The following is a 115,343-nucleotide window of genomic DNA, read 5'->3' as shown; positions in this document are numbered from 1 at the left end:
TCTCGAATAACACGGGTGCGCTGCCGGCGGCGGGGTTGAGGAGTCCGCTGATTTGCGGGGCGAACTCGGAGACGCGGAGGAATTTTAACTGGAAGAGTTTCGCCGCGATGTGGCCGCTGGGGGGCAGGCCGAGCGTGGAGCCGTCGATGAATTCCGGGGCTTCGGTGCGGGCGGTGTTGAGCGGCGTGGCTTTCAGGAATTTGTCACCGAGCGGGGTGATGGCGATTCCGTTCATCGTGAGCACGGTTTCGAGGGCTTGGATGGCCTCGGCTTTGGTGACCCGGGGAATCGAAAAAGCCAACGAGACGGCAGGCAATCCAGCGGGGCGAAAGACGGTCTTGCCCGACCAACGCTCCAGCATTTGCAACGCACCGTCGATATCGACGGAGCCGAAATTAACAGCATTCACCATTTCCGAAGAATTTGCCCCAGCGATCGCATTGACGGGACGCGGACTTGGCGGGGCGGGACGAGTGGCGGTGGCTGTGGGGTCAACCGCGGGCGTGGTCGGGGGCGTCGCCGGGGCGGCAGTCTGAGCGAAATGGGTGGCGGTCGAGGCGAGGGTCAGCAGTCCGACCAGAAGAGTGAAACGCGAACGAATCGTTGGCATGAAAAACGAAGGGGATGGGTGCGAAAAGAAAATGGGTGCCAGAGTGGCCGGCAAAGGCTCAGGCAGTCTTGTGACGCCGTGACTAAAGGGAAGTTTCTTTCTAGGGGAATCCGTTGGCGCGATCGCGGTTAATAATTGTCCATCACCACCCACATAATCCACGTCAGCCCCACGCTGAGCAGCACGCAGCCGGCGAGACCGAACATCGCGGTCAGCGGATTCAGGCCGACGAATGCCGTCAGGCCTGCGATGCAGAGGTTTCCCGCGATCAAGACCGTCCAGTAATCGCGTTTCCGGCGGGAAACGACTTTCTTGATCACGATTTCGTTCAACCCGGCGTCGCGCGCGATGACCTGGTTCTGGCGTAGGATGACATGCACGTCGTTGTCGCCTGGCGGTGCGCTCGTGGGTTCGGCGGAAACGACCTCGTTGATGCGGGTAAACTCGCGCGGTTTCAGGCCGTAATATTTACGCGGCGGATCGGATTCGTCGGGCACGGAGGCAATATGAGCGTCGGCGCGCGGCTGGCGAAACGATTTTGCAAATCACTCAAACCAGAAAAACAGGAGACAACCACGAATGAACACGAAATGACACGAATGGCTGAGAGGAAAGTAACCGTCGCCACCTGGATCGCTGCGTTATTCGTGTTCCTTCGGGTCGATTCGTGGTTGATCGGCCTCGTGATCGCCCACGTTTCCGAAACCCTCAACGGCCGCACGCGCGCCGATAAAGCGCTTCGTAACGGGGCACGATGACCTCGGCGGAAAACGTTCCGCGGGCGCGCTCTTGAGCATTTCGCCCGAGGAGCGCCCGGCGACCGGGATCGTTGATCAGGGTTTCCACCGACTTGGCGAGCGCGGCGGTGTCGCCGAAGGGCACGAGCAGACCGGTTTTGCCGGACTCCACGACTTCCGGAATTCCGCCGACGGCAAACGCCACGCTCGGGCAGCCAAAGCTCATCGCTTCGAGGATGCTCAGGCAGAAACTTTCATTCTCCGAAGTGAACAGAGCGAGGTCGGCGGCTTGCAGGTAATCTTCGATTTCCGTGACGCGCTCGCGCACGATGATGTGGCTCGCAATGCCGAGGCGGCGGACTTCGTTTTCGTAACGCGCGAAACTTTCGCCGGCGAGAATCACGAGCTTAAACGCCGCAAACGGCCGCAACTGCGCGATCGTTTCCAGGAGCAAATCGATACGTTTAGCCGAGCGCAGGTTGGACGTGTGCAACAACATCGCGTCCGTGTCGGCGACCCCCAGTTCGCGGCGCACTTCCTCGCGCGAGCGGCGCGGCGTATGCGGCTCGAAGAAATTGTGAATGACATCGATGGAGCGCTGCACGCCCAGGAGGCGCACCGTTTCATCGCGGAGAAATTCAGAAACCGTGGTCACCGCATCCGAGTGTTCGAGCGCGTGCCGGATGGCGGGGACGTAGCCGCGATCATTGCCGAGCAGCGTCGTATCGGTGCCGTGTAATGTGGTCACCACGCGCGGGCGTTGGTCGACCGGCAACATCGAGCAGGCAAGAAACGCCGCCGTCGCGTGCGGCACTGCGTAATGCACGTGCAACACATCGAGCCCGTGGTCGCGACTCACTTCGGCCATCTTTACCGAAAGCGGGAGCGTGTAGTCGGGGTATTTGAAAAGGTCGTAACTGTTGACGATGACTGGATGAAAAAACACGCGCGGCCCGACCGGCATGCGGAACGGCTGCTCGTAACTGATAAAGTGGATTTCGTGGCCGCGCTTCGCGAGTTCGTCGCCGAGTTCCGACGCGAGGATACCGCTGCCACCGACGGTCGGGTAGCAGGTGATGCCAATCTTGAGCGGACGTTCAGGCATGGAAGGGCGGCAAAATTTTCAGCCACGCATGGACACGAATAGACACGAATGAGGAGAAGCGGATACGAGCTGTTTGGGATTCGTGTCCATTCGTGGTTAAACTAAAACTTGCGCGCGCCGCGCGTGAGCGCGGAGAGCGAATCCACGAGTAACGGATCGTTCGGATACAGTGGTTGCGCGTAAGCGATGCCGACGTTCAAGCCGTGCAGGCGGGCCCGGGTGAGTTGCAACTCGACGTAATTGCGCGTCTTCAGCTGCGATGCGTGCGCTTCCATCGCGGCAGTCCATTGGGCGATGATTTCCGGAGCGGAGAGGTCGACGAGGATCGGTTGCGCGTTCGTCGGTTCAGCGCTCGGCCCGACGGGATAAAACAACAATTGGTCGATGGCGTGCGCGGAAAGTTTTTTCAACGCAGCGAGCCCGCCGTAGCGCGCGAGTCGCGTGGCGTCGCGCACCAGAATCCCGAGGCGCCAGTGATCGGGGTGCTGGTTTTGCTCGGTCGTCGGCGCCAGCACGAGCGAGGGTTTTATGCGGCGGATAATCGCGGCGAGTGTGCGCGCATGGGCATTTTCTAGTTCCAGTTGCGCGTCGCCATCGAGCGTGATGAATTCAATCGTCGCGCCGAGAAGTTTTGCCGCGTGTTTGGCCTCGGTGGTGCGTTGCGCGGGCGTGCCGTTCGTGCCGGCTTCGCCGCGCGAGCAGACGACGAAATGCACCGGGCGACCCGCGCGCGTTTCCTTGGCGATCACGCCACCGACGCCGAATTCGATGTCGTCGGGGTGCGCGCCAAACGCGAGAAGCGGAGCGAGGTCAGCGGTCGGTGTAGGCTTCATCGGAGCGGTCGATTGGGTCGCGGTTGACGAAAGTGATTTCGGGGGCGTCGGCTTGATTGAGGTAGGCTTGTTCGCCGGCACCCGCGATGTAGTGCGTGCAGTTAAGCACCGACTGCATCCAACGCAACCGGCTATCGCGCGTCGGACTGAGCTGCGCCTTGGTGTAGTCGCAGGGCGGCAGCGTGGTGTAACTGTCGCCGCCTTCGTGGAGCTTCAGAGCGCCATCGAGCAAGCGGGCGCGCACGACTTCGCCTTGGTGCGGCACATCGACAAAATAATCGCTGACATCACACGCGGCGGTGCGCACGGCGGCGTCGCTTGAACGCACAACGCGGATGCCTTCGAGCAGTCCCATCGCACGATACATTTCCAAACAGAAGTCGGCGACGTTGGTCGCGGTGATTTTCTTGAAAGCATCTACCCAACACGGATCGACGTAAGCGCCGAGTTGCCGCGTCATGCCCGTCTGCCATTCGGGCAACACACGTTTCAGATACAGCGGCGAGAATTTTCGTTGGAGTTTGTTCGCGAAATTGAAGTTCAGCGTCGCCGCCTCGCCCGTCTTGCGGTGGTGAACCGTGGTTTGGGTTTCGCGACAGTCATGGTCGCTATCGTGGTAGAAGAACACGATTTCGCCACCGATCTCCGCCTGAAGTTTGCGCGCGGTGACGAATTTCGCGTAAAGAAACCGCCGCGGAAAAATCCCGCACGGTTGCTGGCCGAAGCAAATGACGGGAGACTCGCTCATCGGATTTTAACCACAGATGGACACAGATAGACACGGATTGAAACAAGCAGAACACTCACGGGTTTGGTTCCCGCTAATCTGTGTCTATTTGTGTCCATCTGTGGTTTTCAGTTTTGGCAGCACTGCTTGCAGGAGCAGGCTGAAAATCACGCACGCGAAGCAGCCGATGACGTTATACCACAGGTAGGAGAAATTGAGTTTGGGGATTTCGTGGCGGAGCAGGAAAATTCCCCAGATCAAAACCTCGGCGAGCAATGCGGCCCAGAACACGGCGTGGCCGCGGACGTGCTTGAAAAAGAACGCGACGAGAAACAATCCGAGCACGACGCCGTAAAACAGTGACGCGATGATGTTGGTGCCTTCGATGAGGTTTTCCTGGAAACTGAAAAAGAGCGCAAAGCACACCGAGAATGCGCCCCACGCCGCCGTCCAGATTTTCGCGTTGCGGACGTTGCGCGCTTCGTTGTGCACGGCGAGCGGCCGCCACGCGCGCCACAGATCGATCGTCGTCGTCGTGCCGAGCGCGTTGAGTTCGCCGGCTTTCGAGCCGAGGGCGGCGGCGAACATCACCGCGATCAAAAGACCGACCACGCCGGAAGGGAGCTGCGTCAAAATGAATGTGATGAAAACGTAGTCGGAATCCTTCGTGTTGATGCTGGGTTTCGCGGCGATGAGCTCTTTTTTTGCTTCGGCGCGAATCGCGTCGACGTTGGCTTGCGCGGTGACCATGGCGGCGCGGGCGGCGGGTTCGACGATGGGATCAGCGTTTTCGCGCACGGCGAGCCACGCGTTGAGTTTCTGTTGGCGATCGACGTGAGCGGCGGTGTGGCGTTGTTCGAGCGCGACAAAGGTGGCGCGGTGTGGGCCTTCGACCGCTTGCTGCCATTCGACGCGGTTGAAAAACACCGGCGGATTCGGCTGAAATTGGTAAAACACAAACACCAACGCGCCCAGCAGCAGGATGAAAAGCTGCATTGGGATTTTCAGGAGCGCATTGAACATCAAACCCAGCCGGCCTTCACGCAGCGCAGCGCCGCCGATGTAGCGCTGCACCTGCGATTGGTCGGTGCCGAAATACGAGAGCGATAAAAATAATCCGCCCAGCAAGCCGCTCCAGAACGTGTAGCGCGCGTTCGGGTTGAATGAAAAGTCGACTGCTTCGAGTTTTCCGAGCGCACCGGCAATGTGCAGGGAGTTGTCCGGCAGCTTCGCCACGAGCACCGCAAACGCCGTCACCATGCCGCCGAAGATGACGCCCATCTGCCATTTCTGTGTGAGGTTTACGGCGGCGCTGCCGCCAGTGACCGTGTAGACGACGACGACCACGCCGATGATCACGATCAGCAATTTCAACGGCCAGCCCAGCACGGTGGAGAGAATGATCGCGGGCGCGTAGATCGTGATGCCAGCCTGCACGCCGCGCTGCATCAAAAAGAAAATCGCGCCGAGCAGTCGCGTCTTTTTGTCGAAACGATTCCCCAGGTATTCGTAAGCGGTATAAACGCCGAGCTTGCGGTAGATCGGCAGAAAAACGGCGCACACGATGATCAACGCGAGCGGCAGGCCGAAATAATTTTGCACGAATCCGAGACCGCTTTCGTAGCCTTGGCCGGGAATGGAAAGGAACGTGATCGCGCTTGCTTGCGTCGCCGCGACGGAGATGCCGATGGTCACCCAACCCGTGTTGCGGTTGCCCTTCAGGTAAGTGTCGAGGTGATCGGTGTGACGCGTGCGCCACGTGCCGTAGGCGGCGATGCCGACCATCGTTCCGACCAGGACGATCCAATCGAGCAGCGTCATGCGTAGATCCGCGAGAACACGGTGAGCGCGATCACGACCGCGACGAAACTGGCGAACACGAACCAATACACGCCGCGCCACGTGCGAAAGCCGGGGACGTTCGGGGCGTCAGATTCGGGAGGTTGCGTCGAAGGAGTTCTGTTCATTGGAGGTGGGGCCATTAGCCCCGCGGGTTACCGTTTTCGCAGCGTGAAACTCGCGGGGCTAATCGCCCCGCCTCCAAATAGAATTTTGAAAATCCACCGCTCATTTCCCGAGTGAAACCAAATTGGCGAATAGGCGATACGCGCCAGGCACGCCGGCGGGCAGTTGGCGGAAGAACGCGAGGCTCGTGTAAACGTAGCGGCCTTGCCCGTGTTTTGCGATGAGCACGCTGCTCGTGAGCGGCGCTTCGCCGGGATCGTTGAATGCGAGCACCGTTTCGTAGTGAGCCTCGTCCCACTTGCTCGGGAAATACGCGCCGCGTTCCTGCACCCAGCCTTCGAAATCGGCGGGCGTGATTTTGTTCGGCGTGTTCAATGCCGCGTGATCGGGCGTGAGGAATTGGAACGGCGATTTTTCGTCCGTGACGCGCAGTTGTGGCGCGGGGCCTTGAATCGAAAGCGAGTAAGGCCCGAGTTGCTCGGCGTTCAGGCCGTTCGGGCGGTTGTATTGCGCGATGACGGTGCCGCCGGTTTCGACGTAAGCGAGGAGGCCGGGAAAATTCACAGCGAGGTCGGTGCGCTCGTTGAAGGCGCGCACGCCGATCACGACGGCGTCGAGGCCCTTGAGTTTTTCCGCCGTGAGATCCGCGCCGGTGAGGCGGCGCACGGTGTAGCCCATTTGCTCCAAACATTCCGCGACATAGTCGCCGGCGCCGGGCAGGTAGCCGACTTGCGTGTCTTTGATGGCGAGATCGAACGTCGCGACGCGAGCACGGGCGGGCGGTTGCAAAAGTTGTAGCGGCAAATGGGCGTAGCGGATTTCCTGGCGCTGATTCGAATAGCTTTTGCCATCCAGATCGACGAATGCCGTGAGGCGACCGGCGGAGGCGTTCGCCGGAGCCGTGACTGCAAACGTGAAGCTCGCTTTCTCGCCGTCGCGCACGAGCGGGAATTTTTGCGTAGTGGGAGAAACTTTCCAGCCATCCGGTGCGCTGACGCGGACAGCGCCGTTGATCGCGTTGCGCTGTGCGGACACTTCGACGGTGACCTGTTTGGTTTTGCCGGGCGCGATGACAAAAATTTCCGAACCGAACGCGAGCGACACCGGCGGGATCACGTCGATGCGGCGCTGGTGTTCGCCTTGGTCGTCTTGCGTGACTTCTTTTGGATCGTCGCGGAAAACGAATTCCTGGCCGCCGATGCCAAAGACGTGTTCGACGACGACCACGGGCGGATTTTCGGGGAGGCCGATGAGTTTCGGATTGTCGACCGTTGAAATGCCGGCGGCGCCATCGGCGCGGAGCCAGTAAGGTTGCGTGATCACGGCTTTTTCGGAGAGCACGCCTTCAAAGTCGCCCGTGAAAACTTTCCCCGGTTTCAAGTCGGTGGGGACGGCAGTGGGCTTGGTGACTTTTTCGAGCGCAGGCACGCGCACGGCGAGGTGTTGCACTTCGATGTCGGTCGCCGCGAGCACCATCGCGTAGTGGAGTTTCAAGGTTTCGCCGGCGACGACTTCGGCGTGTTCGACGGTGGTTTCGATGTCGAGACCGAGGCTGTCGCGGATGATGCGATCGAGTTGCGTGCGTTTGTCGGCGACGAGCGGATCGGTCGTCAGCGCGGCGAGCTTCGTGCGAATTTCGAGCAAGGCAGGCACGGACGCGGAGGGTTTTTGGGGATTGAATTTCGCGATCGCGTCATCGGTGAGCTTCGCGATTTCTGCGCCGCCGGGAATGCGATTCCACGTCGTGTCGACGCCGTCCATCAGGTCTTTTTCGGCGACGGTGCCACCGAAGTGGAGGAAGGTTTGCACGTTGGGGCCGCTCGCGGCGCGACCGGAAAATCCGCCGAGGCCCTGCGTCTTGTGCATGCCGCGACTTTCGTTGGCGATGGTGCCGAAGGATTGTCCGTTGACCGGATCTTCGCCGCCGATGTCCATCGTGACGGTCGGACCGGTGAGGCCGCCGCCGCGATTGCCGCCGAACCCGTTCCAGACGACGCGCGTGGGTTGCCAGACGGTGAGACCTTGGGTGAGTTGCTCGGGATACGCGGCGGGATCGCCGGCGAGTTTAAAGGCTTCGACCGCGAGCATGCCCGACGCAGTGTGGTGGCCGTGACCGCCGCTGCCGGGCGGAATCGGGAAACGCGTGACAATTACGTCGGGGCGAAACGTGCGAATCACGCGCACGACGTCAGCGAGCACTTGGTCGCGATTCCAAAATGCGAGCGTTTCCTCGGGAGATTTCGAAAAACCGAAATCGATGGCGCGCGTGAAAAACTGGCGGCCGCCGTCGAGTTTGCGTGCGGCGATCAATTCCTGCGTGCGCGCGACGCCGAGTTTTTCGTCGAAGTCGCGGCCGAGTTCGTTTTGCCCTCCGTCGCCACGGGTGAGCGAAAGATAGGCGGCGCGGTAACCGCGTCCGCGCGCGAGGTAGGTGATCAGTTGGGTGTTTTCGTCGTCTGGATGCGCGGCGACATGCAGCACGGTGCCGGTCGTGTTAAAGCTGCGGAGTTGCTGAAGAATCGCGGCGGGCGAGGGCGGCGCGGATTCAGCGGCGCGCAACGCGAGGCCGGCGAAACTAACGGTGGCGAGGCAGACGAGACCGAGACGCCGAAACGGGGAAAACATGAAGCGTTAGATCTGAACGGTGAACGGGAGGGTGAACTGCGTGGTTTCCCACTGGATTTTCAGCTTGCCGGTGTTGGGTGTGGATTTGTCGTTTTCGACGATGATGGTCAGTTGGTCGACGGAAGTTTCGAGCGAGGATTTCGTGAGGTCGAAACGAGCGACGTCCTTGGTTTCGTCGACGGGCACGCCCCATTTGCCGAGCGCGCTGCTGAAGGCGAGTTTGGTGGCGCCGGTTTCGGACGGGATAATGTAGAGTGTGTAAGCGCCGGCGGGAAGCGTGGTGCCCGCGATGACGAGCGGTTTTTGCGTGAGGAGGAGCGTGGCTTCGTCGGCACCGAGGCGATTGGCTTCGTTCCATTTGACGAGTTCGCCCCAGACTTTGCGCTGCACGCCGGTGCGCGGGTGTTTCGAATACGGACGACCGTAAGTGACCGTGACGCGGCCGCCGGTTTTGCGTTCGCCGATGATCGCGCTCGTGGTCTCATGCGGCGTGGTGCCGCCGGTGGAGTTGGCAATCTTGGCCGGAGGCGTCGCGGGAGCAGGGGTCGGCGGGGTGGCGGCGGTCGTTTGAGCGCGCAGGCCGGAAACGGCGAGCATCGCGAGGGCGGCAAGAACGGACGTGAGGCGGGACGAGTGCATGGGATTCGTGGGTGACGAGCGGAGCAACGCGGGAGGCGTTGGGTGCTGCCGGTCATGACGCGGCGGGCAGCGGGAAGTTTCGAAACGGAGCCGATGCGCTGGACGCGGGCGGCTCCGTGAGAGGAGAGGAAACGTAACAGTGCCGAAGCGCTGGCTTACTTGAGACGAGTGAGGAGCGTTTCGTTCAAGCGGACGTATTCGTCTTTGATCGCGCCGGTATCTTCGTTGGCGGCTTTGAGGGAAGCTTGGGCGGTGGCGGTCGCGCCGGCTTTGTCGCCCAGTTTTTCGAGGATGAGGGCTTTGCGATAAACGAGGTAGTAGGCTTTCGGTTGGGCGGCGATGGCGGCGTCCATCCAGGAAGCGGCTTTCTTCAGGTCGAGGTTGTTCTCGTAGTAGAACATCGCGGCTTGGACGTAGGTGCCGGGCTTGACGTCGGCGGCGGTCATGGCGGCTTCGATTTGCGGGACGAGCGAAGTGACGACGTCGACTTCGATCTTCACGGGGACGAGCGTCTTTTCCCACGCGAGTTCAAGGAGCGCGGAGCTGTCTTTGAGGTGATTGAAGGTGATCGTGAAGGTTTCGATCGGGAGCGGGAGGGCGACGGGTTTGGCTTTGACGCGAACGACGTCGTTTTTCTCGTCGTAGGTGTAAGCGCCCCATTGGCCGGTGACTTTGTTGAGGATGACGGTCCACTCGGTTTTTTCGGGGATCGTGAACAGCGCGTAAGAGCCGGCGGGGACGTCGCTGCCGCCGAATTTTACGGGCGTGCTGAAGGTGATCTTTGTCGCGCTGTTGGCGCCGGTGCGCCAGACTTTGCCCCACGCTTCGAGTCCGCCGAAAATCGTGCGGCCCTTCATGCTCGGGCGGGAATAATTGACCTCAATGTCGGTGATGCCGACGCGTTGCTTGATGGTGCCGGCCGGGCTGGCTTGGGGAAATTCTAGCTTGGGTGCGGCGGGAGCTTGGGCGAGCAGGCCGGTGGCAAAAACCGAGGCCGCGAGAAGAGCGAAGGCAGAGCGAACGAGGGGAGTCTTCATATTGAGGCAGATAGGAGAACGGAGAGTGCGCATACATTCCAATAAAATCAGGCGAAGCGCCGGATTGTTACGACAACTCGTGGGGTTCCGCAGAGACACCAAGGCAAGGCTCGGGCAGTTTGGCTGCATTTTCATGAAAACAGCCTTGATGCGAGGAGGGTGGACGGCACGTTTGCGGACGCGTCGGACAGCCTCGGGCCAAGGCGGGATGATGCACACACTTAATCCTCCAACCCGTTAGCGAATAGCGGATGACGGCGCTTCGGTTGTCATCCCAGCAAGCATACCCATGTCCTTTGCATTCCCGGTGATGCACCCTCGCGTCGCGAAGGTGCCCGTTCCGCTAGTGTTCAAACTAGCGGCTTTTGTGTTTTTGGTGCTCATCGCGTCCGTAATTGTGGCCCGCGCGACGACTGTCGTGGCGCCCGAGTTTCCCTCGCTGGTTAACCAGTCTGACTATATCGTTCGGGCCGTGGTAAAGTCGGTCGAGTCGAGCTTCGCCAAACCGGGTAATCCGAAGATTATCACTAAAGTTGAATTGGAAGTGAAGGAAGTGATCGCCGGCACGCCACCGTCACCGTTGGTGCTCACGATGCTTGGCGGCAAAGTGGGGGATGTCGAAATGACCTTGGAAGGTGCGCCGCAATTTAAAGTCGGCGACGAGGATGTTTTGTTTGTGAAGGGCAATGGTCGGTTGGCCTATCCATTGGTTGCGATCATGCACGGACGTTATCCGGTCCTGAAAGATGCGATAACCGAACGCACTTACATCGCGCGGAGTAATCGAGTGCCGATGGAAGACAGCGCTGAGGTCGCACAACCGATGGCCACGGGCGGTGCGGCTGAGGTGCAACGACGGATAAAATCAACCGCGCACGCACTGACCCCCGAATTATTCGCCCTGCAAATCAAAGAAGTCGCGAAAGTAAAATCCTCCAGTGAAGTCGCTAAATAATTTCTTATGGTGGTGGGCGGGAATCACACTGCTCGTTTGCGGTGCATCGACGGTGCGCGGCTACGACCTGCTCAAAGATGACGGTGGTTACATCATCACTTGGAAAAACGGAGCAATTCCCCTGCAGGTGAAACTCGACACCACGCAGACTTTTAGCGACGGGAACACATGGAGCAGCAGCGTGGTTGCGGCGATACAGGCGTGGAATGCGCAAATCGGCACGGTGCATTTCACGTCGAGCGTGCCCGGCCCCGGGACCTACCAAAATGGCAATGGCATTAACGAGATCGTGTTGGATAGCACTATGGATGGAGATCCATTCGATGGGAATACACTCGCAGTGACGCTTTCTTATCGAGTGGGGAATGCTCGCGTGGAATCCGACATCGTGTTTTGCACTGCATGGACGTGGGACTCTTATCGCGGCAACGTGCGCTACAATAGTGGCGTTCGCTCGGACGAAATCCAGCGCGTCGTTATCCATGAACTAGGGCATATGCTGGGTTTGGGCCACCCCGATCAAGCGAGCCCAGTGCAGTCGGTCGATGCGATCATGAACAGCCGTGAAAGCAACGTGGATGCGCTGCGGAGCGACGACATCGCTGGTGCGCGTAGCATGTATGGTGCGCCCGGGGCTCCAAGTCCGGCAAACGACTACTTCACCAATGCCAGCACAATTAATTTCAGTTCCGGTTCTGTGCAGATTACTGGCACGAATGTGGCCGCGACGGCTGAATCAGGGGAGCCGGCGCTCGATGCGAGCAATCCGACTCGCTCGACGGTATGGTGGAGGTGGACGGCGCCTTCCGGCGGTTTACTCAGTGTCACGACGCATAACAGTAATTTTGACACGTTGCTGGGTGTCTACACCGGATCCTCGGTCAACGCGCTCACCCAGATCGCGTTGAACGACGATGTGCAGAGCGGAGTGATTCGCACCAGCTCGATTATGCTCAATGTCACCAGTGGGACCACCTACTATTTTGCGGTGGATGGCTGGGGTGGGGCCGTGGGTTTGATAAAGCTCAATCTGGCTTATACTCCGCCCGTCTCACCTCCGACGATCACCGCGCATCCGAGCAGTAGCTCAGTTCAAGAAGGAAACGGCGGGGTATTCAGCGTCTCAGCATCCAGCCAAAGCGGGGGATTAACTTATCAATGGCAGACTCTTCGTGTCGGTTCCGGCACATGGGAAAATGTGGTTAATAACAGCATTTTCTCAGGCGCTAATTCCTCTTATCTGAGTTTTAACCAAAGCGGTTCAATATTAGCGGCGAACGGCCAGCGATTCCGATGCGTGGTGAGTAACTCCGGGGGCAGCGTCACCAGTAACGAGGCGTCGCTGACAGTTAACCCGGCGCCGCCTTACATCACCACTTATCCGCAAAGCCAAACAATTGCCGTAGGTGGCACGGCGACATTTTCAGTGGTAGCTCGTGGCAGCGGCACACTGTCATATCAATGGTCACGCAACGGCAGTGCCCTGAGTAACGCCAACCAATCGACGCTTACGGTGCCGAACGCCACGGAGGCGCTGGCTGGAAATTACTCCGTTCAAGTTTCCAATGCCTATGGGTCTACGACTGCTTCCGCTCAGCTTTCCGTCGTGCTTCCACCTACTATCCAAACCCAACCGAACGATGTCTCGGTGGCGATTGGCGAATCGTTCGCGCTAGCGGTCGAATTTACGTGGACCTCTGGTGTTACTGTGCAGTGGAGTCGAAACGGCGTTCCGATCTCGGGGGCGACGAGTTCTTATCTATCCACCTCAAGTGCGGCAATTGGTGACGCTGGAGTCTACACGGTGCGCATTACTAATGTCGCTGGTGAGGTAGTCTCACGTGGGGCTACGGTTACTATTTTGCCCAGACGTGCCCCGCAAAATATCACGATTTCAAACAATTCTTCTGGAAGTAACATTTCACTGTATGTCAGCCCGGCGTCGACCTGGGGAACTCCACTTGGCTATCAGTGGTATTTAAACGGGCAGGTAATTGCGGGAGCGACGTCAGCAAATTATTCGGTCTCGAATGCGGTGTCCGCGCAATACGGGGAATATTTTGTGGTGGTTACGGGTCCGGGCGGGACTGGAATCAGCAACTCAATTCAAGTTTCTCGTCCGGCAAGCAGCAGCACGACAGTTGGTCGTTGGCTGGATGCCCGTGAGGTGGACGGGGTGGTCTATTTATTATATGCAGATATGCCGAGAATCGCGCGCTATGATCTGACGTCGGAAACCTGGTTGAGTGAGTGGACGCTCAGTGCAGCCCCGCGGGCGTTCGATTTTTCCTCGGATGCAATCTATGTCGCCTACGCTACGCAGATTACGCGCTATAGTCGCACATTTACTGATCCGTTCACGCTTGCTACGTTTTCGGGCACGTTGCGCGCTTTTGTCGTCGCCGAGCAATATCTGCTCGCGATCACCGAGCCTTCTTATTCGAACCGCGAATATCGCATCTACGATCGGTTTGGCGGGATGCTGATTAGTTCTAAAAGCGTCAGTTACGGGCCTGATCGAGGAATCGTTTACAATGCGGCGGCGAAGAAATTTTTTGGTCGTGATTCCGGTCTTTCTCCTTCGGACAACTATTGGTTCGAGCTTAAGAGCGACGGCACGCTGGGCGGTTTTCTTTCGAGCCCGTATCATGGTGATTTCTTGGACGGCACAGCGTTCCAAGTCTCGGCGGATGGCGCGTTGCTTTTCGAGAATTCCGGGGTGGTTTACTCCGCACCGGATTTACGTTTTAAAGCCAGTTTAGGCGGAGCGTATCAGGATATGCTCATGCCGCAGGCGGGTGGGTATTTGATCTTACGAGCGGGAGGATTGCAGCAATATGACGGACAGTTTCGTGAAGTAGCGAGTGCGTCACTCACGGCGTCGCCTGAAAGAATTTTCACCCGCGGAACGCAGATTTTTGCTTTCACCCCGACCACTCTCGCTGGGGCGAATCCTTCGGTGCAGCGTGTATCGATGTCGACGCTGCAACCGGCCCCGTTGCCGCCGGCTTTAGATCCGACTGGACGCGCCATTTGGGATGGTGAGTTTATGGTCGATGCCAGTGGGGTGGTTTACATTTATAGCAAGCTGGACCGTAATGTGTTTCGCTGGAGTTCCCTGGAGGGCCGTTATTTGGCCACTGTGCCCACACGGTTTTCTTCCGACATGGTGGTCTACCACGCCCAGAGCCACTCGATTTTCTACGCTAGTTTGGGCACCACGATTCGGCGTTTGGAGCTAGGGTCATCGAGCTTCTCGGATACGCCTTTCTATTCTGCGCCGCAGGCAATCCGGGGACTACAAGCCACTGGGAATAGTATTCTTTACGTAGACGATACGGGAGCATGGTCATCCCATGCCACGGTATCGATGAAGGGCGAACTGTTGAACTGGCGGGAATGGAATTATTACTCGCGCGAGTATGTGTGGAGCGAGGCCAAGCAACGACTTTACTTTTTCCGCGACGACACTTCTCCGAACGATCTACTCCATGAGTCAATTGATGGTCGTGGCCAAATTGGTCGCGCGTTCGACAGCCCTTATCATGGTGAAGTCTCCACACGCCTACCGATTCGCGTGGCGCAAGATGGGTCGCAGGTGATTCTGGGTTCGAGCCAGGTATTCGATGGCGATACGTTGAGATTGCAGGGGCAGGTTTCCGCTTCGGTGACGGATGCGGTAATTTTTGACAGCAAGATCTACGTGCTCGGTGCCACCACGATGGGTTCCCAAGTTTCAGTGTTTGCCTCGGAAGGATTGGGTTTGATCCAAACGCAGTCATTCAGCGGCACACCGATGCGTTTATTCCAAGTGCCGGGGCAACGCGTGGTGTTGATCACCAGCAACGCTGGGGTGCTCCAATTTCGATTATTGGAGGGGACCAGTTTAACGGAAGCGTCGCCGGCGAGTTTCACTGGAGCTCCGAGAATTGTCACGCAGCCGCTAAACGCTTCCGCCGTGTTGGGGACTCCCGTGGCTCTGTCCGCCGCTGCCACGGGTGCACCCACGCTAATTTATCAGTGGAGCAAGGATAATGTAGATGTAGCTGGCGCCACCGGGCCTGTGTTGGTGATCAATTCGGTCACAAGCGCGGATTTGGGCAGTTATCGAGTGACGGTTACTAACGGTGCGGGATCGGTGCTTTCAAATGCCGCGACGCTAAGTTTGGAAACGCTGCCGGTTATCACCATGCAGCCTTCGTCGATCACAGGCTTTTACGGAGAAGCGGCCACCTTTACCGTGCAAATCCAAAACGCGGGGCCGGTCACTTACCAGTGGTATCAAAATGGTTCTGCCATTTATGGAGCTACCAATGCTAGCTTCCGTATCAACCCGATCAGCTACGGCGACCGAACGACTTACTATGTCGAGATTACCGGTCGGGTCGGCATGGTCCGCTCTGACACCGTCTCGTTGGACGTGGTCGAGAAGCCGAGAATAACTTATGTTTCGGAGTCTTTCTCGATTTATGAAGGTGACCCGATGGCCGTTCAGGTAAACGTGGCTGCCAATCCGGGCGCGACCTTACAATGGTATCGTAATGGCGAAGCCGTCCCCGGTGCTACAAGCGCCTATTACTCAGTGTCGCGAGCCACAGTAGCAGATGCGGGCACCTACACGCTGGTCGCTTCAAATGTCCATGGCACCACTACCTCTTCTCCGATCGTGGTTAAAGTGTCGGTGATGTCTGGAGGCATACTACTCGCGGCGAGCGATTCCCATAGCCTGTTTACCACAGGCGACGGCGTCGTGTGGGGTCAGGGCAATCGGGCGAACTATGAGCTAGGAACCACCTATTATCCCAACTGGCTCCTTCCGCAGGTGGCATTCCGAGATGCGGTCGGCATCTGGGCTGGTAATACGGTTTCCATCTACCTGCGAAAGGATGAAACCGCGTGGGCACAGGGTCGTGGCGGTCCGGGAAAATTTGGCGATGTGAACGGGAATACGCTCACTTTCCCGACGCAGATTGCGACCGCAGCCGCAGCACTTGCGAACGGTTCCAGCCATCTCCTATTACTCAAAACAGATGGGACTGTGTGGGCCAGAGGCACCAACGACAACGGCCAGATTGGCGACGGCATCGCAGGCGTGAGAACTGACTGGGTTCAAATCGGTGTCGATACGCGAGCGATCGCGGCCGGAGATCATACATCGTTCTTCCTGCGCGCCAACGGTCAACTATGGGGCACTGGCGCGCTTGAGCACACCGGTTTGCAGGGCATGTCTTCTGGACGTATCAGCCGCACGCCGGAACTAATCGCGGACCAGGTCAAAAAGATCGCGGTCGGCAGTGTGACTTTAGCGCTCATCAAACAAAACGGTTCACTTTGGACGATGGGGCGCAACGAACTCGGCCAGCTGGGCGACGGAACTGTGGTTTCAAGGTTCATCCCCGCACAAGTCGCCACAGATGTTATTCAAGTCGCCGCAAGTTCGCGCTACATGCTTTTTGTTAAGTCTGATCACACGCTCTGGGGTATGGGCGATGTCCCGTTCCTTCCGGAGTCAGGCGTGGCGCCAGCCAATAGGAGTGTGCCTTACCAGTTAGCAAGTGGGGTCGCGCAAGTCGCGGTGGGTAATAATCACGCTCTCTTCTCCAAGCTGAATGGTCAAATTTACGCTGGCGGCAAAAATGATAACGGTCAGCTCGGCGATGGATCGACGATCAACCGCACGACGCCTGTTTTGATCTTGGCGCGCACGATTTTCACTCCCGATGCTCCTGGTATCGCTGCGAACGATGGCGCAACTTACGCCGAGACGACTCTCATTCAATGGCGTCAGGTGGTCGGCGCGACTGGCTATGAAATTTTCCGTTCGCGTCAGAATGATGTGAGCACTGCGCAGCGGATCGGTGATACGGATGCGGGAACGCTTTTCTATGATCGCATTGCCGTGGAGGATATCGGTGTCCCGTTTTACTACTGGGTGAACGCCGTTAACTCTGCCGGCGCGAGCGGCCTAAGCGCAGCGTTTACCCGCACGCGCATTGCCGCCCAAGTCCCGCAAATTCTCCAACAACCGATGCCTCGCTCGGCAGGCGTGGGTGGAACCGTTAGTTTCAGTGTTGTGGCTGATGCGAGCCCCGCGCCGACCTACCAGTGGCAACGTTTGCCGGTCGGCGGTTCAGGTTGGGAAACAATTTCCACTTCTGCGGCAAACTACAGCGGCAGCATAACGCCCACGCTCTCCATTATGGGCGGCGGCAGCCAATTAAGTAATAGCGGAGATGCTTTTCGCTGCGTCGTTACTAATATGCTCGGTTCGGCGACTTCTAATTCTGCGACTCTCTCGGTTTTCGTGGCAGCAGCGACCCGCGTTTCAGCTGGCCGCTATCACAGCCTGCGATTGGACGGATTCTCGAATCTCTTTGTAAGTGGCACGAACGCCATGGGGCAGTTAGGCAATGGAAACACGTCGAATGTCTCTACTGCGCAACGCATCTCCTTGGCTGGGAAAACGCTGGTGGATGTCTCGGCCGGAGGGCAGCACAGTTTATTCCTAACAAATTCGAAAGAACTGTATGCGAGCGGCTTCAATGCGAACGGGCAATTGGGCGATGGCATGCTGGTTGCCAGGTCGACACCAGTGCGGATTGCGACTGAGGTGGTAGCAATCGCTGCGGGCGTCACGCACAGCGTTTACGTAAAAACCGACGGAACGCTCTGGACGATGGGTGGCAATGATTCGGGTCAGCTAGGCAATGGCACGACCACGGATCGCAACACGCCGGCGCAGGTTGCTACGGGCGTGATCGATGTGTCTGTGGGTGTGGCGCAGACTTATTTTGTTAAGTTCGATGGCACACTGTGGGGAGCGGGCGATATGAACGGCAGCGGGCTTCCGGCCAGCACGCCGGTGCAAATCGCGACCAACGTGAAGTCGGTTTCGGCCGGAGCCTACCACGCGATTTTCATCAAGCAGGACGGCACGCTCTGGGGAGTTGGTCTAAACAACCACGGGCAGCTGGGCAACGGCACAACGGCGGATGCTGCCGCCCCTGTGCAAATTGCGACTGGCGTGAAGAGCGCGAGTGCAGGCTACTTCTACAACGCCTACATTAAAAACGATAACACTCTCTGGTTGGTGGGGCGCAATACGTTTGGGCAACTTGGCGATGGCACTACGACGACCCGACACCTCCCTTTCCAACTCACTACGAACGTGGCTGTCGTGAGTGCCAGCGAAGGCTACACTTCGTTTACCAAAAATGACGGCACCTTATGGGCCACGGGAATAAACGCCCAAGGACAATTCGGTAACGGTAGCACGGCGACAATCACTACCCCGGTTTTAATTTCCGCAGGTTCTATTTCAGTGCCTGCAGCGCCAGTTGGTTTTATGGCGACGACGATCTCCATAGATAGAGTTCGTCTTACGTGGCAGCCTGCGGCCGATGCGACGCATTATGAAGTGTGGCGCAACGCAACGAATGATAGCGCTACCGCGACGCGAATCGTGAGTGATTTGCGCTGGGCGATTTACGAGGACATTAGCGAGGGGGCAGGTGCGGCGTTTTATTGGATTAAAGGGGTAAATGCGGCTGGCACAAGTGGGTTCAGCGCGGGCGTCAATGGATCGGTTGAGGCTAGCACGGCTCCGGTAATCATGACGGAACCGCAAAGTCAGACCGTTGAGGTCGGCACTCCCGTTACGCTCTCTGTTACTGCAAGCGGTTCTGATCCGCTGAGCTACCAATGGACGAAAGGCGCGGACAATATCTCAGGTGCTACATCGACGACCTATAAGCTGTCGAGTGCGGCCGTGACGGACGCGGGGGATTACCGCGTCATCGTCAGTAACTCTGCAGGCAGCACGACGTCCGCAGTCGCGACACTCACGGTAAACAAACTCACCCAGTCTATTACTTTCGGAGCGCTTGCAGATCGCGATTATACCCTGATTCCGATCACGCTTTCGGCGACTGCCAGCTCAGGTTTGCCTGTAGTGTTCTCGGTGATTAGCGGCCCAGGGACAATCAATGGTAACGAACTAACCCTAACTGGAACCGGCACGCTTACGGTGCGCGCGGCTCAATCGGGGAATGCCACGTATGCGGCAGCGGCGGTCGTGAATCGCAGTTTTGTGATCTCCAAGGCTCCAGCCACCATTACTGTGGACGGCTTCAATGTGACCTACGACGGTTCGCCGAAAACGGTTTCGGTTGCCACAAATCCGGCAGGTCTGGTTCACGATATCAGTTACAACGGCGCCCAAGCTGCTCCAACCAACGCGGGCAGCTACTCCTTTACAGCGACCATCAACGACCCTAATTATTCCGGCAGCGTGAATGGCACGCTGGTCATTGCGAAAGCAGCGCAAACGATCTCATTTACCGGCCCCGCAAACCAAGGGTTCAGTGTGACGCCAATCACCTTGAGCGCCACGGCGAGTTCTGCATTACCAATTGCATTCACGGTGGTTTCCGGGCCGGCTTCGTTGGCGGGCGCGACACTCACGTTAAGTGGTTCTGGCCTCATCACATTGCGCGCTAACCAGACAGGTGACAATAATCGCGAGGCGGCCGCGCCCGTTGAGCAAAGTTTCTTTGTCAGCGGAAATTACGAGTCTTGGCGCCTCGCGCATTTCACAACGGAAGAATTATTGGATGTGGACGTCAGTGGTTTCAACGCGGATCCAGATTCGGATGGTCTTGATAATCTCGTTGAATATGCGCTTGGCTCTGAACCCAGGGGCGAGACAACAGCCGGTTTGCCGGAAGTCACAATGTCCTCCACGGACTGGAGCTACACTTATGCGCGACCGGTGGAACGAAATGATGTGACTTACACGGTCGAGGTTTCGACGAATCTCACAAATTGGACAACCGCCGATCTCACGCACGAACTCGTCTCTACTCACGGCGGCACTGCCACTGAAATCTGGCGCGCCCGGTATCCGCTCGCTGCTGCAGCCAATGCGTATTTCCGCCTAAAAATCTCCACGCAATGATCTTCGCATTGGGTTTGAAGCAACGATGGGTCGCTTTGAAATTAGTGATGGCGACCGGCTTGATCGCGTTGAACGCGTTTGCCGCACCCGTCATTACCCAGCAACCGACCAACCAATCGGTCGTCATGGGTGAAACCGGCTCGTTTTCGATCGTCGCGCAAGGTGAGGGAACGCTGGCTTATCAATGGCAATGGCTGGATCCCTACAATCCTGCATGGGCGGATCTTGAACTGGATAATTTTCGTTACGAAGGCGTGCGCACGGCGACGCTTCAGTTGGTTTCCACAGTTCACATTATCGGGGGCACGCAATTTCGATGCGTGGTAACAAATGCGACCGGCAGCACTACGTCACAAGCGGCAGCGGTGAGTTACACTTACCCTCCACCGATTATTGGCCCGCTGCCCGAAACCCAGACGAAGTTAACCGGCAGTTCGCTCCTGCTCTATCCAGGGGTATCAAGTTATGGCTACTACCCCACATATCAGTGGCAGAAAAATGAGCAGGATATTCCCGGCGCCACTGATTTCTTTTATGAAATCACTTCACTCCAGTTGGGAGACGCGGGGCGCTATCGTTTGGTGGCCACTAACGCGATTGGCAGCACATTTTCAAATTCCTCAGTGGTTAATGTGTTGGTGCCAGCACCGGTGGTATCTGCGGAAGGAGGCTATGGTTTTAGTGTATTTTTGCGCGACGATGGCAGCGCGTGGGGGGTGGGTTACGGGCCGGCCTACGGTCAACCCACCGCAGCCGCGAGCGGCGCTACTTACGCGATGGGTGAAGTGGCAAAAGTGGCGGCAGGTTACGCTCACACGCTCTTTCTCAAACGTGATGGTTCGTTGTGGTATGCTGGAACTATTTTAGGTTCCGTGAATGGGCAGAGTTATTCCGCCCCAATCCAAATCGCCACGGGTGTCGTCGACATCGCCGCCGGATTGGCCACGAGTTTCTTTATCAAGGCGGATGCCACGTTGTGGGCTTTTGGCAGAAATACTAGCGGTGAGTTGGGCGATGGCACATTGGAACACCGCATGAGTCCAGTGCAGGTTGCCTCAAATGTGCGGCAGGTGGCGGCCGGTTCGTTTCGATCATTTTATGTCAAGATGGACGGAACTCTTTGGTCGGTTGGCCTGAACCAATCGGGTGCGCTCGGCGATGGCACTTACCAAGACCGGCGGCTTGCCGTGCAAGTGGCGAGTTCGGTGCGTTCCGTCCATACCGATGCGAATACTGACATGGTGGCTTTTCTAAAGACAGACGCGACCCTCTGGGGCATGGGTGCTCTGGGTCTGCTCCTCCCGAATATCAATAATGATTCCGTGCCACAACCCGTGGAACTGGCCACGCAGGTTTCCGATGTCGCCGTTGGCAGTTCACACATTCTCTATATCAAAATGGATGACACTCTCTGGTCGCGGGGTGGCAATTGGCAGGGCCAATTGGGCGATGGCTCTTTCATAGACCGGCGTGGGTCGGTGCAAATTGCCTCGGGTGTCAAAGCCGTGGGAGCCGGGGCCAATTACTCGTTGTTTGTTACGCCGGAAGGTATGTTGTGGGGAATGGGAAATGTGGATCTTTCCTCGAGTGTCCGTGGTGATGGCGCGACACCGTTTCTGATCGCCTCGACTCCATTGGATCCGCCGGCGATTCCAACAGACGTAAGTGCAACGGGCGGGAGCGATTTCCGCGGTATTCTGGTGAGTTGGACTGCAGTGACGGGAGCTGTTGGATATGAAATTTGGCGCAACACCACGGCCGATCTCGCGAATGCCAGCAAAGTCGCGACAGTGGGTTTAGCTCCTTCTTACCGGGACGACACCGTCTCCGGCGCTGCGTCCTATTATTATTGGGTTAAGGCGACCAATTCAGGTGGAAGCAGCGGGTATAGCGAAGTCGTCAGTGGCGTGCCATCTGCGTTGCAGGCTCCGTCGATTTTGCAGCATCCACAAAATCGGGCGACCCCTATAGGACAGGGCGTCGTATTCAGTGTCATAGCCGATGGGGTTCCAGCTCCGACCTACCGGTGGCAACGGTTGCCAACAGGAACTTCGACGTGGTTGGAAATCGATACCACCCAACCGTTGACATATGGGTATGCGAACACCGCTGAATTGGAGGTCTATATTTTTTCAACGCTCCTCAGTCACCAAGGCGATCAATTTCGCTGCATCGTGACTAATGCTGTTGGCTCGGTTATTTCAAATTCAGCCACGCTGACGATTGCGAAGGCCGCCATGACACGCGTGTCAGCCGGTCGCTACCACAGTTTGCAGCTGGATGCGGAATCCAAACTCTTTGCGAGCGGCGCGAATACCCATGGCCAGCTGGGCATTGGCATGAACACCAATTCTAGCGTGAGCAGACGCGTCTCTATACCGGATCGTCCAATAGCGGCTGTCGCGGCGGGTGCGCAGCATAGTTTAATTCTTACGACAGATCATGAGCTATGGGTGGCGGGTTACAATGCCACGGGGCAATTGGGCGATGGCACGCTGCTGGCCAAGTCGACACCTTTTCAGGTTGCGACTGAGGTGGTCGCAATCGCGGCGGGGGTGACGCACAGCGCTTACGTAAAAACCGACGGAACGCTGTGGACGACGGGTGGCAATGATTCCGGCCAGCTGGGCAATGGCACGACCACGGATCGCAGCCTGCCGGTGCAGGTTGCGCCGGACGTGATCGATGTGTCCGTGGGCGTGGCGCAGACCTATTTTGTTAAGTTCGATGGCACGCTATGGGGAATGGGTGACCTGAATGGCAGCGGGCTGCCGGTGAGCACACCGGTGCAAATCGCGAGCAACGTGAAATCGGTTTCGGCCGGAGCCTATCACGCAATTTTTATCAAGCACGACGGCACGCTTTGGGGTGTCGGGTTAAACAATCACGGGCAACTGGGCAATAGCACGACGACCGATGCGGTCGCACCCGTGCAAATTGCAAGCGGCGTGAAGAGCGCCAGCGCAGGCTACTTCTACAACGCGTATATCAAAAACGATAAGACGCTCTGGTTGGTAGGGCGTAATACGTTTGGCCAACTCGGTGACGGCACTACCACGAGCCGGCACGTGCCGTTCCAGCTAGCGGCTGACGTGAGATCTGTCAGTGCCAGCGAGGGCTATACGCTTTTCGCTAAAAACGATGGCACTTTGTGGGCCACGGGCATAGACGCTCAGGGGCAATTTGGGAACGCCGAAACGGCGACAGTTAATATTCCAATTTCAATTTCGTTTGGATTTACGGTGGCACCCGTTGCACCGGTTGGTTTGGCCGCGACGTCGATCTCGGCGGGACGGGTGCGTCTCACGTGGCAGCCTGCGGGCAACGCGGTGCACTATGAAGTGTGGCGTAACGCCACCAACGACAGCACCACTGCGACGCAAATCGCGAGCGGCGTGACTTGGGCAATTTATGAGGATATCGGCTCCGGGCTGGAAGCGGCTTATTACTGGATCAAGGCGGTTAATTCTGGGGGAACGAGCGCGTTCAGCGCGAGTGTCAGTCCGGGAGCAGGACTTTCCCCTCCGGTGATTACGACGGAGCTGCAGAGCCAGACGGTCAATGTGGGCACGAGTGTTTCATTTTTTGTGAATGCGACCGGCTTAGCGCCGCTGAGCTACCAATGGATCAAGGGCACAGAAACAATTTCAGGCGCGACTTCAGCAACCTACACCTTGCCGAGTGTGGTTGTGACGGACGCGGGGGATTACCGCGTGGTCGTCAGCAATTCTGCAGGCAGCGCGACGTCTGCAGTCGCGACGCTCACGGTAAACAAGCTTACCCAGTCCATTGCGTTCGGAGCACTTGCTGATCGCGATTACACTCTGGTTCCGATCGCGCTATCGGCGACTGCCAGCTCGGGTTTGTCTGTGGCATTCTCGGTGGTGAGCGGCCCGGGGACAATCAATGGTAACGAACTAACCCTAACTGGAACCGGCACGCTTACGGTGCGCGCGGCTCAATCGGGGAATGCCACGTATGCGGCCGCCTCGGTGGTGAACCGCAGCTTTGTGATCTCGAAGGCTACGGCCACAGTCACCTTGGGCGGCTTAAATGTTACTTACGACGGCTCATCCAAAGCGGCTTCAGTTACGACGAACCCGGCGAACCTCTCGCACGACATTCTCTATAACGGTGCCCAAGCTACGCCGACCAACGCGGGCAGCTACGCCGTTGCGGCGACGATTAACGACGCCAATTATTCCGGCAGCGCGAGCGGCACCCTTGTCATCGCGAAAGCCACACAAACGATCGAATTCGCTGGCCCCGCGAATCAGGTGTTTAGTGTAACGCCGATCACCTTGAGCGCCACGGCGAGCTCTGGATTACCGGTTTCGCTCACGGTGGTTTCCGGGCCGGCGAGCGTTTCGGGCACGACCCTGACGTTGACCGGCTTTGGCACGGTCACGCTGCGCGCTACTCAAACCGGTGATGCCAACCACGAGGCGGCGACGCCAGTTGATCAGAGCTTCGTGGTGAGCAGCAATTATGAGGTGTGGAGACAGGGTGTGTTCACAGCGGAGGAGTTGCTCAACGCTGCCATTAGTGGGCCAAACGCAGATCCGGATCACGACGGCTTCGCCAATCTGGTCGAATATGCGTTGGGCTTGGAGCCGAAAATCCCTAGCACGCAAAACCTTCCCGTGGTGGCTTTCCTGCAGGGTGAATGGACCTACACCTATAGTTATTCTTCAGACCGGGCGGACGTGCTTTTTCTAGTGGAAGCATGCACGGATTTGAGTGCATGGACATCCGTAGGTGTGGGTGGAGGCAGTTTAATCGGTTCTGAAAATGGCAGGGACACGGTGCGCGTGATCTATCTTGGTGGTTCGACAAATGCGGTGTTCTTCAGATTGAAAGTGCTGCTTGAGCCCGTGACCCGGGAACCCTGAGTTGTCGTCCTGATGTGATAACGTTTATGCGTTCTTCGGATGTTATCATTAAGTGGTGGGTGCTTTTTGCGCTCGTGGTCGTAGGTGCCGACACCCTTCGCGCAGCGATTGGACGTATACCTACACGCGTCCCGCTGATCGCAGCGATCTGACTTATACGGTCGAAGTCTCCACGAATCTCACAACGTGGACGACGAGTGGCGTGATGCACGAGTTTGTGTCGAGCGCGGCTGGAGTAGAAACGTGGCGAGCGACATACTTGTTGGGGGCGGCGCCAAATGTGTTTTTCAGGCTGAAGATAGAGAGAAATGAGCAGCCTGTCTGCTAATGAATCGACATGGGGTTGCGTTTGAGTTTGGGTCTGCGCGCACACCTCACCGGCGTTACGCTGGTAACTTCCCCACGCTTTATGAACTTGTTGAGCTCGTTCGATCGTTTCGCCGTGTCCCGCGGCTGTTTGGTTCGTTGTTTTGTTGCGGCTTTCACCCTCGCGTTTTTTCCGCGGATCGCGGCGGCCGCGCCCGCGTTGAGTGTCACGCCTTCGACACTCGCGGTGAGCAGCGCGACTCCAGTCGTGCTGCACGTGACCGGACTCACGGCTGGCGAAGCCGTGTTGGTCGAACGCTACCTCGATGTGAACGCCAACGGCGTCGTCGATGCGGCGGATCGTTTGGTGCAAAGCGCGCGGATCACTGATGGCGCGGTGACGCTCATCGGCGGTCAGCGCAATCGCAATGTCCCGGGCGATACTGATGGCGCGGCGGATGGCCAGATCACCACGCAATTTTCCCTGTCGCGTTCCGTGGAAATGGGGAAAGTGGTCGGCACATTTTTGGTGCGTGTCTCCAGCCCGACTGCGGCGTTCAGCGCTTTTACAGAAACGTTTACCGCCACGCAGACGGCGGATGGCCAAAGTATTTCCGGCACGGTGATGAGCGATGGCGGCACGCCGGTGGCGATTCCGAATGCCATCGTCGGCCTGCTGGGCGGCGGCGAAGAAAGCGAATTTCTTTACGGCGTGTTGGCGAATGCGAGCGGGGAATTTTCGATCAATGCGCCCGCGGGCACCTACCAAGTCGTGTCGGTTGCGAATGGATTTCTCGCGGACCTCGGGAACGCGTCCCCGGTGGTGTTGGGCGCAGGCCAGACTCCCACGAGCAACGTCACCATGATCGCGGGCACGCGCACGATTTCCGGCCGGCTCGAGAACAGTGTCGATGCTGCGCAACGTTTGCCGGGCGTGCAGCTGTTCGTGCAGTCGGAGATGGGACTCATTTCGCTGCCGGCGACGGATGCGGCGGGTAATTTTTCGGTCAGCGTGACGGCGGGTGAGTGGCAGGTGGAAACATCGAGCACGTCGCTGGGCTCCCTCGGTTATCTGAGTGGTGCCTCCGCCACGGCGGCGGATACGACGAGTGCCAGCGTCAGCAATTTGAACATTCCGTTGGTGAAAGCGAACGCGCTGCTCTACGGCACGCTCATCACGAACACCGGCACGCCGCTCGCCAACGTGCTTATGGAAGCGCGCGAAAGCGGAAATCTTTATTCGTTGGAAACGGTGACCGACTCTCTGGGTCGCTACTCGTTCGGGGCAGTGGCGGGCACGTGGAATATCGGCGTGGATTACAACTCGCCCGTGTTGGCTGGTTACCTCCCGCCGGCTTCGAATAATGCCACGGTGACGACGGGTGCCGCCGTGCAGACAAATTTTGTCGCGGCTGCCGCGAACGCCCATCTGCAAGGCACCGTGACCAACAACGGTGTGCCAGTGCCGAACCTGTTGCTCAGCGCAGTGCGGCAGGGCGGGATTGTCATGTCGCTGCAAACGACGTCGGACTCCAGCGGCAACTTCGACTTCGGCGTCGTCGGTGCCACGTGGACGATCCGCCTGGATGAGGAGACGGCGGCGAATAATAATTTGGTCGGCGCCTCGATCTCCGCGACGGTGGCGGACAATGCGACGACCTCGGGCATCGCTTACACGGTCAAAACTCGCACGGGTGTGATCACCGGCCAGGTGCGCGACGGCGGTAATAACCCGCTCGAAAACGTTAACGTCTTTGCGAACGCCACGATTAGCGGAGTGGCGTATCTGGCGAGTGCGCGCACGAACGAGTCGGGTAATTATTCTTTTCCCGTGATCAATGGCACGTGGACGGTCGGCGCTTACGGTGGCAACGGAGTGACCTTTACGAATCAGAGCGCGACCGTTTCGAGCGCGAGCACGACGGTGAATTTCACACCGGTGGTTTACACGTCGCATTTTCAAGGCACGGTCACGAACAACGGCGTGCCCGTCTCGGGTGTGCAGGTGGGCGCGTTTTTGCAGGGCGGCAGCACGTTTGTGCAGACGACCACGAACGGCAGCGGCCAGTTCGATCTGGGCGTCAACGTCGGCACCTGGAGCATCAGCGTGCAGCCGAGCAGTGTAGTGGCGATGAACTTGGTCTGCGAATCGCTGAACAGTCAGGTGATCGCTGACAACCAGACGATCAGCGGTCTGGCGTTGCGCGTCTTGACCAGCACGGGAACCATCAGCGGCACCGTGCGCGATTACAGCGGCACCCTCGCCGCGGGAGTGTTTGTCGGCGGCAGCGTTTCGATTGGCGGCGTCAGTTATTCCGCCAACGCCCAGAGCAATGGCAGCGGCGCTTATTCGCTGCGCGTAGTCGATGGTGCGTGGACGCTCTTTGCGAACACTCCTTCGCTGAATTTTGCGTCGCAGAACGCGGTGGTGAGCGGTTCGGCGGTGGTGAATTTCCAGGCGACAGTCTTCACCTTCCAGCCCGGCAACCAGACGGTTTCAAACGGGGGTGGGACTGGGTTCTCGGTGGGCACGAATCCACCGAGCGCGGCGACGGTGCAATGGGAAGTCTCCACCGACGGTGGTTCGGTCTGGGCCAGCGTGCCGGCATCGAGCCCTTATTCCGGGACGACGAGCAATTCGCTTTCGATTAATCCCGCGACGACCGGCATGAACGGTTATCGCTACCGTGCCGTGGTGAGCGGATCATTCCCCACGCAGACCAGCACGAGCGCGCTGCTCACGGTCAACACGCCGAGCGTGCCGCCCGCATTCACGACGCAACCGTCCGATCGGACCGTTTCCATCGGCCAGAATGCGACGTTCGAAGCTGCCGCCAACGGCACGCCGACGCCGACGATTCAGTGGCAACTCTCCACCGACGATGGCGTCAGTTGGAATAATGTTTCCAACGATGCCACGCACAGCGGCGTCACGAGCAACGTGCTCACTGTCGCGACCAACAACGTCGCGCAAACCGGCGACCGCTACCGCGCCCGTGCGACCAACAGCGCGGCCACGGTGGAAAGCAATGTGGCCACCCTGACCTTGAGCGCTGACTTCAATCTCTGGCGCTCGACCTATTTCACGCCGACCGAACTCGGTAATCCGAGCGTCAGCGGTGCGAATGCGATCTACGGTCAGGATGGCCTGACGAACCTCACGAAATACGCACTCGGCCTGAATCCCACGGTGAATGCGACGGCTGGCCTGCCGGTCGTGACGACGACCGCGACCGAGTGGGTTTACACTTACACGCGTCCCACGGATCGTGCCGACGTCACTTACTCCGTGGAAGTTTCCACCAACCTCTCCGCGTGGTCGACCAGTGGCGTGACGCACGAACTCGTCTCGTCGGCGAGCGGCACGGACACCTGGCGCGCGCGTTACCTCCTCTCAAGTGCGACGAATGCGTTCTTCCGCTTGAAAGTCGTGGTGCCGTGAGTGCGTAGCGGAAGCCGGAACCAGACAGTTTAACCACAAATGGACACGAAGGCACACGAATGAAGCGCGTTGGGCGGTTGTAGTGCGCTCCGGGATTCGTGTCATTTCGTGTGCATTCGTGGTTTTCGCTTAAAGTATTTCGTTGAGATTTCCGGGCTGGAACAACGGCGCGCTTCTGCCAAACGGGAGCGCTCTGTGAACTCGTTTCCGCGCTGCTTCATTCTTCGTTTTTGCTTCACGTCGGCTCTGGCTCTCGCGATCGGCGTGCTGGCTCGCGCCACCACGCCGGCGCTTACCCAGACGTTGCCGGCGCAGACTTTGGAGCCGGGCGGTGCGTCGCTGTCGGTGGATTTGCGGAATTATTTTGGCCTGCCGGGTGTCACGGGGCAGTTGGTGCAATTCGACACCGTGCTCGGCAAATTCAACGTCGAACTGCGCGCCGACTCCGCGCCGGTCAGCGTGGCGAATTTTCTGAGTTACGTGAACAGCGGGGCTTACACGAACACGTTTTTTCACCGCTCGGTTCCCGGATTTATTCTTCAAGGCGGCGGGTATTACGCGGTGACAAATGTCCCGTCGGTTCCTGCCTCCACACCGATTGCACTCGAATATAATCTCCCCAATCAACGGGGCACGATTGCCATGGCGCGCACGAATGAACTCAACAGCGCGACAACCCAGTGGTTTATCAATACTGTCGATAATACGACAAACCTCGGGCAAGCAAATGCCGGCGGGTATGCTGTATTTGGTCGGGTGATCGGCAGTGGCATGAGTGTAGTGGATGCGATTGTTGCGTTGCCGCGTTATAATATTGGCAGTCCGTTTGACACTTTGCCGACGCGCAACGTGCAGAATAATCAAATCTACCTGGAAAATTTGGTTACGCTGCCGAGCGTTACCACAATAGCCACTTATCCTGCGGGAGGCAGCTCGGTGCTGGCTTTTTCTGTAGATAATTCGAACCCGGCAGTCGTTACGGCGACTCTATCTGAGAGCATGCTCAATCTTGCAGCAACGGCTGCATCCGGCAGCGCGACGATCACCGTCACGGCAACCGACACCAACGGCAACACGGCAACTGGATCGTTTGAGGTCACGGTAGCGGCGGTGGTGTTGGCGCAGACGATTGATTTTGCGGAATTGTCTCCGCGCACGTTTGGCGACGCGGCGTTCACGGTGAGTGCGACGGCGAGTTCGGGGCTGCCAGTTGCGTTCAGTATCGCCTCCGGCCCGGCGACGATTTCAGGCAACACGGTGACGATTACCGGATCCGGCTCAGTCGTCGTGCGGGCGTCGCAGGCGGGGAGCAGCGGTTATCTGGCGGCGCCGGATGTGGAGCGAACTTTCCAGGTCGATCGCGCCACGGCGGCGATTTCGATCAGCGGCCTCGCGTTTACTTACGACGGCGCGCCGAAGAGCGCCACGGTCACCACCAGTCCGGCGGGGTTGGCCGTGGCGATCACTTACGATGGTGCGGGCACGCCGCCGACCAATGCGGGGAGTTACGCGGTGCTCGCGGTGGTGAATGACGCGAATTACGCGCAGAGTTCCAGCGCGACACTCGTCATCGCCAAGGCCGGCCAGACGATCGCCTTCCCCGGGCCGGCGAACCAGCCTTTCAGCACCACGGCGATCCCGCTGAGTGCGACCGCGAGTTCCGGGTTGCCGGTGACTTTCTCTTTGGTGAGTGGGCCGGCCACACTCGTGGGTAACGCGCTCTCGTTGACCGGTGCTGGCCTGGTGACGCTGCGCGCTTCGCAATTCGGTGACGAAAACCGCGATGCGGCGCCCGAGGTTGAACACGCGTTTGTGGTCGCGGGAAATTTTGCCTCGTGGCAGATCGAGAAATTCACCTCGGCGGAATTGCTCGATGTGAACCTTAGCGGCCCGAACGCGGTGTATGGTGCGGATGGATTATCGAATCTGGTGAAGTATGCGCTCGGGCTGGAACCGAAGAGCAACGTGACGAGCGGCCTGCCGGAAATTTCCACGACGAGCACCCAATGGATTTACACCTACACGCGCCCGGCTGGGCGGGCGGATGTCACTTACGCCGTGGAAATTTCCACCAACCTCTCTGCGTGGACAACGACCGGCGTGACGCACGTGTTGGTGAACTCCGCCGGCGGCGTGGAGACGTGGCACGCGAGCCACCCGCTTTCGGGCGCGGCTAATGCATTCTTTCGTTTGAAGGTGTTCCGCTGAGCGCGCGGCGGCGGAAAAATCAGGGAATCCCTGAGGACACTTGGTTTGAGCAAAGCAAGGCGTTTGCTGAAGCTGGCGAGATGAACCATCCGCAGACGACCCGGCACGCGCATCGTGCGAAGCCTTGTTTTCGGTCGGGCAGTTCATCCCGCGAACGGGGCGGTTGGTCACTCATTTCGGCTTTCCGCCACAAATCATTCGCCGCGCCTCGGTAGTTCACCCCAGATTTTCCTAGGATAGCACACCCCCCTGATACGCACCCGCATTCACTCTATTTATTTGCACACCACTCATTGGTGAAAGAGCCCAGGCGTTTTGGGAAATTTGCGGCGCATTGCTGAATATTTTCCCGGGAAACGGCAGGGGCCTCCGTGCTAAATTGAAAACGATTTTCTCACCTCGCGAGACCATGAAAAAAGACTGCCTATTTGTTGCCTGTATTTTAGGATTGGTTCACCTGGCCACGGCTCCCGCTGTCGCCCAAGTTTACGGCGTGGGCGATCTGCCTGGTGGCATTGCCTACAGTGAAGTGCGCGACGCCACGCGTGTCTCCGGAGTGATCCACGCCGTGGGTGGATCGAGCGCCAACAGCGGCTCGACCACTGCCGACACGGCGTTCTTGTGGAAATCCACGACCGGCATCGCCGCGATTCCGAATGTCGTGACCAACACGACCGCAACAAATTTTGTCACCGCCTCGGCCATCACGCCGGATGGCGCTTACCTCGCGAGCCGCTCGCGCACCAACACCGCGGCGTTGCGTCAGGCGGTGCGCGTGACCAGCGCGGATCTGAGCAATTTGAATTTCGGGGGAGTCGGCGGTTTTAGCGACTACAGTGCCGCGGCGGGTATCTCGAGCGACGGTTCGGTGTTGGTGGGTTTCAAATTCAATCCCGCCTTGCCAGAGTATCGGGCGGTTCGGTTTACCGCGACAGGTCCGACGGCGACGGTGCTGCCGTTTCTGAACGCGGGTGACAACGAGAGCTTCCCGGCGGCGCGGGGCATTTCGGCCAATGGTAATGTCATTGTCGGCAACAGCTACGTGTATGCGACGACCCAAGGCCAGCACGCGGCTGCCGGTAACAACGCGTTTCGTTTTGTTCAGGGCACTGGCATTTCCGCGATTCCGAAGCTCACGGGCGGCACTTGGAATTCGCCCCTCGCGCTTTCGCCTGACGGCAACCTCTCCCTCGTGGCCGGCAACAGCACACTTTATCCGGCGGGCGCGGTTTATTTGCACAACGCCACGAGTGGCGCGCTGACCGAACTCGGTTCGCCCAACGCTGCGTGGGGCCCGACCAATGTCGGCGGCATGACTGCGGATGGCGCGGTGGTCGTCGTCTCATTCGGCAGCAACGAAACCACCTCGACGTCGCAATCCCCGTATTTCCGTAACGCGCACGGTTGGTTTCACCTCAAATCTGCCGCTGCGGCGCTCGCCGGCGCGAATGTCACCGGTTGGGATTTCGGCGCGGTGTTTGGCATTTCCGCCGATGGCACGCTGGTGTTCGGTTCCGGTCAACACAACGGCGCGACCGAGGGTTACGTGATCGATTTCCCGGCGGGCTACCTCGCCAACTACCACCCGGCCCCCGTCGCGCCCGCGCAGACTTCCATCGTCGGCACGTGGACGGCGGGTGACACCACGTCGGTGGGCGCCGCGCTGTTAACTTTCCTGCCGGACGGCACCTATTTCCATATCCAGACTGCGACCCCTTCGCAGATTGCCGATGGCGGCGCGAATGGTTTCGAACGCGGCAACTACACGTGGAATGCCGCCACGGGCGCATTCGGCGTTGTCACGAAGCAGGACACCAATGGTGACATCGGCCTTTCCGATCTCAACGGCACGGCCGGTTCCACGATCAGCGTTTCCGGCAATACGCTCACGCTCACTCCGGCGGGCGAGGGGCCTTTTGTCCTCACCCGCGTAACTCAAGTGGCCGGCACGCTCACCGGCGCTTGGGCGGTCGACGATGGTGATGGCGTGGTGAAGACCGTCGCAGTGTTTCTCGCGAACGGTCGCTACTACCTCGCAGACGACGGCGAACCGGAACTCGGCGACGGCGGTCCTGGCATGGAAACCGGCACTTACACGTGGAATGCTTCCACGGGCGCATTCTCCGCGACGGCGTTGACCGACACGAACGGCCAGTGGGGCCTCTCGCACCTGCAGCCGCCGACCGTGGCGCAACTTTCCACGGACATTCGGAAATTATTTTTCACCGACGGGGGCGAAACCACGCCGCTCAATCGCATCGCGGCGGCGGTCGCGACGCCGATCACCGTCCAGCCGCAAAATCTCACCGTTACGAGCGGCACCGATGCCGTCTTTTCCGTGACCGTCGCGAATCCTGCCGGCACCACGTTCCAATGGCGCCGCAACGGCATTCCGCTCGGCGGCGCGACCGGTGCGACCTACACGATTCCCGCCGCTAAGCGCGTCGATGCGGATCGCTACGATGTGGTCGTCACGGTCGGCTCGGATATTTTTGTTTCGAATCCGACCGTCTTGTCCGTCGCACCGACGGCATATCCGGGCATCCTCGGCGTCGACACGTCATTTGCGCCAACTCCGCTGACGATCAGCACGCGAATTTTTTCAGCGATCGCGTTGCCGGATGGGAAATGGATGGTCGGTGGCGAATTCTCGCGTTGGGACACTACGCCGCGCTCGTTCCTTGCGCGTTTGAACGCCGACTTCTCGCTGGATACCGGCTTCGTGCCGCCGGTGATCAACGGTTTCGTTTACGCAATCGCGCGCGCCAGCGATGGCAGCATTTATGTTGGCGGCGAGTTTACGTCCGTCGGTTATCACGGTTCCCCGGGCCTCTTCCGTTTGAAGCCGGATGGTTCCCATGATCTCGCGTGGCAGCCGGACGATAATCCTCCGAAAGCCGCCGTCACCGCGTTGGCCGTGCAGGCCGATGGCAAGCTTCTCGTCGGTCGCCAAAGCACATTCATCAACGGCCAGATCGTCACGAGCGGCACGAATGTGCTGCGCCGCCTCAATCTCGACGGCAGCCACGACACTTCTTTCAACGTCGACATCGTCACCAACTCGAATCGCCTGAACGCGATTATTTCCGAGGCGTCCGGCTCGGTGGTGTTCGCGGGCTTGTTCACGACCGTCAATGGCAGCGCGCGCAATGGCGTCGCGCGCGTCAGCTCGACGGGCGCGCTTGATACGGCTTTCGCAGGCGGCATCGGCACCAATGCCAACGCCCAGGTGTTCTCCATCGTCCCCGTGACGGGTGGCGGCTATTTGCTTGGCGGCACGTTTACCCAACTCGCTGGCGTGAACCGCAATCGCGCGGGCAAACTCAACGCCGACGGCTCGCTCAACACCGCGTTCGTGCCCGCCTCGAACAACGGCAACGTCCTCGGCGTCGCCGCGCTCGCAGATGGCCGCGCGATTCTCGCGGGTGCATTTACGATGACCAATGGCCAGCCGTCCCACGGCATCGTGCGTCTCACGACCACCGGCACAGTCGATCAGTATTTTACCGCAGTCGGAGGCTCGACCAGTTTTGCCACGTCGACGGCGGCGCGCACGTTGTTTGTGTTCCCGCAGGCGAATGGTTCGACCGCGTTCATCGGCGGATTCCAGTCGTTGTTTAACCAGCGCCGCACCTGCGTCGGCGTGATCGCGGCCGACGGCACGCTCGCAGCGTCGCCGGCGCCGTTGCTTTATCGTCCGGCTTATACCGGCAGCGCGTATGCGTTGCCCGGCGGTCAGTCGGTGGTGTTTGGTTCGATCGACACCGCGAACGGCGTCGCCGGCCAGGTCGGTCAGGCGCTGCGGGTGAATGACAACGGCTCGGTCGACGCTTCGTTCCCGGTCGGTTCCGGTTTCAATCTCAACGGACTTTCCACGTTCGGTATTTATCGCGCGGTGCGCCAAAGCGACGGCAAGTTCCTCGCGGTCGGCGATCTCTCCGGCTACAATGGCAACACCGCCACGCGTCTCGCCCGCATCAATTCGGACGGCACGTTCGACGCCACGTTCGCACCCGGCTCGGGCCCGAACGTCGTGTTTCCGCCGATCACCGCGATCAGCGGCGGCCGCACCCTGATTTATGGCGGCGGCACAACGCTCACTTACAACGGTTCGGCCATCGCGCGCATGTTCCGCATTCTGTCCAACGGTTCGCGCGATACCACGTTCAATCTCAAAACCGGTCTCCCGGCCACCGCCGGTTTCGGTTTCGTTTACGAGCAACCCGACGGGCGTATGATCGTGGCCAGTGGTCTGACCAGTTACGATGGCGTGGCGACCAGTGGATTCTTCCGCATGTTGGCGGACGGTTCGTTCGATCCGTCGTTTACGCCGGGCACGGGCCCGGGTGGCGGTTCAGTGAACTATGTCGCCGGTCTGCCCGATGGGCGGATGGTGATTGCGGGCACGTTTGCTACTTACAACGGAATCGCCGCGAGTCGCGTCGCGATTATTTCCGCGAATGGTGTGGTCGATACTTCTTTCAATGCCGCGTCCGTGATCGATGCGCCGGTGGGCTACGTGCTGCCGCAGGAAGACGGCAAGCTGATCGTCGTCGGTGATTTCACCGGCACGCCGACGCCTTATGTCGCGCGCCTCAGTGCGACCGGCACGCTCGATACGAGCTTCGCCTTGCACGGCGTGAGCACCGGCTTCGGTGCCGGCCTGCGTCTTTTTATCTCCGATGACGGCAGTGTTTACGCGCACAACCAAGTGATGAGCGCGAACGACGGCGTGCCCGTCGGTTATCTTCGTTTCCGCGGTGCGCCGGTGACGCCGACCATCGCGGTGCAACCTGTCGGCTTCACCGCCGCTTACGGCAGCCCCGGCTTCCTCACGGTGCGAGTCAACGGCACCGGTCCGTTCACCTACCAATGGTATCGCAACGGCGTAATCATGGAGGGCGAAACCAATTCCGTGCTCGCCACCACCAGCTTGAATTTGGATGCGAATGCTTCCTTCACCGTGACGGTCACGGGCCCGACGGGCGTATCCGTCACCAGCAACGCAGCGGTCATCACGATCACCGGCGGCGCCGCGGTGCAAATTCTCGATCAACCCTTCGGTCGCAAGGCCGTCGCCGGTGGCAAGGTGCTCTTCCGCGTCACCGCGAGCGGTGGTGAGCCCCTCAGTTATCAGTGGAAGAAAAACGGCGCGGACATCCCGAACGCCGTGACGGCGGATCTTTGGTTGAACAACCTCACGTCGGCCGACGCGACGAATTACTCGGTCGTGGTCACGAACTCGCTGGGCTCCGTCACGAGCGCCGCCGCCGCGTTGCAAGTGCTCACGCCCGACAACGTGCTCTGGCAGGAATTTAACGACTACACCGTGGAAACGGCGCCGGGCCGCACGTTCGCCGACGGCGCAGGGAAGATTTATGTGCCGTGGACGACGCTGGATCGCACTCCCGACATGGTGGGCGGTCGTTTCGCGGGCGCGCTCGCGCGTTTCGACGAAGCCACGGGCAACTACGATGCCACGTTCCGCCTCGATCCGATTTATCGCCGCGTGATGCACATGGCGCGTCAACCGGACGGCAAGCTCGTGCTCGCCGTCTCCTTGGGCGATACGCAAACCGTGATTCGCGTGAGCGCGACCGGCGTCGTCGATTCCACGTTCAACGCGCCGAACTTCGCGCGCTCGATTCGTTTCATCACGCGCCAAAACGACGGCAAGATCGTCGTCGCCGCCACGGATAATTTGTCCGCCTCCAGTCCGGCGGGTTCGATCGCGACCGCTTCCAGTATTCTTCGTCTCAACGCCGACGGCTCCGTCGACGCCGGATTTGCCGCCGCGACTTTGGGCGGCAACGCGCTGCTCTTCGGTGCGCCGATGGTGGATGGCGCCAATCGCGTTTATCTGGCCGGGGCGTTTTCGGCCGTGAACGGCACGGCGCGCACGAATGTCGCGCGGCTCAATGTCGACGGCACGCTCGACACGGCTTATGCCGCGTCGTTGCCCGCCGGGTTCAGCAGCGTGCAGGCGCGCGGCGTGGATTTCCAGAGCGATGGCCGCGCGGTTTTCGTGGGTGAGTTTAGCTACACGGCGCGGGGCAGTGGCGGTGATCCGATCCAGGCGATCCGTTTCAACACGGACGGCTCGTTCGACACGACGTTCGTGCAACCGCTGCGCAGCCAACTCGGCTTCAACGCGGCCGTGAGCGCGCGTGCGCGCCATGTGGTGGTGTTACCGAGCGACAAACTTGTGCTTGTGAGCACGCGCCTCGTGCGACTCAACGCCGACGGTTCCAAAGACAATTCCTTCGCCAGTTACACCTACCAACGTGAATCCTTCTGGATCTCGCGCGGTGCGAGTGGTGATTACTACGTGCCGGATCAGTCCGGGATCAACGGCGTCTCGGTCACTCCGCTGCTGCCGATTTGGGGCAACGGCGTCATGAAATTCGATGAGGACGGCTTGCCGGATTATACTTTCCAAACGGGTGGCTTCGGTCGCCTCGCTTATCCGGCGAGTGGTCGGGTGGTCAGCGACGGTTCGGTGTGGCTTGGTGGCGGTTTCAATCGCTACGGAGCAACGGTGTTGCCCGGTGTCGCGCATTTCAACGCTCCCGGCACGCTGGCTGCCGCGCAAGCCGCCGCTCCTTCCGGTAGCCCGGAAAATTTCCGCCACGGCCCGTTCGCGGGTGTCGCGGCCGCGGCCGGCGATCAGACGTATGTGATCTCGGGTTTGCCGACCTCCACCGCCGGCACGCTTTACTCTGCGGTGCGTCGCTTGAATGCGAACGGCTCGGAAGACGCGACCTTCTCCGCGGTGTTGCCTGCCGGTTACAACCTCATCACGGCGTCACCGTTCGCTGGAGCCGATGGCAAGCTGATGCTCGCGCAAGGCACGGTCGCGGCTGTGGTCGCCTTGAACGGTGGAGCAGGGGACTCGCTTCTGCGTCTCAACGTCAACGGCACGCGCGATACCACTTACACGCCGGCCCTGACGTCGTTCGCCAGCGTCGAGCGCAATCCCGCCAATCACGCGACCGCACCCAATGCCGTCACGATGATTCGCACTGGCGGTCTGAACGTCGCACAAGTTCTCCCGGATGGACGCGCGCTCGTGGTGGTCTCCGCGGTGGATGGCAATCTCCGCCTGCTCCGCCTCAACGCGAACGGCACGGAAGACACGTCCTTTGTCGCGCCGTCCTTCGGCACGATCACGCCGTCAGTAGGCAATACGACGAATATCACCGACCCGGTTACCGGGACCACCACCCAGTTTCCGATTACGACTTACAGCGCGGCCGATCTGGTGCGCACCGCCGTGCAGATGGCGGACGGCAAGGTTTACGTTGGCGGTCGCTTCACGCTCGCAGGTGTGCCGCGTGGCCTCGTGCGCCTCAACGCGAATGGTTCACTCGACACCACGTTTACCGGCACGGGCATCGCCACGACTTCGATCTATGCGACGCCTTATGTGAGCGCGCTCACGACGGATTCCTCCGGACGTCTTTATGTGGCGGGTCGTTTCACCAGCTTCAACGGCACGGCGACCAGCGGGCTCTTCCGCTTGAAGGCCGACGCCACGTTCGACACGGCATTCGCCCCGGGCTTCAGCCTCGCCGATGTGCCGCGGGCCGACGCGCAGTTGATCGTCGCGAATAATAAACTCTACGCCTTTGGCACCGTCGCCAGTGCGTCCGCGCCGCTTCCGGCCGGCTACGCCGTTGCAGAGGTGCCTTATGTTCCGCTCATCACCGCTCAACCGGTTTCCGCCAACTACGCCGACGGCAGCGTGCAGGCGCTTTCGGTGACGGTGAGCGGTGCTGGCCCGTTTACTTATCAATGGTTCCGCGACGGCGTCGCCGTGACTGGTGCCACCACGAATTCACTTACCTTCGATCGCGTCACGCCGGCCAATGCGGGTTCCTACACCGTGGTCGTCACTTCGGGCGGCCAGTCCACCACGTCGTCCGCGGCGGTCATTACCGTGACGCCCTCCGCGCCGGTGTTCTACGCGGCGAACAATACCTTCAGCAACTTCGGCCGCATTCTTGGCGTCGGCACCAGCGATTACCTGACGGCCGCGCCGCTCTCCGGCTCGGAGCCGATGACTTACCAATGGCATTTCAACGGCGCACCGATCTCCGGTGCCACCGGGCGCACGCTGATGATCAACAACTGGCAACCGGCGAATGCGGGTGCCTACGCGGTCACGATCACCAATTCCCTCGGCTCCGGCACCAGCCCGGCGGACCTCTACCACGTCGCGACTGAAGCCGGTTGGAAATGGCGCAGCCCGCTGCCTACGGGCAACGGCCTCACGCGCGTCAAGTTCGTCAATGGTCAGTTCATCGCCGGCGGCATTCGCGGCACGTTGCTGACTTCGGCGGATGGTTTGACTTGGACGCAGCGCCCGGTCGCCGCGAACAACAACTTGCTCAGCGTCGCTTACGGCAACGGCCTCTACGTGATGATCGGCAGTCTCAACGCGGTCTTCACTTCCACCGACGGCATCAACTGGCAACCCGGCAGCACCGGCCTTCACGGTGCACCGAGCCAGTTGCAGGAAGTCGCGTTCGGCAACGGCAAGTTCGTCGCGACCGGCACCGGTGGCGTCATCAGCACTTCCACCAACGGCCTTAACTGGACCACCGGCTCGCTCGGGGCGGGTAACACGGAGCAGCTCGCCGGTTTGCATTTCGACGGAGACTTCATCGCGATCAGCAGCGGCAATAAAGTTTATGTGTCCGCCGATGGCATCACGTGGACGCAGGAAGGCACCACGCCCGCCGGCCTCAACAGTTTCGCCTCCGATCCAAGCGCCACCGGCCTCGGGGTCGCGGTCGGCGACAACGGTGCGATCCACACCACCTCAGATGGCATCACGTGGACGGCGCGCAGTTCGGGCACGACGAACCAACTCATCGGCATCAACTACGTGAACAACCAGTTCATCGCCACGGGCGCGTTGGGCACGATCGTGACTTCGCCAACAGGCGTGACCTGGACCGTGCGTAACTCCGGCGGCAATCAAAGCAATCTTCAGAGTGCCGCGTTCGGCAACGGTCGTTACGTCATCGTCGGCCAGGCCGGCAATACCGGCCGCACCTTGCTCACCTCGACCGACGGCGTCACGTGGACTTCGTCGATCACCGGACCTTATCAAGGCACGCACCTAAATGGCGTCGCGTCCAACAACGGCTCCACCGCCGTCGCGGTCGGTAATGGCGGCGCCATTGTCTCTACGTCGGATCTCACGACGTGGATCCAGCGCGCGTCCGGCTCGACGGATCAGTTCACCGACGTCGCGTTCGGCAACGGCAAATACGTCGCCGTCGGCGCGAATGGAAATGTCACCGTGGGCACGGTCGATGGCACCACCTGGAGCAAACAGGCCACCGACTCTGTCATCGGCACCAATGGCCTCAACGGCGTGCGCTTCGCCGATAACCAATGGATCGTCACCGGCAACGGTGGTCGCATCTACACGGCTCCCGATGCGCAGCCCTTCGTCTGGATTTCGCGCACGACCAACACCACGCAAGCGCTCCGCAAGGTCGTCGCGGGTGCGGGGCGTTACGTGGCCGTCGGCGCAGGCGGGGTTATCACGACGTCGAGCGATCTCGGCGCGACGTGGACGGTGCGCACTTCCGGCACCGGCCTGCTCCTCCTCGATGTGGCTTATGGTAACGGCAAATATGTCGCTGTTGGCCAGGGCGGCGTCGTCGTCACCTCGACGGATGCGGTGACTTGGAGCGCACCGACCAGTCTTTCCACCGCGGGCATGAACGGCATCACGTTTGCACAGAGCCAGTTCATCGCCACCGCCGGCATCAACGGTTACTTCACTTCCGCCGATGGCATCACGTGGACCGGCCGGGTCAGCGGGGCTTTCGATTTGTTGCTCGATGTGACGGCGCACGGAACGGGCAGTGTGATCGGCGTCGGCAACTTCGGCACGATCATGACCGCCGGCACCGTGACCCGCCCGCTAGGTCGCACCGTGACCGTCAACGCCGGTTCACCGGTCGTGTTGAACGCGCTCTCTTCGGAAACGCCGATTCCGGTCGCCTATCAATGGTCGAAGGCCGGCACGCCGATCGCGGGCGAGACTTCCTATGTTTACCGAATCGCCAGCGCGACGTCGGCTGACGCGGGCAGCTACAGTGTGTCTTCGCTGAATAATTTTGGCGGCGGTTCTGCGTCCATCACGCTCGTCGTAAATTCGCCGCCGAGCATCACGGCGCAACCGCTGACCGGTTCGGCGCCGGAAAACGGCACGCTGTTTCTCTCGGTCACGGCGAGCGGTTCGGGCGCGCTCAGCTATCAATGGTTCAAAGATGGCGTCGCGATCACGGGCCAGAATGGCCCCTCGCTCAGCATCCCGGCCGCTTCGGGCAGCTATACGGTGACGATCACCTCTGCGTTCGGCACGGTGACTTCGAATGCCGCCGTCGTGACGGTCGTGCCTTCGGCACCGGCCTTCAACGCGAGCGGCAACATCCAAGGCACCTTCGGCCAGGTGATGCCGGCTGGCACCAGCGCGTTGCTCACGGCGGTCCCGAGCGCGGGCACGTTGCCAATCTCGTATCAATGGCAGTTCAATGGCGCGGACATCCCCGGCCAGACCGCTTCGACTTATTATCTCCCGGATTGGCAGCCGCAACACGCGGGTGCTTACGCGGTGCGCGCGACGAATTCTATCGGCACCACGACGAGCCCGGCGGAGCCGATTTATGTTTCACCGGAAGGCGGCTGGCGTTGGCGCAACCCGACCCTGACTGGCAACGGCCTCACGCGAGTCACGTTCCTCAACGGCCAATTCCTCGTCGGCGGCCTGCGCGGGACGCTCCTCGCTTCCACGGATGGCGCGAGCTGGACGAATCGTCCGCTCCCGGCCGCGAATAACCTCTTCAACTTCCAATACGTCAACGGCACCTACGTGGCGATGGGCAGCCTCAACGGCATCTTCACTTCGACCGATGGCGTCATCTGGACTCCGCGCACGACCGGCATCAACGGCGCGGTGACTTCGCTTCAAGACATGACTTCGGGCAACGGTCGTCTCGTGGCCGTGGGCAGCGGTGGGGTCACCGCCACCTCGACCGATGGCATCACGTGGGCCGTCGGCTCGCTCGGCAATGGCCGCACCGATACATTATTCGGCGCCACCTATGTGTTGAATAAATTCTTCGCCGTCAGCGGCAACAATGGCGACGTCTTCTCCAGCCCCGATGGGGTCACGTGGACGGCTTCGGCCACAGGTGCGCCGACGTTGCGTAACCTGACCTACGGTGCCGGCCGCCTCGTGGCGGTGGGCGATGGTGGCGTGATCGTGACCTCGACCAACGGCACATCGTGGGCGCCGGCGGTTTCGGGCACGACGAATTTCTTCACCGGAATCAGCTTCGTGAACAACCAGTTCATCGCGTGCGGTGCGCTCGGCACGATTCTTACTTCGCCGGATGGTGTCACGTGGACGGCTCGCAGCGCAGGCGGCAACCAGAGCAATCTCCAGAACGCGAGCTACGGCAACGGCCGCTACGTGATTGTCGGCCAGGCCGGCAACAACGGCAAAATCATGCTGACCTCCACAGATTCAATCACGTGGACATCGTCGATGATCGGCCCGCGTCAGACGATTAACATGCTCTCGGTCGCCGCTTCCGGTTCAGCCGTAGTCGCGGTCGGCAATGCGGGTGCGATCATCAGTTCGACCGATCGCGCTACGTGGACGGATCGCGTTTCCGGCACGGGTGTCGCGCTGAGCGATGTCACCTATGCCTCCGGCAAATTCGTCGCCGTGGGCAACGCCGGTAATATCACGGTTTCGACCGATGGGGCCACGTGGGCGCTCCAGTCGGCGAGTTCGACCATCGGCACCACGAGCTTGCTGGGCGTTCGCTACACCGGCTCGCAATGGGTCGCGGTGGGCGACTTCGGTCGCATCTACACTGCGCCAGATGCGTTGCCTTTCGTGTGGACCCAACGCACGTCGCCGGTGACCACCAATCTACGCAAGGTTACCTTCGCGAATGGCCTGCACCTCGCGGTCGGTGTCGGTGGCAACATCCTCACTTCGCCGGATGCGATCACCTGGACGCGCATCGTGCTCGCGGGCAATCCGCAGCTGAACGACGTCACGTTCGGCAACGGGGTTTATGTCGCCGTCGGCGTGGCAGGCCGCGTGGCCTACTCGAGCGACGCGGTCACGTGGACTTCGATCCAGCCTTCAGTGGGCGCGTTGAGCAGCGTCAACTTCATCAACGGCACCTTCATCGCCACCGGCTCGGGTCACACGTATTACACTTCGACTGATGGCATGAACTGGATCGGTCGCTTCACTGGCTCGTTCGACCCGATCAACGACACGACGCTCTTCGGCGGCGAAATCGTCGGTGCAGGCAACTTCGGCACGGTGATCACAGCTGGCGCGCCCGTGATCGCCAGCCCGGGTAACTTCACTGCTTCAACGGGCACGGCGACGATCCTCAAATTCGCGGTCTCGAATTCGCCAACTCCCGTGACTTACACGTGGACGAAAGATTCCGCGCCGCTCGTCGGTGCGCCGAATTCGCCGATCCTCGTGATTCCTTCCGCCACCGCCGGCAACGCGGGCGTGTATCAACTGACCGCGACCAACGCATTTGGCAGCGCTGTCAGTTCGTCGGTCACGCTCACGCTCAACGTCGGGATCGCCATCACCGCGCAGCCCACGCCGCAAACCGCGCTCGTCGGCGGTTCCGCGACTTTCAGCGTCACGGCCACCGGCACCCCGGCTCCGACTTATCAATGGCGCTTGAAGGGTGTGAACATTGCCGGCGCCACGAGTTCTTCCGTCACGCTCACCAACGTGCAACCGGCCGACGCCGGTCTCGTGTCCGTCGTGCTCACCAACGCGGGTGGCTCAGTCACCAGCAACGCGGTGCAACTCACGGTCAACCCGATCGCTCCAGTCATCACGAGCCCGCTGGTTGCCTCGACCGTCGCGAATGCGCCGTTCAGTTATCAGATCGGCACGAACCAAACGACAGCGACATTCACCGCCGCACCGTTGCCCAACGGCCTCGTGCTGAATGCCACGACCGGAATTATCAGCGGCACGCCGACGCAAATCGGCACCACAAATATCACGCTCGGCGCGAGCAATGTCACCGGCAGCGACAGCGAAGTGCTGCAACTCACGGTGCAAGCGCCGCCGCCGATCATCGGAGGTGCCGCTTCAGTCGACGGTCGAGTCGGAGTGGCGTTTAGCTTCACGATCACCGCAAGCAACAGCCCGACGGCGTTCTTCGCGACCAATTTGCCTCCGGGCCTGACGTTGAGCGGCGCTACGATCAGTGGCACGCCGACGGCGGCGGGATATTATTCCGTCACGGTCACCGCGCAAAATGCGACCGGCTCGAATGCCCGCGCGCTCACGATCCAAATTGCTCCGCCGCTCAACGCGCCGGTCTTCACGGGATCCACAACGCCGAGCGGCACCGCCGGCGGCGCGTTTAGTTACACGCCGGCCTTCGGCGCGGGTAACACGAACTACGCACTGGTTAATCTGCCCAACGGTTCGCCGTCCGTCCTGCCTTCCGGCCTGACGCTCAACGCGACCACCGGCGAAATCACCGGCACGACCACGCAAACCGGCACGTTCCAAGTAGCCATTCGCGCCACGAACGCCGACGGCAGCACGACGGTCGTGCTCACGTTTACGTTCAACCCCGCGCTCACCGCGCCGCTCTTCACGAGCAACAGCTCGGTGATCGCGACAGTCGGCACGGCATTTAACTTCACGCTCACGACGTCGCCGGCGGCGACGACCTTCGCGGCGGTTGGTTTGCCGACGGGCCTCTCGCTCACGGCTTCGACCGGTGCGATCAGCGGCACGCCGGTTGAACCGGGCATCTCCGCGGTGACGGTCACCGCGACCAATGCCAGCGGCTCTTCCAGCGCGACGCTGACGATCACGGTCAACTCGTCCGCGCTCGCGCCGGTGCTCAGCAGCGCGCCGGTCGCCCAGGGTCGCGTGGCCTCGCCATTCACGTTCACGAACACCGCGACCAACGCCGCGGAGTCCTACGCCGTCGTCCTCGGGACATTGCCGAATGGATTGTCGCTGAACATCGCAACCGGTGCCGTCACCGGCACGCCGACCGTGGCGGGCCAGACCAGCGTATGGTTTGCCGCCTCGAACACCGCAGGCGGTCGCGGCCCCGCACTCGAAGTGCTCTTCAACATCGATCGCGCGCTGAACGTCCCGACCATCACGAGCAACGGCACCGCCAACGCGCAAGTCGGCCAGTCCTTCCTCTATCAAATCACTGCGACGAACAGCCCGACCGCGTATGCCTCCTCCACGTTGCCGGACGGCCTCACGCTCAGCGCGACGACCGGAGTCATCTCCGGCATCCCGGCTGCGCAAGGCTCGGCGGACATCACGTTGACCGCCACCAACGGTGACGGCATCAGCGCACCGAAATTGTTGACGCTTACGATTGCCGCGCCGCCAGCGACGCCGTCGATCACGAGTTCGACCGCCGTCGGCGGGCGCGTCGGCGTAGCGTTGTCGTATCAAACGACTGCCTCGGAAAGTCCGAATTCGTTCGCCGCCGATCAGCTGCCGGCGGGTCTGAGTATCAACTCGACCACGGGTTTGATTAGCGGCACGCCGACGGTGGCGGGCGTGGTGACGGTGCAATTGCGCGCCGCCAACAACGCCGGCCTCGGCCAGCCCACCGCGGTGTCGTTTAACTTCGCCGCCGCGCTTACCGCACCGGCGATCACGAGCGCCCCGACGAGCAACGGCAAAGTTGGCACGCTCTTCAGTTACACGATCACCGCGAGCAACACGCCCACGAGCTTCGCCGTCCAAGGCGTCTTGCCGGCGGGGGTGTCGTTGAACACCGCCACCGGTGTGATCTCCGGCAATCCCGCTGACGCGCCGGGTGCGTATTCCGTGGTCGTGACCGCGACGAATTCGGCGGGCACGAGCCAGCCGCAACCGTTGCTCATTACGATTGCTCCAGCGGACAATACGCCGGTCATCACGAGCGCGACTTCGGCTCCGTCGATGGTTGGGGCCGCGTTCTCGTATCAAATCACCGCGACGAATGTCCCGGCGGCACCGTTCCCGCCGTCGGTATTCCTTGATGCGCTTCATCTGCCGCCGGGCCTCGCGGTCAATCCTTCGACCGGATTTATCCAGGGCACGCCGTTGGCTGCGGGCACTTACACGGTGACGCTCGTTGGCATCAACGCCAACGGCACCGGTTCGCCGCGCGAGTTGACGATCACCGTCAGTCCGGCCGCCAACGCGCCGGTAGTGAACAGCGCCAGCAACGCCTCCGCGCAAGTCGGCGTGGCGTTCAGTTACCAAATCACCGCGACTAACGTGCCGACGGCGTTCGAAGCGTTGGATGCGCCGGCGTGGTTGAGTGTGAACACCGCCACCGGTCGTCTCGCGGGCACGCCGACGGCGCCGGGCTCCGTTGCAATCCTGCTCCGCGCCGCCAATTCAGCCGGTGCCAGCACGCTCGCGCCGCTCAGCCTCTCGATTGCCGCCGCGCCGAATACTCCGGTCGTCACGAGTGTGCGCGACACCAGCGGGAAGGTGGGTGTCGCGTTCGTCTATGATGTAACCGCCACGCTCACACCGACCACGTATCGAGCCGCCGGCTTGCCGCCGATGCTCTCGATCAATCCGGCGACGGGCGCGATTCGCGGCACCCCGACAGTTTCGGGCACGTTCCGCGTGATCATCAGCGCGACCAACACCAACGGCGAAGGCCAGCCGGTGACCCTGACCATTACGATCACCCCGAGCATCCAAGTCGGCGGCTAATCCTGGAAAACTAAAAAACCATTTAACAAATCGTCCCATGATTTCCCGGATTAACTCCCTCACCAAAACCCTCTGGCTGATCCTCGGCTTCGCAGTGCTCGCCACGGCAGCGCACGCGGCTGATGTCACGCTGCCCGCTGGCCAGGCGGGTGTCGCTTACACGCCTTACAACATTCCGTTCACGCCGACGCCCGCTCCAGGCACGACGTATGCCGCGACGAATCTGCCCAACGGCCTCTCGATCAACGCCACCTCCGGCACCTTCAGCGGCACGCCGACCCAGTCGGGGGTTTTCGCGGGTGTCGTTTCGCTCACGGAAGGCGCCAACGTAAACAACTTCACTTACTCGCTGACGATTGCCGCCGCCTTGGGCACGCCGCAAATCACGAGTTCGCTCACCGCGCTCGGTGCGGTGGGTTCGGAGTTTGTCAGCATCGTCACGGCCAGTAACTCGCCGACCAGCTTTAACGTCGGCGCGTTGCCGGCCGGTTTGTCTTTCAATAGTTCTTCCGCGCAAATTGTCGGCACGCCGACCACGGCGGGCACTTATCCCGTTTCGCTGAGCGCAAACAATGCGTCCGGCACGGGCGCGTCCGTGACGCTTTCGATTACGATCGAACCCTCGGGCCCGGTTCCCGCGATCACCAGCGCGGCCGCGGTTTCGGCGGATTTGAACACGCCGTTTAACTACCAAATCGTCGCAAGCAATTCGCCCACGAGTTACTCGACCAACGGTCTGCCAGTCGGTCTTTCGTTAAACACAACGTCCGGCCTTATCAGTGGCACGCCGACCGTCGCAGGTGTTTCCACCACGACCCTCACCGCCACCAACGGCAACGGCACGAGCGCGAACTTCACGCTCACGCTCACCCTCGGCCCGGTCTCGGTTATCAACAGCGCCGCCACGCTCACGGGTTACGCGGGCGCGGCGATCACGCCGTATCAATTTACGGCGACGAACTCGCCGCTGAGCTTCAACGTCGGCGCCTTGCCGAGCGGCTTGAGTTATTCTTCGAGCACCAAACAAATCACCGGCACGCCGGCTGCGGTCGGCACGACCTCGGTCGCAGTGACCGCGAACAACGCCACCGGCACCGGCCCGAACTTCCAGTTGAGCATCGTCATCAGCGCGCCGACCGCGCCAACGATCACGACGCACCCGGTTTCACAGACCAAGAATGCCGGCGAAGCCGTGACCTTCACGGTCGCGGTGACCGGCGCGCCGGCTCCGACCTTCCAATGGAAGAAGGGCGGCAACGCGATCAACCTGGCCACGAGTTCGTCTTACACGATTACCGGCTTGGCGACCGGCGACGCTGGCGACTACACGGTCACCGTCACGAACGTCGGCGGCAGCGTCACGAGCGACATCGCGGTCTTGGTGGTCAACGCCGCCGGCCTCGAAGCATGGCGCGCGGCCAACTTCAACTCGACCGAACTCGGCAATCTTGCCGTCAGCGGTCCGAATGCGGTGTTCGGAGTCGATGGCCTTTCCAATCTCGTGAAATACGCCCTCGGCCTCAACCCGAAGGTTAACATCACCAGCGGCTTGCCGGAAGTGACCACCACGTCGACGGAGTGGGTTTACACCTACACCCGTCCGGCGGATCGCGCTGACCTCAGCTACGCCGTGGAAGCCTCGACCAATCTCACGACTTGGAGCGCCAGTGGGGTGACGCATGAACTGGTTTCTTCGGCCGGCGGAAACGAAACCTGGCGCGCGCGTCTGGCCCTCGCCGGCAATGCCAACGCATTCTTCCGTCTCCGCGTGATCCGCAACTGATGCCGAACTACGCATTTCTACTTACCGGCGGTAAATCGTCTCGTGTCGACGGCCGGCACGAGACTATTGCTCGATTCACGACCCAAACGTTTTCGATTCATCGTCGCGAAAAATTCACAAACTCGCCCTGATACTGGCTTGCTTCCCGCTTTAACATTTACTCCTGTCTTCACGTCACGGGCCCTCTACGCACACATCGCTATGAAACTTAGGAAATCGCTGCTCGCACTCGTCCTCGTCCCCACGCTCACCTTCGCCGTCGACACGGCCTACTCGCCCCCGGTGGGTGGGATGACGATTTCTGTATCCGCAGGACAAACTGGGTCTGTTGCGTTGCCTCTTTTGCATGATCGAATTGGCACCGGAGCAATGGTAGGTAAGCTCACGGGAGTTGGCGCAAATTACATCGATGTGAGCGATGCTTCATGGGCTGCGGGAGCATTATCGACCGCCGCTAATCCCTACTACCTCCGAATTACGTCTGGTGCTGCAACAGGCCGCGTAATGCCGGTAGCCACGGCCACTTCAAATACGACAACCCGTGTTTTTGTTAATAACGACGGTATTGATTTAACAACAGCATCGGGCCCGGTTGCCGGAGATTCATACGAGTTGGTTTTAGCGGATACTTTGAGCACATTGTTTACCGGAATCTTGCAAGGTGGGGTGGACGCGAACTCGGCTGATAATATTCAGGTTTGGAGTGGGGCCGCATGGCAGACTTACTATTATAATACCACGAGATCCCGATGGGAACGCAGTGGCTTTCCAACGATCAGCACCAACAATATCGCTTTGCGGCCGGATCGCGGTCTCATGATAACTCGCCGAGCAGCAACTGATCTGAAGCTTTACGTTAGTGGACGTGTGCCGGATAAAGCGCCCCAATATTTTCACTCTCGCTCGGGGAATACGTTTTTGAGTGTAGGTATTCCTGTTAGCCAGACATTGGGCCAACTTAGCCTTCAAACTCGTGCACTTGGTTGGGTTTCCGGAACATCAATCAATAATGCAGATTCTCTTCAGGTGTGGAGTGGTGCTGCTTGGCAGAGTTATTACTATGATACTACCAACGCCCGTTGGCAACGTGAAGGGTTTCCCACGCTGAGTTCTAACGGTGTTAATATTAGCGGAAGACCTGTTATGATTCGTCGCCTCAATTCTGCGGCGGCATCGGATTCCCTGATTAATCTACCATTGCCTTACACACTTAATTAATTTTACCCTTCCATGGTTACTTTGTTTTCAAACTAAATTTTTATCTTCTTCAATCCAACGAAATGAAAAAAACAGCTTTCACTCTCTTGTTCTTAGGTGTCGCGGCCTCTGCTTTTGCGCAGACTCTTTTAATTGATGATTTTAACGTCAGTGTGACTTCCGGCGAAGGAACTGTTAATGCTTCCAGTAGTTGGGCTGGGCAAGTTACCCAAGGGGCAACGACTATTGTCATCGGTGGGACTGCGAAAGACGATAACGGTTTCGAGTATTTCCCAGCATCATTTCTGAATCTATCTGCTTTTAACCAAATCACTGTCGTGGGGCAACGTGATGTGGGTAATGTGGCAACGTCATTTGCATTATCTTTTGACTCTTTTGACGGTGAAAATTTCACGACCCAAGTTGTGAGTGTTGCGATGAGCGCATTTAACATCGGGTCGCTGACAACGGTTAATATTCCAGTAGCTTGGACAATTGATGCTACGAATATCGCTTATGTGTCATTTGGCGGCGGCAGCATTGGTTCTGCAGCATTTCGCATGACTCTCGATAATTTGGCCGCGACAACATCAGTTTCCGCAATTCCTGAGCCTTCCACCTACGCCGCGATTTTCGGCGCGATGGCACTGGGTCTGGTTGCATACCGCCGTCGTCAAGCTCGTTTGGCGGCCTGAGTTAGCTTTCAGTTTTCGTTTTCCACGGGGGCGACTGTTAAGTCGCCCTCTAATTTTTTACGGAGCTGGACGGCCCAGTTTGCTTTCGGAAAAGCTTCGGCCGTAGCTCGCGACAGCGTGAGTGCGCTTTCTTGCAACTCGGGGGTCGCTGCCCAAGCCAGCGCGAGACGGGAGATGTCAGGAGCAGGCGTCCGGGTATTCGCGAGATAATGTTTTGCTGCGGCAACGAGCTCCGCTTGTTCACGTAGCTCGCCATGGAGCTCGATGCGCGCTAAACGAAGATCAGTTGTGATCTTATCGATTTTGGCTCGCTCAAGTTTGCGAATGCGGGAGCGGGCATCTTCCCAGCGTTTAGCCTTTAGCTCGTCTTTCAACGCGCGCAACTCCAGTTGGGCGGCGAATTCGGTTTTGATTTCTGACGCTGAAGTCGTCGCGATCCGGAACTCATCACCTTCACGAACGATGGATTTTTCCGGAGCATACGCATTGCGGAACGCGGGGAATCGGTTGGTGGCGAGTGTCGCGATCTCGTTGTTAAGGTCATTAAGGCCTGCTCGTTTGAGACTGCGGAGCATGAAGCGATAGGCGTCCGGGCTCAGTCTGGGCTGGTTCGCAAAACCGATTAGTTGAGCGCGGCTGGACGGTGAATCGCCCTTCACGACCTGTAACACAAAATGGGTTCCGTTGATCCAGTCCGCCATCGGAAGTTTGGCCGCTGCTAGTGCGACTTTGGTTTTTTCGAACTCCACTTCGGCGTCGGCAGTTTGTCCGGTCGTGATGAGGCCCTGGACGTAAAGGATGCGCAGATCGATGCGTTTGATGCCGGCGTTTTGAGCTTCGTTCCAAGCGATGCGTAGCCATTGCGGATCGTTTAGATCGCTGAGTTTTTTGAACAGTTGGACCAGCAGGCCGGGATCGGCGTTAAAAAACAGCAGGTAACTGTCGACGCTATTCGCAAACGCCTTTGTTTGGGCGCGACGCGCGTGCATCAATATTTTTTCGAGTTTGGGTGATGCATTGGTGGGATCTGATTTCTCCCATTCAGTAATTGATGCTGCGACCGCTGCATAATCGCCGGCAGCTTCCTGTAAGTTCACTTGCATCGCGTAGCGGTCGGCAGGAAGTCCGAACCGTGTGGGGTCTTTCTTCAACTGGTCGAGCGCCACCGTGGCGTTGCCACGCTCGATCTGACTGCGCGCCCACGCGGATTCCACGGCAAACAGGGGCGCGGCGATTGTGCTCTGATGGAGAGCGTCGAGTTCGTCGTAGCGTTTGAGTTTTTCCAGCGCGACGGCTTTTTGCGCGTTGAGCCAGCGGACTTCGTCAGGAGGGGCGTTTTTGGAGAGACGCTCCGTCAGTTGCGCCACTTCTTCGTAATCTTCCAAATAGTTTGCCACGCGAAACAACATGTCGCGATAGCCCTTGCTTGGTCGGCCGAATTCCAAGCCCTCCACGAGCAGTTGGTGGGCGCGATGAATCAAACCGATGCGCACGTAAATGCTCGCGAGGGTCACACGGCCGCTGGTGTTTTGCGGTGCAAGCACGATGCCATGACTGAGCAGCATGATGCCGCTCGCGCCTCGACCATCACGTAACTCTTGGATGCCGTCGGCTATTAATGCGTCGCCGCGCTTGTGGCGGGCTTCTGACCAGCGCGTGGGCAAAACCAGATCAGCGTAGGTGAGCTGGCTGTAGGCGCTGCGGCCCCAAAGATAATAGAGCGCGCTGGCTCCGATAAAGTAACCGGCGACTAACGTGCCGCCGCTCCAGGCGAGGGTGCCGCGCGTGCTGAAGACGATCCACCAGCGGCGCGGGGTTTCTTTGTGGTAAAAACCAACCAGTCCCAAAAACCACCGGGCCTCCGGCACGACCGAGGATTTCCAAACGATCCGCAGGCGGGGAATTTTGAATTGAGCGACTGGGGCGCGGTCGAGTTGGGCCATGGGGTTTGAGTCTATGATTTCCTCGGAATCCTAAAGCAAAAAGGCCGCTCAGAGAGAGCGGCCTTTAAGATTAATTTCGAATCATGCTTAGCGATACTCTTCGTTCGTCATCGCGTTGATGATTTTGAAGTTTTCGACGTGGTAGTTCGGGTCGGCGCGGAAGGCCAGTTTGATGCCATACGTCTTCTCGATGCGGACGAGCAGCTCCGAATCTTCGACGCGCAGGCGTTCGAGGATGCTGGGGTGCACGTGAACGCGGAGCGCGTATTCGCGTCCGTCTTTGCGGGCTTGGAGGCGACGCGCGACGGAGGAGAGTTTGCGCTGGAGTTCCACAGACATCGTCGTCGCGGATTTCACCACGGCTCGGCCACGGCAATAAGGGCAACCGGTGTAGATATTGGCCGAGAGCGATTCCTGCTGGCGCTGGCGGGTCATCTGCATGATGCCGAGCTGTGAGATGGGGAGGATGTGCGTCTTGGCTTTGTCCTCGGACATGAGCTCGACCATCTTGTCGTAAACGGAGTTACGGTGACGGCGCTCTTTCATGTCGATGAAATCCATGATCACGAGGCCGCCGATGTTACGGAGACGGATCTGGCGCGAAATTTCCACGGCAGCTTCCATGTTTACTTGGAAGATCGTGTTCTTTTCGTCGCCGGAACGCGATTTGTGCGAGCCGGTGTTAACGTCGATCGAGATCAGCGCTTCGGTTTCGTCGATGACGATTTCGCCGCCGGAGGGCAGGGTGACGCGACGCTGGAACGTCTGCTCGATCTGACGCTCGATGTTATAGCGTTCGAAAACGGGAATCGATTCCTTGTAGTAAGCGATCTTACCGCGCGAGCGGGACGAGATTTGTGAGACGAGTTCCTGCGTGCGTTTGAAGTCGGCTTCGTTGTCGATGAGCACGCGGTCGATGTCCTCGGTGAGGAAATCGCGCACGGTGCGTTCGACGATGTCGGGCTCTTGATAAAGGCAGGCCGGCGCGCGGTCGGTGTCCATCTTGCGCTGGATTTCCTTCCACTTCGTCAACAGCAGGTGCAAGTCGCGCACAAAATAGCGGGGCTTTTTGCCTTCGCCGGCAGTTCGGACGATGACGCCCATGCCTTCGGGAATCGTCAGCTCGTTGATGAGCGTCTTGAGGCGCTTGCGCTCGGTAGGGTCTTCGATTTTGCGCGAGATGCCGCAACCGTCCGAGAACGGCGTAAGGATCAGGTAGCGGCCGGGCAGCGACAGGTTGGTCGTGGTGCGCGGGCCTTTCGTGCCGATCGGGCCTTTGGTGACTTGGATGACGATTTCGCTGCCGGGAGGATAGAGGCTCGGGATGTCTTTGACAGTCGGTGCGGCACCCTGCTTTTGGTCGGCACCTTTCTTTTTGTTAACGCGGACGACTTCGACGGACGAGTCGGCGGCGGCGGGCAACATATCCCAATAATGCAGGAAGGCGTTTTTGTTGTAACCGATGTCGACGAACGCGGCTTTGAGGCCCGGGTCGAGGTTCTTGATGCGGCCTTTGTAGATGCCGCCGACCATGCGGTTGTCGGAATCGCGTTCGATTTCGAAGCGGTCGAGCGTGCCGTCGACGAGCAGCGCGACGCGCTTTTCGAGCGGCTCGGAATTGATGACGAGTTCGCGGAAGGTGCCTTTTTCCTTGCGGAAAATACTCAGGATTTTCTGGAGAATCGGTCGGTCGGCGGCGCGTTCTTTGGATTCGTTTTTAAGCTGTTCGGAGGTGAGGGGTTCGCTGTGTTTCTGCGGGGGCGGGTTGGCGAGTTCCTCTTCAATACGTGCGGCGTCCTTGTGGGGAGCGCCAGAGTTGGATTGCTGATCGTTCATGGTTGGGGTTTTCCCGGGTGGTGTTTGTGTGGACGGGGCACACGCGATCAGCGGGCTGTGTGCAGGAGATTCCGGCAGAGCGGTCCATATCGGGTGGCAGGAGACTCATTTAAAAGTCCCTCCGAAAACGATAGACGCTTTGAACCAGTCCTTGCAGCAAACAGCAGCTGAGCACGAACGTGCCGCCGTAACTAATAAATGGAAGCGGTATACCTTTCACCGGCACGAGGCCGACGGTCATGGCGATGTTGACGAACACATGCACGGTGAAGAGCACCGTGACGCCGAGCGCGAGTAAGGCGCCGAAACGGTCGCGGGCGATGCCGGCGATCCGCAGTCCGTTCCACAACACCACGCCAAAGAGTCCAATGACGGTGATGCTTCCCAAAAATCCTTTTTCCTCCGCAATGACGGAGAAGATAAAATCGTTATGCGCGACCGCGCGGGGCAGGTAGCCGAGCTTGGCTTGCGTGCCCTCGGTCCAGCCCTTGCCGATCAACCCGCCCGAACCGACCGAAATGAGCGACTGGCGGCTATTCCAGCCGATGCCGGTCGGGTCAACTTCACCGGGCATGGCAAACGCCAAGACGCGGTTCCGTTGGTAATCCTTTAAGGGTAACCACGAGTGTTTTTCGTAGGATCCAGTGTCACGGATGTAATCCAACTTATTTTCCTCTATGTATTTAGAGTATTGCCAAACATCCAGCGCCACCATGCCCACCAGGAACGCGAACACACCCAAAGCGCCGGCGAAAAAGCGGGTTGAGAGGTTGGAAACGTAAAGCATGGCAAAAACCATCGGAGCAATCGCAAGAGCGCTCCCGAGGTCGGGTTCCGCGACTATCAACAACATAGGCAAACCCACCGCAAGGGCCAATTTGATCAGCACTTGCAAAGAATCCCGCACGGTCCCGAGCTTCGATCCCGTCAGGATGGAAGCCGTGGCAAAAAGCACCGCGATTTTGGCAAATTCCGACGGTTGAAACGATCCCGGCCCAAGTTGAATCCAGCGACGCGCACCCATGCCATGCGTCGTGCCAATGCCCGGAATCAACACCGCGACCAAAAACACCAGCGCCGGAATGTAAACCCAGTGCGCGTATTTCAACCAAAGCCGGTAATCCAGGAGCGACGTGACGATGTAAACCACCACGCCTAATCCGATATAAACCAATTGCTTCGACCAATCCTCCTGCTCCGTCGCGAACTGCGCGCTGTAAATAAAAAACAGCCCGAACAGGCTCAGCGTAAAAATGCACGCAGGCGTGATCCAATCGAAGCGTTCACGCGTGGTGAACTTCAAGAAGCTGATGAGATCGATGCGTTGGAGAAACTTCAAAGGGAGGAAGCGCCACTAAACACCCGCGCGAGTCACTGGCAACGGCGCAATCAAGTTTCCGTTTCAATCGGTCGCGTTGCTTCAAAATGGGCCAGCCCGAGCATGATCCAAAACGGGATCGCGCCCATCGGTCCTTCCAGCACTACCCCGAAACACGCGCTGATCATGATGACCCAACACGCCGCTTGCAGCGTCACCTCGCGTTCCCGGACATCGTTCCCGCGGGCGCGTCGGGCGACTCGCGCCGTGCTCCGGGCTTGCACCCAATAAACCGCCAGCAGGCACACCACACCGACCAAGCCCATGCGTCCGAGCGTGGTGATGAAAATGTTGTGCGGGCTTCGCGTCGTGAAATCCAATTCCTCGGTTGGGTAATATTCCAAAAGAAACCCGCGGGCGAGATCCGCCCCGAAACCCAAACCGAACACCGGCGACGTTGAGAGCGTTTCCTCGGAAACGTTTTTCCACCACACAAGGCGGAAGCGGTTGTTGTCACCCTTGTCGCTACTCAGGTCGCTTTGATACACGCGCGTTCCGCTCACATCTACGATGGACGCGACAGCTTCGTAGATCGCGTAAGCTTTTGTTTGCGTGAAATCTTTTTTCTGGAGCAACGAGCCCGCGGTGATGCCGATGAGCCCGAGTGCGCACACGCCGACGAGGGCTTGCAGCGGACGCCAGCGGCCGGACCGCGCCAGCCAACCGATCGCCACGGCTAGTCCCATCATGCTCGCGCGCGATAACATGCTCAGGCCAAACGCCAGCCCGGTCAGCGCCAGCAACCAGCGCCACCACGTCTCGCCCCACTTGAATTCGCCTTTTGGCAGCATCAGAATGAATCCAGTAAAGAGAAACGTCGCGAGCAGGTCGCCTTTGTAGAAAATCAGTGGCACGCCCTGCACGAGCAAATGCGCGCGGAAAAAATCGGGAAACAGCTCCACCAGGAGACTCGTTACCGGCAAAAAGGCGAAGGTGGCGATCAGCGCAGCATGCAATAATTTTCGCGACAGCTCGTGATCGGCCACCGCCTGCGCGGCGAAAAAATACAGCACGTAATAAATCATCGCAAAATCGCGCAACGCCACGAACCCGAATGTGCGCACATCCCAGCCGATGCGCGCCGTGCCCAGCGCGATCCACAGCACTAGCAGAGTGTTCAGCCAGTCGCGCTGAAACGGGATGCGGCGTCGCAGCGCTCCGCGCAGCAGCGTGATTGTCAACACGGCGGCGAGTCCGAGTTCGCTGGCAAAGACGGGCAACCCGGATACCGGCGCCATCTGCGCAAACCCGCGGTTGCCGATCACGTAGCCAAACACCAGCAAGCCCAGTAACCACGCCTCGGCGAATGGTCCGCGCGTCCACGACAAGACCGCCCATACGCACAACACCGCCGTGAGTGCCGCCAAAAAAAAGTCCTCCTGCGCGATCGAAGCGCCCACCCAAGTGGCGAGCGCGACCGCGGCGGCACCGAATAGCAACGTGCGCAGGCGAGGGTCCATGTTTTTTCGAGCAGAACTGGCCGCACGCCCCGGCGCAACCCCGGACCTGAGCCGACCCCGGCCTTGCCAGGAGTGTCGCGCCGCCTACACATGAGCGCCATGCCCGCCGTCTCTGTGATTATGGTTTTTCATCGCGACACGCCCTTTCTGCGGCCGGCGATTGCGAGCCTGCTGGCACAGACGTTTAGAGATTTTGAATTAATCCTCGTGGACAACGGCACGCATCTTTCTGCGGAAGCGTTGGGCGAACTTGGTGCGGACGAGCGCATTCGCTGGCTGCGTTTGCCGGGCAACGCCGGCATCGCCGCCGGCCACAACGCGGGCGTCGCGGCGGCACGCGGAGAGTTTATCGCACTGCTCGATTACGATGACTTGGCTCTGCCGACGCGGTTTTCAAAACAAGTCGCCGCGTTGCGAGCAGATTCGGGGCTGGGGCTTGTATCCGCGCTGGCCGACCGGATCGATGAAGCGGGATCCGTGACCGGGCGCATGTTCACGCTGACTGATCCGGCGACGTTTTTGGCTTACTCGCAATACGCCGCGCCGATTTTTCTTCCGGCCAGCATGGGGCGGCGTGAGTTGTTTTTGGCCGCGCCGTATCGTCCTGAATTTCCGTTCGCGGCCGACTTGGATTTTCAATCACGGATCAACGAACACTGGCGCGCGGTGGTGATTCCCGAAGTGCTGTTGCACTACCGCTGGTATGGAGCGCAAACGACGCAGCAAAAAATGCCGCTCATCGAAAACAGTCGCTGCGCCATCAGTTTGATCACTGCCCGCCGACGCGCGGGTCGCGCGGAAAACGTGGCGGAAGTTCTCGGTTGGGCCGGGGCGCTTTCTCCGGCAAATTACAGCCGGCGCATCGCTGGGATCGCGTTGGCGGAGGGCTTCGTGGAACTCGCGGCTTACCGTGCGCGACGCGCGTTCGCATTGGAGCGTTCGCTCGCTTCGGCGTGGGCTGCGTTTCGGCTGGCGTGGCGCGCGTGGCGTCAAGCGTTGCCTGCCGAACGCGGTCACGTGGTGCGGATGTTTTTCAAAGGGCCGGTGCGGGCGCTGGCTTGAAAAGATAATGTCGTGCCAGCGTGCGGGTGAGCAGCCACGGCACGAGCGGCGAGAACAACAACCAGAGTTTCAGGCCAGGCAGACTGGTCGCTGCGCTGAACGCGCTGCCGCCGATTAACACCGCGGCGGTGGTCAGATCCACCGGCCCGCACGCGCGCTCGCGACGACCCGCCAGTAAAAGGTTGTGGTAGATCAATGCCGTCATCGTCGCGATGCCGAAACCTCCGCCCGGCAGGAGCCAGCCGAGGGCGTTGGCGTAAATGGGATTGATGAGCGGGCCGATGAGCAATGGCGCAGCGAGTTGGAACGATCCAAGCGCGAGCGCGGCGAGTAACGTGTAACTCAACGCGAGCAGATCGGCGCGCCGCGCGAGCGGAGTGGGGTTGCGCGCCGCCTGGTCGCCGAGTGCGAACAGACCGGGCTGTGCATATTGCAAAATGGCCGTGCCCAGCATCGCCGTGATGATGACGGCGGCTCCGCCCATCAGCGTAAAATAACCCGCTTCGGTGGGTCCGTGAAAACTCGCGATCAACCAGCGGTTCATCCCGCTGACGATCCAACTCGCCAGCGCCAACGTAGTGAACAACGGGCCTTCGTAGGCGGCGGCGAAGTCAGTTTTCGCAGAGGCTTTCATCACAGGGCCACGCCAATCAGCGCGCAGCATCCACCAGCCCAACGCCGCCAGCACGACTGCGTGTAAACCAAATCCCAGCCACAGCAAAAAAGCACTCCCGCCCAGCGAAGCGTAAAGCAGCGGCGGTCCGAATGATCGCGTGACTGAACTGCCCACGGTGACGGCGCAATCGCGCCAGTGCGCTTGTCGGGCTTGCAGCGCCGCCTGCGCAATCGCGCCGAGCGAAAGTAGCGCCGCCGCGATAAAAAGCATCACGCCGAGAAAAATCGTTTCGGCAGAATGCCGACCGGGCATCACCCACGCCGCCACTCCCGCGAGTGCGGCCAGCCACGGCAGGCGGCGCGCCCACGCAGCGACCAGATCTCGGCTCAAGCGCGCTCGCGCGGAGGAAGCCGCCCAGTGTCGATTGGCATATTTGATCAAGCCCGCGTGCACGACCCACGCGCCGATCGGCACCACCGAAAGAAAAACCCCGTAGAACCCAAGCGTCGCCGGAGCTAACAGTTGAGAGTTAAGCCACAGACCGCCGATGCCGCAGGCGAGCCCGACAACTTGAGCCAGCAGAATGGGAACGATCCGGAGGCGGGAATTGGAGGCGGAGCCAGACATGAAAGCGAAGTCCGGCGCATCTTCATGAATCTGCCGGACGCTGCAAGCTGCGCCTCGCGCGTTTGGGGCTTTCCGGTCGGAGCGCGTTGCGTTTAGGTGGCAACGTGCACGCGCAGCGCCCCGCGGAAATTCTCCACTACACCGGCTACGACGACGATCGTGGCGGTATCGTGACGGTCATTCGCAATCTCGCGGCGACCGGCCAGTCTCGCTGTGTGTTGGGGATGAATGCGGGCGGTGTTCAACACCTCGCGCCGCCGCTGCCTCTGTTGGAATTGCCCCGAGTTGAAGGAGAAAAAATCAGTCCAACGAATTTTTGGCGCGCGCGCGCGGTGGCGCGAGTGGTGCGGGCTTGGTTGCGAGCGGATGAAGCGCGGGTGTTTCACGGACACTCGCGCGCGGGCTTGTTGGTCGGCTTGTGGCTGCGTTGGTTTGGCGAGCGGCGCGTGGTGGTGAGTGTGCATTGCTACGGGCGTCAACGCTGGTTCTACCGCTGGGCCGCGCGGCAACTAGGGACGCGGCTGGTGTGGTATAGCCCGGCGATGAAACGTCACTACCGCTTCGGCGATGATTCGTGGGATGGCTGCATGCCCAACGGCGTGACGATGTCCCTGCCGGCAACGATGCATTGCGGGCCGGTCGATGGTGTGCTGCGGCTCGGCGGCGCGGGTCTACTGGTGCGTTGGAAACGCTGGGATCTCGTGCTCACCGCGCTCGCGCAATTACCCGTGGCCAGTCGCGTGGAATTTTATCACATCGGCGGTGCGAACGACTCGCCGGAATCGCGTGCGTGCGAACGGGAATTGCACGCGCTCACGCGAGACTTGGGGCTCACGGCACGCGTGCATTGGCTCGGTTGGCAAACTTCCTCGGCCGGCCTGCTCGACCGCGTCGAGGCCGTCGTAGTGCCCTCCGACGGTGAACCGTTTTCGATGATTGCGCTGGAAGCGTTGTTCGCCGGTCGACCGGTGATCGCGACGCGCGGTGGCGGCCCGGAAGATTTTATTCTCGAAGGTGAAAACGGCTGGCTGGTGCCAGCGGGCGATGCACCGGCGTTGGCGCGGCAGATCAAGCGCTGCCTCGACCCTGCCACCTGGGCGCACCTGAAAATTTCGCCGGCGCACCTGCGAAAATTTTCCATGACTGAAACGCTCGCTGCGCGCTGGAGCGCGATTTACGCGACGTTACAATGATTTGAGCGCCGCCGCGAGCGCCGCCAGGTGCCGGTCAAGGGTGAAGTGCGCGAGAAAATGCTCGCGAAACGCGCCGGCGCGCGGCGGGTGCGCGTGCAGTTGCAATAGCGCACTGAGGAGCGCGTCGTCGTTGCCCGGTTCGACGAGCAGTGCTTCCGCGGGCAGTGCCTCCGGAATGCCGCGCCAGCGCGAGGCGACGACGGGCAGATCGCGGGCGAGCGCTTCGAGGATCACCAGGGGTTGGCCTTCGGCGGGATAGCGACTCGGCAAACACAAGCAGTGGCTTTCGGCGAAAAGTTTTTCCTTGGCGACGCCCTGCACGATGCCGACATGGCGGATGAAGGCAGAGTGCTCTTGAGCCAAAGCGAAAAAGCGAAGCTCGGTCGCGTGATCGGGAAACGGGCCCGCCGCCACGAGGGTGAAGGCGGGTCGTTGCCCGATTGCAGCGAGGGAGCGATTTGCTGCGACGACCGCACGCAGCGCGGCGAACAACCCTTTTTCTTCCGAGCCCAAGCCGAGAAATAAAACCTGCATGGGCGCGGCCAGTTTTACCGAGGGCGAGAAGGCGATTGGTGCGGGGACGCCGTTGGCAACCACGGCAATTTTGTGCGGCTTTAAAATTCCGGCGTCGCGGCGAAGACTTTCGGCGAGCACGAGAGCAAGGCTGACGCGGCCCAAAAGAAATTGCGTGAGCCCGCGTTCGAGCGGTTTCGCTTCGTGTTCCAGCCAGTCGCCGAGACCGGTTGCGTGCCAGTGCAGGACGACGCGTTTGAAAAAGAGCCGGCAAAAAAACATCACCGCCCAATCGCGGTAGAGCGCGCCGCGCTTGGCGGGAGCGGGCACGTAGTAGAGCGTGTCGCAGCCATGGGCGAAGCGTCCGAAAATTGTGCGGAGGCAAGCGCCGAGCACGCTGAAAAATTTCCCTGCGCGCCAGCGACCGATATCGGCGGAGTCGCGCGATAAGTTTAGGTTCACGTGATGCACGTCGATGCCGTGCGCCGGCAAGCCCTCGACCAACGCCTGCACCATGACGCTTTGCCCGTGAACGGGCGGCGGGGTCTGGGCTAGGACGAGAAGTTTCATCTTCGGCTTGGAAACGGAGCGGGAGGCGGAATGATGCGGGCCGATGGCAACCAATCCAGCTGCAAAACCAATTTCGCCCGCGTCATGGCACTGGTGGGCGGTCGGGCTTTGCGCGGCGACGGGATTCGTAGTGTTTCAGGGTTTCGGCAGCGCGAGTCGCGGTTATATCGACACAAGTTCGTTGTTTTATTGGTGGGGCTATCAGTGGATAAATCCGCAATCGGAGAGCGACCACGGCTGGTTGATCCTCGGCCTGAGCCTCTGGTTGCTGTGGCGAAATCTGAAAAGCACGCGTGCCGGCATCGCCAACGCTTCAAAACCACTTGCGCGCGGTGCGCCGTTGGCGGCGATGCTGGCGGGTCTCGCGATTCATTTGCTCGGCTACGCGTTGCAACAGGGGCGCGTTTCCATCGTGGGGTTGTTGCTTTTCATGTGGGGCGTGCTGGCCTTCGCGGGCGGTCCGCGTTGGGGACGAGCGGCGATGTTTCCGGTGGCGTTCATGGTGTTCGCGATACCGCTCAATGTGCTCGATACGGCGGGTTTTTATATGCGCCTCGGGGTGATCGAAACGGCGTATCACTTGGCGCAGGGGTTTGGAATCGAGGTGATCCGCAATGGCACGCAGCTGCTCTCGCCCGATGGCAGTTACCAATACGACGTCGCGGCGGCGTGTTCGGGCATGCGCTCGCTGATGGCGTTGGCAGCGCTGTCGCTGCTGTTGGGTTATCTGAATTTCCGGGCGACCTGGGCACGCGTGCTGATCGGTCTGCTGTGTTTTCCGTATGCGTTTATCGGCAACGTCGCGCGGATTTTCTCGATCATCGTGGCAGCGGAATGGAAGGGACAAAAAGCCGGCGCGGTCGTGCACGATTGGTTTGGGTTTATCATTTTCGTGATCGTGCTCGGTCTCGTGCAATTGACGGTCTGGCTGCTGCAAAAATATCATCTCGGCCAACCGATCGCCTTCGGATCTCCGGTAAAAACGATCGAGGGCGCCAAGCCGGTTTGTCATATATTATATGACAAACGGGTTTGGCGAAGCGCGCTGTGGGTCGGACTGATGGCGCTGGGGGTGATTTTTGTGACGCGTCGCCTGGATGCGATTCAGGTGAGTCCGCGCGTCGGCGTGAAGCTTGCAGCGGATGGCACCAATCCGGTCACGTTGCCGGAATATCTTGGGATCGACTGGATGGGACAGAGCGCGGAGATCACGCCGATCGAGCGCGAAACCCTGCCGGCGGACACGGGGTTTTCGCGGAAGAACTACGTGTCGTTGCGCGATCGGCGGCAGCAGGTGTTCTTGTCGATTGTGCTGAGCGGGCGCGACCGATCATCGATTCACCGGCCGGAATTATGTTTGGTGGGACAGGGCTGGACGATCGTCGGGCAAAGCGTGAGCAGCTTCAACTGGCCCGGTCGTGACGCCGCGGCGGTGCCGGCGACTTTTTTGCGAATCGAAAAAGAGATTTCCATGGAGCCAGGCAAGGCGGTCAAAGTGCCGGCGCTGTTTGCGTATTGGTTCGTGGGTTCGGACAAGGTCGTCGCTTCGAATACCGAGCGCGTGGTTTGCACCGCGCTCGACCGGTTGCGGTATTTGCAGGCGCACCGTTGGGCCTATGTGGTGGTGCAAACCCATGCGCTGGACGGCGAGGCAGCCGCGAGGGCGCGGTTACAAGCGGTGCTTTCGCACGCGTTTCCGGCCTTTCAAGAACCGTTGCCGGCCGTAAATTAATCGCTTTTTGCGCCTTATGCGGGGTTGCCAACGCTCGCGGTGTTCGTAGCTTGGCCAGTCCTGAGATGCTGACCCTCATCGCAGCCACCAAGCAACTATCACAAGCGTCCGAAGCCGAGCCCTACCTGTGGGCTTTGCTGATCGGACTGGTCGTGGGCGTAGCCGCCGGGTTTGCCGCGGTGTGGTTGATGATGAGGCAGACGCGGCGCATCGCCGAACAAAGCGCGAGTGCACATCTGGAACTCGCAAAACGTGAAGCTGCGGTCGCGTCGCAGGAACTCGTCAGCAAGGCCGAGGAGCAAATTCGTGAGCGCGAAAACGAACTCAATCGCGACCTCGACCGCCGCAAAATCGAAGTTGAACTCATGTTGCGCGAGATTCGTTCACACGAAGAATCGCTCGCGCTGCTCGATTACCAACTGGAGCAACGCCAGGAGCGCCTCGCGCGCGAAGCCAGTGCGATCAAACAAGCGCGCGACGCCATGCGCGATCTTTCCAAGAGCCTACGCAAACGCCTCGAAGGCGTCGCCTCGCTCGATGGCGAGGAAGTGCGCAAGCAATTGCGTGAGGAAGTAATTTTCGAATGCCAGGACGAACTGCGCGCGCTGCGTCGCGAACTCCTCGAGCGCTCCGAGCAAGATCTCGTGCAGGAAGGTAAACGCATCCTCGTTACGACGATGCAACGCCTCGTCAGCAAGCCGAACAACGATATCACGGCGACGATCGTCCAACTGCCAACGGAGGAAATGAAAGGCCGCATCATCGGTCGCGAAGGCCGTAACATCAAAGCCTTCGAAGCCGCCACCGGCACCACGCTGCTCATCGATGAGTCGCCGCAAATGGTGCTCATCTCATCGTTCGATCCCGTCCGCCGTGAAATCGCGAAGCTCGCCCTCGAGGGCCTGCTGAAAGATGGGCGCATTCATCCGGCGAGCATCGAGGATTTTGTTAATCGCGCTCGCGCCGATATGGATCTGCACGTCGCGCAAATCGGCGAAGAGACCGTCGACCGCCTAAAAATTTCCGGCCTGCATCCTGAGAGCATCAAGCTGCTCGGCAAACTGCGTTTCCGTTTCTCTTACACGCAAAACGTGCTCGATCACTCCATCGAGGTCGCGCAGCTCTGCTCGATGCTTGCGTCCGAGATGGGCCTCGAGCCCAACGTCGCGAAACGCGCGGGCTTGCTCCACGACATCGGCAAAGCAATCGAAGGCGAATATGAGGGCAGCCACGCGCTCATCGGCGCCGATTTCGTGCGCCGTTACGGTGAAACCACGATTGTCGTAAACGCTGTCGCGGCTCACCACGCCGAAGTGAAACCGGAAACCGTTTACGCGGGCCTCGTGATTCTCGCCGACGCGATTTCTGCTTCTCGCCCCGGCGCGCGCGCCGAGTCGATGACGTCCTATATCGAGCGTCTCGGTCGTCTCGAGCGTCTCGCGATGACGATGCCCGGCGTGCAACAGGCGTTTGCGATTCAAGCGGGCCGCGAAGTCCGCGTGCTGGTGCAGCCCAATATCGTCACCGACGAGCAAGCCCACGCGCTCGCCAAGACGCTGCGCTTGAAGATCGAGCAAGAGCTCGATTATCCGAGCACGATCAAGATCACCGTAATCCGCGAACAGCGCTACACGGAGACGGCGACTTGAAAAGTTGAAGTTTAAGTGAAGAAGTTGAAGCGAAAGAAACCGGCTTCACTATGGTTGCTTCAACTTAAACTTTTATCTTAAACTTTCTTAATCATGGCTGACCCGAAAATCCTCGAAACTTTTCCGAATCCCGCGGCGCATCGCGACTACTTGATCGAGCACACGCACCACGAATTTACGTCGGTTTGCCCGATGACGGGACATCCGGATTTCGCCGATATCACGGTGCGTTACGTCGCCAACAAAACCTGCGTCGAGTTGAAGTCGTTGAAACTTTATTTTCACGCGTATCGCAACGAGGGCATCTTCTTCGAGGCAGCGACGAACAAAATTTGTGACGATATCGGCAACGCCCTCAAACCGCGCAGCCTCACGATCGTAGCGAATTGGAAAGCGCGGGGTGGCTTCTCGTCGGTCGTCACGGCCGATTGGAAAAAGAAAAAGTAAACGGACGCAGGAGCGTCCGTGCCGATCATGCGCTGGACTGACGGGCCGATCCATTTCATCGATTTCGAGGGCAACACGACCTCGGGGATTATCGAGTTTGGCGTCGTCACGATTCGCGAGGGCGAGATTGCTGAGACACGCACTCGTCTCTGCCGCGCACTTGGTCGCGTTCGCTTCGAAGACACCGCAATCCACGGACTGACCGAGGAAGGTGTGAGCGCGCATGCACCTTTCAAGGAAGAGTGGGATTATTTCGCGACGTTACGGACGTCCGGTCCGCTCGCGGCACATTTTGCCCAGGCGGAAAATCATTTGTTGAAGTCCGTGTGGGCTTATCCGCGCAACGCGCGTGACTTCGCACGCCCGGGAAAAACTTCCTCCGAATGGGGACCGTGGATCGATCCTGGCCGACTCTATCCGCAGTTTTTTAAAACGGCTGGTGAAGGGAAATTAAACGAGCTGATCGCCACGTCCGGATTGCAGGCCCGACTCGATTCGCTCGCCGCGGCGCACTGTCCGGAAGAGCGTCGGCACTATCATGCCGCGCTTTACGATGCGCTGGCTGGTGCACTTTTGCTCCAGGCCTTTTTGCAGCGAGCGGAATTTTCCGGCGCGACAATTCCCTGGCTGCTGCAGATGAGCACGCTCGACGGCGACAAACGCGATGCGCTCAGCCAAGGGGATTTATTTTAACCACGAATGAACACGAAGGCACACGAATCTCCGGCGTTTGATTCGGGTCTATTCGTGTTCATTCGTGGTTAAGCTGTATTTCTTTAGTCCGCTGAGTTGCGCGACTGTGCGTAGCACGAACAAAGGATTGTGGATTAAATAACGTTTCCAGAGCCGCACCGGATCAGTGCCGAGTCGGAAAAGCCATTCCAGTCCTGAGCGTTGCATCCATCGCGGCGCTTGCTTTATGCGGCCTGAATGAAAATCGAACGCTGCGCCGACTCCGACCAGAATTCCCGTGGCGAGTGACGGGCCAATTTCGGCCATGAATTTTTCCTGCTTCGGCGTGCTCAGTCCGACCCAGATCACGTCGGGCTTTTTTGAGGCGACGTCGGCGCGTAGTGCGGCGAGTTCGGTTTCGCTGAGTGCACGAAACGGAGGCGTGAACGTTCCGACGACTAGCAGTCCCGGAAAGCGCGCGCATAATTTTTCGCGCAACGATTCTGCCACGCCGTCGTTTCCGCCGTAGAAATAATGTTTCAAGTCCGTGCGACGACCGGCGTCGCACGCAGCGAGCAGAATGTCGGGGCCGTAAACGCGAGTGATCGATTTATGGCCATGCCAGCGACCGAGCCAGACGAGCGGCATGCCGTCGGGAGTGGTGAGTCGGGAGTGATTGTAAGCGGCGCGCAGTGCGAAATCCGAGCGCGCCAAGTTCACGTTATAGGCAGTCGCGCAACACACGTAACCTTCCTGTTTTTCTGCGCGAGCGGCGATGATGACGTCGCGCGCTTCAGCTAACGACAGCGCGGAGACGCCGGTGCCGAGGACGTTGAAGCGCGGCGGCGCTGAACTCATAGACCGCGCTGATCGACAAGGTAAACCAGCGCGGCCATGGCGGCGGCGCCAAGTTCGAGTTCCCGTTTGTTGACCTTGTCGATGGTGTCGATGGTCGTGTGGTGATAATCGAAGTAGCGCTGCGAGTCCGGAATGAGGCCGGCGACGGTGGCACCATGGGCAAGGAGCGGGCCGACATCGGCGCCGCCGGTGCCTTTTTGAAAGGTGCCGAGCCCGTAAGGCTGGAACAATGCAGCCCAGCGAGCGGCCGAGGTGTGGGCGTTACCCGCAGGATTGCCAAGATTGAAGCCGCGCGGAGCGAAACCGCCGCTGTCGCTTTCGAGCGCGAGCACATGGATTTCGTTTTTCGCTTTGGCCTGCGTGGAATATTCCGCTGCGCCGCGGATGCCGTTTTCTTCATTGGTGAAGAGCACGACGCGCAGCGTGTGACGTGGCTTGTATCCGATGGCTTTGAGCACGCGCATCACTTCGATGGATTGCACGATGCCGGCGCCATCGTCATGCGCGCCAGCGGCGATGTCCCATGAATCGAGGTGGCCGCCGACGAGAATAATTTTTTCGGGAAACTCGGAGCCTTTGATTTCGCCGATGACATTATGCGATTGGGCGTCGGGTAACTTTCGCGCGTTGACGATCATTTCGACGGTGGTGGCGGGATCGAGTTTCAGCGCGGCGCTGAGATTGTTGGCAGCGACCGTGCTGAGTGCGACGGCGGGCACGGTGACTGTGCCGGGAGGCGTGCTGGTATTGCCCGTGTGCGGAAAATCGTCGATCGCGAGGGTGAGTGAACGAACGAGCGCTCCGACCGCGCCGTATTTTGCGGCTTCGATGGGGCCGCTGCGACGTTGGTCGCCGGCTTCACCGTAGGCTTGGCCGGTGGAAATGTGCACCGGATTCATCGGGCGATTGTAGAACACGATTTTGCCTTTAACGTCCTTCGTTTTGACTTCGTCGAGTGACTGGACTTCCACGACTTGCGCGCGCACGCCTTCGGGTGGTGTCGCAATTGTGCCGCCAAGTGCAAGCGCGGCGAGGGCAACTGGGCTGACGAATTGACGGCCGAAGTAGCGCACGACTTCGGGCGCGCCGCGTTCCCAGTGCGGCACCATCACGGGTTGTAGTTCAATGGTGTCGGCGCCAGTGCTGGCGAGGATGTCGCGACCCCAAAGCACAGCGCCTTCGAGATTTTTTGAACCAGCGAGACGCCCGGGAAATTTTGTCGTGAGCTCACGGAGTTGTTCGTAAGCAGAGCTGGTGGTGAGCGCGGTGTCGAAGATGACGCGCAGCATTTTCTCGTCTGTGGCGGTCGTGTCATCTGCGGCGAAGACCGCGTTGAGGCAAAGCGCGCTGCCTGCCAAAAAAGTTACCAGCCGGCTCGGGAATCGCATCCGCGTAGTGTTGCGGAGGCGGTTTTGCTGGCAAGCGGGATTCCCGCGTGCGGTCAAAACCAGCGTTTCTTTTTCAGATAAAGCGCGGTGAGCAGCGTGAACACGAGCGTGATGAGAAATGCGTTTCGATACCCGTGCGGCGAACTCAGCTCACTCATGTGCTCGAAATTCATGCCATACCACGTGCCGACAACCATGATGGGAATCGTGATCGCGGTGATTGCGGTGAGGAACTTGATGCCCTCGTTGGCTTCGAATGCCGCTTTGTTGAGATAAATGTCGAACGCCATCATCAGGCGTTCGTGGTAACCGATCGCGGTGTCTTCGAGCCGTGCGAGGTTGTCGCGCAGATCGCGGAAGTAGGGCAGCAAGGTCGAGCGAATGTAGCGGCTGTCACCACGCGCGAGCCGGTCGATCACGTCGCGTTGCGGGCGGACGATGTGGCGGAGTTGCGTGAAATCTTTACGCACCTTCAGCAACTCCGTGACGAACGCCTTTGAGCTGTCCTGGCTGAGCACGACTTCCTCGATTTCCTCCAGCTCGGCGTGCAATTCGGAAAGCATCGGCGCGTAGTTGTCGACGAGCAGATCGAGCAGCGAGTGCGCGAGGCGATCCGGGCCGCGCGGGCCGGGGCCGGCGTTTTTCGCGAGGCGGTCGATGAGTGCGGTCACGGAGCGCAGCGGCGTGCGGTGAAAGGTGACGAGGAATTCTTTGCCTAGAAAAAAATCGAGTTCGGTGGTCGCGAATTTATCCTGACGCGTAAAGTCCACCGCATGCGTCACCATGAAAAGATAATCTTCGTAGTCTTCGATTTTCGGCAGACTGCTGGGCGTCATGCAGTCCTCGATGGCAAGCGGATGGAAATGGAAAATACCTTCGAGCACCTGCTTGATCTCGTCGTCGGTCGGGTTGTCGAGATCGATCCACGTGATGAGGCCTTTGTCGCCTTGGACGAGACGCAGCGCCTCGATCTCAAGGTCACGGCCGACGAGTTTGCCTTCGCTGAAGATGAAGGAATGGATCATGAGTTACGGCGATGCTGAGTGGTCGTGTTTTGGTGGCAAGCCGGCAGTCACGGATCGCTCGCTGCACCAATGCGTGACCCTCAGGCTCCCTGATTTTATTTCAGGGCTTCGGGCTGTTCAGCGAGTCGGTCACGGCGCATGTAAATACGCGTGTTTTCCTTCTCATCGATTTGCTGGTAGTGACGGTTGATCACGGTTTGCAGTGCGGTCCAACGATCGTGAGCGAACACATTCCGATCGGTGAATCGAAAGTGGCCTTCGCCGATTGCATCCAGAAAGAAAACCGGGGGTTCGCGTTCCATGTCGGCTAAGAATCGCATGCGAAAATATTCCTGTTCTGGGCTAAAGACGATTTGGCGCTCGGTGTGGCTCTCACGTGTCCCTTGCGGCAATTGAGTTTGCACATAGTAGGTGCACGCCCAACCCCACACAGTCAAAGTATCCCCTTCGCGCATCAGTGGAAGAAGGGTTTTCGCGACAGGTCCGATCGCGTATTCCCGTGAGGAACCCAGATTACCAACGTAGGGCTGCGTGTCCGCGGAATAACAGGAGTATATTTGTGGCACTACACATACTGCTAAGAAAAAGCCGATGAGTCCTCGGCGCTGCCAAGCGGATCGGTGGGTATTTGTGATTAATCCGCCGTAGAACACGCCCAGGAGGAACGCGGTGGGAATGATGAAAAATAATAAATAATGCGGAGAATCCCTCCCGGGGGCCCAAACGATAAAATAAGCACTCAGAAAAAGTAGACCCCCAAGAGGCAGCAGTCGTCGGACTTCGACTTTGACCAGTGCAGTAAAAGGCAGTGCGAGCGCTATGGCCGCAGTGGTAGGCCAGAGAAACGGAAAAACCCCCCAAGCTGTTTTTGAGAGCTGCCATATCAGCGGGAGGAATTCGCTATTCTCGTAGGCGCGAATGCCGGCATAAACGAGGCCCATTACTAAGTAAGATTTATAGAAGTGAAATAGTGAGCCGCTGGCGGCAATGCAGCTAATCGTGAAACCCAGCATCAGTAATGCGCCTGCGACCAACCAGGCGGCTTGCCTCACGCGCTTTGCGAGAGGTTGACTTTGCTGTCGGAAAATTGCTGCTAGGAAAAATACTGCCAGTAGCACGCCGATCGGTGCGACTTGTAGTTTCGAAAAAGGTAACATCCCAATGAAAACGCCGCCCAGAAAAAGACGGGCGACACGGACAACCAAACCTTTGTCATCGAAAGCGGTGAGCAAAAGCCAGAGCGCCACTGAAAAGTAAAACAAGGGAGACTGCTCGCCAGAATACTGCACGAAATCTTCGGATCGCGTGAAGCTCATCAAGCATACAAGTGGCAGAACTAACATCCTGGCCAATCTGTCCGCAAAGAAGTGGCGGAACGTGAGCCACAGAAAAACGATGGTGCTCCACGTCATCAGCAAGGCCACGCACCGCCCGCTCAGGTAGTCGATGGGCAAGCCCAGCATTGCTGGCAACGTGAGCGGTAGGAACGCCCACGGGCCACAATAGCCCATGTCGATCGACCAAATGACATGACGGTGCCAAGTCGTGATCGCCCCGGCGAGCAACTGGCTTTCATCGGGATTGAATTCAATGCCCGCGCCGATCATCGGCCAGCGAAATGCCACCAGCGCAAGCAGCACCAGTGTGCAATACAGAGCAGGATGATTCCACCGTCGCCAATGCGTGCCCGCTGCGCAGGGCAATAAGGACGTAATCAATACTGCCGCGAAGCTGATCCAGGCGGTTATCCAAAAACGTTCCCAGCCGTCATCCAACCAAAGAAAGACCTGATAAATAGCATCTGTCATGCTGGTTATATTAAAGGGGTCGCGGGCTACTTTCTAAAAAGTTGGAAAATCCGATCATGAACCGCCCGACGCTGACCAGTGAAGAGTCGTAGGCAAGTCCAGGCTTGGGGCGTAGGGTTGGGGATCGAAGGCGGCTTTGGCCTTGTCATCGTTCGCAGCTGCGCCGAACTGAAGGGCGAAAATTCATTCCCTTATGTTTTCCCTCTCCGTTTTGAATCGTTGTGCCGCCTTGGTTTTCGCCTCGCTCGCGGCTTTGAGCCTGCATGCCGACGACGGCATGTGGCTGCTTAACAAGGCTCCGTTGACGGACCTAAAAAGCCGTTACGGCTTCGAGCCCAGCGCCAGCTGGCTCGAGCATGTGCAAAAATCCGCGGTTCGCTTCAATAATGGTGGCTCCGGTTCGTTCGCCTCGGCGGACGGATTAATTGTCACGAATCATCACGTCGCGCACGACGCGATCTACAAACTCAGCACGAAGGAGAAAGACTTCGTGAAAGATGGTTTCTACGCGAAAACCCGCGCGGAAGAATTGAAGTGCGTCGATCTCGAATTGAACGTGCTCATGTCGATCGAGGACGTGACCGAGAAACTCAACGCCGCGGTTAAACCCGGCATGTCCGCTTCGGAAGCGCAAAGCGCGCGCAACACGGCCAAAGCGGCCATCGAACAGGAATCGCTCGCGAAAACCGGCCTGCGCAGCGACATCGTCACGCTTTATCAGGGCGCGCAATATCACCTGTATTGCTACAAACGTTACACTGACGTGCGCCTCGTGTGGGCTCCGGAAGAGCAGGCTGCGTTTTTCGGCGGCGATCCGGATAATTTTGAATTTCCCCGTTACGACCTCGATGTGACCGTCGTGCGCGCTTACGAAAATGGCGTGCCGGCGAAAGTGGAACACTTCCTCACATGGAACTCCGCTGGCGTGAAGGAAGGTGACCTTGTGTTTCTCGCCGGCCATCCGGGTGCGACGCAGCGCCTCATCACCCTCGCGGAACTCGAATACGCGCGCGACACGCAACTTCCGTATAGCCTGCGCTCGTTGAAGAGTCGCGAAGTGTTGCTCAACAGCTATGCCAAAACGGGTCCCGAAGCCTCCCGGCGTGCGCAAGATGGCCTGCGCGGGATCGAGAATTCACGCAAAGTGTTCGATGGCCGCATCGCGGGCCTGCTCGATCCGCAATTGTTCACGGATAAGAAAGCGGAAGAAGAGGCGTTGAAGAAATTTGCGCAGGACAAACCGGAATTCGATGCGGCGGATTCGTGGCAAAAAATCGAGACAGCGCAGCAAGTGATTGCGCAACACGCGACGCGCGCAGCGTTACTGGCGGGTTACAACTTGAGCACCTCATTCAGTCATGTGCATGCGTCCAAGCTGCTCAGCCTCGCGCGCCGGCTCGCGCGTGCGCCCGCTGAATTTGCCAAACCGCAAGGCGATCGGCTCGCTGAGTATCGCGACGCGGGCAAAGCCTCGTTCGAACTCAGTCTATTCTCCGCGGAGACAATTTATCCTGACCTCGAGCAGTTGGAGCTGACGCATTATCTCACGTTCCTCGCGATGGAGCTCGGTGCAAACGACCCCACGGTGAAGGCGGCGTTGGGCGGGAAGGCCCCGGCCGTTCGCGCGGCGGAATTGATCAGCGGCACCAAGCTCGCCGATATCTCGTTCCGCAAAGAGCTTTACGCGATGACGCCGGAGCAGATGGCGCAAGTGGCGGATCCGCTGATTGCGTTCGTGCGCGCCGTGGACGGTGATGCACTGAAGATTCGCAAGCTCATCGAGCAGCAAAACGAAATCAAGGAGCAGGCGCACGCTCACATCGCGAAAGTGCGGTGGGCGAAAGACGGCGACAAACTCTCGCCGGATGCGACGTTCACGTTGCGTCTGTCTTATGGCGCGGTGAAGGGCATCGAAGTTGCGGGCGCGAAGATCGCGCCGTTTACGCAACTCGGGGGGATTTTTGAACGTTCCGTGGAAAAATTAAATACACCACCGTTCGATCTGCCTCTGAGCTGGCCGGCCAAAAAAGAGGTGATGAAACTCGATACGCCGTTTAACTTCATCAGCACGAATTACAGCATCGGCGGCAACTCGGGCAGTCCGACGTTGAATCGCGCAGGCGAATTCGTGGGCATTATTTTCGATGGCAATATCCACACGCTGGTGTGGAACTACGCCTACTCGGAGACCCAGGCGCGTTCGGTGAGTGTCGATGTTCGCGCGATCCTTGAAGCAATGCGCAGTATCTATGGTGCCGGCGCCCTGGCGGATGAGTTACTGGCTCACGAGCGCATGAAGCCGTAACCAGTGGACTAATTTCTAACGAAACGCCGGCTGCTGAGGTGGCCGGCGTTTTTTATTTCGGGGGGCGCCGCATGTTGCGAGCGACCGCCAAGCAAGCTGAACCCGATCTACCGCCGCTTTGAATTATTTCTCAGGCCCGAGGAGTTTCGTCTCTAGCTCTTTGACCGAAGCGATGAACGCTTCCGGCGTGGGCGCGCTGAGCAAAGCTTCGCGGCTGGAGGCGTCTTTGATCAACCGGCAAAGTGAACCGACGAGCATTAAATAATCGCCCGGATTAGATTTCGGGGTGCCGAGGACGAACATCAATTTGACGTTCTGGTTGCTGTTTTCGAACAGCACGCCGTTGGTGCTGCGTCCGACGGCGATCACGATTTTTTTGACGTGTTCCGTGCGCGCGTGGGGCAGGGCGACTTCATTCCCGAGGCAGGTGGTGTCGAGGCGTTCGCGCGCGAGCAGCTCTTGGTAAAAGCCCGGAAAATTTGCGACGTTCGGGTCGGTTTCGAGGAGCTTGGCGACCTCGTTCAGTGCGACGGTGCGCTTCGTGCCCTGCACGTTGAGCTGGATGCGAGACGGTTCGAGTAAGCTGGAAAGACGGACGGGCATGCGAAATTAACTTTAAGAGATTCACGCTCGCATAGCTTGGCAAGGACGGAGTGCTCCGCGCGCCCGCGCCTTTGCTCAAGTCTTCGGACTATTGAGTTGCTGGTAACCGCGTTCGAGTGCGGCTGAGAGCTGCTCCGGCCGGAATGGTTTGGTGAGAAAATCGTTCATGCCTGCGGCACGCGCGCGTTCGCGGTCGTCTTGCATCGCATTGGCGGTGAGGGCGACGATCCAGGGGCGGTGGATAGATGCACCGGTGCTGCGGATGCGGCGCGTGGTTTGCAGGCCGTCCAACTCGGGCATCTCTACATCCATTAAAATCAAATCGTAGGGCGAGCGCGCAACGGCTTCGATCACGTCGCGACCGTTCGCGGCGGGGTCGGCGCGGTAACCGAGGCGCTGGAGCATCATTTGCGCAACTTTCAGGTTCACGGGGTTGTCGTCCGCCAGGAGGATTTTTAACGGGCAGCGTTGTGCCAGGGTGACGGTGCTGGCTTTCGCCGCGGGCGGTGTCACCGAGATGGAAGCCTTGCTGGCGGCGCGATGGAGAATTTCGCCGATCGTGGCGAGCAGCTGCGCAGGCTTGATCGGTTTAGCGAGCGACGCGGCGAAAAGCCCCGCGGTGGGTCGGCGGCCGGCGGAGCTTAACAGGATCAAAGGGATTTTTGCGGTGGACTCTTGCTGTTTGAGGCGGGTGGCGAGTTCTTCGCCGTCGAGCCCGGGCATCTGGTAATCGAGCAAGGCGAGGTCGTAGTCGGCGTTGGCGAGCAGCGATTGCAGGGCGTCGGAACCGCTCGCGATCTCCGTGGGAATCATGCCCCACGAGCGGGTTTGGGCGCAAAGGATCGTGCGGGTGGTCTCGTTGTCGTCGACGATGAGCACGCGGAGATTTTCGAGCGCGGGCTGTTTCGCGCCGACGTTGACGCGCACGGGCTCGTTGTGCGGCGGTGCATCGATGGTGAAATGAAACACCGAACCCGTGCCCTCCGCGCTTTCCACCCACATGCGGCCTCCGAGCAGCAACGTGAGGCGCTGACTGATCGCTAGGCCGAGACCGGTGCCACCATATTTGCGTGTGGTGGAATTATCGACTTGGGAAAACGATTTGAACAATCGGTCGAGGCGGTTCGCAGGAATGCCGATGCCGGTGTCGCGCACCGCGAAATGCAATTGCGGGCCGCCCGCGGCGGACTCGGGCACGACGGAGATTTCAATTTCACCGCGCGCGGTAAACTTCACGGCGTTGCCGACGAGGTTAACCAAAATCTGACGCAGGCGGGTGACGTCGTTTACGATCCATCCGGGCACGCCTGGAGCGAGTGAGTAGGCAAGTTCGAGGCCTTTTTGCGAAGCCTTCGCGCTGAAGAGGTCGAGTGATTCCTCGATGCACTGGCGCAAGTCGAAGGGCGCGTGCTCGAGTTCGATGCGCCCGGCCTCGATTTTTGAGTAGTCGAGAATGTCATTGATGATCGTCAGCAGGGAATCGCTGCTGCTCTCGATCGTGTGGAGATAATCCAATTGCTGTGCGGTCAGCGGGGTATCGCGCAACAGGCTCGCCATGCCGATGACGCCGTTCATGGGCGTGCGAATTTCGTGACTCATCATCGCGAGGAAGGCACTCTTCGCTTGGTTCGCGGACTCGGCTTGTTCTTTGGAGCGACGGAGTTCTTCGTTGGCGAGCGCGTCACGGCGCGCTGCTTCGGCGGCGGTGGTGCGCAACCGCCAAACGATAAAACCTGCCGCGACGGAAAGTAGTCCGACGCCGCTGAGGGCCACATAGACCGCGTTGCGAATTTCCGCGAGGCGCGCCAGGAAATCAGACAATTCCAAGTCGATCCCAGCCACTCCGGCCACTTTGCCCTGGGAATCATAAAATGGCGCAAAGCCGCTCATGAAAGTCCCCTGCTCGTCGCGAACAGGATTGGCGTTGGTGATGACGCGTTCTTCGACCAAAGCCCGTTCGAATTCCGGGTCATCGCCGCGATAGGGCACCATGATAGGATCGGGCGGTTCCTCGGAACGCGGGTTGGGCAGCACTTGGTCCGTCCCTAGGACGGTGTGCACGGCGCCATTTTTCATGACTGCCGTGTAAACATAATAGAGATTCGGGTTGGCTTTGTGGAAAGCGACGAGCGGCGCGAGCGCTTGGAGGTGAGCAGGTGAGCCCATTTGTTCGGCTGAAACGAGCGTGCGGTGCAGGTCGCCGTCGATTTGCACGGTGAGCGTGCGGGCGAGCGCCGCCAACTCTTCGCGCACTGCGTCGATCTGGGCGCGCTTCGAGAAATGATACACAAGCGCGAGGCCAACGCAGGAAACTAAAAACACGCCCAAGGCGGCGAATATTCCTTCTCGAAGCGGACGGATCGATTCAGGGGTGGCTTTGCTCGCATCCATCTTGAACGCAGTATCAGCCGACATTCGGCAGTTTGCAGGAATAAAATGCAGTGCTTTGGAAAATTACGCTTCGTTGCTAAATTGCATCTAACCCGAGCTTGGCGGGATAATAAAAAAGGCGCGCCTGCTGGGCGCGCCTCGGGTGTGGGTGAGCGGGATGATTACGCTTCGGTCGTCGGCGGAACATCCATCGGCGGCGTGGTGTTCGCTTCGAGCTCTTCAGCCGTTTCGACGATGCGCGCGATGCCAAGGAGTTTGTCGCCTTCGGCGAGCGTGAGGAGTTTCACGCCTTTGCCGCCGCGGTTGACCTCGCGGATCGTGTTCACCGGGCAGCGGATGCTTTGACCCTTCGCGGTGAGCAACATGACTTCGTCGGTATCCTTGATGCTGAGCGCACCGGCGAGACAGATCGAACCGTCTTCCGGCAAATCGATCGCCCACACGCCGCTCGCGCCACGGTTGACGAGGCGGTAATCTTCGAAGCGCGTGCGGACGCCGAGACCGGCTTCGCTCGCCACGAGGAATTTCGCGTCGTGATCGACGACTTCGATAACGTCGAGGTAGTCGCTATCGAGTTTGAAGCGCATGCCGGTCACGCCGCCCGTCGCGCGGCCCGTGTCGCGGAAAAGGACTTCGCCGGACTCGGCGTCGCGTTCGCGGAAGCGGACCGCGAGGCCTTGGTGCGAGACGAGGATGAGTTCGTTGTCGCCGGTCGTGAGCACGGTGCCGATGACGCTGTCGCCTTCGGCCAGGTTAATTCCGATGAGGCCACCGTCGCGCGTGCAGTTCGCGTAGTCGGAAAGCGCGCTCTTCTTGATGACGCCACGCTTGGTCGCCATGACGAGGTATTGATCGGGCGCGAAATCTTTCACGCAAATCATCGCGGCGATCTTTTCGCCTTCGGAAAGGCGGAGGAACGACGAGACCGATTTGCCCTTCGAGGTGCGCGTGCCTTCCGGCGTGTCGTAAACTTTCTTGGCGTGGCACTGGCCGGTGCTCGTGAGGAACAGGATGTAGTCGTGCGTGCTTGCGGTGAACAAGTGCTCGGCAAAGTCCTCTTCGTAAGTCTCGGCGCCGATGACGCCCTTACCGCCGCGTTTTTGAGAACGGTAGTCCGCGACCGGGGTGCGCTTGATGAAGCCGAGGTGGGACACGGTGATGACGCAGCCGACATTCGGGATGACGTCTTCCATGCGGAGTTCGCCGGCATCGTCGACGATTTCGGTGCGGCGCGGGGAAGCGTATTTGTCCTTCAGCTCGAGCAGCTCTTTTTTGATCAACGCATTCAGTTTGGCCTCGGAATCGAGGATGCCCTGCAACTCGTCGATGAGCTTCATCAGTTCGAGGTATTCGGCTTCGATTTTGCCGCGCTCGAGACCGGTGAGCTGGTAGAGGCGCAGTTCGAGAATCGCGTTCGTCTGGATTTCAGAGAGCGGATATTTCGCCATCAAGCGCTGCTTGGCCTCTTCCTTGTCCTTCGAGGAGCGGATGATCTTTACGAAGTCATCGAGGTTATCGAGGGCGATGATATAGCCTTCGAGAATGTGGGCGCGCGCCTTGGCCTGGTTGAGACGGAATTGCGTGCGGCGCGTGATGACGTCGCGGCGGTGGTCGATGTAACATTCAAGGAGCTCCTTGATGTTCATTTGCTTCGGACGCTTCTTGTCGAGCGCGAGCAAGATGACGCCGAACGAGGATTCTAGGGACGTCTTTTGGTAAAGCTGATTGATGACGATCTGCGACTGCTCGCCGCGTTTCAGCTCGATGACGATGCGCGTGTTTTCGTCGGACTCGTCACGCAGATCGCGGACGCCCTCGATTTCCTTTTCGCGAATCAGTTCCGCAATGCGGAGGACCAGCGTGGCGCGGTTAACGTTATACGGAATCTCGGTGATGACGATTTGCTCGCCGCCGCCTTTCATTTCCTCGGTGTGCGCCTTGCCGCGGGTGCGGACGATGCCGCGCCCCGTCGTGAGGTAAGATTTAATGCCGGCGCGGCCGGTGATGTATCCGCCAGTCGGAAAATCCGGGCCCGGGATGTAGGTGACGACCTCGTCGACCGTGATGCTTGGATTGTCGATGATCGCGCACGCGGCGCCGATGATTTCGCCGAGATTATGCGGCGGAATGTTTGTCGTCATGCCGACGGCGATGCCGGTCGAGCCGTTCATCAACAAATTCGGCAGCGCGGCCGGCAACACGGTCGGCTCGGTGGTCGATTCTTTGTAGTTGGGTGCGAAGTCGACGGTGTCTTCCTCGATGTCTTTGAGGAGTTCCTCGGAAACGTTTTTCAAACGCGCTTCCGTGTAACGATACGCCGCGGGCGGGTCGCCGTCCACGGAGCCGAAGTTACCTTGCGGATCGATGAGCGGGTAACGCATGACCCAGGTCTGCGCGAGACGCACGAGCGTGTCGTAAACCGACGAGTCGCCGTGCGGGTGGTAATTCTTGAGCACTTCACCGACGACGCCGGCGCACTTGTCGAACGGGCGGTTGTGCAGCAGGCCTTCGCGCAACATCGCGTAAAGCACGCGGCGTTGCACGGGCTTCAAGCCGTCGCGCGCGTCAGGCAGCGCGCGGGAGATGATCACCGACATCGAATACTCGATGTAGGCCGACTGCATGATGTCGGTGATGTTGGCGGTCGTGAGTTTTTCGGAAGCGGTATACATTTAGGAATCTTTCTCGTTCTCTTAATCTTTCTCATTCTCTCGATTCATCTCTCGTTGAGAACGAGAAAGAGAATGAGGAACGAGAACGATTCTTGGGGTAAATTAAACGTCGAGGTATTGGACGTTGAGCGCGTTGTCTTCGATGAACTGGCGGCGGGGCGGGACCTCGTCGCCCATGAGCAACGTGAAGAGCGAGTCGGCTTTCGCGGCGTCGTCGATCGAGACCTTCAGGAGGCGGCGATTTTCCGGATCCATCGTGGTTTCGAAGAGCTGCTTCGGATTCATTTCACCGAGACCCTTGTATCGCTGAATGCTGAGGCCTTTGCGGCCATTGGCGCGGATTTGCGTCACGATATCGAGCGGCCCGAAGAGTTCGGTTTTGTTTTCCGATTTCTGGCCGGGATTTTCCGTCATCGTGTAGCGCGACTTGCCGGTCGCGGTGAGCGTGGCAACATCGAGGCCGGTCTTGGCGAGCGCGGTGAGGAGCTTCGCCATTTCGGTGCTCTCGAAAATTTCGTGAATGGTCACGCGTTTGACCGGGCCGAAACGTTTGTCGACGGGCTCGGCGGACGGTTCGATTTGCTCGGTGAGGTCGGCGTTGAGTTTGTGCTGCGCGAGGAAATCGGCGCGCGAGTGTTCGTCCTTTAAGAAATGGTGGCTCTCTTTGTTACCTTCGCGGATGCGGGCGACGTAACGGGGCAGCGCGTGCGTTTCCTGATTTTGCTGGTCGAGGTATTCCGTGAGCGAAGCGCCGTAACGCGTGACGCCGTTGCCGAGTTTTTCGAGGACGGCGAGATTTTCGACGATCTGTTCGATTTGGGCGGGCGCGAAGACGTGTTGATCGGAGATGCGCTGCAGCACGATTTCCTCGGAACCGAGTTCGAGGAGAATGCGGTTCAGCTGGTCATCGTTGTCGACGTATTGCTCGCGCTTCTTGCGCTTGATGCGGTAAAGCGGCGGTTGCGCAATGTAAACGTAGCCGCGCTCGATGAGGCCTTTCATCTGACGATAGAGGAACGTCAGGAGTAGCGTGCGGATGTGAGAGCCGTCCACGTCAGCGTCCGTCATGATGATGATCTTGTGGTAACGCGCTTTCGCGGCGTTGAACCCACCGATCGATTCGTCGCCTTCGCCGATGCCGGTGCCGCAAGCAGTGATGAGCGTGCGAATTTCCTCGTTGGAAAGCACTTTATCGAGGCGCGCTTTCTCCGTGTTGATGAGTTTGCCGCGGAGCGGGAGAATCGCCTGGAAGCGACGGTCGCGGCCTTGTTTCGCGGAACCGCCGGCGGAGTCACCTTCGACGATGTAGAGTTCGGTGAGCGCGGGATCGCGTTCGGAGCAGTCAGCGAGTTTGCCGGGAAGGCCGCCGCCGTGGAGCGCGCCTTTGCGGACGGTTTCACGGGCTTTGCGGGCGGCTTCGCGCGCGCGGGCGGCGTTGAGGGCTTTGTCGACGAATCGTTTCGCGATCGGCGGATTCGTTTCGAAATACATCATCAAGCCTTCGTAGGTCGAGGAACCGACGACGCTTTCGACTTCGGGCGAGAGGAGTTTAACTTTCGTCTGCGATTCGAATTTCGGATCGCTGTGCTTGATCGAGATGACCGCCGCGAGACCTTCGCGAACGTCGTCGCCGGTGATCTGCGGATCTTTATCTTTCAGCAGATTGTTGGCTTTCGAGAATTGGTTGATCGCGCGCGTGAGGGCGCTGCGGAAACCGGACAAGTGCGTGCCACCGTCAGGATTGTGAATCGTGTTGGTGTAGCAGAGAACCTGGTCGTTGTAGGTGTCGTTGTATTGGAGAACGACTTCGCAATGGATCTCGATCGGCTTGTCGTCGAGTTGCAGGTGGCTCTCTTTGACGATGCGCACGGGCTGCGGGTGTAGCGGGGTTTTGCCTTGATTGATCTGCTTAACGAATTCCGAGACGCCGTCTTTGTAGAGGTATTTTTCCGGTTTCGGATCGGACGGGCGCTCGTCGGTGAAAACGATCTCAAGGCCGGAGTTCAGGAACGCGAGTTCGCGCAGGCGCGTGGCGATGCGGGCGGAAACGAACACGGTGGTTTCTTTGAAAATTTCCGCGTCAGGCTTGAACGTGACGTAAGTGCCGGTGCCGCTCGCTTTGCCGATGACGGAAAGTTTCTTGATGGTTTTGCCCTGCTCGAAACGCATGTGGTGGACCTGGCCGCCGCGGGAGACTTCGACCTCGAACCATTCGGACACGGCGTTGACGCACTTCGCGCCGACGCCGTGCGTGCCGCCGGAGAATTTGTAGCCGCCCTGGCCGTATTTACCGCCGGAGTGGAGCGTGGTGAGCACGAGTTCGACGCCGGGCAGCCCGCTTTCCTTGTTGATATCGACCGGGATGCCGCGGCCGTTGTCGCGGATGCTGATCGAGCCGTCGACGTGAATGGTGACTTCGATTTTCGAACAGTGGCCGGCGAGGTGTTCGTCGACGGAGTTATCTAAAACTTCGGAAACGCAGTGATGGAGCGCGCGTTCGTCGGTGCCGCCGATATACATGCCGGGCTTCTTGCGGACTGCCTCAAGGCCTTTGAGCTGACTGAGTTTGTCAGCATCGTAGGAGTTGGCGATGGCGGGATTTGCGTTGGATTGCGTGGCTTCGTCTGAGGATGACATTTAGAGGTAAAATAGGATGCAAAAACATCACGAAGTTTACTGCTTCCGACAACTTATTTCTGCCCGAAAAAACGAGGTATTTTTAGTGTAAAAAAGCATGTTTTTAATCGTTGTCTATCAACGTTTAAAAACAGCAATAAAAAGGTTCCGGAAAACGCGCACTGAGAATCTGTTTTTGAGGCCGGCAAACGGTCGATTTTTAGGTTCAATTTTAGCGCGGATTTGAGGCGCGGGATAGTTTCGTTTGACCGGTTGCGCGCGCGTCGCACTGTGGGCGCAACATGGCTGCTCAATCGTTGGAAAAATTGCTCGTGCTTCAGGAACGTGACAGCAAGCGACTGAACTTCGAGCAGCAGCTCCAAGCCACCCCCCGCGAAATCGCCGCCATCGAGGCCAAGGTCGCCGCCGAAAAGGGTGCCATCGAAGCCGCCAAGAGTGAATGGCATGGCCTGGAATCGAAAAAGAAGCTCCTTGAGATCGAAATCAAGTCGACCGAGGAGAAAGTCGGCAAATACCGCACGCAGCAGGCGCAGGTGCGCAAGAACGACGAATATCAGGCCCTCACGCACGAGATCGACAACGGCCTCGCGGCCATCGGCAAATTTGAAGAGGAAGAGATCGGCGTGATGTTCCAGATCGACGAAGCGAAGAAGCGTTTCGCGGTCGCTGAGGCGGAGCTCAAAAACAATATCGCTGGCTACGAAGGCAAAATCCGCACGTTGCGTGATCGCGAGAAAAACCTCCGCGAGAACGTGAAGGAAGCCGAAGGCCTGGTCGCGGCGGCGCGTCCGGACGTGCCGGCGAATCAGATTAAAATTTACGACCGGCTCGCGGCCCGTCCCGGTCATCCGGTGTGCGTCACCGCAAACGGCGGGCGTTGTGGCGGTTGCCATCTGAAAGTGCCGACGCACCTCGAAGTGCTCGCGAAGAACGGCAACGGGACGGAAATTGCCACTTGCTCCCAGTGTGGCCGCATCCTCTATTGGCAATTCTAGTTTCGGAGCCAGATCTTCGCTCCGTGTTCTTTGAGCAGGGAGAGGAAAGTCCGGACACCATCAGGGCAGGATTCCCTTCGAAAGCGGGGACGTGGCGCTTCAAGGCGTCGCGATGGACAGTGTCACAGAAAATAAACCGCCGCGCGGGCAACCGCGAGGTAAGGGTGAAAAGGTGGGGTAAAAGCCCACCGCGCCGAAGGTAACGACGGCGGCACGAAAAACCCAATCCGGTGCAAGACTAAATAGGGGACTTGGCGGCCCGTCAGATAGTCCCGGGTTAGTCGCATCCCGAGCGTAGGCGAAAGCCCGCAGCTTGGGGAAGTCGCGTTTTCGGACGCACTTAGAGAAATGGAGATCCAGCCTTCTTCGGGAGGCAGACAGAATCCGGCTTAACGGCTTCGAAACTAGTTTTTTAGACCTCATGCGGGGCGGGTTGCTCAGGAGCGGCCCGCCCCGCGCCATTTTTGCCGGGCGGAGGCTGGCGGGGACCCGGGAAAACAATTAGCCCTTGACTCACCGAGGGGATTTTGGGTTTTTCACCGTTCTAAATTTTCCAAGCACCATGGCCAATACCAAGTCCGCAATCAAAGCCGCCCGTAAGTCCCTCCGCAATGCGGCGCGTAATCAAGCTACCAAGACCCGCCTGAAGTCCCTCGGCAAGGCTGCCAAGAAGGCCACCGCCGGCACCGATGCCGAAGCCTCCCGCGCCGCCGCGATCGCTTACATCTCCGCGCTCGACCGCGCTGTGAAGGCCAACGTCATTCACCGCAATGCGGCTTCGAATCACAAAGCGCAGTATGCCAAGGTGATCTTCGCGAAGAAGTAAGCTTCCGAACTCGATTCATTTTAAACCCGCGTGCTTAACCGCCGCGGGTTTTTTGTTGGCTGAAGTTGCCACGTCGCGGCTCTGGGCTTGCGGTGCGTCGTTGGCTGCGAAGATTCACGCGTGATGCCGCCCGCCAACGTTCGCCGCCATTTTTTGTCGTGGGAGCATCCGCTGCTGCCGCAGGCCGTGGAATTTCTGGCGATGGGCTGGAAAGGCGATCGGCCGCTCGACCTGTCGCATTTGCTCGTGGTGGTATCCACCAGCCAGGCCGGCCGGCGTTTGCGCGAAGGATTGGCGGCGCACGCGGCAAAATACCAGCAAGCTGTGTTCGCGCCACGCGTGTTGACGCCGGAAGTGTTAATCACGGCGCAAGATGCCGCGAAAATCGCGTCGCGGCTGGAGACGACGCTGGCGTGGATCGACGTGCTGCTCGATGTGGAATTGGAAGCGTTTCGCGAAGTGTTTCCCGTCGATCCGCCCGCGCGCAATTTTGCGTGGGCGCTGCGGCTCACGCAGCAATTCGTGAAATTGCAGGTCACGCTTGCGGAAGGTGGTTTGCGGATGGTCGATGTGGCGGAAAAGGCCGGCAAATTTGTCGAGTCGGCGCGCTGGCGGCAATTAGGCGCGTTGGAACAACTCCACGCCGAAAAACTAGCCGAAAGCGGTTTGGTGAACTCGGCCACTGCCAACATTGCGGCGGCGAGATCTCCCGCCGTGCCGGAAGGGGTGGATAAAATTATTTTGCTGGCGACGCCTGATCCGCTGCCGCTTGCGTTGCAAGTAGTGGCCGGCGTAGCGGAGACTATTCCCGTCGAGATCGTGGTGTTTGCGCCAGAGTCCGAAGCGGAAAATTTCAACGACTGGGGCCTGCCACGCGTGGAAACGTGGGAGCATCGCGTGTTCGATTTGCCCAGGTTTGCCGAGCACGTGCATTTGTGCGCGGATCCCGTGGCGCAAGCCGAGCGCATCGCGAAAGTGGCACGCGCTTACGGCCAGCCCGAAGGCCTGCTCGCGGTCGGCAGCGTGGACGCGGAGGTGTTGCCGCCGCTGGAAACTGCGCTGCGGGCGAAAAATCTACCGTCGTATAATCCTGAAGGTCGCGCGCAAAAACAGGCAGGGTTTTATCAACTCTTGCTCGCGCTCGCGTCGCTCGAAAAAGAAGCGACGTTTGAATCTGTGGAGACGCTGGCGCGGTGTCCTGATTTTTGCGCGAGCTTACGAACGCGGCTCGGGGCGGAGTTTTCGACGGCGCATTGGCTGGATGGGTTGGACGATTTGCGCGAACGCCATTTGCCGGCCACGCTCGCGGCGGCTCGCGAACACGCCAAGCTAAGTAAGCGACCGAATCTGAAATTAATCGCCGCGTTGGAAGTGGTCGACGAAGTGCGGGCGTTACTGCGGCGCGGAGATTTTGCGACGAGTGTTTCAAATGTCCTTTCGCTGATTTTCTCGACGCGCACGCTGGAACCTGGACGCGAAACCGATGGCGACTTGGAGGAAGCGATCAGCGCATGGATGGACGCGGTGCGCGCGTGCGCGGAAGCCTCGGGAAGGTTTGCGCGACTGAAGCGCGGGGATTGGTGGGAGCTGGCGCTGAAAACTTTTGGAGACACCCAACTCACGAGCGAAAAAACCGCCGGCGCGGTCGAATTGCAGGGCTGGCTTGAATTGCTATGGGAAGATGCGCCGCATCTCATGGTGGCGGGTTTCAACGATGGGCGCGTGCCGGAGGCGGTCGCGGGCGATGCGTTTTTGCCGGAATCGTTGCGTGAACGGCTCGGTTTAAAAACGAATGCCGCGCGGCTCGTGCGCGATGCCTACATCTTGCAAGCGATGACGTCGTCGCGGCGAGAGAGCGGGCGTTTGGATGTTTTGTTTGGAAAAACCTCGGTTTCGGGCGACCCGATTCGTCCGTCGCGGTTGTTGCTGCGGTGTGCGGATGCGGAATTGCCGGAACGCGTGAACTTTCTTTTCCGCGAACCTGAGCTCGCGGGACAAAACGTGCCATGGGCGCGCGCGTGGAAACTCGCGCCGCGTCAGGCGGATTCGCCGAAGCGCGTTTCGGTGACCGCGTTGCGTGGCTGGTTGAAGTGTCCGCTGCGTTTTTATTTTCGCACCGTGCTGGAAATGGAAGCGGTCGATCCGGTGAAAAGCGAACTCGACGCGCGCGATTTCGGCACGCTTTGTCACAGCGCGCTCGAGGCGATGGGCAAGGATGAGGCGATGCGCGATTCGCAGGACGAGGCGGCGTTGCGCGAATTTTTAACTACCCATTTTGATCAGGAAGTGCGCCGGCGTTTTGGGGTGGAACTCACGCTGCCGCTGCTCGTGCAAGTCGAGTCGGCGCGTCAGCGGTTGAGCAAAGCGGCGGCCGTGCAGGCGCAGGAACGCGCGGCGGGCTGGGTGATCGAAGAGGTGGAGCGGAAATTTGAATTGCCGGTGGGCGAGGTAATCGTGGCGGGAAAAATCGATCGCATCGAACGCAACCAACTCACCGGCGCAGTGCGCGTGCTCGATTACAAGACTTCGGATTCCGCGGTGGCTCCCATCAAGGTGCATCTGGATAAACCCGATGAGAAAACACCCGAATGGGCGCTTTTCCAACTCAACAGAAAGGAAGTCGCGTGGACTGACCTGCAATTGCCGGTTTATCTCGAAGCGCTCGCGGCGGCTGGGTTTGGCCGCGAAGTTACTTGCGGTTATTTTAATCTCCCGAAAGCGGCCGGCGAAACCGGACTCGAATTGTGGGAAGCTTATTCGCCGGAGTTGCGCGATGCAGCGTGGCGCTGTGTGCAAGGCGTGTGCGCAGCAATCGGTGCCGGCGAGTTTTGGCCGCCGCGTGAACTCAAAGGCTGGGATGCGGAGCTCGATGATTTTGCATCGCTGTTTCATCACGGCGCGGCGGCGAGTATTGTGTGGAAGGAGGCGAAATCATGAGCGCGTCGCGGCATTCGATGATCCTCGCGTCGGCGGGATCGGGGAAGACGTTTGCGCTCACGAATCGTTTTGTGCGCTTGCTGGCGGAGGGCGCGAAACCGGAGCGAATCGTGGCGCTGACGTTTACGCGGAAAGCGGCCGGCGAGTTTTTCGATGAGATATTGCGGAAGCTCGCGGCGGCTTCGATAGACGAAGAAAAAGCGCGGCAGCTCGCGGAAGATATCAAACATCCTGCGCTGGGTTGCGCGGACTTTTTGCGGATGTTGCGGGCGGTGACGGATGCGATGCCGCGGCTGCGGCTCGGCACGCTCGATAGTTTTTTTGCGCGGATCGCGCGGACGTTTCCCTTGGAACTCGGCTTGGCGGGAGATTTTGAGATTTTGCAGGAGTATGCGGCGCGACTGGAGCGTCGTCGCGTGTTGCAACGGATGTTTGCGCGCGCGGGCGAACTCGATGCGGCGCAAAAAGAATTTATTGAGTCATTCAAGCGCGCGACGTTTGGCCGTGAAACGAAACGACTCGGGGCGCAGCTCGATGAATTTCTGGATCGTTATCAGGAGATTTATCTGGGCGCGCGCGATGGCGAGCTCTGGGGAAATGCGGAGCGCGTGTGGCCGGAAGGCGCGGAATGGTTGGCGGCGAAAGTCGATTTGCCGCTCGCGGAGCGAGCGCTGCGGATGTGGATGGGCGAAGCGGGCCTTGCCGATAAACAGCGCGAGCGTTGGGAAAAGTTTTTGCAGGCGTTGCCAGAGTGGTCGCCGGGGGCGGTGTTGCCGCGCGAGATTGTTTACGTGCTGGAGAAAGTGCTCGCGGCGTGGACGGAGATAAATTCCGGGCCTGCGCAACTGGAGTTCGATCGGAAGAAACAGGAACTCAGCGCGTCGGCGTGTGCGGCGTTGCGTGAGATCGCGCGGCATGTTGTCGGGGGCGAATTAAACCGTCGCATCGAAGTGACGCGGGGCATCCATGCGGTGCTGCGCGGTTACGAAAATTATTATCACGATTCGGTGCGACGCGCGGGTAAATTAACGTTTGGTGATGTGCAGCGTTTGCTCGCGCCGGGTGCCGACGTGCCGGAGCTGACGCAGGGCGAGTTGTCGGAGGGCGATAACCGGCTGGCGATCGACTATCGATTGGATGGGGAGATCGATCACTGGTTGCTCGACGAGTTTCAGGATACGAGTCGCGGGCAATGGAGCGTGTTGGAAAATCTCGTTGATGAAGCGGTGCAGGATGAAGCGGGCGTGCGGAGTTTTTTCTGCGTCGGTGATGTGAAGCAGGCGATCTTTACGTGGCGCGAAGGCGACCCGCGCCTTTTCCGGGAAATTTTTAGTCACTATAATACTTCGGCGCCGGACTTGATCGCGCAGGAACATTTGGTGGCGTCGTGGCGGTCGGGGCCGCCGTTGATCGAGATGGTGAACCGCGTGTTTGGTGATAAGGCGGCGTTGGAAAATCTTTTTCCCGGTGCGATGTCGAATGCGTGGAATCAGGAGTGGCGCGAGCACAGTTCGGCGGTGGAGAAACACACGGGACAAGCTGCGTGGTTGCACGCGGAGGATGAAATTGCGCGGCGAGCGCTGCTGCTGGATCTGTTGCGCGAAGTGAACCCGCTGGAACGCGGATTGAGTTGCGCGGTGCTCGTGCAGACGAACAACGAAGCGGCGGAGTTGGCGGATTTTCTGAGACGCGAAGGCGGGTTCCCGGCCGTGGCGGATTCGGATTTGTATGTGTGCACGGATAATCCGGTCGGCGCGGCGCTGCTGGCGTTGGTGAAAGCAGCCGCGCATCCGGGCGATCGTTTGGCGCAGGAACATTTGTTGATGACCCCGCTGGGTGCGGCCTTGAAAAAAGCCAGCATCCTTGCGCCGGAACAATTGAGCGAGCGCGTGCTCGGGCAAATTTACGCCGAGGGGTTTGAGCGCACGCTGGAAGGCTGGTGGCGCGAGATTGAGCCGAACCTGGCGAAGGACGATGCCTTTAGCCGGTTGCGCGCGCGTCAGATCATCGCGGCGGCGCGGGTGTTTGACGAAACGGCGAGCCGCAACGTGGCGGAGTTTATCGCCTTCATGGAGCGTCACACGGTGCGCGAGAGCGAAAGCGCGGCGGTCGTGCGCGTGATGACGATTCACAAATCGAAGGGACTGGGTTTTGACATGGTGTTTTTGCCGGACTTGGAGGGCAACAAACTGGATCAAGCCCGCGATGGTCCGGCGGTGCACAAGGGTGGCGACCGCACGGTGGAATGGGTGCTGGATTTGCCGCCGAAACTTTTCTGGCAGAACGATGCCACGCTCGCCGAACACATGCGCGGAGCGGAGGCCGAGGCGGGTTACGAATCGTTGTCGTTGCTTTATGTCGCGATGACGCGCGCCAAGCGGGCCATGTATGTGCTTACAAAGCAGCCCGGTGATTCGGTTTCGAAAAATTATCTTCGCGTGCTGGCGGAGACGTTGGGATCCGATTCGGGCGAAGTGCGCGTGGGTGCGTTGAAATTATCTGGTGGTTGGTCGACGGGAGATGCGGATTGGCATGCCAAGTTGGCGGCTGCGAAACCAGCTGAGAAACCGGCTGGCGAAATAAAATTGGTCGCCGTCGAGGAACGCCGCAGTGCCCGCTTGTTGGCGCGCAAGCCTTCGGGACAGAAGAAGAGTGTGTTGCGCATCGCGCCTTTGTTTTCGGTGGAAACGGGAGCGAGCGCGGATTTCGGATTGGCGGTGCACGCGTTGCTCGCGGAAGTGGAGTGGGGTGTCAGTGCTTCGGAATTAGGTGAAGCGTGGCAGCAGCGGGGCGTGTCGGATGATGTTTTAAACGAGGCGCTGGAATGTGTGCGCGCGCCGGCGTTGGCTGAGCTTTGGGAGAAGCCGCGTGGGGCGAATATCCAATTGTGGCGCGAACGGGCTTTCGAGGTGGTGTTGGGCGGCGACTGGATCACCGGCGTGGTAGATCGCGTGCTCGTGGAGTTGGACGCGACGGGGCGGCCGGTGCAGGCGGTGGTGTTTGATTTTAAGACGGATCGCGTGACAAAAAAGGGTTTGCCGCAGGCCATGGCGCGTCATGAGGCGCAATTAAACGTCTATCGAAAAGTGGTCGGTGTGCTGACCGGATTGCCCGTGAATGCGGTGGATGCCGAGGTAGTGTTCACGCAACTGCGAGTTCGGTGCCGGGTGCCACTGGAGAAGGGGTGAAAATTCGGGCTTTACACCGAGCCGCAGGATTCGCAGGTTTCGCCCTTAACACTTTAATCTATGGGTAATCTGAAAAAGAAACGGCGTCTGAAGATGTCGAAACACAAACGCCGGAAGCGCCTTAAGGCAAACCGCCACAAGAAGCGCACGTGGCAGAAGTAAGCTGATACGCTTACGGCCCATTCATGCTGCAAACCCGTCTACGGACGGGTTTTTTTTTGGCGGGTTCGTGGTAAAACATGTGCCAAACCATTGAGTTCTGAAATTGGGTGGGGGTTTTCATCTTGTCAGGATGGTGAGCAACAATTAGCAATCAACACGCACACCACTTTCGTTTGGGGCTATGCGCCGATGCCGTCGCTCCATCCGTTTTGAACCAAGCACTCACCCAATTTTCGTATCCCCGCACTCCGCATGTTCAAAGCGAAGAAATTGAAAGGCTTCGGTGTCGAAATCGGCGAACAGTCGACGTTTTTAGCGCGATTGAGCCAAGCCGAAGCGCCGTTGGTGGTTGAAGAGCTCAAAGAGATTGCGTCGACGGATACGGCGGCGATTGCCGATTGGGTAAAGGCGAGTCCCGGGAAAGGTGCTACTGGCTACGTGCATGCAGCTTGTGGAATTTATCCGGCAAAACGTTTAGTGCGTCGGCAAACGCTTGATCTTCGGAAAATCAAGGATCCGGAATACTTTAATGAGGTTTATGCACAGCAGTTTCGCATCGAACCGGACAAGTATACCATCAAGCCGCTGAATCCGGAAGACGGCAGCGATTATGATTTGGCCAAAGGCACGCAGAAAGAGGTGCTGTTTGCTGGGTTACCGTCCGAAGAAATCATCGCGGCGCAGGAGAAACTTTTGCAGCTGGGGATTTATCCGGAACGGCTCGAATTGGCGAGCGTGGCTATGCTGGGCGGTTTGATTAGCTATCTGAAATTCAAGCAGAGCAAAGCACCGGTGTTGCTGCTCGAGATGGGCGAGGAAATGACTCAGAGCTACATACTGTCCGCGGATGGCGTGGACGTCTCGCGACCGATTTTCAGCGGGATCTCGGCGATGATTCCAGTGGTGCAAGCCGAGTTGGGTTTGAAGGACGAAGAGTCGGCCAAGAAACTTTTCTACTCCAACACGTTTGATTTCACGAGCATGGGTGGGGCGTTGGTCAAAAAGCTCATGAAAGAGCTTCAGTCTTCAATTGGTTTTTACGAGGTGCAGACCGGTCAATCGATCGGCAGCGTGCTTTGCACCCAGCTTCCAGTGAGCTTGAATTGGCTTGGCGGCACGATGGCGGGTTCTTTGGGCGTTACGCAATTTAAGCCGGATCTGATTCCCTGGCTTGAGTCGCGGGGCATCAAACTCGCGGATGGGGTTGCTCCGAATCCGCTCGATGAACGCTGGATGGGATTATTCTCATTAATCGCTTCTTACCACACTCCCAATGGCGCTTAATTTTTCATTTGGAAAAAAAGGTGATGACGAGCCGGCGGTGGCGCCGTTGTGGCATGCGGATTTCCGCGATGCGACGCGTTTGCCGGACACCAAAGTGGTTCGCACGACGTTCTTTGTTAACACCGCAGCCATCGCAGTTGCGCTCGGGTTGCTCATGTGGGTGGGTCACGGCGAAATCACGCTGCACAATCTGAGGGATCAAACGCAAGCGGCGCAGACCCAGATCGACACCAACACAAAGCAGAATAATGAGGCGATTAAGTCGTCGGCTGCTTTCTTGGCTGAACAAAAGAAATTGGATGAAGTGGAGGCTTTTCGCCAAGCTTCCATCGGTCCGACGGAGTTTATTTCCTTAATCGCGCAAACTATGCCTGCCGAGGTGGTAATTGAAATGCTGGATATGCGTTATGAGGAGGCGGCGAAATCCTCGACGTTTCAGATGCGCGCACTCGTTGCGGGATCGTCGGATCAGGCGAGCGGCTTGGCTTCGAAATATGTCGGGACACTGCGCGCTGCTCCGCGATTTAACGATATATTCGAGTCTATCTCTGAATCGAATTTGAATCGCAATACTTCGGGCGGGTTTTTGTCCATGGATGTTTCGTTTAAGACGAAACCTGTGGGAAAGGAGAAAAAATAAAATGACCTCCGCTGATTTGGTCGCGACTCTCAAAAAGCACCCGTTGGGATTTCTGTGCGGTTTGATCGCGATTGTGTGCTTGTTTTGGATTTTCTACTTCCGCAGTGGCGAGAACGATACCTTGCAGTCCGAATATGATACGAAATCGATGCAGGCCTCGAAGATGGTAACAAACGTCCGCAATGCGGATAAACTTTCGCAGCAACTTGCTGAAATGCAGGCAATGACGAAAGAATTGGATTCGCGCCTGATCAATTCCAGTCAGCTGGCGGTGAACCTCCAGTATTTTTACCGTTTGGAGGCCGAGACTGGAGTTAAGTTTAACGATGTCCGTCAGAACACGCCGCCGAAGACGGCCAAAGCCGGTTTAAGTTATGTGGGCATTCCCTATTTCGTGTCGGTGCAAGGTTCCTATCAGCAAGTCATGCTCTTCATTAAGAAACTCGAAAGCGGCCCGCACTTTGCGCACTTCATCAGTTTGAATTTTGCCAAGACCAGCCAAGGTTCGGAATCATCCCAGACTGACAGTTCGAAGGCGATGGTGGTTAGCATCAATTTGGAACTCCTCGGCAAGCCATGAAAACCCACTTGCTCAATAAAACCCGTAGCATTGCGACGTTGTTGTTGATGGCACTGGTATGGGATTCAGCGGAAGCTCAAGTCGTCAATCCGAGCGTTCGGCAAACGGCATTGGATCGTGCGAAACGAATGCTCTCACCAAGGGAAATAGTGGTGCCGGCAACTAGCCCGTTTCACTCTGATGCGTTTAATGAATTAGTTGGCTTGGTCGACAAACCAGTGGTCGCCACTGCTGGGCCAGCTGCGCCGCGTAATAACCGCGAACTTCTGCAGGCGATCGCGAGCGGTTTGAAGCCTTCCGGGTATTTCGTGATCAGCGGAGCGCCGACGCTCGTCTTCGGTCAAAAGCGCGTCAAAGCAGGCGGTCTTTTGACTATTAACTTTGAAGGCACGGAATACACTTTAGAAATCCTCTCCGTTGACCGCACTAACTTCACTGTCCGGCTGAATCGTGACGAATTCACCCGGCCGATCAAATGAGCATCCCGATTATGAGCATCCGACGCACACTTATTCCCGCTCTCCTCGCCACGGCGATGACAGCCTTGCCCGTGATGGCCCAAACCGAGACGCCGCCACCGCCAGCCGCCACGACTGCGGTCACAGTCGAGGGCGCTGCTCCGGTCGCAACCTCGGCGACGCGTGATCGCGATACGCTTTCCGTAGATTTCCCAGATGAAGATATCCGCACGATCCTACGTAACGTCGCCGATCTCTTTGAATTGAATCTGGTGGTGCCTGATACCTTGACGGGCAAAACCTCGATCAAGCTTCGCGATGTCACTTGGCGCCAAATTTTCCAAGTGGTGCTTTCGCCCATCGGCTACACCTATGTGGAAGAGGGTAATATCATCAAAGTCGTGAGTAACGAACTGCTCACGCAAGAGCCGGTTTCGACCGACGTCTTTATTTTGAACAATGCCAAAGCCGCCGATATCAAGCCGACCGTCGATGGCTTGGTCGATCCTGCCGTGGGTGGTAAAATCTTTATCGATGCGCGCTCCAACGCGCTCGTGATCACCGAACGTCCGACCCGCATGAGCCGCATCCGCAGCATCATCGAGCAGCTGGATCGCGCGACCGATCAAGTCATGATCGAATCGAAGTTCGTCGAAGTCACGGACCGTGACATCCGCGATATCGGTGTGAATTGGGCCGGTTTGCAAAACTTCGGATTGAGCGCGGGCCAGATGACGAAGGAATTTGAGAGACGGCGCGAAGATGTGCGGAATGAAGCGGTTGATTACGGCACCTCATTTAATCCTATTACTGGAACTGTGACGAGCTTACCAGGCGGACATGTTACCCTGCCACCTACGGCAACTGGAACAACATCACCACTCCCGGGGTTGCCTTCAAACACCATCCAGAATGCCTACGGCGATTCATTAAATGCCATTACTTCTGCGGTCTTTTCCGCCTCCGATTTCAACGTCGTGCTTTCCGCTCTGAAGAGTCGAACGAATACGAAAGTTGTGTCGAATCCAACGGTGGTGACGCTAAACAACTCCGAAGCCGTTCTGAACATCGGTCAGGAATTTCCTATCCCGAGCTACACTTACAATGCGGAACGCGGCACATTCGAAGTGTCTGGGTTCACGTATAAGCCGATCGGCGTGATCTTGAAAGTGACGCCCCAGGTGAACAGCCAAGGACTTATCCGTTTGAACCTTGAGCCCGAAATCAGCCAGCAAGCTGACGAAACGACCTTCGGCGGTGCCGGTGGTGCTCAAATTCCGATCATCTCGACGCGCAAAGCCAAGACGCAGATTTCCTTGAAGAACGGTTATACGGTAGGCATCGGCGGCTTGCTCAGTTCCCAGCAAAGCCACGGGGGCACCAAAGTTCCGGTGCTCGGCAGCATTCCGCTGCTTGGGAAATTATTCTCATCGAAGAGCGTGAATGACAATGCGACGAACCTCCTGATCTTTATCACCGCGAAGACGGTGAATGCGGACGGTGCGATGCCGACGGACATTTTCACGGCGAGTTCGTTGCAAGCCGCGGAGATGGATCCAACGCAGTTTGGCAAGCACCTCGAGAAAGTAGAGCGCGCTGAAAAGACGAAGTAATCAGCCGTTCGAATTCAATTTCAACCCGCGCCAACCAGCGCGGGTTTTTTATTTGGTGAGGCCGACAGCCGCGCCGAAGCATTCATTCCGTGTGCGCTGGGCACGAAATGAGCACCGAATATGAATCCGCGTCTGTTACCACCATCCACTTACAAACCCTTGCGCATACTTCACGGCGAAAACCCCGAGATTTTTCGCCGCGTGCGCGGCAAAGCAGGGCAGCAGTGAGTCCTGCGAGTTTCCCGGCATAAACCGCACAAAGTAAAACCATAGCGAGCCGGCGAACACCACCCCGGTGCTAAACCAGGCTTTGGTCGTGAATTGCCAAGTGAACCACTCGTCCCAGCGCCACACTTGCAGTGCCTGCCAAGCGGACGTTGCCCCCATGTCCCAACTCCACAAAAACGGGTGCAAAATCGCGAACACCAGCGAAGCCCCGACCACGCTCATCATCAGCTTGGAACGGCCGCGCTTATCGATTACGAGATACCCGCGAAAAATAAGTTCTTCCACAAATGCGGCGGCCAACGTGTAGAGCCCGAATAAAACCGTGATGCTGCTCTGCTCGTCGCTCACGCCGAGCGCGTATTCGCCGAGGGTTTCCCCGATGAGTAACGCCAACCCTCCCGCTGCTGCGATCAAGATTGCCAGCCGTGGCGCACTTGTCGCGCCGGGGAGGGCGCGGGGGTTTGGTTTGCCTTGCTTCGCGTCGCGATAGTCATCGAGCCAGATTTTCCCCGCATAGCCAGCGGCACCTAACATCACGAGAAGCAGCAGCGGGTTGTCTTGTCCCATGAACCGACAAAACGTTATCGACCCTATCAGTGGCAAGACTGGCTATAGTATTTGTTAGCCATTTAGAGCGTGCCGCTTAAGTTTGCCCGACTGCCGGCCCATGAATGCCACCGATCTTCTTCCTCCTCGTGATTTCAATGCGCTGTTCAAACGCGTGACGCCCCAAATGGCGGCGCTTGATCGCTTCATGCGGGATCAGGTGCAAAAATTCGAGCCGGAGATTCGCGACATGGCCGCCTACTGTCTTGATACGACCGGCAAGCGGCTGCGTCCGACTTTGGTTTTCGTGAGCGGCTGGCAAGGCGACGGGATCGTTTCCGATGAACTTGTTCGCGCCGCGGGCGTGGTGGAAATGGTGCACCTCGCGACGCTCGTGCACGACGACATCATGGATCGGGCTGAGATTCGTCGCAACCGCCGCACGGCCGCGCGCGAGTTTGGTCCCGATGCAGCCGTGTTGTTGGGAGACGCGCTTTTCTCCCAAGCACTGCATGTCGCTTCGCAATTTCCCACGACCGAGGTGTGCCGGATGGTGTCGGAGTCGACGCGAAAAGTGTGTTCGGGCGAGATCATGCAGACGCTGCGTCGGCGGGAGATTAACATCTCTCACGAGGAATACCGGCGCATGATCGACCTGAAAACGGCCGAGCTTTTCCGCGTATCGTGTTTTTTGGGCGCGCGCCTGTCGGGTTATGCGGAGGCGTTTGCTGACGCGGCGAATCTTTTTGGCCATCATCTTGGCGTCGCTTATCAAATCTACGATGACCTCGTGGACTTCGCTGGAGAGGAGCAACGGATTGGCAAAACTCTCGGCACCGATTTAGCGACGGGTAAGCTCACGCTCCCGCTCATGCTACTCTTGGAACGCGTTTCGGAATCCGAGAAAAACGAAATCATTACCGCGATTCGCGGCGGCAAACCGCTCGGGTTAGCGGCCAGCCAGCAGCGCATGCAAGAACTAGGCATCGCGGGCGGTGTCGTGCTCGCGATCGAGAAAGAACTGGTGGCTGCCACGGCGGCTCTCGCGCCTCATGCTGAGCTTCCGCCGGTAGCGCTGATGCTACAACTATGTGAAATGCTGCGTTCGCAAGTCGCGGCCTTGCAACCGGCACCTGCGGTAAAATAGTTTCCGTTTGCCTGACTCAACGTCCGCGCTAAACGTATCCCTTTCGCGATGAATTTGTCCCGAGTCTTCACCAAGACGATTGTCTCCTCGCCTGAACGGCAGCAGGAGGCGGACGCTGATTTGGTTATTGTGAAGCGGGTGCAAGCGGGCGACGTCGCCGCCTTTGACGCGCTCATTAAGAAATACCGCGAACGCCTGTTTGGCGTGGTCTACAATTTGACGGCAAATCGCGAGGATGCGTCGGATTTGACCCAAGATTCTTTCATCAAAGCGTTTCAGGCCATCAATCGCTTTCAAGGTAACTGTTCTTTCTTCACCTGGCTCTATCGCATCGCGGTTAACACTACGTTAAGCCACCTCCGCAAGAACAAGATGCGCACTTTTTTCAGCCTCGAAAAAATCAACGAAGAGGGGGCCAGCGCGCAAGTCATCGAGCAATTAACCGACAAAAACGGGGCGGATCGGGATACTTACCTACGCGAGCTTCAGGAAAAATTGAACGAGGCCATGCAAAAACTGTCTATCCCGCACAGAACAGTGATTACTTTATTTGAAATCGATGGGCTCAGCCACTCTGAGATCGCCGAGGTGATGGATTGCTCCGAAGGCACCGTCCGCTCCCGCCTCCATTACGCCAAGCAAGTGCTGCAAGGCGAACTTTCGAAATACATCCGCTAATTCCGCAATGCTTCCTCCCGATCAACGTCCGAAAGTCACCCTCGAAAACCTCCTTCAGCTGAAACGCGCCGAGCGGCCCGCCGAGGAATTTTGGAGCACCTTCGAGCGCGAGCTCCGTCAAAAACAGCTCACCGCGTTGATGGAGAAACGTCCCTGGTGGCAATCGCTGCCGATTATTTTCAATTCGCGCGCGTATTTCCCAGTCGGGGCGACGGCAATTTTGGCCTTCACGTTAGTGTCGGTTAAATTTTACAGCCCGTCCGAGAGCGCCCAACTCGATGGCAGCATGATTTCGGTCGCCCAAGAGAATCGTTCGAATTCGGACGCTTCCGCGCAACCCTCTGGCGACATCGCTCCGATTGCGGTGCCGGAATTGTCGAATAACGCGCCGGTGTCGGCTCAATCCAGCCAACCCTTACAAGTTGCTTCGATCGAAGTCCCGGTTTCGACAAGTGCGCAGGTAGAAGTTCCAATGTTGGCCGCTTCCACGGTGATTGAAACACCTTCTGCTCGTTCGATTGCCGCGAATCTCGCCCGCTTGGAACAGTCCGAGCCTGAGCTGATCGGCTCCGTGCTTGGTTCGCGTCTCAGTCCGGTCGCCCGCGTGCAAACCGCAGCCCTGCAAACGGAAGAATTTGCTTCGGTGCCGACGGGTGATTCGAAGCGCACCCGGTTGCTGGCGCAATACAGCGACCGTCAACTCCAGCCCCAAGCGGATGCGCCGGCGACTTCGAGTGATCGTCTGAATCGCCGCCTCGATGCGGAACTTAACGATCGCATCACCCGCGTGGGCCTGCGTGGCGATCAGGTTTCTCTGAAATTCTAAGCTGAGTTCAGTTCGCTCTCGCTCTTTGAAGACCCGCCAATCGGCGGGTTTTTTTTTTTTGAGTTTCGAGACGTTGCGACGTAGTCTTCGCCCATGCGAAACGAACGTGATTCGATGGGCGAGATGGCCGTGCCAGACGACGCTCTCTACGGTGCCTCCACACAGCGAGCCGTGTTGAATTTTCCGATCAGCGGCACGCCGCTGCCCGCCGCTTTCATTCATGCGCTAGGTCTGGTAAAAGCTGCGTGTGCCCTCGCGAATGAAGAACTTGGCTTACTCGACCCGGGCAAAAGCCGCCTGATCCAACAAGTCGCCCAAGAGATCGCGGAAGGAAAACTCGACGCGCATTTCCCCTTGGACGTGTTTCAAACGGGCTCCGCGACCTCGACCAACATGAACGCCAACGAGGTCATCGCGAACCGCGCAAGTCAGCTCAGTTCCCAGCCCATCGGTTCGAAGAAACCGCTGCATCCAAACGACGACGTAAATCTCGGGCAGTCCTCGAACGACATCATTCCAACGGTTCTCCACGTGAGCGTGGCGCTGGCCTTGAAAGAATCTCTCGTGCCCGCGCTCGACGCACTCGCGGTCGCACTCACTAAGAAATCCGAAGCCTGGAGCGGCCTCGTGAAAATCGGCCGCACGCACTTGATGGACGCCACGCCGCTCACGCTCGGCCAGGAATTTTCCGGTTACGCCGCGCAAGTGAACAAAGCCGCCGCGCGCTGCCGGCGTGGGATCACGACGTTGAGTGAACTCGCCGTCGGCGGCACTGCGGTCGGCACGGGAATTAATACACACGAGGCCTTCGGTGGCACCGTGGCTCGCATTCTCACGCAGAAAACCGGCCTGAATTTTCTCGAAGCGGACAACCATTTCGAAGCGCAAGGCGCGCGCGATGACTGTGTCGAAGTCGCGGGTCTGCTGGTGGCGGTCGCGGCAAGCCTGACCAAGATCGCGAACGATATCCGCCTCCTCGGTTCTGGCCCGCGAGCCGGCTTCGGCGAACTCAAGTTGCCTGCGACCCAGCCGGGTTCGTCGATCATGCCGGGAAAAGTGAATCCCGTGATGAGCGAGATGCTGGTGCAAGTTGGGCTCTACGTGGAAGGCTTGTGCCACACCGTGCAGCGCGCCGGTCGCGAAGGGCATTTTGAGCTCAACGTCACGCTGCCGCTGATGGCGCATTGCTTGCTCGAATCGATCCGCTGCCTCGCGAATGCGGTGCGCACGTTCAACGAGCAATGCATCGCGGGCCTTGAGGCTGATGCGGAACGTTGCCGCGAACTCGTCGACCGCTCGCTGATGTTGGTGACCGCGTTAAATCCTCACATCGGCTACGACAACGCCGCGAGCGTTGCGAAAGAAGCCCTAACTTCGGGGAAAACGCTTCGCCAAGTCGTGCTTGATCGCAAACTCATGGACGCTGCTTCGCTCGATCAAGCGCTCGAACCGCTTTCGATGACCAAGCCCGGCGCGAGCGGTCTGGCTGGCGGTGGAGGTTAAAATGTCGGTCACGCAAACCACGCTCACAATTCGCACGCAAGGGCAGGGGCCTTACGAAATCACTGCGGCGCTCCGCCGCGAGCTCGCGAAGACAAATTTTAAAACCGGTGTCGTGACAGTGTTTTGTCGGCACACCAGTTGCAGTTTAGTCACGATGGAAAACGCTGATCCTTCTGCGTGGAACGATCTCGAAGCGTGGATGAATCGACTCGTGCCGGAGCGTGATGCCCTTTTCACGCATACGTTGGAAGGCGGGGATGACATGCCCGCGCACATCAAAGCCGTGCTCACGCGCACCAGCGAAACGGTGCCGTTTGCGCAGGGCGAACTGCTGCTCGGCACCTGGCAGGGCGTGTTCTTGTGGGAACACCGCCACGCGCCGCACTCTCGTTCGATTGTGCTGACGTTTATCGGCGATTGAAAAACTGATCCCGCGCGGACTACTTCGTCGGCACGCAGATGCCGCAGTTGTTTACGAAGAAGTCATTGCCCTTGTCATCCACGAGGATGAACGCGGGAAAATCTTCCACTTCGATTTTCCATACGGCTTCCATGCCGAGTTCGGGATACTCGTGAACCTCGACTTTCTTGATACTGTCCTTCGCGAGAATTGCTGCCGGCCCGCCGATGCTGCCGAGATAAAATCCGCCGAATTTCTTGCACGCGTCCGTGACTTGTTTGCTCCGATTGCCCTTCGCGAGCATGATCATCGAACCACCGAGCGACTGAAATAAATCGACGTAGCTATCCATGCGCCCCGCCGTTGTCGGGCCAAAAGAGCCGGACGCGTAACCCGCCGGCGTCTTGGCCGGACCCGCGTAGTAAACCGGGTGATTCTTGAAATAATCGGGCAAGCCTTGGCCGGCATCGACGCGTTCCTTCAATTTCGCGTGGGCGATATCGCGCGCCACAATCATGGGGCCGTTGAGCAACACCCGCGTGGTCACGGGATGTTGGGAAAGCTCCTTGAGGATTTCCGCCATCGGGCGGTTTAGATCGATGCGGACAATCTTGTCGTCCTTAAACGCGCGCGACTCTGCGGGAATGAAGCGCCCCGGATTGAGCTCCATCTTTTCGAGAAAGACGCCGTCTTTGGTGATCTTCGCCTTGATGTTGCGATCGGCGCTGCACGACACGCCCATGCCGACGGGGCAACTCGCACCGTGCCGCGGCAGACGGACGATGCGCACATCGAGCGCAAAATATTTCCCGCCGAACTGTGCGCCGACGCCGCTTTGCTGGGCGATTTTCAAGACCTTCGCTTCGAGTTCGATGTCGCGGAAAGCGCGCCCGTGTTCGTCCCCGCTCGTCGGCAACGCATCGTAATATTTCGTGGAGGCCAGCTTCACCGTCTTCAGGCAGGTTTCCGCGCTCGTTCCGCCGATGACAAAAACCAGATGATACGGCGGACACGCGGCGGTGCCGAGTAGCTGCATTTTATCCGCGAAGAATTTTTCGAGGCTCTTCGGATTGAGCAGCGCTTTGGTTTCTTGGAAAAGGTAAGTCTTGTTCGCAGAGCCGCCGCCTTTGGCGATGAACAGGAATTTGTAAGCGTCGCCTTCGATCGCGTAGAGATCGATCTGCGCGGGCAGGTTGGTGCCCGTGTTGACTTCATTATACATGTCGACGGCCGACGTCTGCGAGTAGCGCAGGTTTTCCTTCGTGTAGGATTCGTAAACGCCGCGCGACAGCCACTCGGCGTCGTTTGCCCCTGTCCAGACTTGCTGGCCTTTTTTGCCCATGATGATCGCCGTGCCCGTGTCCTGACACATCGGCAAAATCCCACCGGCGGCGATCTCGGCATTTTTCAAAAGGGTGAGCGCCACGTAACGATCGTTCGCCGACGCCTCAGGGTCGCTCAAAATCGCGGCGACTTGTTCGAGGTGTCTCGGGCGAAGATAAAATGAGCAGTCATGAAACGCCTCGCGCGCGACGTAAGCCAGCGTCTCGGGCGTGATCTTCAAAATCTCGCTGCCTTCGAACGTCGTCGTGGAAACACCTTCTTTGGAAAGCAGGCGATATTCCGTGTCGTCCGATCCGAGCGCGAACGTGTCGTGATACGAGAAAGCAGGCGTGGGCATGACAAATCACTAACCCAACATTCGCCGAAATCAACGCGCCGCAGCGAAAGGTCAGACCTATTATCGCCCGGCGTGTGAGCGATAATTATGCCTACAGGATTTTCAGCTTCGGCAGATCCTGCACGTCGATGTAGCCCACCGGCTTCTTTTGCGCGTCGAGCGCCATGAGGTCGGAGATCTTGAATTGCTGGAAAATTTTCAACGCTTCAACGGCGAGCACGTCGGCGGACACGCTGCGCGGGTTGCGCGTCATGTAATCCGCGACCTGCTTTTGCAGAAAATCAGCCGCCCCGCTCAACGCGCAGCGACGGAAATCGCCATCGGTGAAAATCCCGGTCATGACGCCTTGCGCATCTACGAGCGCGACCGCACCGGCCTTGGCCTTGGTCATCGTGAAAATGGCTTCCTGCACCGTCGTGCCGGTTTCATTCAGCACGGGACAAGCGGCTCCTGTGCGCATGATGTCTTTTACGCGGAGCAACAGGGTCATGCCCAGTGTGCCGGCGGGATGATACTTCGCAAAATCCTCACGAGTGAGGCCGCGGCTTTCGAGTAACACCATCGCGAGTGCGTCGCCCAACGCGAGCGTGGCGGTCGTGCTGGCGGTGGGTGCGAGTTCCAGCGGGCAAGCCTCGCGCGGCGCGCGATAGATCAACCGATAGTTCGCTCCGCGCGCGAGTTCACTTTCGGGCGAGCCCGTCATCGCGACGGTCTTCAAACCGAAACGTTCGAAAAGCGGGAGTAGTTGCAGCATCTCGCGACTCGCGCCGCTGTTGCTGAGTAACAACACCAAATCGCCTTCCGCGCATAGCCCGAGATCGCCGTGCAACGCCTGCGTGGGATCGAGAAAACAAGTCGGCACTCCCGTGCTGTTAAACGTGCCGGTCAGCTTCTGGGCAATGTGGGCATTTTTGCCGACGCCGGAGATGATAAGCTTATGGCCGCCGGCGATCACCGTTTCCACCGCGCGAACAACGGCGACGAAATCCTGATTCAAAATCACCGCCGTCGCATCAAGCGCCTCGCGCTCGATCACGAAACAATTACGGGCTTTGGCGAGGATGGTCTGGTCGTCGAGCGGCATCTAATTCTTGTGTTGGCGGAACGCGGGCGCAAACCTAGCGGTCGTCTATTCTCGTTCAAACCATTTCCCTTCATTGCTTCTCTCCGTAAAACAGTTCCGCCGTTGCTCGCTCCTTTTCGCCAGCGTAGTGATGTTGTGGCTGGCCGGTTGCGCCGAAAGCGAACGTTTTTCCTACGCGACTGAAGCGGACGAACCCAACTACCGCGAAGGCATTGCCCTGTTAAAAACCGGGCGTAAGCAGGAAGCACTGGCGGCCTTCATGAAGGTGATCAGCAAGCGCGGCGACGATTCCGCCGAATCGCACCTGGAAGTCGGGTTGCTTTATCTGCAGCACATCAATGATCCGCTGTCCGCGATCTATCATTTCAAAAAATTTCTCTCCCTTCGCCCCAACAGCCCGCAGGCCTCGCTGGTGAGACAGCGCATCGATGCGGCCACGCGCGATTTTGCCCGCACGCTGCCGGCGCAACCGTTGGAAAATCAACTCCAGCGCGTCGACCTCGTCGCGACGCTCGACCGGCTAAAGCACGAAAACGAGTCGATGAAGGAAGAACTCGCGAACTTGAAGGCGGGGCGCGGAGTTTCAGTGACGTCGCAGCCGCTCGCTCAAGAAACGGTGCCCGTCGCCGTCGCGAACGAGCCCGAAGCGGTGGCCTCCGTGTCGTTGGAATCTTCGCCCGAATTCAGTTTTAACGTGCCCACGGTGCGCACGCGGCGGCAGGCCAATCTGCCGGAGGTTCGTGTGCCGCCATCGGCTCCGCAAACTCCGCCACCCGCTCCGAAGTCCGCGGCCAGCGCGCAACCGCAGCCACAACCCAAGACGGCAACGCCGGCAGCCGCGCCGGTCGCGGGCGGCAAACGGCACATTGTGCGTCCTGGCGAAAATCTTTCGCAGATCTCGATGCAGTATTACAAAACGCGTTCGAAGTGGCGCGACATCTACGCCGCCAATCGCGGGGTCATGAAGAGCGAGACCGACCTGAAAGTCGGCATGGCGTTGCGTATTCCGTAACGCCGCGCGCGCACGGTTGTTTTAAGCACGTTACTTGCCGAGCGCCTGTTCGAGATCGGCAATCAGGTCGCCCGAGTCTTCGATGCCCGTGGAAAGCCGCAGCATGTCGACCGGCGCGGGACTGCCGGCGCCTTCGATGCTCGAACGGTGCTCAATCAAGCTTTCCACGCTGCCAAGTGAAGTCGCGCGTTTCCAAAGCTGCGTGTGCGCGGCGACGGCGACGGCGGCGGCTTCGCCGCCTTTGATGCGCAATGACAACATGCCGCCGAAGCCGCCTTTCATTTGTTTGGCGGCAATTTCGTGGCCAGCGAATCCTGCAAGCCCGGGGTAAAGCACGGCTTCGATCTTATCGTGGGACTCGAAATGATCGGCGATCCGCTGGGCATTGCGGCACGCGGCGTTTACGCGAACGTAAAGCGTGCGCATGCCGCGTAAGAGCAACCACGCGTCGAGCGATCCAGGGACGCCCCCGAGTTGCGCGCGGATTTTTTTGATGCGTTGCCAGGACTCGTCGTCACGCGCGGTGGTGAGCGAGCCAGCGAGCACATCGGAGTGACCGTTTAAATATTTGGTGGCGGAGTGCATCACGATGTCCGCCCCGAAAGTGATCGGTTGCGACAACACGGGCGATGCACAGGTCGAATCCACCGCGAGCCGTGCGCCGGCTTGGTGGGCAATTTCCGCCGCGGCGGCGAGGTCGGTGATGGCCCACGTAGGATTCGCAGGCGTTTCGACCCAGACGAGCTTCGTCTTTCCACGCTGAACGGCTTTCGTGAGTGCGGCGAGGTCCGTGGTGTCGACGAATTCAATTTTTAAACCCCACTGCGTCGCAAAACCGAGCAGCCAGTTGCGCAGCGCCCAATACATCACGCGCGAGGCGACGATATGATCGCCCGGGGAAAGCGCCTGAAACACGGCAGTCGCCGCCGCCATGCCCGAGCTAAAAAGAGCGGTGGCGTGGCCGTGTTCGAGTTGCGTGAGCAGCGCTTCGGCTTGGTCGAACGCAGGATTGTCCGCGCGTGCATAGATGCGACCTGAACGGTATTGGTTATCCTCGTCGCGCAGATAAGTGGTCGCCGGATGAATGGCCGGAACGATGGCGCGGGTCTTTTCATCGATCCATCCGAGGGCTTGAGCGGCGGCGCTGGCAGGCTGCACTTTCTTAATATCCATGGCCGGACATCAGGCGCGAAATCTTGGCCAACTGCAAAGGCCGAATCAGTTTCCTCGCGGCGCGATGGTGCTCTGTATCGGGCTAACGGCTATCTGAAAAGTTTCAGGCGCATCGGGTTTGGCCGGATCGAATCCTGTGAATTCGGGCGAAATGAATTTCGCGAGTGGCAGGCCGGCCTCGCGGATGCCTTGCACAATGCACTTGGCGAGTTCGTAGGCGCCGTAGTTGTTGTGATGCGTGATGTCTTTACCGCCGTTGCTGAACGCCAGCGGTGAACGCGTCGGGCCGAGCGCCTCGTAGAACGCGCTGCTCATTTTTTCCAGATCGATGAGCGCGACTTTTTCCTCTGCCGCGACTTCGCGCACGGCTTGTGGATAGTCGCCGTGGGAGTTTTTGATTTTTCCGGCGTCATCGAAATTGCGCCGCTGCATGGAGGTCACGAGCACGGGAGTGACGTCACGCAGACGCGCCTCGGCGATGAGCGTGCGCAGGTAAGCTTTGTAGGTCGTGTGGGCTTCGACGTAAGTTTGCGGCCACTGTTTTTTAGAATCGTTGTGCCCGAATTGAATGAAGAGGGTGTCGCCGGCTTTGATCTGGCTGAGCACTTTCGCGAGGCGCAGTCCCGAGATAAACGATTTCATTGTTTCACCCGATTCGGCGTGATTGGCGACCGAAACGCCTGGAAGAAAACGCGACAGCATCTGGCCCCAACTGGCGGCAGGTTCGTAGGGTTGGTCGGTCACGGTGGAATCACCGATGAGAAAAACAGTGCACGCGTCGTCGACGCGCTCGATTTTCACTGCGCGCACGGCGGGAGCGCTTCCGTTGAATTCCAGGGTGAGTTTGTCGTCCCAACGGAACAGGCCGGTCTCGCGTTCGTTGAGCACGACCGCACTGCCGCCGGGCGCATTTTTTTCCGGAGGCGGCACGCGGCTGTTGCGCACGTTGACGATGAAAGTGCGATCGATGAATTTGCCGGAGCGCGTTACTGCTTTTTCCAACTGAAGCTGGCGCGACTCGGATTTGATGGTGGTGTCGGAAGCGGCGGCATTTTTTCCAAGGCTCACGATCACGCGATAATTTCCCTCGGGAGCGACCACGGAAAACAAAACCGGATTTGCGCCAGCGCCCGGCACGGTGCCGAGGTCGTATCCGTAGCCACGCTCCGTAGTGAAACTGTCGGTAGCTTTTACGCTGATGGTCTGCGCATTTTCACTGAGGGAGTCATCGAAACTGAAACTCCAACTCGAAGTCACGGGTGCCGCAGGTAGCGACATCACCAGCGAAAGGAAGGCCGCGATTGAAGAAATTTTTTGAGATAAACGCATTGGGGTGAGCGATGGATTGACCGTGATCGTCAGTTCACGCGACGGCAAAGCGCTAAACTGCTGACAGTCAAAAACGGGGCGGGCGATGGAGTGAGTTTTCGAAATCGTGAATTTTTCTCTCCCGAGTGAACTTCATGAAAAGCTGCGGGTCATATCTCCCACGGGTGAACCGGCTTGTTTGCGCGAGTGAGTTCCCTTCAACCCTAGCTCTAACCTAACCCACCCATGAATAAGCCTGCTTCCCTCGCACTCCTCATCGTCGGCATAATCCTGATCATCTACGGGATTAGCGCCTCGGACTCCATTGGCTCGAATATTTCCGAAGCCTTCACCGGCGCTCCCACTGATAAAACTATCTGGCTGCTCGTAGGCGGCATTATCTGCGGCGTCACTGGCCTGATCGGCGTTTTGCGCAGCGGCACAAAATCCTAAATAGCCGGTCTCAATTCTCAGTGCCTTTCTGTCATGTTACTCACCTACGCTCTCCTCTTCCTGCTCCTCGCGTTGATCGCGAGCGTGCTGGGATTTGCCGGGGTGTCGGTGGCGGCGACGATTATTGCGGCGGTGTGTTTTGGGTTGTTTCTCGGACTTTTTCTCGACGCGGTGGCGCGAGGGAAAAGAGATCGCGAAGAACATAGCCATCACCACCGGCACGGCCACGAGCACTGAGTGATAATGTGGCTTTAATTCTCAACACCGGCGGAAATGCCGGTGTTTTTTTATGACGGCGTGCGCATTGGCTCGCTGAATGACTTTGCGTAAGAACAAAGAAGCATGCCACGCACGTCCCGTCGCACGTCTGTTTTCACCGAATCGCTAATTCGCGAAATGACCCGCGTCGCGCTGCGGCATGGTGCGGTGAATCTTTCCCAGGGCTTTCCTGATTTTAATCCTCCGCAAGTCGTCCTTGATGCGGCCAAAGCGGAGATGGATGGCACGAATCACCAATACGCCATGACCTGGGGCGTGCCGGCGTTGCGCGATGCTCTCGCCGCGAAGATCACGCGTTTCACCGGATTGCCGTGTGACCCGGATAAAAATCTCATCGTCACCTGCGGTGCAACCGAGGCGATGATGGTGGCCGTGATGACGGTCGCGGACGTCGGCGATAAGATCGGGCTCTTTGCGCCGTTCTACGAAAACTATAGCGCGGACGCGATTCTCTCAGGCGTCACGCCGGTGTTCGCGAAACTGAACCCGCCGAATTACGATTTCGATCTTGCTGAGGTCCGCAAAGTTTTCGCGAGCGGCATCAAAGCGTTCATCCTTTGCAATCCCTCGAATCCCTGCGGCAAAGTCTTCACACGCGCCGAGCTCGAGCAAATCGCCGCGCTCGCGCAGGAGTTCGACGTGTGGATCATCACGGACGAAGTTTACGAGCACATCGTCTTTGGGGATCACAAGCATCACTACATGTCAGCGATTCCCGGCATGGCGGAACGCACGGTGATGTGCAGCTCGCTCTCGAAGACATTCGCGATCACGGGCTGGCGACTCGGCTACGTCTATGCTGCGGCGGAATTCGTCAACCAAGGCCGCAAGGTCCACGATTTTCTCACGGTGGGCGCCGCCGCACCGTTGCAGCACGCGGTGGTCGCAGGCTTGAAATTGCCTGACAGCTACTACGCCGGTCTTACCGCAGGATACGCCGCGCGGCGCGAAATCCTGCTGGGGTATCTCAATCAAACCGGACTCACGTATTCAGAGCCGCAAGGTGCATACTTCGTGATGGTGGACATTTCCGCCTTCGGCTACGCCAACGATGTCGAGTTTGCTCACTGGATGGCCAAAGAGATCGGCGTCGCCGGCGTGCCGGGCTCGGTGTTTTTCCACACTCCGGAGCACCGCTACATCCGCCTGAACTTCGCGAAGAAAGACGCCACGCTCCACGCGGCGGGCGAGAAGTTGCTCAAGCTAAAGCGAGGGTAGGGCCCGACCTCCGGGTGGGCCGGTAGGGGCGGTTATCCTTAACCGCCCTTGGGTTGTCAGCCCGATAAAGCCCTGAATACGCGACGAATATCCTGAAGGTCGGTTAGGGATAACCGACCCTACCTTTACACCGCGTTTTTCGAAGACTAGTTCACCGCGCCAATCGCTTCGTCCAGCACGGCGAGTAGAAAGTCGGCGTCGGCTTTCGTGATGTTCATCGGCGGCGCAAAACGAATCGTCTGGCCCCAGAGACCGCCTTTGCCGAGCAACAGGCCCAGCTCGCGCGCGTTTTCGACCGCTTGCGCGCACGCTTCTTTGTTTGGCTCTTTCGTGGCGCGATCTTTGACGAACTCAATGCCGAGCATCAGACCTTTGCCGCGGACATCGCCGATGATTTTATATTTTTCCTTCAGCTTGTTCAGGCCGGCGAGGATGTAGTTGCCGAGTTCCAGACAGTTTTGCTGCGTCTTTTCGTTATCGATGACCTCGAGGACCGCTTTGCCGATCGCGGAAACCACGGGGTTGCCGCCGAACGTATTGAAATGAGTTTTCTGCGCCATGACCGCGGCGATCTTGGGCGTGGTGACGACTGCCGCGAGCGGTGCGCCATTGCCGATGCCTTTGGCCATGGTGACGATGTCGGGAATGACGCCGTGCGTTTCAAAGCCCCAGTAATGCGAGCCGGTGCGACCGAAACCGGTTTGCACTTCATCGGCGATGCACACGCCGCCGGCCGCGCGCACGTGTTCGTAGGCGTGCTTAAGATAACCTTCGGGAAATTCCACGAAACCGCCGACGCCTTGAATCGACTCGGCGATAAACGCGGCGACTTTTCCCGACGTGGTGTAGTCGATGACCTGTTTGACATCGTCGGCGTATTTCTTGCCGGCGTCGGGATCGTCGTAACCGAAATTCCCGCGATACGGATACGGCGTCACCGCGTGATGCACGCCGAAGGAATGGGGCACGTTAAATTTCCAACCGCTGTGCGCGGTCACACCCATGCCGGCGGCGTTACCGCCATGGTAAGCGTTGCGGAGCGCGATGACGTCGTAATTTCCCGTGACGAGACGTGCCATGAGCAAGGCAAGATCGTTGGCCTCGGAACCGGAGTTGACGAAGTAACAGACCTTAAGATCACCCGGCATCTTCGAGGCGAGTTTCTCCGCGAACGCACCGATATTTGGATTCAGATAAATCGTCGTCGAGTGCTGTAGAACTTTATTCTGCTCATTCATCGCCGCCAGGATGTGTGGATGACAGTGACCCACGCTGACCGTGACAATGCCACCGAGGCCATCGAGGTAACGTTTACCGGTGCTGTCCCATACATACTGCATCTTTCCCTCCACGATCATGATCGGCTGTTTGTAATAGAGGAAGAGCCCCGGGTTCAGGTATTGCTTACGTTGCGCGAGCACTTGGTCGAGCGAAGGCCCCGAATAAGCGGCGGGCGTGTGAGACGTGGACGGGAGGGGAATGGTTTTCATTTTTAAATTAATGTGGAAATCATGAAATCAGGAACGTGAAGTTGGTTCGGTTCCTGCCGTCCAGTTTTCCACATTTAGAATTTGGGAGCGAGTCTGCGGAGGATGAGGTAAAGGAAAAATGCGATGCCAAAGCCCACGAACCATGCGTAGTGGTAGAGGCTCAGCAGAAAAGGCGACACGCCATCAGCGCTCATGAGTTTCACGGTGACTAGAAATCCCGGCAGGCTCGGCAACGCGCCCGCGAGCAAGGCGATGATCGCCACCCAACTGAAACCGCCGGAATAAGTGTAGCTGCCGGTCGAGGAGTAAAGTGCGGCGACGTTGAGCTCTTTTTTGCGCCAGACAAAATAGTCGGCGATCATGATACCGCCGATCGGGCCAAGCAGCGCGCTGTAGCCGATGAGCCACGTGAAAATGTAGCCGGACGGATCCGCGACGAGTTTCCATGGCATCATTAAAATGCCGATAATGCCGGTAATGAGTCCGCCGATGCGGAAGGTGATTTTGCGCGGCGCGAGTTGCGCGAAATCATTGGCGGGACTGACGACGTTCGCCGCGATGTTGGTTGCGAGCGTCGCGATGCACAGCGCAACCATGGCGACGATCAGCACGACAGGATTTTTGAAGCGCGTGAGCACGTCAACCGGGTCCCAGATCGTCTGGCCGTAGATAATTGTAGTGGCCGAAGTGACCGCGACGCCGATGAACGAATACAGCGCCATCGTCAGCGGGAGACCAAGCGCCTGGCCGAGCACTTGGTCACGCTGGGTTTTTGCGTAGCGCGAGAAGTCCGGAATATTGAGCGAGAGCGTCGCCCAAAAGCCGATCATGCCCGTGAGCGCGGGAAAGAAAAAGCTCCAGAATTGCCCGGCTTTGGGCTGGCCCACTTCAAACGCCGACGGCTGAGATAGAATCGGGCCGAAACCGCCGGCGGCTTTCCATGCCCACCCTAGTAGCAACAACCCGAGCGCGAGTAAGAGCGGAGCTTTGATGTTCAGCAGGAGCCGGATCGAATCGATGCCTTTGTAGATCACGAACATGTTCACGCTCCAAAACAACATGAAGCACGCGAACTCCGGTCCGCTGATTCCGAACAGCTCCGTCGCGCCCGGCGCCGCGAGTGAAGGCCAGAAGACTGCGAGGATTTTGTAAATCGCTTCGCCGCCGATGTAGGTCTGGATGCCGAACCAGCCACACGCCACGAACGCGCGCAGCAGCGCCGGGATGTTCGCGCCGAGCGTGCCGAACGATGCACGACAAAAAACGGGAAACGGAATGCCAAATTTCGTGCCGGCGTGGGCGTTGAGCACCATCGGCACGAGCACGATCAGGTTACCGAGGAAAATTGTCAGCACGGCTTGCCACCAATTCATGCCGCCGCCGATCAGTGACGACGCGAGCATGTAGGTGGGGATGCAGGCCGACATCGAAATCCATAACGCGGCAAAACTCAGCACGCCCCACATGCGGTCGCTCGCGGGCACCGGAGCAAGGTCTTCATTATAGAGATGGCTGGTGGCGATGTCGGCTTCGACATCGGGAGCGTTGGAACTCAGGCCTTCGGAAGTAGACATGTCAGAAATGACTCGGCTTGCGTTTGAGAAATTGACCGCGTCCGGTCGCGCCGCAGAAACGACCATTTTGCGCGGCGATTTGTCCGCGCACAGTGACGACACTCGCGCGACCCTCGAGCTTCCAGCCTTCGAAGGCGCTGTAGTCGACGTTCATAGCCTGTGTTTTGGCGGAGATCGTGCCGTGATAATTCGGATCAAATACGACGAGGTCGGCATCGGCACCGAGTTGAATCGAACCTTTGCGCGGGAATAAATCGAACTGCTTGGCGACCGCCGTGCTGCCGACATTCACAAACGTGTGCAGGTCGATCTTCCCGGTTTTGACGCCATAGGTGTAGAGCAGGTTGACGCGCTCTTCGAGTGACGGAATGCCGTTGGGGATTTTCGTGAAATCGTCTTTGCCCATCGGCTTCTGTTTCTCGAAATCAAACGGCGCGTGATCGGTCGCGACGGTTTGAATGAGTCCGTCGCGCAAGCCGTTCCACAGAATCGATTGGTTGCGCACGTCGCGCAGGGGCGGCGACATCACATATTTGGCCCCTTCGAAATTCGGTTTCTCGGCATAGGTTTTATCGAGCACCAAGTATTGAATAAGTGTCTCGATGCCCACGCGCACGCCGCGCTGGCGGGCGGCGATGGCTTCTTTGAGTGCTTCTACGCAACTCAAGTGGACGATGTAGGTCGCGGCGCCAGTGAGCTCGGCGAACGTCATCAAGTGATGCACGCCTTCTGCTTCGACGATCGGCGGGCGGCTTTCATGATGTTGGCCGGGATCGGTTTTGCCGGCGGCGAGCAGTTCTTTGCAGCGCTCGGAAACGAGCGTCTCGTTCTCGCAGTGAGCGGTGACGACGACGCCGAGTTCCTTCGCGAGTTTGAGTGTCCGATAGAGTTCTGTGTCGTCGATCCCGAACGCGCCTTTGTAGGCAAGGAAGATTTTAAACGAGCTGATGCCGCGCGCGACGATTTCGCGGAGTTGGGCTTCCGTGGTGTCGTTGAATTTGGTCACGCCCATGTGAAACGTGAAATCGCACGCCGATTTACCCTCGGCCTGGCTCATCCATAGATCAAACGACGCCAGGGCATCGTCCGCCCGCGACGGGCAGCACATCTCAATCAACGTGGTGGTTCCGCCCACGAGCGCAGCCTTGGAGCCGGTTTGGTAAGTGTCTTTCGAAAACGTGCCCATGAACGGCAGATAAATATGCACGTGCGGATCGATGAACCCGGGAAACACATACTTGCCGGCCGCATCGATGATCTCCGTGCCCGCGGGCGCGGAGATGTTTTTGTCGATCTTGGTGATCGTCTCACCCTCGCAGTAAATGTCGGCGACGTAGCGGCTGTCGGTCGTGATGATTTCTCCGTTTTTGATCAGAAGACTCATGGGTTTTAATTTTTAACCACAGAGACACAGAGCACCCAGAGAAACTACTTGGAGGCCTTTCTCTGTGAACTCTGTGTCTCTGTGGTTCATTTCAAATTACTTTTTCCACACGTCGCCGACGTCGCCGCCGAACCAGCGGGTGCTGACGACTTTTTGCTGGGTGTAGAATTGGATGCCTTCTTTGCCTTGGATGTGGAGATCGCCGTAGAACGACTCGTCCCAGCCCGTGAAGGGGAACATCGCCATCGTCGCAGGCACGCCGACGTTGACGCCGACCATGCCGGCTTTCACGCGCATCGTGAACTCGCGCGCGGCGCGGCCATTGTTCGTGAAAATCGCGGCGCCGTTGCCGAACGCGGATTTGTTCGCTTGTTCGATCGCACTGTCGAGGTCGTCCATGCGCATCACGTTCAACACGGGGCCGAAGACTTCTTCGCGGGCGAGGGTCATGTTATTTTCGACTCCGTCGATGACGATGGCTCCTAGATAAAACCCACGCGGAGCGTCGGCGACTTTGACGCCGCGGCCGTCAGCGATCACTTTCGCGCCTTCTTTTTCGCCGCTGGCGACGAGGCTCAACACACGGTCGCGGTGTGCCGCGGTGATGACCGGGCCCATGTCGGGCTGGGCGGCGCGGTCAGTCGGACCTACTTTGATTGCGTTCGCAGCTTTGATGAGTTCAGGCAGCACGCGATCCGCGGCTGCACCGACAGCAATTGCGGTCGAGCCCGCCATGCAACGTTCGCCCGCGCAACCAAAGGCGGCGGTGGCGAGATTCTCGACGGTCTTGCCGACGTCGGCGTCAGGCATCACGACGATGTAATTCTTCGCTCCGCCGTTGGCTTGGACGCGTTTGCCGTGCTTGATGCCGGTTTCGTAAATGTATTTTGCGATCGGCGTGGAGCCGACGAAGGAAATCGCTTTCACCTTCGGGTGAGTGAGGAGCGCGTCGACCGACTCACGTCCTCCGTGCACGATGTTAAACACGCCTTTGGGCAGACCGGCTTCTTCGAGGAGTTGACCGAGGAGCACGGCGCTCAACGGGACTTTTTCGCTGGGCTTGAGCACGAAGGTGTTTCCGCAGGCGATGGCCGTGGGATACATCCAGAGCGGCACCATCGCGGGGAAGTTGAACGGCGTAATGCCGACACATACGCCGAGCGGCATGTTGATGGTGTCGCAATCGACGCCGCGTGCGATGTTCTTGAGCGAGTCGCCAAAGAGCAGCGTGGGAATGCCGCAGGCGTATTCGACATTTTCGAGTCCGCGGAAAATCGACCCGCGCGCCTCGACGTGCGTCTTGCCGTGCTCACGCGAGACGGTCTGACAGAGCTTGTCGAAGTTCGCTTCGATGAGTTGGCGGTATTTGAAAAACACGCGCGCGCGCTCAACTGGCGGCGTATCGCGCCACGCCGGAAATGCCGCGTGTGCCGCCTCGACCGCGGCGTTTACTTCCGCGGTGCCGCCGGCGGGGCACTCCGCGATGACGTCACCGGTGGAAGGGTTAAAAACGGGCGTCGTGCCAATCTTCGGCGTGAGCCATTCACCAGCGATGTAATTGGGGCAGGGAAGGAGAGACATATTTTTGTTTTTGAACCACCGAGGCACGGAGGCATCGCAAGGTTAGTTGGAGAAAGAAGAAGGGTCGTTGAAAGTGTCTCCAACGGCGATACGTCGCGTGCGATCCATTAGTCGGGTCACATTGAAGTTGATGATTGATGCCAGCGCTCGCTTTCCAGCTTCAGGGAAGTGAGCCGCGGTGCGTGATGAATCGGATGGAGTTCGATCACTGCTTTTAATTTGAGGAGCAGTTTCGAATATCTGTTCTCCGCGACTCTGTGTCTCTGTGGTGCAAAATTAAACGCTTATCCCTTTGATAGCGCGTCCGATTGTTTGACGAAGTCGTCGCCGGTCCATTCGCCGTCACTCTTGACGACTTTGCTGGGCGTGGCGGCAGCTGCAGCGGCGGCGGCTTTTTGCGCGGCTTTGCGGTCGGTCTGGCGTTTGACGAGGTCGGCGTGCGTCGTGAAGTAGTCGAGGCTCTTGCCTTTGAAATCGGCGAGGGTTTCGAATTTATGTTTCTCCATGAACGCGAGAAGCTGCTCCTGCATGGGCTTAACGCAGTCGTAGCCGAACTTCATGACGCCGGTGCAGACTTGCACGGTGTCGGAGCCGAGGAGGATGAATTGCGCGGCGTCTTCGCCAGTCTCAATGCCGCCGAGGCCGGAGAGTGAGCGGTCGGGAAATTCTTTGCGAATCATGGTGGCGAGTTCCATCACCATGCGGAGCGCGATGGGTTTGACGGCCTTGGAAGAATAACCGCCGGGTGTCGTGTAGCCTTCGACGTTGGGCTCGGGGCGAAGCGTCTCGAGGTTAACACCCATCACGCTGCGGATCGTGTTGATCGCGGCGAGACCCGTGGCGCCACCCCGCAGCGCGGCGCGACCGGGCTCTTCGATGTGCGTGATGTTGGGCGTCATCTTTGCCCAGAACGGTTTGGTTGCGACGGATTTTACCCAGCCGCAGACTTCCTCGAGGATATCAGGATCCTGGCCCATCGCGGCGCCCATTTTGCGCTCGGGCAAGCCGTGCGGACAGGAGAAATTGAGTTCGAAGGCGTCGACGCCCGCGGCTTCGCAACGTTGGACGAGTTCGATCCACGCGTCTTTGTTATACTCTTCCATAATGGAAGCGATGAGCGCGCCGGGCGGCTGGGCGTCTTTGCAGCGCTTGAACTCGTCCTCCCAAATTTTGAAAGGACGGTCGCTGATCAGTTCGATGTTTTCCCAACC

Annotated in this window: 69 protein-coding genes and 1 other RNA gene (2 of these 70 only partly in view); 36 read left to right on the top strand and 34 right to left on the bottom strand. The window is 58.9% G+C overall.

The genetic code is table 11. The features are described from left to right. The 10 genes from ACRRQW_RS04965 to ACRRQW_RS04920 form a co-directional block, all read right to left on the bottom strand. A protein-coding gene (locus ACRRQW_RS04965) for a secretin N-terminal domain-containing protein (protein WP_438480155.1) crosses the window boundary here: on the bottom strand, positions 1-610 show its beginning. It extends 1,631 nt beyond the left edge of the window; 610 of the gene's 2,241 nt are visible here — the first part of the coding sequence; its start codon is at positions 608-610; its stop codon lies beyond the left edge, outside the window. 128 nt (positions 611-738) lie between these two features. After that, positions 739-1,107 carry a hypothetical protein gene (locus ACRRQW_RS04960; RefSeq protein ID WP_438480154.1) on the bottom strand — a complete coding sequence of 123 codons (369 nt, stop codon included), beginning with the start codon at positions 1,105-1,107 and terminating at the stop codon, positions 739-741. Between the two features lie 211 nt (positions 1,108-1,318). Then, positions 1,319-2,452, bottom strand: coding sequence for an N-acetyl-alpha-D-glucosaminyl L-malate synthase BshA (bshA, locus tag ACRRQW_RS04955; RefSeq protein ID WP_438480153.1), 1,134 nt, complete (start codon positions 2,450-2,452; stop codon positions 1,319-1,321). Positions 2,453-2,553: 101 nt separating this feature from the next. Further along, complete coding sequence (locus tag ACRRQW_RS04950; RefSeq protein ID WP_438480152.1) at positions 2,554-3,285, bottom strand: PIG-L family deacetylase; 732 nt, start codon at positions 3,283-3,285, stop codon at positions 2,554-2,556. Beyond that, on the bottom strand, positions 3,263-4,033 hold the full coding sequence (locus tag ACRRQW_RS04945; protein WP_438480151.1) for a hypothetical protein: 771 nt from the start codon (positions 4,031-4,033) through the stop codon (positions 3,263-3,265). The genes ACRRQW_RS04950 and ACRRQW_RS04945 overlap by 23 nt, the downstream gene beginning before the upstream one ends. 84 nt (positions 4,034-4,117) lie before the next feature. Continuing rightward, entirely contained in the window at positions 4,118-5,833 is a 1,716-nt protein-coding gene (locus ACRRQW_RS04940) for a sodium:solute symporter (protein ID WP_438480150.1), read from the bottom strand. Beyond that, a complete protein-coding gene (locus ACRRQW_RS04935; RefSeq protein ID WP_438480149.1) occupies positions 5,830-5,979 on the bottom strand; it encodes a hypothetical protein in 150 nt (49 codons plus the stop codon). The genes ACRRQW_RS04940 and ACRRQW_RS04935 overlap by 4 nt, the downstream gene beginning before the upstream one ends. A 100-nt stretch (positions 5,980-6,079) precedes the next feature. Then, positions 6,080-8,602 (bottom strand): PIG-L family deacetylase, encoded by a 2,523-nt coding sequence (locus tag ACRRQW_RS04930; protein WP_438480148.1) that lies wholly within the window; start codon positions 8,600-8,602, stop codon positions 6,080-6,082. A gap of 6 nt (positions 8,603-8,608) precedes the next feature. Next, a complete protein-coding gene (locus ACRRQW_RS04925; protein WP_438480147.1) occupies positions 8,609-9,241 on the bottom strand; it encodes a DUF2911 domain-containing protein in 633 nt (210 codons plus the stop codon). A 155-nt stretch (positions 9,242-9,396) separates the two neighbouring features. Then, complete coding sequence (locus ACRRQW_RS04920; RefSeq protein ID WP_438480146.1) at positions 9,397-10,278, bottom strand: DUF2911 domain-containing protein; 882 nt, start codon at positions 10,276-10,278, stop codon at positions 9,397-9,399. A gap of 289 nt (positions 10,279-10,567) precedes the next feature. Here ACRRQW_RS04920 and ACRRQW_RS04915 point away from each other — a divergent pair, with 289 nt between their 5' ends. The 9 genes from ACRRQW_RS04915 to ACRRQW_RS04875 all read left to right on the top strand — a co-directional run bounded on the left by ACRRQW_RS04915 (position 10,568) and on the right by ACRRQW_RS04875 (position 50,499). Beyond that, a complete protein-coding gene (locus tag ACRRQW_RS04915) occupies positions 10,568-11,233 on the top strand; it encodes a hypothetical protein (RefSeq protein ID WP_438480145.1) in 666 nt (221 codons plus the stop codon). Beyond that, positions 11,217-20,189, top strand: coding sequence for an immunoglobulin domain-containing protein (locus ACRRQW_RS04910; protein WP_438480144.1), 8,973 nt, complete (start codon positions 11,217-11,219; stop codon positions 20,187-20,189). The genes ACRRQW_RS04915 and ACRRQW_RS04910 overlap by 17 nt, the downstream gene beginning before the upstream one ends. Then, the gene (locus ACRRQW_RS04905) at positions 20,186-25,081 is read left to right on the top strand and encodes an MBG domain-containing protein (RefSeq protein ID WP_438480143.1); all 4,896 of its coding nucleotides are present in this window, start codon (positions 20,186-20,188) and stop codon (positions 25,079-25,081) included. Before ACRRQW_RS04910 ends, ACRRQW_RS04905 begins: the two co-directional genes overlap by 4 nt. 409 nt (positions 25,082-25,490) lie before the next feature. Beyond that, complete coding sequence (locus ACRRQW_RS04900; RefSeq protein ID WP_438480142.1) at positions 25,491-28,829, top strand: beta strand repeat-containing protein; 3,339 nt, start codon at positions 25,491-25,493, stop codon at positions 28,827-28,829. A 195-nt stretch (positions 28,830-29,024) separates the two neighbouring features. Beyond that, entirely contained in the window at positions 29,025-31,037 is a 2,013-nt protein-coding gene (locus ACRRQW_RS04895; protein ID WP_438480141.1) for a peptidylprolyl isomerase, read from the top strand. 409 nt (positions 31,038-31,446) lie between these two features. Then, a complete protein-coding gene (locus ACRRQW_RS04890; RefSeq protein ID WP_438480140.1) occupies positions 31,447-46,824 on the top strand; it encodes a beta strand repeat-containing protein in 15,378 nt (5,125 codons plus the stop codon). Between the two features lie 37 nt (positions 46,825-46,861). Further along, positions 46,862-48,607, top strand: a complete 1,746-nt coding sequence (locus tag ACRRQW_RS04885; RefSeq protein ID WP_438480139.1) for a putative Ig domain-containing protein — start codon at positions 46,862-46,864, stop codon at positions 48,605-48,607. Positions 48,608-48,808: 201 nt separating this feature from the next. Beyond that, positions 48,809-49,825, top strand: coding sequence for a TIGR02597 family protein (locus ACRRQW_RS04880; RefSeq protein WP_438480138.1), 1,017 nt, complete (start codon positions 48,809-48,811; stop codon positions 49,823-49,825). A gap of 62 nt (positions 49,826-49,887) precedes the next feature. After that, positions 49,888-50,499: a PEP-CTERM sorting domain-containing protein gene (locus ACRRQW_RS04875; protein ID WP_438480137.1), complete on the top strand. Its 612-nt coding sequence runs from the start codon at positions 49,888-49,890 to the stop codon at positions 50,497-50,499. Positions 50,500-50,507: 8 nt separating this feature from the next. On the opposite strand, the gene ACRRQW_RS04870 is transcribed toward ACRRQW_RS04875, so the two are convergent. From ACRRQW_RS04870 to ACRRQW_RS04855, 4 genes are all read right to left on the bottom strand, one after another. Continuing rightward, on the bottom strand, positions 50,508-52,442 hold the full coding sequence (locus ACRRQW_RS04870) for a hypothetical protein (RefSeq protein WP_438480136.1): 1,935 nt from the start codon (positions 52,440-52,442) through the stop codon (positions 50,508-50,510). Positions 52,443-52,529: 87 nt separating this feature from the next. Next, a complete protein-coding gene (locus ACRRQW_RS04865) occupies positions 52,530-54,278 on the bottom strand; it encodes an Rne/Rng family ribonuclease (RefSeq protein WP_438480135.1) in 1,749 nt (582 codons plus the stop codon). A 109-nt stretch (positions 54,279-54,387) separates the two neighbouring features. Continuing rightward, a complete protein-coding gene (rodA, locus tag ACRRQW_RS04860) occupies positions 54,388-55,617 on the bottom strand; it encodes a rod shape-determining protein RodA (protein ID WP_438480134.1) in 1,230 nt (409 codons plus the stop codon). 50 nt (positions 55,618-55,667) lie between these two features. Beyond that, a complete protein-coding gene (locus tag ACRRQW_RS04855) occupies positions 55,668-57,116 on the bottom strand; it encodes an O-antigen ligase family protein (protein WP_438480133.1) in 1,449 nt (482 codons plus the stop codon). Positions 57,117-57,206: 90 nt separating this feature from the next. On the opposite strand from ACRRQW_RS04855, the gene ACRRQW_RS04850 reads away from it, so the two are divergent. Beyond that, on the top strand, positions 57,207-58,178 hold the full coding sequence (locus ACRRQW_RS04850; protein ID WP_438480132.1) for a glycosyltransferase family 2 protein: 972 nt from the start codon (positions 57,207-57,209) through the stop codon (positions 58,176-58,178). Here the strand turns inward: ACRRQW_RS04850 and ACRRQW_RS04845 are convergent. Continuing rightward, positions 58,150-59,421, bottom strand: a complete 1,272-nt coding sequence (locus ACRRQW_RS04845; protein WP_438480131.1) for a hypothetical protein — start codon at positions 59,419-59,421, stop codon at positions 58,150-58,152. The genes ACRRQW_RS04850 and ACRRQW_RS04845 overlap by 29 nt on opposite strands. A gap of 62 nt (positions 59,422-59,483) precedes the next feature. On the opposite strand from ACRRQW_RS04845, the gene ACRRQW_RS04840 reads away from it, so the two are divergent. Further along, complete coding sequence (locus ACRRQW_RS04840; RefSeq protein WP_438480130.1) at positions 59,484-60,614, top strand: glycosyltransferase family 4 protein; 1,131 nt, start codon at positions 59,484-59,486, stop codon at positions 60,612-60,614. On the opposite strand, the gene ACRRQW_RS04835 is transcribed toward ACRRQW_RS04840, so the two are convergent. Beyond that, positions 60,606-61,697, bottom strand: a complete 1,092-nt coding sequence (locus ACRRQW_RS04835; protein ID WP_438480129.1) for a glycosyltransferase family 4 protein — start codon at positions 61,695-61,697, stop codon at positions 60,606-60,608. The two genes, ACRRQW_RS04840 and ACRRQW_RS04835, sit on opposite strands and share 9 nt — an antisense overlap. Positions 61,698-61,740: 43 nt before the next feature. Between ACRRQW_RS04835 and ACRRQW_RS04830 the strand changes: the two genes are divergently transcribed. From ACRRQW_RS04830 to ACRRQW_RS04815, 4 genes are all read left to right on the top strand, one after another. Then, entirely contained in the window at positions 61,741-63,429 is a 1,689-nt protein-coding gene (locus tag ACRRQW_RS04830) for an exosortase/archaeosortase family protein (RefSeq protein WP_438480128.1), read from the top strand. Between the two features lie 65 nt (positions 63,430-63,494). Further along, the gene (gene rny, locus ACRRQW_RS04825; RefSeq protein WP_438480127.1) at positions 63,495-65,078 is read left to right on the top strand and encodes a ribonuclease Y; all 1,584 of its coding nucleotides are present in this window, start codon (positions 63,495-63,497) and stop codon (positions 65,076-65,078) included. Positions 65,079-65,171: 93 nt separating this feature from the next. Then, entirely contained in the window at positions 65,172-65,525 is a 354-nt protein-coding gene (gene queF / locus ACRRQW_RS04820; RefSeq protein ID WP_438480126.1) for a preQ(1) synthase, read from the top strand. Positions 65,526-65,552: 27 nt separating this feature from the next. Further along, on the top strand, positions 65,553-66,218 hold the full coding sequence (locus ACRRQW_RS04815) for a 3'-5' exonuclease (RefSeq protein ID WP_438480125.1): 666 nt from the start codon (positions 65,553-65,555) through the stop codon (positions 66,216-66,218). A gap of 48 nt (positions 66,219-66,266) precedes the next feature. Here the strand turns inward: ACRRQW_RS04815 and ACRRQW_RS04810 are convergent, their stop codons facing one another. The 4 genes from ACRRQW_RS04810 to ACRRQW_RS04795 form a co-directional block, all read right to left on the bottom strand. After that, positions 66,267-67,055, bottom strand: a complete 789-nt coding sequence (locus ACRRQW_RS04810; RefSeq protein WP_438480124.1) for a WecB/TagA/CpsF family glycosyltransferase — start codon at positions 67,053-67,055, stop codon at positions 66,267-66,269. Further along, on the bottom strand, positions 67,052-68,443 hold the full coding sequence (locus tag ACRRQW_RS04805) for a M20/M25/M40 family metallo-hydrolase (RefSeq protein ID WP_438480123.1): 1,392 nt from the start codon (positions 68,441-68,443) through the stop codon (positions 67,052-67,054). The genes ACRRQW_RS04810 and ACRRQW_RS04805 overlap by 4 nt, the downstream gene beginning before the upstream one ends. A gap of 53 nt (positions 68,444-68,496) precedes the next feature. Beyond that, complete coding sequence (gene corA / locus ACRRQW_RS04800; RefSeq protein ID WP_438480122.1) at positions 68,497-69,468, bottom strand: magnesium/cobalt transporter CorA; 972 nt, start codon at positions 69,466-69,468, stop codon at positions 68,497-68,499. A 95-nt stretch (positions 69,469-69,563) separates the two neighbouring features. Next, positions 69,564-71,276 (bottom strand): hypothetical protein, encoded by a 1,713-nt coding sequence (locus ACRRQW_RS04795; protein ID WP_438480121.1) that lies wholly within the window; start codon positions 71,274-71,276, stop codon positions 69,564-69,566. Between the two features lie 193 nt (positions 71,277-71,469). Here ACRRQW_RS04795 and ACRRQW_RS04790 point away from each other — a divergent pair, with 193 nt between their 5' ends. Beyond that, a complete protein-coding gene (locus ACRRQW_RS04790) occupies positions 71,470-73,581 on the top strand; it encodes a S46 family peptidase (RefSeq protein ID WP_438480120.1) in 2,112 nt (703 codons plus the stop codon). A 123-nt stretch (positions 73,582-73,704) separates the two neighbouring features. On the opposite strand, the gene ACRRQW_RS04785 is transcribed toward ACRRQW_RS04790, so the two are convergent. From ACRRQW_RS04785 to gyrB, 4 genes are all read right to left on the bottom strand, one after another. Then, positions 73,705-74,184: a PTS sugar transporter subunit IIA gene (locus ACRRQW_RS04785; protein ID WP_438480119.1), complete on the bottom strand. Its 480-nt coding sequence runs from the start codon at positions 74,182-74,184 to the stop codon at positions 73,705-73,707. Between the two features lie 75 nt (positions 74,185-74,259). Further along, positions 74,260-76,599: a response regulator gene (locus ACRRQW_RS04780; RefSeq protein WP_438480118.1), complete on the bottom strand. Its 2,340-nt coding sequence runs from the start codon at positions 76,597-76,599 to the stop codon at positions 74,260-74,262. 137 nt (positions 76,600-76,736) lie between these two features. Continuing rightward, positions 76,737-79,247, bottom strand: a complete 2,511-nt coding sequence (gyrA, locus tag ACRRQW_RS04775; RefSeq protein ID WP_438480117.1) for a DNA gyrase subunit A — start codon at positions 79,245-79,247, stop codon at positions 76,737-76,739. Between the two features lie 102 nt (positions 79,248-79,349). Continuing rightward, positions 79,350-81,884: a DNA topoisomerase (ATP-hydrolyzing) subunit B gene (gyrB, locus tag ACRRQW_RS04770; protein WP_438480116.1), complete on the bottom strand. Its 2,535-nt coding sequence runs from the start codon at positions 81,882-81,884 to the stop codon at positions 79,350-79,352. Between the two features lie 281 nt (positions 81,885-82,165). Between gyrB and ACRRQW_RS04765 the strand changes: the two genes are divergently transcribed. From ACRRQW_RS04765 to ACRRQW_RS04715, 11 genes are all read left to right on the top strand, one after another. Further along, positions 82,166-82,879, top strand: a complete 714-nt coding sequence (locus ACRRQW_RS04765; RefSeq protein WP_438480115.1) for a zinc ribbon domain-containing protein — start codon at positions 82,166-82,168, stop codon at positions 82,877-82,879. Continuing rightward, positions 82,880-83,287: RNase P RNA component class A (gene rnpB / locus ACRRQW_RS04760), an RNA gene on the top strand. Positions 83,288-83,441: 154 nt separating this feature from the next. Further along, the gene (gene rpsT / locus ACRRQW_RS04755) at positions 83,442-83,705 is read left to right on the top strand and encodes a 30S ribosomal protein S20 (protein ID WP_438480114.1); all 264 of its coding nucleotides are present in this window, start codon (positions 83,442-83,444) and stop codon (positions 83,703-83,705) included. Between the two features lie 123 nt (positions 83,706-83,828). After that, the gene (locus ACRRQW_RS04750; protein ID WP_438480113.1) at positions 83,829-86,642 is read left to right on the top strand and encodes a PD-(D/E)XK nuclease family protein; all 2,814 of its coding nucleotides are present in this window, start codon (positions 83,829-83,831) and stop codon (positions 86,640-86,642) included. After that, positions 86,639-89,830, top strand: coding sequence for a UvrD-helicase domain-containing protein (locus ACRRQW_RS04745; protein WP_438480112.1), 3,192 nt, complete (start codon positions 86,639-86,641; stop codon positions 89,828-89,830). The genes ACRRQW_RS04750 and ACRRQW_RS04745 overlap by 4 nt, the downstream gene beginning before the upstream one ends. A gap of 60 nt (positions 89,831-89,890) precedes the next feature. Beyond that, positions 89,891-89,992: an AURKAIP1/COX24 domain-containing protein gene (locus ACRRQW_RS04740; RefSeq protein ID WP_083270211.1), complete on the top strand. Its 102-nt coding sequence runs from the start codon at positions 89,891-89,893 to the stop codon at positions 89,990-89,992. Positions 89,993-90,244: 252 nt separating this feature from the next. Continuing rightward, entirely contained in the window at positions 90,245-91,276 is a 1,032-nt protein-coding gene (locus ACRRQW_RS04735) for a hypothetical protein (protein WP_438480111.1), read from the top strand. Then, on the top strand, positions 91,266-91,916 hold the full coding sequence (locus ACRRQW_RS04730) for a hypothetical protein (RefSeq protein ID WP_438480110.1): 651 nt from the start codon (positions 91,266-91,268) through the stop codon (positions 91,914-91,916). The genes ACRRQW_RS04735 and ACRRQW_RS04730 overlap by 11 nt, the downstream gene beginning before the upstream one ends. A gap of 1 nt (position 91,917) precedes the next feature. After that, positions 91,918-92,496 (top strand): type 4a pilus biogenesis protein PilO, encoded by a 579-nt coding sequence (pilO, locus tag ACRRQW_RS04725; protein WP_438480109.1) that lies wholly within the window; start codon positions 91,918-91,920, stop codon positions 92,494-92,496. Further along, entirely contained in the window at positions 92,493-92,975 is a 483-nt protein-coding gene (locus tag ACRRQW_RS04720) for a hypothetical protein (protein ID WP_438480108.1), read from the top strand. The genes pilO and ACRRQW_RS04720 overlap by 4 nt, the downstream gene beginning before the upstream one ends. Next, a complete protein-coding gene (locus ACRRQW_RS04715) occupies positions 92,972-94,567 on the top strand; it encodes a type II secretion system protein GspD (RefSeq protein ID WP_438480107.1) in 1,596 nt (531 codons plus the stop codon). The genes ACRRQW_RS04720 and ACRRQW_RS04715 overlap by 4 nt, the downstream gene beginning before the upstream one ends. A 135-nt stretch (positions 94,568-94,702) precedes the next feature. Here the strand turns inward: ACRRQW_RS04715 and ACRRQW_RS04710 are convergent, their stop codons facing one another. After that, positions 94,703-95,362: a CPBP family glutamic-type intramembrane protease gene (locus tag ACRRQW_RS04710; RefSeq protein WP_438480106.1), complete on the bottom strand. Its 660-nt coding sequence runs from the start codon at positions 95,360-95,362 to the stop codon at positions 94,703-94,705. Positions 95,363-95,462: 100 nt separating this feature from the next. On the opposite strand from ACRRQW_RS04710, the gene ACRRQW_RS04705 reads away from it, so the two are divergent. The 5 genes from ACRRQW_RS04705 (at position 95,463) to ACRRQW_RS04685 (ending at position 99,916) form a co-directional block, all read left to right on the top strand. After that, positions 95,463-96,488, top strand: a complete 1,026-nt coding sequence (locus ACRRQW_RS04705; protein WP_438480105.1) for a polyprenyl synthetase family protein — start codon at positions 95,463-95,465, stop codon at positions 96,486-96,488. A 48-nt stretch (positions 96,489-96,536) separates the two neighbouring features. Then, positions 96,537-97,166 (top strand): sigma-70 family RNA polymerase sigma factor, encoded by a 630-nt coding sequence (locus ACRRQW_RS04700; RefSeq protein WP_438480104.1) that lies wholly within the window; start codon positions 96,537-96,539, stop codon positions 97,164-97,166. 7 nt (positions 97,167-97,173) lie between these two features. Beyond that, positions 97,174-97,992 carry a hypothetical protein gene (locus ACRRQW_RS04695; RefSeq protein ID WP_438480103.1) on the top strand — a complete coding sequence of 273 codons (819 nt, stop codon included), beginning with the start codon at positions 97,174-97,176 and terminating at the stop codon, positions 97,990-97,992. Between the two features lie 93 nt (positions 97,993-98,085). After that, positions 98,086-99,495 (top strand): class II fumarate hydratase, encoded by a 1,410-nt coding sequence (locus ACRRQW_RS04690; protein WP_438480102.1) that lies wholly within the window; start codon positions 98,086-98,088, stop codon positions 99,493-99,495. A gap of 1 nt (position 99,496) precedes the next feature. Further along, on the top strand, positions 99,497-99,916 hold the full coding sequence (locus ACRRQW_RS04685; RefSeq protein ID WP_438480101.1) for a secondary thiamine-phosphate synthase enzyme YjbQ: 420 nt from the start codon (positions 99,497-99,499) through the stop codon (positions 99,914-99,916). Between the two features lie 19 nt (positions 99,917-99,935). On the opposite strand, the gene ACRRQW_RS04680 is transcribed toward ACRRQW_RS04685, so the two are convergent. Together ACRRQW_RS04680 and ACRRQW_RS04675 are read right to left on the bottom strand one after the other, a co-directional pair. Beyond that, positions 99,936-101,576, bottom strand: coding sequence for a fumarate hydratase (locus tag ACRRQW_RS04680; RefSeq protein ID WP_438480100.1), 1,641 nt, complete (start codon positions 101,574-101,576; stop codon positions 99,936-99,938). Positions 101,577-101,667: 91 nt separating this feature from the next. After that, a complete protein-coding gene (locus tag ACRRQW_RS04675; RefSeq protein WP_438480099.1) occupies positions 101,668-102,660 on the bottom strand; it encodes a KpsF/GutQ family sugar-phosphate isomerase in 993 nt (330 codons plus the stop codon). A 73-nt stretch (positions 102,661-102,733) separates the two neighbouring features. Here ACRRQW_RS04675 and ACRRQW_RS04670 point away from each other — a divergent pair, with 73 nt between their 5' ends. Further along, complete coding sequence (locus ACRRQW_RS04670; protein ID WP_438480098.1) at positions 102,734-103,672, top strand: LysM peptidoglycan-binding domain-containing protein; 939 nt, start codon at positions 102,734-102,736, stop codon at positions 103,670-103,672. Positions 103,673-103,702: 30 nt separating this feature from the next. On the opposite strand, the gene ACRRQW_RS04665 is transcribed toward ACRRQW_RS04670, so the two are convergent. Together ACRRQW_RS04665 and ACRRQW_RS04660 are read right to left on the bottom strand one after the other, a co-directional pair. After that, the gene (locus tag ACRRQW_RS04665) at positions 103,703-104,845 is read right to left on the bottom strand and encodes a trans-sulfuration enzyme family protein (RefSeq protein WP_438480097.1); all 1,143 of its coding nucleotides are present in this window, start codon (positions 104,843-104,845) and stop codon (positions 103,703-103,705) included. A 45-nt stretch (positions 104,846-104,890) separates the two neighbouring features. Beyond that, positions 104,891-106,174, bottom strand: coding sequence for a rhamnogalacturonan acetylesterase (locus ACRRQW_RS04660; RefSeq protein WP_438480096.1), 1,284 nt, complete (start codon positions 106,172-106,174; stop codon positions 104,891-104,893). 225 nt (positions 106,175-106,399) lie between these two features. Here ACRRQW_RS04660 and ACRRQW_RS04655 point away from each other — a divergent pair, with 225 nt between their 5' ends. The 3 genes from ACRRQW_RS04655 to ACRRQW_RS04645 all read left to right on the top strand — a co-directional run bounded on the left by ACRRQW_RS04655 (position 106,400) and on the right by ACRRQW_RS04645 (position 108,103). Further along, positions 106,400-106,606: a DUF3185 family protein gene (locus ACRRQW_RS04655; RefSeq protein WP_438480095.1), complete on the top strand. Its 207-nt coding sequence runs from the start codon at positions 106,400-106,402 to the stop codon at positions 106,604-106,606. A gap of 33 nt (positions 106,607-106,639) precedes the next feature. Beyond that, positions 106,640-106,843 (top strand): DUF1328 family protein, encoded by a 204-nt coding sequence (locus ACRRQW_RS04650; RefSeq protein WP_438480094.1) that lies wholly within the window; start codon positions 106,640-106,642, stop codon positions 106,841-106,843. Positions 106,844-106,948: 105 nt separating this feature from the next. Beyond that, on the top strand, positions 106,949-108,103 hold the full coding sequence (locus tag ACRRQW_RS04645; RefSeq protein WP_438480093.1) for a pyridoxal phosphate-dependent aminotransferase: 1,155 nt from the start codon (positions 106,949-106,951) through the stop codon (positions 108,101-108,103). A gap of 146 nt (positions 108,104-108,249) precedes the next feature. Here ACRRQW_RS04645 and ACRRQW_RS04640 read toward each other — a convergent pair whose 3' ends face one another. The 5 genes from ACRRQW_RS04640 to preA all read right to left on the bottom strand — a co-directional run. Continuing rightward, positions 108,250-109,593, bottom strand: coding sequence for an aspartate aminotransferase family protein (locus ACRRQW_RS04640; RefSeq protein ID WP_438480092.1), 1,344 nt, complete (start codon positions 109,591-109,593; stop codon positions 108,250-108,252). Between the two features lie 74 nt (positions 109,594-109,667). Next, positions 109,668-111,167 (bottom strand): NCS1 family nucleobase:cation symporter-1, encoded by a 1,500-nt coding sequence (locus ACRRQW_RS04635; protein WP_438480091.1) that lies wholly within the window; start codon positions 111,165-111,167, stop codon positions 109,668-109,670. A gap of 1 nt (position 111,168) precedes the next feature. Further along, entirely contained in the window at positions 111,169-112,551 is a 1,383-nt protein-coding gene (gene hydA / locus ACRRQW_RS04630) for a dihydropyrimidinase (RefSeq protein WP_438480090.1), read from the bottom strand. 96 nt (positions 112,552-112,647) lie between these two features. Beyond that, on the bottom strand, positions 112,648-114,132 hold the full coding sequence (locus ACRRQW_RS04625) for a CoA-acylating methylmalonate-semialdehyde dehydrogenase (RefSeq protein WP_438480089.1): 1,485 nt from the start codon (positions 114,130-114,132) through the stop codon (positions 112,648-112,650). Positions 114,133-114,416: 284 nt separating this feature from the next. Next, a protein-coding gene (preA, locus tag ACRRQW_RS04620; RefSeq protein ID WP_438480088.1) for an NAD-dependent dihydropyrimidine dehydrogenase subunit PreA crosses the window boundary here: on the bottom strand, positions 114,417-115,343 show its 3' portion. 216 nt of this gene lie beyond the right edge of the window; 927 of the gene's 1,143 nt are visible here — the last part of the coding sequence; the start codon falls outside the window, past its right edge; its stop codon occupies positions 114,417-114,419.

The sequence above is a fragment of the Oleiharenicola lentus genome (assembly GCF_051660365.1).
Classification (GTDB): domain Bacteria; phylum Verrucomicrobiota; class Verrucomicrobiia; order Opitutales; family Opitutaceae; genus Lacunisphaera; species Lacunisphaera lenta_A.
The sequence above is the reverse complement of the archived record's forward strand: the minus strand, read 5'-3'. Positions and strand labels throughout refer to the sequence as shown.

Bases quoted from the DNA above. Each gene is read 5' to 3' on its own strand.
- ACRRQW_RS04675 (WP_438480099.1), bottom strand. From the start codon at position 102,660: ATGCCGCTCGACGACCAGACCATCCTCGCCAAAGCCCGTAATTGTTTC.
- ACRRQW_RS04765 (WP_438480115.1), top strand. From the start codon at position 82,166: ATGGCTGCTCAATCGTTGGAAAAATTGCTCGTGCTTCAGGAACGTGAC.
- ACRRQW_RS04710 (WP_438480106.1), bottom strand. From the start codon at position 95,362: ATGGGACAAGACAACCCGCTGCTGCTTCTCGTGATGTTAGGTGCCGCT.
- ACRRQW_RS04880 (WP_438480138.1), top strand. From the start codon at position 48,809: ATGAAACTTAGGAAATCGCTGCTCGCACTCGTCCTCGTCCCCACGCTC.
- hydA (WP_438480090.1), bottom strand. From the start codon at position 112,551: ATGAGTCTTCTGATCAAAAACGGAGAAATCATCACGACCGACAGCCGC.
- gyrA (WP_438480117.1), bottom strand. From the start codon at position 79,247: ATGTATACCGCTTCCGAAAAACTCACGACCGCCAACATCACCGACATC.
- ACRRQW_RS04890 (WP_438480140.1), top strand. From the start codon at position 31,447: ATGAAAAAAGACTGCCTATTTGTTGCCTGTATTTTAGGATTGGTTCAC.
- ACRRQW_RS04780 (WP_438480118.1), bottom strand. From the start codon at position 76,599: ATGTCGGCTGATACTGCGTTCAAGATGGATGCGAGCAAAGCCACCCCT.
- rny (WP_438480127.1), top strand. From the start codon at position 63,495: ATGCTGACCCTCATCGCAGCCACCAAGCAACTATCACAAGCGTCCGAA.
- ACRRQW_RS04855 (WP_438480133.1), bottom strand. From the start codon at position 57,116: ATGGACCCTCGCCTGCGCACGTTGCTATTCGGTGCCGCCGCGGTCGCG.
- ACRRQW_RS04950 (WP_438480152.1), bottom strand. From the start codon at position 3,285: ATGAAGCCTACACCGACCGCTGACCTCGCTCCGCTTCTCGCGTTTGGC.
- ACRRQW_RS04925 (WP_438480147.1), bottom strand. From the start codon at position 9,241: ATGCACTCGTCCCGCCTCACGTCCGTTCTTGCCGCCCTCGCGATGCTC.
- ACRRQW_RS04930 (WP_438480148.1), bottom strand. From the start codon at position 8,602: ATGTTTTCCCCGTTTCGGCGTCTCGGTCTCGTCTGCCTCGCCACCGTT.
- ACRRQW_RS04650 (WP_438480094.1), top strand. From the start codon at position 106,640: ATGTTACTCACCTACGCTCTCCTCTTCCTGCTCCTCGCGTTGATCGCG.
- ACRRQW_RS04695 (WP_438480103.1), top strand. From the start codon at position 97,174: ATGCTTCCTCCCGATCAACGTCCGAAAGTCACCCTCGAAAACCTCCTT.
- ACRRQW_RS04640 (WP_438480092.1), bottom strand. From the start codon at position 109,593: ATGAAAACCATTCCCCTCCCGTCCACGTCTCACACGCCCGCCGCTTAT.
- ACRRQW_RS04660 (WP_438480096.1), bottom strand. From the start codon at position 106,174: ATGCGTTTATCTCAAAAAATTTCTTCAATCGCGGCCTTCCTTTCGCTG.
- ACRRQW_RS04665 (WP_438480097.1), bottom strand. From the start codon at position 104,845: ATGGATATTAAGAAAGTGCAGCCTGCCAGCGCCGCCGCTCAAGCCCTC.
- ACRRQW_RS04920 (WP_438480146.1), bottom strand. From the start codon at position 10,278: ATGAAGACTCCCCTCGTTCGCTCTGCCTTCGCTCTTCTCGCGGCCTCG.
- ACRRQW_RS04940 (WP_438480150.1), bottom strand. From the start codon at position 5,833: ATGACGCTGCTCGATTGGATCGTCCTGGTCGGAACGATGGTCGGCATC.
- ACRRQW_RS04735 (WP_438480111.1), top strand. From the start codon at position 90,245: ATGTTCAAAGCGAAGAAATTGAAAGGCTTCGGTGTCGAAATCGGCGAA.
- ACRRQW_RS04625 (WP_438480089.1), bottom strand. From the start codon at position 114,132: ATGTCTCTCCTTCCCTGCCCCAATTACATCGCTGGTGAATGGCTCACG.
- ACRRQW_RS04845 (WP_438480131.1), bottom strand. From the start codon at position 59,421: ATGTCTGGCTCCGCCTCCAATTCCCGCCTCCGGATCGTTCCCATTCTG.
- ACRRQW_RS04730 (WP_438480110.1), top strand. From the start codon at position 91,266: ATGGCGCTTAATTTTTCATTTGGAAAAAAAGGTGATGACGAGCCGGCG.
- ACRRQW_RS04645 (WP_438480093.1), top strand. From the start codon at position 106,949: ATGCCACGCACGTCCCGTCGCACGTCTGTTTTCACCGAATCGCTAATT.
- ACRRQW_RS04705 (WP_438480105.1), top strand. From the start codon at position 95,463: ATGAATGCCACCGATCTTCTTCCTCCTCGTGATTTCAATGCGCTGTTC.
- bshA (WP_438480153.1), bottom strand. From the start codon at position 2,452: ATGCCTGAACGTCCGCTCAAGATTGGCATCACCTGCTACCCGACCGTC.
- ACRRQW_RS04785 (WP_438480119.1), bottom strand. From the start codon at position 74,184: ATGCCCGTCCGTCTTTCCAGCTTACTCGAACCGTCTCGCATCCAGCTC.
- ACRRQW_RS04830 (WP_438480128.1), top strand. From the start codon at position 61,741: ATGGCAACCAATCCAGCTGCAAAACCAATTTCGCCCGCGTCATGGCAC.
- ACRRQW_RS04690 (WP_438480102.1), top strand. From the start codon at position 98,086: ATGCGAAACGAACGTGATTCGATGGGCGAGATGGCCGTGCCAGACGAC.
- queF (WP_438480126.1), top strand. From the start codon at position 65,172: ATGGCTGACCCGAAAATCCTCGAAACTTTTCCGAATCCCGCGGCGCAT.
- ACRRQW_RS04875 (WP_438480137.1), top strand. From the start codon at position 49,888: ATGAAAAAAACAGCTTTCACTCTCTTGTTCTTAGGTGTCGCGGCCTCT.
- ACRRQW_RS04810 (WP_438480124.1), bottom strand. From the start codon at position 67,055: ATGAGTTCAGCGCCGCCGCGCTTCAACGTCCTCGGCACCGGCGTCTCC.
- ACRRQW_RS04700 (WP_438480104.1), top strand. From the start codon at position 96,537: ATGAATTTGTCCCGAGTCTTCACCAAGACGATTGTCTCCTCGCCTGAA.
- ACRRQW_RS04680 (WP_438480100.1), bottom strand. From the start codon at position 101,576: ATGCCCACGCCTGCTTTCTCGTATCACGACACGTTCGCGCTCGGATCG.
- ACRRQW_RS04635 (WP_438480091.1), bottom strand. From the start codon at position 111,167: ATGTCTACTTCCGAAGGCCTGAGTTCCAACGCTCCCGATGTCGAAGCC.
- ACRRQW_RS04905 (WP_438480143.1), top strand. From the start codon at position 20,186: ATGATCTTCGCATTGGGTTTGAAGCAACGATGGGTCGCTTTGAAATTA.
- ACRRQW_RS04655 (WP_438480095.1), top strand. From the start codon at position 106,400: ATGAATAAGCCTGCTTCCCTCGCACTCCTCATCGTCGGCATAATCCTG.
- ACRRQW_RS04945 (WP_438480151.1), bottom strand. From the start codon at position 4,033: ATGAGCGAGTCTCCCGTCATTTGCTTCGGCCAGCAACCGTGCGGGATT.
- ACRRQW_RS04790 (WP_438480120.1), top strand. From the start codon at position 71,470: ATGTTTTCCCTCTCCGTTTTGAATCGTTGTGCCGCCTTGGTTTTCGCC.
- ACRRQW_RS04805 (WP_438480123.1), bottom strand. From the start codon at position 68,443: ATGCGATTCCCGAGCCGGCTGGTAACTTTTTTGGCAGGCAGCGCGCTT.
- ACRRQW_RS04870 (WP_438480136.1), bottom strand. From the start codon at position 52,442: ATGGCCCAACTCGACCGCGCCCCAGTCGCTCAATTCAAAATTCCCCGC.
- ACRRQW_RS04745 (WP_438480112.1), top strand. From the start codon at position 86,639: ATGAGCGCGTCGCGGCATTCGATGATCCTCGCGTCGGCGGGATCGGGG.
- rpsT (WP_438480114.1), top strand. From the start codon at position 83,442: ATGGCCAATACCAAGTCCGCAATCAAAGCCGCCCGTAAGTCCCTCCGC.
- ACRRQW_RS04715 (WP_438480107.1), top strand. From the start codon at position 92,972: ATGAGCATCCCGATTATGAGCATCCGACGCACACTTATTCCCGCTCTC.
- ACRRQW_RS04740 (WP_083270211.1), top strand. From the start codon at position 89,891: ATGGGTAATCTGAAAAAGAAACGGCGTCTGAAGATGTCGAAACACAAA.
- ACRRQW_RS04900 (WP_438480142.1), top strand. From the start codon at position 25,491: ATGAACTTGTTGAGCTCGTTCGATCGTTTCGCCGTGTCCCGCGGCTGT.
- ACRRQW_RS04835 (WP_438480129.1), bottom strand. From the start codon at position 61,697: ATGAAACTTCTCGTCCTAGCCCAGACCCCGCCGCCCGTTCACGGGCAA.
- ACRRQW_RS04720 (WP_438480108.1), top strand. From the start codon at position 92,493: ATGAAAACCCACTTGCTCAATAAAACCCGTAGCATTGCGACGTTGTTG.
- ACRRQW_RS04885 (WP_438480139.1), top strand. From the start codon at position 46,862: ATGATTTCCCGGATTAACTCCCTCACCAAAACCCTCTGGCTGATCCTC.
- ACRRQW_RS04750 (WP_438480113.1), top strand. From the start codon at position 83,829: ATGCCGCCCGCCAACGTTCGCCGCCATTTTTTGTCGTGGGAGCATCCG.
- ACRRQW_RS04795 (WP_438480121.1), bottom strand. From the start codon at position 71,276: ATGACAGATGCTATTTATCAGGTCTTTCTTTGGTTGGATGACGGCTGG.
- gyrB (WP_438480116.1), bottom strand. From the start codon at position 81,884: ATGTCATCCTCAGACGAAGCCACGCAATCCAACGCAAATCCCGCCATC.
- pilO (WP_438480109.1), top strand. From the start codon at position 91,918: ATGACCTCCGCTGATTTGGTCGCGACTCTCAAAAAGCACCCGTTGGGA.
- ACRRQW_RS04915 (WP_438480145.1), top strand. From the start codon at position 10,568: ATGTCCTTTGCATTCCCGGTGATGCACCCTCGCGTCGCGAAGGTGCCC.
- ACRRQW_RS04935 (WP_438480149.1), bottom strand. From the start codon at position 5,979: ATGAACAGAACTCCTTCGACGCAACCTCCCGAATCTGACGCCCCGAAC.
- ACRRQW_RS04850 (WP_438480132.1), top strand. From the start codon at position 57,207: ATGAGCGCCATGCCCGCCGTCTCTGTGATTATGGTTTTTCATCGCGAC.
- ACRRQW_RS04865 (WP_438480135.1), bottom strand. From the start codon at position 54,278: ATGAACGATCAGCAATCCAACTCTGGCGCTCCCCACAAGGACGCCGCA.
- ACRRQW_RS04815 (WP_438480125.1), top strand. From the start codon at position 65,553: ATGCGCTGGACTGACGGGCCGATCCATTTCATCGATTTCGAGGGCAAC.
- ACRRQW_RS04685 (WP_438480101.1), top strand. From the start codon at position 99,497: ATGTCGGTCACGCAAACCACGCTCACAATTCGCACGCAAGGGCAGGGG.
- corA (WP_438480122.1), bottom strand. From the start codon at position 69,468: ATGATCCATTCCTTCATCTTCAGCGAAGGCAAACTCGTCGGCCGTGAC.